This window comes from Cellulomonas xylanilytica, from assembly GCF_007989805.1.
GTDB lineage: Bacteria > Actinomycetota > Actinomycetes > Actinomycetales > Cellulomonadaceae > Cellulomonas > Cellulomonas xylanilytica.
Window position 1 is genome coordinate 226,514 of sequence record NZ_BJUB01000004.1, and the last position, 112,110, is coordinate 338,623.

110 protein-coding genes, 1 tRNA gene and 1 riboswitch (2 of these 112 only partly in view) are annotated in these 112,110 nt (G+C 73.4%); of the genes, 45 read left to right on the plus strand and 66 right to left on the minus strand.

All coding sequences use genetic code 11. The annotated features are described in order from the left end of the window. Positions 1-1,157: the 5' portion of an LLM class flavin-dependent oxidoreductase gene (locus CXY01_RS08145; RefSeq protein WP_146926902.1), read on the minus strand. It extends 7 nt beyond the left edge of the window; only the first 1,157 of its 1,164 coding nucleotides appear in the window; it begins with the start codon at positions 1,155-1,157; its stop codon lies off the left edge, out of view. Positions 1,158-1,418: 261 nt separating this feature from the next. Then, positions 1,419-1,538, minus strand: a riboswitch (SAM riboswitch). A gap of 106 nt (positions 1,539-1,644) precedes the next feature. On the opposite strand from CXY01_RS08145, the gene CXY01_RS08150 reads away from it, so the two are divergent. Beyond that, a complete protein-coding gene (locus CXY01_RS08150; protein WP_246125153.1) occupies positions 1,645-2,169 on the plus strand; it encodes a GNAT family N-acetyltransferase in 525 nt (174 codons plus the stop codon). Here CXY01_RS08150 and CXY01_RS08155 read toward each other — a convergent pair. From CXY01_RS08155 to CXY01_RS08175, 5 genes are all read right to left on the minus strand, one after another. Then, positions 2,105-2,854 (minus strand): glycosyltransferase family 2 protein, encoded by a 750-nt coding sequence (locus CXY01_RS08155; RefSeq protein WP_146926906.1) that lies wholly within the window; start codon positions 2,852-2,854, stop codon positions 2,105-2,107. The two genes, CXY01_RS08150 and CXY01_RS08155, sit on opposite strands and share 65 nt — an antisense overlap. Continuing rightward, entirely contained in the window at positions 2,851-3,390 is a 540-nt protein-coding gene (locus CXY01_RS08160) for a DUF2238 domain-containing protein (protein WP_146926908.1), read from the minus strand. Before CXY01_RS08160 ends, CXY01_RS08155 begins: the two co-directional genes overlap by 4 nt. Then, on the minus strand, positions 3,387-3,596 hold the full coding sequence (locus CXY01_RS08165; protein ID WP_146926909.1) for a CDGSH iron-sulfur domain-containing protein: 210 nt from the start codon (positions 3,594-3,596) through the stop codon (positions 3,387-3,389). The genes CXY01_RS08160 and CXY01_RS08165 overlap by 4 nt, the downstream gene beginning before the upstream one ends. After that, on the minus strand, positions 3,593-4,609 hold the full coding sequence (locus CXY01_RS08170; RefSeq protein WP_146926911.1) for an iron-containing redox enzyme family protein: 1,017 nt from the start codon (positions 4,607-4,609) through the stop codon (positions 3,593-3,595). Before CXY01_RS08170 ends, CXY01_RS08165 begins: the two co-directional genes overlap by 4 nt. 120 nt (positions 4,610-4,729) lie before the next feature. Beyond that, positions 4,730-5,230 (minus strand): metallophosphoesterase family protein, encoded by a 501-nt coding sequence (locus tag CXY01_RS08175; RefSeq protein ID WP_146926913.1) that lies wholly within the window; start codon positions 5,228-5,230, stop codon positions 4,730-4,732. Between the two features lie 188 nt (positions 5,231-5,418). On the opposite strand from CXY01_RS08175, the gene CXY01_RS08180 reads away from it, so the two are divergent. The 5 genes from CXY01_RS08180 (at position 5,419) to CXY01_RS08200 (ending at position 10,394) form a co-directional block, all read left to right on the plus strand. Then, positions 5,419-6,498 carry a YihY/virulence factor BrkB family protein gene (locus CXY01_RS08180; protein ID WP_146926914.1) on the plus strand — a complete coding sequence of 360 codons (1,080 nt, stop codon included), beginning with the start codon at positions 5,419-5,421 and terminating at the stop codon, positions 6,496-6,498. A gap of 387 nt (positions 6,499-6,885) precedes the next feature. Further along, positions 6,886-7,998 (plus strand): ABC transporter substrate-binding protein, encoded by a 1,113-nt coding sequence (locus tag CXY01_RS08185; RefSeq protein ID WP_146926916.1) that lies wholly within the window; start codon positions 6,886-6,888, stop codon positions 7,996-7,998. Between the two features lie 62 nt (positions 7,999-8,060). Further along, positions 8,061-8,786 (plus strand): ABC transporter ATP-binding protein, encoded by a 726-nt coding sequence (locus CXY01_RS08190; protein ID WP_222594519.1) that lies wholly within the window; start codon positions 8,061-8,063, stop codon positions 8,784-8,786. After that, a complete protein-coding gene (locus tag CXY01_RS08195) occupies positions 8,776-9,675 on the plus strand; it encodes an ABC transporter permease (protein ID WP_146926920.1) in 900 nt (299 codons plus the stop codon). The genes CXY01_RS08190 and CXY01_RS08195 overlap by 11 nt, the downstream gene beginning before the upstream one ends. A 44-nt stretch (positions 9,676-9,719) precedes the next feature. Beyond that, complete coding sequence (locus CXY01_RS08200; protein ID WP_146845044.1) at positions 9,720-10,394, plus strand: AIM24 family protein; 675 nt, start codon at positions 9,720-9,722, stop codon at positions 10,392-10,394. Between the two features lie 62 nt (positions 10,395-10,456). Here the strand turns inward: CXY01_RS08200 and CXY01_RS08205 are convergent, their stop codons facing one another. Continuing rightward, positions 10,457-10,720, minus strand: coding sequence for a GlsB/YeaQ/YmgE family stress response membrane protein (locus CXY01_RS08205; protein ID WP_146926922.1), 264 nt, complete (start codon positions 10,718-10,720; stop codon positions 10,457-10,459). A gap of 98 nt (positions 10,721-10,818) precedes the next feature. Between CXY01_RS08205 and CXY01_RS08210 the strand changes: the two genes are divergently transcribed. From CXY01_RS08210 to CXY01_RS08220, 4 genes are all read left to right on the plus strand, one after another. After that, entirely contained in the window at positions 10,819-11,550 is a 732-nt protein-coding gene (locus CXY01_RS08210) for a DUF72 domain-containing protein (RefSeq protein WP_146926924.1), read from the plus strand. Between the two features lie 88 nt (positions 11,551-11,638). Further along, positions 11,639-11,785: a hypothetical protein gene (locus CXY01_RS20800; RefSeq protein WP_186813328.1), complete on the plus strand. Its 147-nt coding sequence runs from the start codon at positions 11,639-11,641 to the stop codon at positions 11,783-11,785. Positions 11,786-11,943: 158 nt separating this feature from the next. Next, positions 11,944-13,086, plus strand: a complete 1,143-nt coding sequence (locus tag CXY01_RS08215) for a glutathione-independent formaldehyde dehydrogenase (RefSeq protein ID WP_146926926.1) — start codon at positions 11,944-11,946, stop codon at positions 13,084-13,086. A 37-nt stretch (positions 13,087-13,123) separates the two neighbouring features. After that, positions 13,124-14,401: a YibE/F family protein gene (locus CXY01_RS08220; protein ID WP_246125154.1), complete on the plus strand. Its 1,278-nt coding sequence runs from the start codon at positions 13,124-13,126 to the stop codon at positions 14,399-14,401. Here CXY01_RS08220 and CXY01_RS08225 read toward each other — a convergent pair. Further along, positions 14,378-15,562, minus strand: a complete 1,185-nt coding sequence (locus CXY01_RS08225; RefSeq protein ID WP_146926929.1) for a YibE/F family protein — start codon at positions 15,560-15,562, stop codon at positions 14,378-14,380. The two genes, CXY01_RS08220 and CXY01_RS08225, sit on opposite strands and share 24 nt — an antisense overlap. A 146-nt stretch (positions 15,563-15,708) precedes the next feature. Here CXY01_RS08225 and CXY01_RS08230 point away from each other — a divergent pair, with 146 nt between their 5' ends. From CXY01_RS08230 to CXY01_RS08250, 5 genes are all read left to right on the plus strand, one after another. Further along, complete coding sequence (locus tag CXY01_RS08230; protein WP_146926931.1) at positions 15,709-16,455, plus strand: SDR family oxidoreductase; 747 nt, start codon at positions 15,709-15,711, stop codon at positions 16,453-16,455. Positions 16,456-16,477: 22 nt separating this feature from the next. Beyond that, entirely contained in the window at positions 16,478-17,404 is a 927-nt protein-coding gene (locus CXY01_RS08235) for an RNA polymerase sigma-70 factor (protein WP_246125155.1), read from the plus strand. A gap of 47 nt (positions 17,405-17,451) precedes the next feature. Beyond that, positions 17,452-18,768: an NAD(P)/FAD-dependent oxidoreductase gene (locus tag CXY01_RS08240; RefSeq protein WP_146926936.1), complete on the plus strand. Its 1,317-nt coding sequence runs from the start codon at positions 17,452-17,454 to the stop codon at positions 18,766-18,768. Positions 18,769-18,790: 22 nt separating this feature from the next. Continuing rightward, complete coding sequence (locus CXY01_RS08245; protein ID WP_146926938.1) at positions 18,791-19,453, plus strand: hypothetical protein; 663 nt, start codon at positions 18,791-18,793, stop codon at positions 19,451-19,453. A gap of 110 nt (positions 19,454-19,563) precedes the next feature. After that, positions 19,564-19,890: a hypothetical protein gene (locus tag CXY01_RS08250; RefSeq protein WP_146926941.1), complete on the plus strand. Its 327-nt coding sequence runs from the start codon at positions 19,564-19,566 to the stop codon at positions 19,888-19,890. Here CXY01_RS08250 and CXY01_RS08255 read toward each other — a convergent pair. Then, the gene (locus CXY01_RS08255) at positions 19,877-20,461 is read right to left on the minus strand and encodes a DinB family protein (RefSeq protein WP_146926944.1); all 585 of its coding nucleotides are present in this window, start codon (positions 20,459-20,461) and stop codon (positions 19,877-19,879) included. The two genes, CXY01_RS08250 and CXY01_RS08255, sit on opposite strands and share 14 nt — an antisense overlap. 57 nt (positions 20,462-20,518) lie before the next feature. Between CXY01_RS08255 and CXY01_RS08260 the strand changes: the two genes are divergently transcribed. Both CXY01_RS08260 and CXY01_RS08265 read left to right on the plus strand, forming a co-directional pair. Continuing rightward, a complete protein-coding gene (locus CXY01_RS08260; protein ID WP_146926946.1) occupies positions 20,519-21,265 on the plus strand; it encodes an alpha/beta hydrolase family protein in 747 nt (248 codons plus the stop codon). A gap of 59 nt (positions 21,266-21,324) precedes the next feature. After that, positions 21,325-22,443 (plus strand): class I SAM-dependent methyltransferase, encoded by a 1,119-nt coding sequence (locus tag CXY01_RS08265; protein WP_146926948.1) that lies wholly within the window; start codon positions 21,325-21,327, stop codon positions 22,441-22,443. Here CXY01_RS08265 and CXY01_RS08270 read toward each other — a convergent pair. Next, entirely contained in the window at positions 22,369-24,066 is a 1,698-nt protein-coding gene (locus CXY01_RS08270) for an MFS transporter (protein WP_146926950.1), read from the minus strand. The genes CXY01_RS08265 and CXY01_RS08270 overlap by 75 nt on opposite strands. A 130-nt stretch (positions 24,067-24,196) precedes the next feature. On the opposite strand from CXY01_RS08270, the gene CXY01_RS08275 reads away from it, so the two are divergent. Next, on the plus strand, positions 24,197-24,886 hold the full coding sequence (locus tag CXY01_RS08275) for a hypothetical protein (RefSeq protein ID WP_146926952.1): 690 nt from the start codon (positions 24,197-24,199) through the stop codon (positions 24,884-24,886). A 78-nt stretch (positions 24,887-24,964) separates the two neighbouring features. On the opposite strand, the gene pyk is transcribed toward CXY01_RS08275, so the two are convergent. The 15 genes from pyk to CXY01_RS08350 all read right to left on the minus strand — a co-directional run bounded on the left by pyk (position 24,965) and on the right by CXY01_RS08350 (position 44,405). After that, on the minus strand, positions 24,965-26,401 hold the full coding sequence (pyk, locus tag CXY01_RS08280) for a pyruvate kinase (RefSeq protein WP_146926954.1): 1,437 nt from the start codon (positions 26,399-26,401) through the stop codon (positions 24,965-24,967). A gap of 97 nt (positions 26,402-26,498) precedes the next feature. Beyond that, positions 26,499-27,965, minus strand: a complete 1,467-nt coding sequence (locus tag CXY01_RS08285) for a glutamate synthase subunit beta (RefSeq protein WP_146926956.1) — start codon at positions 27,963-27,965, stop codon at positions 26,499-26,501. After that, complete coding sequence (gene gltB / locus CXY01_RS08290; protein WP_146926958.1) at positions 27,958-32,523, minus strand: glutamate synthase large subunit; 4,566 nt, start codon at positions 32,521-32,523, stop codon at positions 27,958-27,960. Before gltB ends, CXY01_RS08285 begins: the two co-directional genes overlap by 8 nt. A gap of 151 nt (positions 32,524-32,674) precedes the next feature. Beyond that, positions 32,675-33,556, minus strand: a complete 882-nt coding sequence (lgt, locus tag CXY01_RS08295; RefSeq protein WP_186813329.1) for a prolipoprotein diacylglyceryl transferase — start codon at positions 33,554-33,556, stop codon at positions 32,675-32,677. Beyond that, entirely contained in the window at positions 33,553-34,374 is an 822-nt protein-coding gene (trpA, locus tag CXY01_RS08300; protein ID WP_146926960.1) for a tryptophan synthase subunit alpha, read from the minus strand. Before trpA ends, lgt begins: the two co-directional genes overlap by 4 nt. Further along, complete coding sequence (gene trpB, locus CXY01_RS08305) at positions 34,371-35,648, minus strand: tryptophan synthase subunit beta (protein WP_146927061.1); 1,278 nt, start codon at positions 35,646-35,648, stop codon at positions 34,371-34,373. Before trpB ends, trpA begins: the two co-directional genes overlap by 4 nt. 35 nt (positions 35,649-35,683) lie before the next feature. After that, positions 35,684-36,496, minus strand: coding sequence for an indole-3-glycerol phosphate synthase TrpC (gene trpC, locus CXY01_RS08310; protein ID WP_056028081.1), 813 nt, complete (start codon positions 36,494-36,496; stop codon positions 35,684-35,686). A gap of 133 nt (positions 36,497-36,629) precedes the next feature. Beyond that, positions 36,630-37,103: a DUF2752 domain-containing protein gene (locus tag CXY01_RS08315; RefSeq protein ID WP_246125156.1), complete on the minus strand. Its 474-nt coding sequence runs from the start codon at positions 37,101-37,103 to the stop codon at positions 36,630-36,632. Between the two features lies 1 nt (position 37,104). Then, the gene (locus CXY01_RS08320) at positions 37,105-37,632 is read right to left on the minus strand and encodes a DUF4190 domain-containing protein (RefSeq protein WP_146926962.1); all 528 of its coding nucleotides are present in this window, start codon (positions 37,630-37,632) and stop codon (positions 37,105-37,107) included. 58 nt (positions 37,633-37,690) lie between these two features. Next, positions 37,691-37,996 carry an HGxxPAAW family protein gene (locus CXY01_RS08325; protein ID WP_146926963.1) on the minus strand — a complete coding sequence of 102 codons (306 nt, stop codon included), beginning with the start codon at positions 37,994-37,996 and terminating at the stop codon, positions 37,691-37,693. 80 nt (positions 37,997-38,076) lie between these two features. After that, entirely contained in the window at positions 38,077-38,616 is a 540-nt protein-coding gene (locus tag CXY01_RS08330; protein ID WP_246125158.1) for a Trp biosynthesis-associated membrane protein, read from the minus strand. A gap of 53 nt (positions 38,617-38,669) precedes the next feature. Then, on the minus strand, positions 38,670-40,235 hold the full coding sequence (locus CXY01_RS08335; protein ID WP_146927063.1) for an anthranilate synthase component I: 1,566 nt from the start codon (positions 40,233-40,235) through the stop codon (positions 38,670-38,672). A gap of 35 nt (positions 40,236-40,270) precedes the next feature. Further along, positions 40,271-40,672: a phosphoribosyl-AMP cyclohydrolase gene (hisI, locus tag CXY01_RS08340; protein WP_246125160.1), complete on the minus strand. Its 402-nt coding sequence runs from the start codon at positions 40,670-40,672 to the stop codon at positions 40,271-40,273. A gap of 53 nt (positions 40,673-40,725) precedes the next feature. Then, entirely contained in the window at positions 40,726-42,546 is a 1,821-nt protein-coding gene (locus tag CXY01_RS08345) for an ABC transporter ATP-binding protein (protein WP_146926966.1), read from the minus strand. Further along, a complete protein-coding gene (locus CXY01_RS08350; RefSeq protein ID WP_146927064.1) occupies positions 42,543-44,405 on the minus strand; it encodes an ABC transporter ATP-binding protein in 1,863 nt (620 codons plus the stop codon). The genes CXY01_RS08345 and CXY01_RS08350 overlap by 4 nt, the downstream gene beginning before the upstream one ends. Before the next feature lie 157 nt (positions 44,406-44,562). On the opposite strand from CXY01_RS08350, the gene CXY01_RS08355 reads away from it, so the two are divergent. After that, complete coding sequence (locus CXY01_RS08355; protein ID WP_146926967.1) at positions 44,563-45,210, plus strand: TIGR03085 family metal-binding protein; 648 nt, start codon at positions 44,563-44,565, stop codon at positions 45,208-45,210. On the opposite strand, the gene CXY01_RS08360 is transcribed toward CXY01_RS08355, so the two are convergent. From CXY01_RS08360 to CXY01_RS08400, 10 genes are all read right to left on the minus strand, one after another. After that, the gene (locus CXY01_RS08360; RefSeq protein ID WP_503825986.1) at positions 45,207-46,055 is read right to left on the minus strand and encodes an FKBP-type peptidyl-prolyl cis-trans isomerase; all 849 of its coding nucleotides are present in this window, start codon (positions 46,053-46,055) and stop codon (positions 45,207-45,209) included. The genes CXY01_RS08355 and CXY01_RS08360 overlap by 4 nt on opposite strands. Beyond that, positions 46,040-46,132: a hypothetical protein gene (locus tag CXY01_RS21425; RefSeq protein WP_503825987.1), complete on the minus strand. Its 93-nt coding sequence runs from the start codon at positions 46,130-46,132 to the stop codon at positions 46,040-46,042. Before CXY01_RS21425 ends, CXY01_RS08360 begins: the two co-directional genes overlap by 16 nt. A gap of 83 nt (positions 46,133-46,215) precedes the next feature. Next, a complete protein-coding gene (gene pafA / locus CXY01_RS08365) occupies positions 46,216-47,577 on the minus strand; it encodes a Pup--protein ligase (RefSeq protein WP_146926969.1) in 1,362 nt (453 codons plus the stop codon). A gap of 64 nt (positions 47,578-47,641) precedes the next feature. Continuing rightward, positions 47,642-48,340, minus strand: coding sequence for a proteasome subunit alpha (gene prcA / locus CXY01_RS08370; RefSeq protein WP_146926970.1), 699 nt, complete (start codon positions 48,338-48,340; stop codon positions 47,642-47,644). Then, positions 48,337-49,182, minus strand: coding sequence for a proteasome subunit beta (gene prcB / locus CXY01_RS08375; RefSeq protein ID WP_146926971.1), 846 nt, complete (start codon positions 49,180-49,182; stop codon positions 48,337-48,339). The genes prcA and prcB overlap by 4 nt, the downstream gene beginning before the upstream one ends. Before the next feature lie 6 nt (positions 49,183-49,188). After that, a complete protein-coding gene (locus CXY01_RS08380) occupies positions 49,189-49,386 on the minus strand; it encodes a ubiquitin-like protein Pup (RefSeq protein WP_146926972.1) in 198 nt (65 codons plus the stop codon). A 106-nt stretch (positions 49,387-49,492) separates the two neighbouring features. Further along, entirely contained in the window at positions 49,493-51,115 is a 1,623-nt protein-coding gene (dop, locus tag CXY01_RS08385; RefSeq protein WP_146926973.1) for a depupylase/deamidase Dop, read from the minus strand. A 47-nt stretch (positions 51,116-51,162) separates the two neighbouring features. Next, on the minus strand, positions 51,163-52,797 hold the full coding sequence (gene arc / locus CXY01_RS08390) for a proteasome ATPase (RefSeq protein ID WP_146926974.1): 1,635 nt from the start codon (positions 52,795-52,797) through the stop codon (positions 51,163-51,165). 224 nt (positions 52,798-53,021) lie between these two features. After that, positions 53,022-54,035 carry a tRNA (adenine-N1)-methyltransferase gene (locus CXY01_RS08395; RefSeq protein WP_146926975.1) on the minus strand — a complete coding sequence of 338 codons (1,014 nt, stop codon included), beginning with the start codon at positions 54,033-54,035 and terminating at the stop codon, positions 53,022-53,024. 11 nt (positions 54,036-54,046) lie between these two features. Further along, positions 54,047-55,180 (minus strand): site-2 protease family protein, encoded by a 1,134-nt coding sequence (locus CXY01_RS08400; RefSeq protein ID WP_146926976.1) that lies wholly within the window; start codon positions 55,178-55,180, stop codon positions 54,047-54,049. Positions 55,181-55,339: 159 nt separating this feature from the next. On the opposite strand from CXY01_RS08400, the gene CXY01_RS08405 reads away from it, so the two are divergent. Beyond that, entirely contained in the window at positions 55,340-56,197 is an 858-nt protein-coding gene (locus CXY01_RS08405) for a RecB family exonuclease (protein ID WP_246125178.1), read from the plus strand. A 5-nt stretch (positions 56,198-56,202) separates the two neighbouring features. On the opposite strand, the gene CXY01_RS08410 is transcribed toward CXY01_RS08405, so the two are convergent. After that, entirely contained in the window at positions 56,203-56,895 is a 693-nt protein-coding gene (locus tag CXY01_RS08410) for an HAD family hydrolase (protein WP_246125162.1), read from the minus strand. A gap of 104 nt (positions 56,896-56,999) precedes the next feature. Between CXY01_RS08410 and CXY01_RS08415 the strand changes: the two genes are divergently transcribed. Continuing rightward, on the plus strand, positions 57,000-57,857 hold the full coding sequence (locus tag CXY01_RS08415) for a PAC2 family protein (RefSeq protein ID WP_146926977.1): 858 nt from the start codon (positions 57,000-57,002) through the stop codon (positions 57,855-57,857). A gap of 4 nt (positions 57,858-57,861) precedes the next feature. On the opposite strand, the gene mshC is transcribed toward CXY01_RS08415, so the two are convergent. Continuing rightward, positions 57,862-59,121, minus strand: a complete 1,260-nt coding sequence (mshC, locus tag CXY01_RS08420) for a cysteine--1-D-myo-inosityl 2-amino-2-deoxy-alpha-D-glucopyranoside ligase (RefSeq protein WP_146926978.1) — start codon at positions 59,119-59,121, stop codon at positions 57,862-57,864. Positions 59,122-59,161: 40 nt separating this feature from the next. Here mshC and CXY01_RS08425 point away from each other — a divergent pair, with 40 nt between their 5' ends. Next, on the plus strand, positions 59,162-60,172 hold the full coding sequence (locus CXY01_RS08425; RefSeq protein ID WP_246125164.1) for a CorA family divalent cation transporter: 1,011 nt from the start codon (positions 59,162-59,164) through the stop codon (positions 60,170-60,172). 14 nt (positions 60,173-60,186) lie between these two features. On the opposite strand, the gene CXY01_RS08430 is transcribed toward CXY01_RS08425, so the two are convergent. After that, positions 60,187-61,074 carry an undecaprenyl-diphosphate phosphatase gene (locus CXY01_RS08430; RefSeq protein WP_146927068.1) on the minus strand — a complete coding sequence of 296 codons (888 nt, stop codon included), beginning with the start codon at positions 61,072-61,074 and terminating at the stop codon, positions 60,187-60,189. Positions 61,075-61,152: 78 nt separating this feature from the next. Here CXY01_RS08430 and CXY01_RS08435 point away from each other — a divergent pair, with 78 nt between their 5' ends. Then, positions 61,153-62,112, plus strand: coding sequence for an aldo/keto reductase (locus CXY01_RS08435; protein ID WP_146926979.1), 960 nt, complete (start codon positions 61,153-61,155; stop codon positions 62,110-62,112). Between the two features lie 52 nt (positions 62,113-62,164). Then, entirely contained in the window at positions 62,165-62,764 is a 600-nt protein-coding gene (locus CXY01_RS08440) for a YdeI/OmpD-associated family protein (protein ID WP_146926980.1), read from the plus strand. Here the strand turns inward: CXY01_RS08440 and CXY01_RS08445 are convergent, their stop codons facing one another. Continuing rightward, positions 62,765-63,058: a primosomal protein gene (locus CXY01_RS08445; protein ID WP_146926981.1), complete on the minus strand. Its 294-nt coding sequence runs from the start codon at positions 63,056-63,058 to the stop codon at positions 62,765-62,767. 112 nt (positions 63,059-63,170) lie between these two features. On the opposite strand from CXY01_RS08445, the gene CXY01_RS08450 reads away from it, so the two are divergent. Then, positions 63,171-63,419: a DUF5703 family protein gene (locus CXY01_RS08450; RefSeq protein WP_146926982.1), complete on the plus strand. Its 249-nt coding sequence runs from the start codon at positions 63,171-63,173 to the stop codon at positions 63,417-63,419. A 41-nt stretch (positions 63,420-63,460) separates the two neighbouring features. On the opposite strand, the gene CXY01_RS08455 is transcribed toward CXY01_RS08450, so the two are convergent. From CXY01_RS08455 to ald, 4 genes are read right to left on the minus strand one after another with little or no spacing between them, the layout of a single operon-like run. Next, complete coding sequence (locus CXY01_RS08455; RefSeq protein WP_146926983.1) at positions 63,461-64,822, minus strand: M20/M25/M40 family metallo-hydrolase; 1,362 nt, start codon at positions 64,820-64,822, stop codon at positions 63,461-63,463. 37 nt (positions 64,823-64,859) lie between these two features. Next, positions 64,860-66,944, minus strand: coding sequence for a M3 family metallopeptidase (locus tag CXY01_RS08460; RefSeq protein ID WP_146926984.1), 2,085 nt, complete (start codon positions 66,942-66,944; stop codon positions 64,860-64,862). Positions 66,945-66,981: 37 nt separating this feature from the next. After that, complete coding sequence (locus CXY01_RS08465; protein ID WP_146926985.1) at positions 66,982-67,986, minus strand: NAD-dependent epimerase/dehydratase family protein; 1,005 nt, start codon at positions 67,984-67,986, stop codon at positions 66,982-66,984. Between the two features lie 9 nt (positions 67,987-67,995). After that, positions 67,996-69,114 carry an alanine dehydrogenase gene (ald, locus tag CXY01_RS08470; RefSeq protein ID WP_146926986.1) on the minus strand — a complete coding sequence of 373 codons (1,119 nt, stop codon included), beginning with the start codon at positions 69,112-69,114 and terminating at the stop codon, positions 67,996-67,998. A gap of 99 nt (positions 69,115-69,213) precedes the next feature. Here ald and CXY01_RS08475 point away from each other — a divergent pair, with 99 nt between their 5' ends. After that, a complete protein-coding gene (locus tag CXY01_RS08475) occupies positions 69,214-69,735 on the plus strand; it encodes an Lrp/AsnC family transcriptional regulator (protein WP_146926987.1) in 522 nt (173 codons plus the stop codon). Here CXY01_RS08475 and CXY01_RS08480 read toward each other — a convergent pair whose 3' ends face one another. Continuing rightward, on the minus strand, positions 69,736-70,632 hold the full coding sequence (locus CXY01_RS08480; RefSeq protein ID WP_146926988.1) for an aminoglycoside phosphotransferase family protein: 897 nt from the start codon (positions 70,630-70,632) through the stop codon (positions 69,736-69,738). It abuts the gene before it with no gap. A 66-nt stretch (positions 70,633-70,698) separates the two neighbouring features. On the opposite strand from CXY01_RS08480, the gene CXY01_RS08485 reads away from it, so the two are divergent. Genes CXY01_RS08485 through CXY01_RS08500 form a run of 4 tightly spaced genes read left to right on the plus strand, consistent with a single transcriptional unit; the run spans position 70,699 to position 74,137 of the window. Beyond that, complete coding sequence (locus CXY01_RS08485) at positions 70,699-71,604, plus strand: matrixin family metalloprotease (RefSeq protein WP_186813330.1); 906 nt, start codon at positions 70,699-70,701, stop codon at positions 71,602-71,604. 52 nt (positions 71,605-71,656) lie between these two features. Then, positions 71,657-72,370 carry an alpha/beta fold hydrolase gene (locus CXY01_RS08490; RefSeq protein WP_246125166.1) on the plus strand — a complete coding sequence of 238 codons (714 nt, stop codon included), beginning with the start codon at positions 71,657-71,659 and terminating at the stop codon, positions 72,368-72,370. Positions 72,371-72,401: 31 nt separating this feature from the next. Then, complete coding sequence (locus CXY01_RS08495; protein WP_186813331.1) at positions 72,402-73,778, plus strand: DNA polymerase IV; 1,377 nt, start codon at positions 72,402-72,404, stop codon at positions 73,776-73,778. Beyond that, entirely contained in the window at positions 73,775-74,137 is a 363-nt protein-coding gene (locus tag CXY01_RS08500; protein ID WP_146926991.1) for a cupin domain-containing protein, read from the plus strand. The genes CXY01_RS08495 and CXY01_RS08500 overlap by 4 nt, the downstream gene beginning before the upstream one ends. Here CXY01_RS08500 and CXY01_RS08505 read toward each other — a convergent pair. The 3 genes from CXY01_RS08505 to CXY01_RS08515 form a co-directional block, all read right to left on the minus strand. Further along, on the minus strand, positions 74,134-74,979 hold the full coding sequence (locus tag CXY01_RS08505) for an alpha/beta fold hydrolase (protein WP_222594515.1): 846 nt from the start codon (positions 74,977-74,979) through the stop codon (positions 74,134-74,136). The genes CXY01_RS08500 and CXY01_RS08505 overlap by 4 nt on opposite strands. Continuing rightward, positions 74,976-75,398: a ChaB family protein gene (locus CXY01_RS08510; RefSeq protein ID WP_146926992.1), complete on the minus strand. Its 423-nt coding sequence runs from the start codon at positions 75,396-75,398 to the stop codon at positions 74,976-74,978. Before CXY01_RS08510 ends, CXY01_RS08505 begins: the two co-directional genes overlap by 4 nt. Before the next feature lie 95 nt (positions 75,399-75,493). After that, positions 75,494-76,072 (minus strand): DUF1269 domain-containing protein, encoded by a 579-nt coding sequence (locus tag CXY01_RS08515; RefSeq protein WP_246125168.1) that lies wholly within the window; start codon positions 76,070-76,072, stop codon positions 75,494-75,496. A gap of 141 nt (positions 76,073-76,213) precedes the next feature. Between CXY01_RS08515 and CXY01_RS08520 the strand changes: the two genes are divergently transcribed. Then, entirely contained in the window at positions 76,214-76,834 is a 621-nt protein-coding gene (locus CXY01_RS08520; protein ID WP_146926993.1) for a dihydrofolate reductase family protein, read from the plus strand. 18 nt (positions 76,835-76,852) lie between these two features. Here the strand turns inward: CXY01_RS08520 and CXY01_RS08525 are convergent, their stop codons facing one another. The 3 genes from CXY01_RS08525 to CXY01_RS08535 form a co-directional block, all read right to left on the minus strand. Continuing rightward, positions 76,853-78,784 carry a glycosyltransferase family 2 protein gene (locus tag CXY01_RS08525; protein WP_146926994.1) on the minus strand — a complete coding sequence of 644 codons (1,932 nt, stop codon included), beginning with the start codon at positions 78,782-78,784 and terminating at the stop codon, positions 76,853-76,855. Between the two features lie 89 nt (positions 78,785-78,873). Beyond that, positions 78,874-79,614 (minus strand): SDR family NAD(P)-dependent oxidoreductase, encoded by a 741-nt coding sequence (locus tag CXY01_RS08530; RefSeq protein ID WP_146926995.1) that lies wholly within the window; start codon positions 79,612-79,614, stop codon positions 78,874-78,876. A gap of 280 nt (positions 79,615-79,894) precedes the next feature. Further along, positions 79,895-79,977, minus strand: a tRNA-Leu gene (locus CXY01_RS08535). Between the two features lie 147 nt (positions 79,978-80,124). Here CXY01_RS08535 and CXY01_RS08540 point away from each other — a divergent pair. After that, on the plus strand, positions 80,125-81,351 hold the full coding sequence (locus tag CXY01_RS08540) for an AI-2E family transporter (RefSeq protein WP_146926996.1): 1,227 nt from the start codon (positions 80,125-80,127) through the stop codon (positions 81,349-81,351). A 3-nt stretch (positions 81,352-81,354) separates the two neighbouring features. On the opposite strand, the gene CXY01_RS08545 is transcribed toward CXY01_RS08540, so the two are convergent. Genes CXY01_RS08545 through imuA' form a run of 3 tightly spaced genes read right to left on the minus strand, consistent with a single transcriptional unit; the run spans position 81,355 to position 87,786 of the window. Further along, positions 81,355-84,975: an error-prone DNA polymerase gene (locus CXY01_RS08545; protein ID WP_146926997.1), complete on the minus strand. Its 3,621-nt coding sequence runs from the start codon at positions 84,973-84,975 to the stop codon at positions 81,355-81,357. After that, a complete protein-coding gene (locus tag CXY01_RS08550; RefSeq protein WP_146926998.1) occupies positions 84,968-86,890 on the minus strand; it encodes a DNA polymerase Y family protein in 1,923 nt (640 codons plus the stop codon). The genes CXY01_RS08545 and CXY01_RS08550 overlap by 8 nt, the downstream gene beginning before the upstream one ends. After that, entirely contained in the window at positions 86,887-87,786 is a 900-nt protein-coding gene (gene imuA' / locus CXY01_RS08555; protein ID WP_146926999.1) for a DnaE2-dependent mutagenesis accessory factor ImuA', read from the minus strand. The genes CXY01_RS08550 and imuA' overlap by 4 nt, the downstream gene beginning before the upstream one ends. 230 nt (positions 87,787-88,016) lie before the next feature. Between imuA' and CXY01_RS08560 the strand changes: the two genes are divergently transcribed. The 6 genes from CXY01_RS08560 to CXY01_RS08585 all read left to right on the plus strand — a co-directional run bounded on the left by CXY01_RS08560 (position 88,017) and on the right by CXY01_RS08585 (position 92,697). Continuing rightward, on the plus strand, positions 88,017-88,685 hold the full coding sequence (locus CXY01_RS08560; RefSeq protein ID WP_146927000.1) for a Pr6Pr family membrane protein: 669 nt from the start codon (positions 88,017-88,019) through the stop codon (positions 88,683-88,685). Positions 88,686-88,692: 7 nt separating this feature from the next. After that, positions 88,693-89,217 carry a YbhB/YbcL family Raf kinase inhibitor-like protein gene (locus CXY01_RS08565; protein WP_146927001.1) on the plus strand — a complete coding sequence of 175 codons (525 nt, stop codon included), beginning with the start codon at positions 88,693-88,695 and terminating at the stop codon, positions 89,215-89,217. Continuing rightward, positions 89,214-89,780: a YbaK/EbsC family protein gene (locus tag CXY01_RS08570; RefSeq protein WP_146927002.1), complete on the plus strand. Its 567-nt coding sequence runs from the start codon at positions 89,214-89,216 to the stop codon at positions 89,778-89,780. The genes CXY01_RS08565 and CXY01_RS08570 overlap by 4 nt, the downstream gene beginning before the upstream one ends. Positions 89,781-89,834: 54 nt before the next feature. Beyond that, entirely contained in the window at positions 89,835-91,142 is a 1,308-nt protein-coding gene (locus CXY01_RS08575) for a Fic family protein (protein WP_146927003.1), read from the plus strand. 102 nt (positions 91,143-91,244) lie between these two features. After that, on the plus strand, positions 91,245-91,748 hold the full coding sequence (locus CXY01_RS08580; RefSeq protein WP_146927004.1) for a hypothetical protein: 504 nt from the start codon (positions 91,245-91,247) through the stop codon (positions 91,746-91,748). Between the two features lie 10 nt (positions 91,749-91,758). Further along, positions 91,759-92,697 carry an acyl-CoA thioester hydrolase/BAAT C-terminal domain-containing protein gene (locus CXY01_RS08585; RefSeq protein ID WP_146927005.1) on the plus strand — a complete coding sequence of 313 codons (939 nt, stop codon included), beginning with the start codon at positions 91,759-91,761 and terminating at the stop codon, positions 92,695-92,697. 16 nt (positions 92,698-92,713) lie between these two features. Here CXY01_RS08585 and CXY01_RS08590 read toward each other — a convergent pair whose 3' ends face one another. From CXY01_RS08590 to CXY01_RS08630, 9 genes are all read right to left on the minus strand, one after another. Next, entirely contained in the window at positions 92,714-93,535 is an 822-nt protein-coding gene (locus CXY01_RS08590) for a TrmH family RNA methyltransferase (protein ID WP_146927006.1), read from the minus strand. A 4-nt stretch (positions 93,536-93,539) separates the two neighbouring features. Further along, positions 93,540-94,781, minus strand: coding sequence for an endo-1,4-beta-xylanase (locus CXY01_RS08595; RefSeq protein ID WP_146927007.1), 1,242 nt, complete (start codon positions 94,779-94,781; stop codon positions 93,540-93,542). A gap of 17 nt (positions 94,782-94,798) precedes the next feature. Further along, complete coding sequence (locus tag CXY01_RS08600; RefSeq protein ID WP_146927008.1) at positions 94,799-96,028, minus strand: MFS transporter; 1,230 nt, start codon at positions 96,026-96,028, stop codon at positions 94,799-94,801. Positions 96,029-96,059: 31 nt separating this feature from the next. Further along, positions 96,060-98,036: an ABC transporter ATP-binding protein gene (locus CXY01_RS08605; protein ID WP_222594516.1), complete on the minus strand. Its 1,977-nt coding sequence runs from the start codon at positions 98,034-98,036 to the stop codon at positions 96,060-96,062. Continuing rightward, positions 98,033-99,778: an ABC transporter ATP-binding protein gene (locus CXY01_RS08610; protein WP_146927009.1), complete on the minus strand. Its 1,746-nt coding sequence runs from the start codon at positions 99,776-99,778 to the stop codon at positions 98,033-98,035. The genes CXY01_RS08605 and CXY01_RS08610 overlap by 4 nt, the downstream gene beginning before the upstream one ends. Beyond that, positions 99,772-100,446, minus strand: coding sequence for a TetR/AcrR family transcriptional regulator (locus tag CXY01_RS08615; RefSeq protein ID WP_246125170.1), 675 nt, complete (start codon positions 100,444-100,446; stop codon positions 99,772-99,774). Before CXY01_RS08615 ends, CXY01_RS08610 begins: the two co-directional genes overlap by 7 nt. A gap of 107 nt (positions 100,447-100,553) precedes the next feature. Then, positions 100,554-101,717, minus strand: coding sequence for an SPFH domain-containing protein (locus tag CXY01_RS08620; RefSeq protein WP_146927010.1), 1,164 nt, complete (start codon positions 101,715-101,717; stop codon positions 100,554-100,556). A 68-nt stretch (positions 101,718-101,785) separates the two neighbouring features. Beyond that, entirely contained in the window at positions 101,786-102,220 is a 435-nt protein-coding gene (locus CXY01_RS08625; protein WP_146927011.1) for an NfeD family protein, read from the minus strand. 92 nt (positions 102,221-102,312) lie between these two features. Continuing rightward, positions 102,313-103,107: an ABC transporter ATP-binding protein gene (locus CXY01_RS08630; RefSeq protein WP_146927012.1), complete on the minus strand. Its 795-nt coding sequence runs from the start codon at positions 103,105-103,107 to the stop codon at positions 102,313-102,315. Between the two features lie 77 nt (positions 103,108-103,184). On the opposite strand from CXY01_RS08630, the gene CXY01_RS08635 reads away from it, so the two are divergent. After that, positions 103,185-103,973, plus strand: a complete 789-nt coding sequence (locus tag CXY01_RS08635; protein WP_146927013.1) for an Rv1486c family protein — start codon at positions 103,185-103,187, stop codon at positions 103,971-103,973. A 3-nt stretch (positions 103,974-103,976) separates the two neighbouring features. On the opposite strand, the gene glgA is transcribed toward CXY01_RS08635, so the two are convergent. Further along, positions 103,977-105,203, minus strand: a complete 1,227-nt coding sequence (gene glgA, locus CXY01_RS08640) for a glycogen synthase (protein WP_146927014.1) — start codon at positions 105,201-105,203, stop codon at positions 103,977-103,979. 111 nt (positions 105,204-105,314) lie between these two features. On the opposite strand from glgA, the gene glgC reads away from it, so the two are divergent. Genes glgC through CXY01_RS08655 form a run of 3 tightly spaced genes read left to right on the plus strand, consistent with a single transcriptional unit; the run spans position 105,315 to position 108,328 of the window. After that, entirely contained in the window at positions 105,315-106,556 is a 1,242-nt protein-coding gene (gene glgC / locus CXY01_RS08645) for a glucose-1-phosphate adenylyltransferase (protein ID WP_146927015.1), read from the plus strand. 45 nt (positions 106,557-106,601) lie between these two features. Beyond that, positions 106,602-107,246, plus strand: a complete 645-nt coding sequence (gene serB / locus CXY01_RS08650; protein ID WP_281285301.1) for a phosphoserine phosphatase SerB — start codon at positions 106,602-106,604, stop codon at positions 107,244-107,246. Then, positions 107,243-108,328: a DUF4037 domain-containing protein gene (locus tag CXY01_RS08655; RefSeq protein ID WP_146927016.1), complete on the plus strand. Its 1,086-nt coding sequence runs from the start codon at positions 107,243-107,245 to the stop codon at positions 108,326-108,328. Before serB ends, CXY01_RS08655 begins: the two co-directional genes overlap by 4 nt. A gap of 1 nt (position 108,329) precedes the next feature. Here CXY01_RS08655 and CXY01_RS08660 read toward each other — a convergent pair whose 3' ends face one another. Genes CXY01_RS08660 through CXY01_RS08670 form a run of 3 tightly spaced genes read right to left on the minus strand, consistent with a single transcriptional unit; the run spans position 108,330 to position 110,438 of the window. Beyond that, positions 108,330-108,848 carry a SixA phosphatase family protein gene (locus CXY01_RS08660; RefSeq protein ID WP_146927017.1) on the minus strand — a complete coding sequence of 173 codons (519 nt, stop codon included), beginning with the start codon at positions 108,846-108,848 and terminating at the stop codon, positions 108,330-108,332. 38 nt (positions 108,849-108,886) lie between these two features. Next, on the minus strand, positions 108,887-109,657 hold the full coding sequence (gene fabI / locus CXY01_RS08665) for an enoyl-ACP reductase FabI (RefSeq protein ID WP_055915397.1): 771 nt from the start codon (positions 109,655-109,657) through the stop codon (positions 108,887-108,889). Between the two features lie 40 nt (positions 109,658-109,697). Beyond that, positions 109,698-110,438, minus strand: coding sequence for a beta-ketoacyl-ACP reductase (locus tag CXY01_RS08670; RefSeq protein ID WP_246125171.1), 741 nt, complete (start codon positions 110,436-110,438; stop codon positions 109,698-109,700). A 133-nt stretch (positions 110,439-110,571) separates the two neighbouring features. Here CXY01_RS08670 and CXY01_RS08675 point away from each other — a divergent pair, with 133 nt between their 5' ends. The 3 genes in view from CXY01_RS08675 to CXY01_RS08685 are tightly spaced (each overlapping or abutting the next) and all read left to right on the plus strand, a layout consistent with a single transcriptional unit that may run on beyond the window. After that, positions 110,572-110,931, plus strand: a complete 360-nt coding sequence (locus CXY01_RS08675; protein ID WP_246125172.1) for a DUF3099 domain-containing protein — start codon at positions 110,572-110,574, stop codon at positions 110,929-110,931. Next, complete coding sequence (locus CXY01_RS08680; RefSeq protein ID WP_146927019.1) at positions 110,928-111,170, plus strand: hypothetical protein; 243 nt, start codon at positions 110,928-110,930, stop codon at positions 111,168-111,170. Before CXY01_RS08675 ends, CXY01_RS08680 begins: the two co-directional genes overlap by 4 nt. Then, positions 111,167-112,110: the 5' portion of an SURF1 family cytochrome oxidase biogenesis protein gene (locus CXY01_RS08685; RefSeq protein ID WP_146927020.1), read on the plus strand. Its footprint extends 25 nt past the window's final position; only the first 944 of its 969 coding nucleotides appear in the window; it begins with the start codon at positions 111,167-111,169; its stop codon lies beyond the right edge, outside the window. Before CXY01_RS08680 ends, CXY01_RS08685 begins: the two co-directional genes overlap by 4 nt.

Below are 112,110 nucleotides of genomic sequence, written 5' to 3' on the forward strand. Positions count from 1 at the left end.
ATCGCCGCGAAGCGGTTCGCCGGGCGGGCGAGGCCCAGCTGGTCGCGCAGCGTCGGTCCGGCGTAGTGCTCGCGGAACGCCCGGGCCGTGCGCAGCATCGGGACCACCCCGTCCACCAACGCGTCGAGGTCGGTGTGCAGCGAGGAGGGCCGCACGACGAACCCGTCCACGGCGCCGATCTCCCACCAGTCCAGGAACGTGTCGGTCAGCTTCCGGGCGGTGCCGACGTGCGTGAGCGAGTCGGTGTCCCAGCGGACCCCGTCGAGCTCGGTGAGCAGGTCCAGCCGGGCACGGGCACTCGCCTCGTCCGGCCCCGTGACCGCGAACGCGTCGGCGAGGACCCGCAGGTCCCCGGGCTCGCGACCGGCCGCCACGGCTGCCGCACGCAGCCGGAGCCGCAGGTCGAGCGCCTCGTCGCGCGTGGTGGCGCTGATCCGGACCACGTCGGCGTGCCGGGCGGCGAGGCCGAAGGACTCGTCCGAGCGGACGCGCACGACGACCGGCGGCCGGCCCTGCGGGGGGCGCGGGGTGATCGACGGGCCCTTGACCGCGAAGTGGACGCCGTCGTGCTCGACGTAGTGCAGCTTCGAGCGGTCGACGAACCGGTGCGTGGCCTCGTCGCGGATCTCCGCGTCGTCCTCCCAGCTGTCCCACAGCGCCGCGACCGCCCGGACCGCCTCCTCGGCCTCGGCGACCGCCGCGGCCTCGGAGACAGCGGGCCGGCGACCGAAGTGCGCGGTGTCCCGCGCGTCGTCGTCGTCCGCGGACCAGCCGAGCTGCCACCCCGCACGACCGCCGCTGACGTGGTCGATGGTCGCGATGGCCTTCGAGACGTGGAACGGCTCCGTGTGCGTCGTCGCGACGGTGGGCACCAGGCCGATGCCGCGCGACCGCGGTGCGAGGCGTGCTGCGACGAGGGCGGCATCGAGCCGCCCCCGCAGGGTGGTGGTGCGGGTGGGCTGCAGCGAGAACGAGTCGTCGATCACGACGAGGTCGAGCGTCCCGCGCTGGGCGGTGTCGACGAGCTGCTGGAGCCGCTCGGCGTCGAAGAGGCGCTGGGCCTGTGAGCCGTGGGTGCGCCAGGCGGCGGGGTGGGCGCCGGCGTCGCTGAGGTCGACGCCGAGGTGCAGGGGCCGGGGAGACGTGGGGCGTGCCATGGGGTGTCCGTTCATGAGTCGCGGGGGCGCACCGGGCCGGGGCACGGAGGCGCGACGGTCGGTGCGGGGGTACGTGCGAGGACGAGCGCGGCCCGCGTCGGCGGGGCTCGTCAGGTGCCGGTCAGGCCGGGCGGGTCGTCAGCGACAACAGGTGCTGAGCGCACCGGGACAGCACGAGGACAGGCGAGCGAGTCCGTCGGCGGTCGCCGCGGGCTGTCCGTCCGTGCTCATCGTGCGTCCCTTCGTGCCCGCCGAGCGGGCGCTGCGTCGTTGTCGGGCACGAGCGGCTGCTCGTGCGGGACCAGGTCGTCACCCGGGGCACCCCACACGCAGGAGGGTTGCCACCCAGCGAGCCGGGGCTTGTCGCTGGAATTCATGACCTAACAGGTCGGGAAAGTAGGCATAGACCGAGCGCGAGTCAACGATCCTGACGGAAAGTCCAGATGGTGGACGAAGTCGTCCCGTCCCGTCATGAACAATGGAGCCCGTGCCCCCGACCATCCGCGCCGACGACCCGACCCTGCCCGACGTGCTCGCCCTGCTCGGCGAGCACCTCGAGGACATGTACGCGACGTCGCCCGCCGAATCCGTGCACGCCCTCGACCCGAGGGCTCTCGCGGCGCCCGGCATCACGTTCTGGACCGCCCGCGACGCCGGCGGCGAGCTGCTCGGGTGCGCCGCGCTCAAGGCGCTCGGCCCGGCCGACGCCGAGCTGAAGTCGATGCGGACCGGCACCGCGGCCCGCGGCCGGGGAGTCGGCGCGGCGGTGCTCGCGCACGTGCTCGCCGCCGCGGCGGAGCAGGGCATCCGGACCGTCCTGCTGGAGACGGGGACGCAGGACTACTTCGCCCCCGCGCGCCGCCTGTACGAGCGCGCCGGGTTCGTCGAGTGCCCGCCGTTCGCCGACTACGTCCTCGACCCGCACAGCGTCTTCTACCGCCTGACCCTCACCGCGTCTGCTGGCCGAGCCGCGTCCTCCACCGGTCCCACGGCGGCGCGACCCGCCAGTTGAGGCGCAGCGTGCGCCAGGCGCGGTCGAACCGGCGCACGCGCTGGTCGTGGCCCCGCAACGACCGGGCGGAGACTCCCACCCGGAGCCGCGGGTCGTAACGGATCCGTCGCCGTGGACCCAGCGCGAACGCGAGGTCGAGGTCGTCGTGCACCTCGGGGTCGTCGCGGCACACGTCGGAGCAGACCGCGAGCCAGGACTCGCGGCGCATGGCCATCGACGAGCCCCAGAGCGCGGTGTGGCCCAGGGCGAGGTGCGCGAGGACGTAGTACGCGCCCAGGTAGGCGCCGGAGACGGGCGCGCGCAGGACGACGGGCAGGTCGAAGAACTGCCCCGAGCCCGTCACCGCGTCGAGCCCCGGGTCCGCGCGCATAGCGACGGCGATGCGCTCCACCCACCGCTCGTCGGGGCGCGAGTCCGCGTCGAGCCGCGCGATCACGTCACCGCGCGCGCTGTCGTAGCCCGTGGCCGCGGCCGCGGGGATGCCGACCCGCGGCTCGCGGACCACCCGCGCACCGGCGGCCGCGGCGACGGCTGCGGTGTCGTCCGTCGAGGCGTTGTCCACCACCACGACCTCCAGCGGCGGCACGGTCTGCCGCTGGAGCCGGGCCAGGCACTCGACCAGCGCGACCGCGTCGTCCCGGGCGGGGATGACCACCGAGACCGAGGGCAAGGGCTCGCCGCTCATGGGCGCCGCGCCACGACGACGGCGGCGACCACGCTGCCCAGCAGCCCCGCGGCGAGGTCACCCATCGTGTCCGGGTAGCCCACCTGGATGCGGCGGTCGAACAGCGCGTTGCCGGCCCACTCCCCCAGCTCCCACAGCACCGCGGACAGCGCGCCGAGACCCACGACGAGCAGGCCGAGCTCGCGGCCGGGCCGACCGGCGCCGATCACGCCCCAGACCTGCAGCGCGCGCACGCCGAGCACCGCGATCAGGGCCGTCGCGACGGCGTGCACGACGAGGTCGAGCCAGCTCACGGCCACGTACCAGTCGAGCTGCGCGGCCCAGGCGGCGAACAGGATGGTGCTGGAGTACGTGACGTCGAGCGCCGTCCGGGCGCCGATCGCGCGCGGCACCATCGTCCCGCCCAGCACGAGCAGGAACAGGGCCGTCGCGACGGGACCGGACCGCCAGGTGCCGACGATGACGCTGACGAGCGCGAGGACGCGGACGACATCGCCCGGCACCAGCCGCGTCTCGACTCCCGACAGCTGTCTCATGCGGGCGTGACGAACCCGATCGCCTTGTGGCTGCCGTCGCAGAACGGGGCGATGGCCGACGACCCGCACCGGCACAGGGCGACCGTACGGCGGTGCTTCTCGATGGGCGTGCCGTCGGCGTCCACCAGCTCGACGTCGCCGCGGACGAGCAGCGGACCGTTCGGGCACGCCTCGATCGTGGCCTGCTGCGGTGAGTGGCCCGTCATGGCGCACGCAGCGAGGTCGTGCCGGCGGACCAGGAGTCCAGCAGGTGCCGGCCCACCAGCTCGTCCAGGTACAGGCAGGCGGCCGCGCCGAAGAGGATGTCACCGACCAGCTCGGGCTCCTGCTCCGCCAGCCGCCCGGCCAGGTCCCGGCCGGCGATCTGCTCGTGGACGGCGTCGGCCTCGACGTGCTCGTCGAAGTAGTCGGTGGTCCCGGCGTCGTGCCCCAGCCGGCGGAAGCCGTCGCCGTACAGCCGGTTCGGCAACGAGGACGTCATCTCGAACGCCGCCAGGTGACCTGCGATCGCGCCGCGCCATCGGCGGTGCAGCCCGAACAGCGACATCACGTTGAGCGCGGCCATCGTGACCGCCGGGAGCCGGTCCACGTAGTACCCGTACTCGTCGACGAGGCCTGCTCCGCGCATCGTGCGGGCGAAGAGGGCGCTGTGCATGCGCTCCGGCCGGCCGCCGCCGTACTCGTCGGACTGCACCTCGACCAGGGCCGCCTTGGGGGCGCCCGACAGGCGCGGGATCGCCCACGTGTGCGGGTCGGCCTCCATGAGCGTGTAGAGCGACCGGTGGACCAGGAACTCCTCCACCTGGGTGGCGTCGGCCGTCCTGCTGACGTACCGGGCGACGGACGGTCCGGGACCGGGAGCCGTCATGGCGAACAGCGCGGACGCGACGGTCTCCCGGTCCGGGGCGGTCTCGACGGGCGCCGGCACCTGCTCCCGCAGGCCCGCCTCGAACGCCTCCTCCAGGGAGCCTCGCAGCCGCAGGAGTCCGGGGTGCCACTCCCACGCGTCGTCCACGCCCTCGAAGCCCCGGTAGTGCAGGGCGTAGAGCGTCCACAGCGTCAGCTGGAGGTCGTCGTCCTTCAGCGGGTCGGTCGTCGCCGCGCCCGCGCGCCAGCGCGTGAGCACCTCGTCCGCGACCACGTCGGTGTCCCGTGGCGGATGGACCAGCAGGTCGGTCAGGGACGCTCCGAGTGGCCCCCGGGGGGCGGGCAGCTTCATGGTCGAGATCCGTCCTCCGTCCGTGCGCCCGCCCGGTTCTGGAGCAAGTCGTCGGACTCACCGTCGCACGGGCCGCCCGAACCGCAACCGGAACCGCTCCGGCGCCGGCTCAGCCCCGGGTCAGCCCCGGGTCACGCGGTGCACGACGACGTCGTCGAGCCGGCCGTGCGCGGCGGTCGCCGTCATGAACGTCGCGAACGGCTGGCGGCGCCGGTCCGTCGGCGAACCCGGGTTCAGCAGCCGCATCCCCTGCGGCGTGACGGTGTCCCACGGGATGTGGCTGTGCCCGAACACCAGCACGTCCAGGTCCTGGTGCTCGGCGTCGCACCGGCGCTCCCGGCCGGTCGCGGGACCCGTCTCGTGCACGACGCCCAGCCGCAGACCGTCCAGCTCCACCCGGGCGACCAGCGGGAGGCGCGCACGCACGCCGGGACCGTCGTTGTTGCCGTAGCACCCGACGAGCCGACGGGACCGCCCCTCCAGCACGTCGAGGAGGTCCTCCGAGACCCAGTCGCCCGCGTGGACGACGACGTCCGCCGCGTCGACCGCGTCCCACACCGCGTCGGGCAGGTCCCGGGCGCGCCGCGGGACGTGGGTGTCCGCCAGCAGGACGAGTCGCACGGGGGCCTCCTCGGGGGTTCTGCGCCGTACCGACGGTAGAGCGTCCCGTCCGGAGGCGCCGTGCGCGAGTGCGGCGTACGGTCGGCGTTCCAGGGTGAGGCAGCCCGCGCTGGTCGACGCCGACACGTCCGCCGCCCAGCGACGGCGCTCGACGCGAGGCGTGGACGACGACCGCCGGAGATCCGCCGATGAGCACCCGTGACACCCACAGCACCCGCAGCACGGCGAAGGACGCCGCCCCGGCGCCGGAGGACCCGCGCAAGCCGGACTCCCCCGACGACATCACCAAGCGGTCCTGGTCGTACGTGCTCCGCAAAACGCTGCGCGAGTTCACCAAGGACCAGTGCACGGACCTGGCGGCCGCGCTGACCTACTACGGCGTGCTCGCGGTCGCCCCCGCCCTGCTGGCCGTGGTCTCGGTCCTGGGGCTCGTCGGCAACCCGGAGAAGATGGTCGCCGACGTGCTGAAGATCGCGTCCGACGTCGGTGTCTCCTCGGTCGACGAGACGCTCAAGCCGATCCTCGACCAGCTCACCCAGTCCCCGTCGGCCGGCTTCGCGCTCGTCTTCGGAGTCGTGCTGGCCCTGTGGTCCGCGTCCGGCTACGTCGCCGCGTTCAGCCGCGGCATGAACCGCGTGTACGAGATCGACGAGGGCCGCCCCATCTGGAAGCTGCGCCCGGCCCTGCTGGTCGTCACCGTGATCCTGGTGCTCATCGCCGTGGTGATCGTCGCGGCCGTGGTGCTCTCGGGCGGGGTCGCCCGGTCCATCGGCGAGGCGATCGGCCTGAGCGACGTGACGGTGACCGTGTGGAACATCGCGAAGTGGCCGGTGATCATCGCCCTCGTGGTCATGGCGATCGCCATCCTGTACTACGCGACCCCGAACGTGCAGCAGCCGAAGTTCCGCTGGATGAGCCTCGGAGCGGTCGTCGCGCTCGTCGTCTGGGTGCTCGCGTCGGTGGGCTTCGGCTTCTACGTCGCGAACTTCAGCAGCTACAGCGAGACCTACGGGTCGCTGGCCGGGGTCATCGTGTTCCTCCTCTGGCTCTGGATCACCAACCTCGCCCTCCTGTTCGGCGCGGAGCTGGACGCCGAGATCGAGCGGGGGCGCCAGCTGCAGGGCGGCATCGAGGCGGAGAAGACCATCCAGCTCCCGCCGCGGGACACGCGCGCCAGCGAGAAGAAGCAGGCGAAGCAGGAGGAGGACGTCGAGAAGGGCCGGGCGCTGCGTCAGTCGCGGGGGGCGACGACCAAGGACGACGACTGACGCGGGATTAGTCTCGTATCCCGACCTGCACTGTCCACATTAAGAGACGGTGCTGTCGCCCACCGCCGCTGACGGCCATCCTCGTCCCATGCAGACCCGCCGCGCCGCCTCGACGTGCTGTCACGCCGTCGTGGCTTCCGCGCGCCCCTGCTGTCCGCGGAACGTCTGAACGCGGCCCGTCCCCCGGCCGCGCGTCCGACGCCCGGCCCTCGTCGATCCCCCGACGACTCGGCGTGACGCGTGTGCCTCCACCCCGTCCCCGCGGAGACCCACCCCATGGCGCCCAGCCGGCCCCACCTCGCACCGCACCCGCGCACCGAGCGCGCGCGGCGATGTCGTCGATGACGACCGCCCGCCCCCTCGACCCGCGACCCCGAAGGACCTGACATGACCGCCCGTCCCGCCCGCCTGACCGCAGCACTCCTCGCCGCCGGCCTCCTCGCGTCCCTCGGCGCGTGCTCGTCCTCCGCCGCCGGGGAGCCCGCCGCCGGCTCCACCGCCGACGCGTCCGCGGCAGCCGCCGACCTCGCGGAGGCCCCTGAGCTGCGCCTCGGCTACTTCGCCAACCTGACGCACGCCGTCGCCCTCGTGGGCGTCGACGACGGCACGTACCAGGAGGCGCTGGGCGACACCACGCTCACCACGTCGATCTTCAACGCCGGCCCGGCCGCGGTCGAGGCACTGTTCGGCGGCGCGATCGACGCGACGTTCATCGGCCCCAACCCGGCGATCAACGCGTTCGCGCAGTCGAACGGCGAGGCCGTCCGGATCGTCTCGGGCGCCACGTCCGGCGGTGCCCAGCTCGTCGTCCGCGACGGCATCGACTCCCCCGAGGACCTCGTCGGCACGACGCTCGCCACCCCGCAGCTGGGCAACACGCAGGACGTCGCGCTGCGCGCCTGGCTCGCCGAGGAGGGCCTGGAGACGTCGCTCACCGGTGGGGCCAGCGACGTGACCATCGCGCCGCAGGAGAACTCGCAGACGCTCGACCTGTTCAAGGCCGGGGAGCTCGACGGAGCGTGGCTCCCGGAGCCGTGGGCCTCGCGCCTCGTCGTCGACGCCGGCGCGCACGTGCTGCTCGACGAGAAGGAGCTGTGGCCCGAGGGCGACTTCGTCACCACGCACCTGATCGTCGCCACCGAGTACCTGTCGAAGTACCCGGGCACCGTCAAGAAGCTGCTCGAGGCGGAGTACGCGACCTCCGAGTGGATCGCGGCCAACCCCGACGAGGCCAAGACCCTGTCGAACACCGTCATCGAGAAGCTCAGCGGCAAGCCGCTGTCCACGGACGTGCTGGACCGCGCGTGGGGCAACCTGCGGATCACGCTCGACCCCATCGCGTCCAGCCTGCAGACGTCCGCCGACCACGCGGTGGCGGCGGGCACGTCCAAGGAGACCGACCTGCAGGGCATCTACGACCTGACCCTGCTGAACGAGGTGCTCGCCGAGAACGACCAGGAGCCCGTCTCGGACGGCGGCCTCGGGGCGTCGGGCAAGTGACCACCACCGTGACGGCGGCCGGCGGCCCGGGCTCCATCGCCCCGGCCGCCGTCGCGGCGCGTCTGACCGGGGTGTCGCACCACTTCGGCGAGGCGTCGCGGCCGCCGGTCCTCGACCGCATCGACCTGACGGTGGAGCCGGGCGAGTTCGTCTGCCTGCTCGGGGCGTCGGGCTGCGGCAAGTCGACCCTGCTGTCCCTGGTCGCCGGGCTGGACGAGCCCGTCGCCGGCACCGTCGAGGTGCCCGGCGGCCGGCCCGCGCTCATGTTCCAGGAGCCCGCGCTCTACCCGTGGCTCACGGCCGCAGGGAACGTCGAGCTGGCCCTGCGGCTGCGGGGCGTCGGACGTGCCGAGCGGCGGGACGAGGCGCAGCGGCTCCTGGCCCTCGTCCGGCTGGACGGGGCCGGCCCCAAGCGGGTCCACGAGCTGTCGGGTGGCATGCGGCAGCGCGTGGCGCTGGCACGGGCGCTGGCCCAGGAGGGCGACCTCCTGCTCATGGACGAGCCGTTCGCCGCGCTCGACGCCATCACCCGCGACGTGCTCCACGAGGAGCTCACCCGCATCTGGACCGAGACCGGGCGGGCCGTCATCTTCGTCACGCACAACGTCCGCGAGGCGGTGCGGCTCGGCCAGCGCGTCGTCCTGCTGTCCTCGCGCCCCGGACGCGTCGCCCGCGAGTGGGCGGTGGACATCCCGCAGCCGCGGCGCATCGAAGACCCCGACGTATCGCGGCTCAGCGCCGAGATCACCGAGGACCTGCGACAGGAGATCGCCCGCCATGGCCACTGACACGACGGTCCCGCCTGCTCGTCGGACCTCCGACGACGACCTCGCGGCAGGCCTGGACGCACTCGAGACCCCGGTCGCCGCCCCGCGCAGCCCTGCCTGGCGGGCGGCGTGGCGCGCGGTCTGGCCCGTCCTCGCCGCCCTCGGCGCCGTCCTCGTCGTGTGGCAGGTCGCCTACGTGCTGGAGCTGAAGCCGCCCTACGCGCTGCCCAGCCCTGCGGACACGTGGCAGACGCTGCTCGGCACCATCCAGGACGGCTCTGCGTGGCGAGCGGTCACCCTCAGCGTGCAACGAGCCGCGGTCGGGTTCGCGATGTCGGTCGTCGTGGGCGTGGCCATCGGCGTCGCGCTCGCGGCCTCCCCGCTCCTGCGCCGCGCGTTCGGCCCGATCATCACCGGCCTGCAGTCCCTCCCGTCGGTCGCGTGGGTCCCGGCCGCGATCATCTGGTTCCAGCTCACCGACGCCACCATGTACGCGGTGATCCTGCTGGGCGCGGTGCCCTCGATCGTCAACGGGCTGCTCGCGGGCACCGACCAGGTCCCGCCGCTGTACCTGCGCGTCGGTCAGGTGCTCGGCGCGACGGGGTGGACCAGGATCCGGTTCGTGCTGCTGCCGGCGGCCCTGCCCGGGTTCCTCGGCGGGCTCAAGCAGGGCTGGGCGTTCGCGTGGCGCTCGCTCATGGCCGCCGAGCTCATCGTGCAGACGGGCCTCGGCACCGGGCTCGGCCAGATCCTCGACCTCGGCCGGGTGACCAGCGACATGTCGCTGGTCATCGCGTCGATCGGGCTCATCTTCCTGGTGGGCATCGTCATCGAGCTCGTGGTCTTCGCGCCGCTGGAGCGGCACGTGCTGCACTCCCGCGGCCTGACGGGGCAGGTGTCCTCCCGCTAGCCGCGCGCCGGTCCCCGTCGGGGCGCTCCGACTAGCATGCGTCGATGCGCAGCTCACTCATGCAGAACGCGGAACGGTCCACCGAGCCCGGCAGCTTCGTGCTCCAGAACGAGCGGATGCTCAAGGTCGACCTCGCCGGCACCGGCGGCTTCTTCTACGCCAAGCAGGGGTCGATGGTGGCCTACCAGGGCGACGTCGACTTCAACTACCAGGGCAGCGGCGGCGTCGCCAAGATGTTCAAGAAGGCGTTCACCGGCGAGGGCATGTCGCTCATGAAGGTCTCCGGCAGCGGCGACGTGTTCCTGGCCCAGGACGCCGACGAGATCTTCATCATCCATCTCGAGGGCGAGAGCGTCACCGTCAGCGGGTCCAGCATCCTCGCGTTCGAGAGCACCCTGACCTGGGACATCAACCGCGTGGAGGGCGCCTCGATGCTCAGCGGCGGCCTGTTCAACACGACGTTCACCGGGACCGGCGCCCTGGCGGTGACCGCCTACGGGACGCCTGTGGTCCTGCAGGTCGACGTGCCCACCTACGTCGACATGCAGGCGGCGGTGCTGTGGTCGACGTCGTTGCAGTCCACGGTTCGCAAGACCGCCAAGCTCGGCGCCGTGATCGGCCGGGGATCCGGCGAGGCCTACCAGCTCGGGCTCACCGGACAGGGCTTCGTGGTGGTCCAGGCCTCCGAGGGTCACCCGCTGCCCGGCAGCCAGGGCTAGCCCCGGACGCACAGGAGCGGCCCACCGCACGGTGGGCCGCTCCTGTCAGGTTGCGCGACGGATCAGCGACGGCGTCCCGAGCCGGCGACGATCGCGACGCCGATCGCGGCGAGCACGACCTGGAACAGCAGCTCGATCCAGTCGATGCCGTCCGTCGTCTGGACACCGACCAGGCCGGCCAGCCAGGTACCCAGGAGCGCCGCCACGATGCCGACGAGGATCGTGACGAGGATCGAGATGTTCTGCTTGCCGCGGACGACCAGGCGGCCCAGGACGCCGATGATGGCGCCGATGATGATCGCGGAGATGATGCCTGCGGGGGTCATGATGAGGCTCCTCACGGTGATGAAAACGCCGGGTACGGCGACGAGTGAATCTAGGGGTGATCGGCCCGGTTCGCGCGCTGAGACGAGAGGTTGCCTCCGTGGCGAGCATCCGCATCGGCACCTCGGGGTGGTCGTACGACCACTGGGAGCACGTCCTGTACCCGCCCGGACTGCCCTCGTGGGAGCGGTTGGGCCGGTACGTCCAGGAGTTCGACACCGTCGAGCTCAACGCCAGCTTCTACCGGTGGCCCCGGGACTCGACCTTCGCCGGGTGGCGTCGACGGCTCCCGGAGGGCTTCCGCATGTCCGTGAAGGCGTCGCGCGGCCTCACCCACGCCAGGCGCCTGTACGCACCCGAGCCCTGGCCGGACCGGATCGCGCGCTCGTGGCACGAGCTCGGTGACAGGCGCGAGGCCCTGCTCGTCCAGCTGCGGCCGGACCACGAGCGGGACGACGCCCGGCTGGACTGGTTCCTCGGCTCGCTGCCCGACTGGGTGACGGTGGCCGTCGAGCTGCGGCACCCGTCGTGGCAGCACGACGACGTGTTCGACCTGCTGGCCCGGCACGGCGCCGCCAACGTCGTCATGAGCGGCGCGCACCTGCCGTGCGTGCTGCGCGCGACCGCGCGGACCGTGTACGTGCGGATGCACGGCCCGGACCACGACCACCTCTACGGCGGCTCCTACTCCGACGACGACCTGCACTGGTGGGCCGACCGCATCCGCGAGTGGTCCAGCGCCGGTCACGACGTGCTCGCGTACTTCAACAACGACGGCGGGGGCAACGCGGTGCACAACGCGCGCACCCTGCGCCGGATCCTGGGCGCGTGACCTGGGCGCCCGTCGCTCGACGCGCGCCGACGTCCCACCGGTCCTACGCTCGCCTCTCGCACGAAGACTGACCGACGAGGAGGTCGAGATGCACAGCGACGACAGGATCGTCCACGACACCGGTGACGACGCTCCGGTGGTCCGCGACGTGAAGGCGGAGGCCGAGGCCGAGCTGACCGACGCCGAGAAGATCAAGGCCGACGGGCTCGACGAGGAGAACGCCGACCCCCGCTAGGACCCGCACAGCAAGGCGCCGCAGCCCCACCGGGTGCGGCGCCTCGCTCATGCCCGCCGTGCGCGGGCGCCGGACCGGACGCACGATGGACGGACCCCGGTGGAGCAGCCCGCCGTCACGCACGCGCCACCCCCGGCGCGTCGACGGAGAGGCGCACCATGCGCGCAGTCGTCTACAACGGTCCCCGCGACGTCACCGTGACGGAGGTCCCCGACCCGCGGATCCAGGAGCCGACGGACGTGATCGTCCGCATCACGACCACGAACATCTGCGGGTCGGACCTCCACATGTACGAGGGTCGGACGAACGTCGAGCACGGCACGGTGCTGGGCCACGAGAACATGGGGGTCGTCGCCGAGGTCGGTCCTGCGGTGACCCGGGTGCGCGTCGGGGACCGGGTCAGCGTCCCGTTCAACATCGCGTGCGGCACGTGCCGCAACTGCCTGCACGGGTGGACCTCGTTCTGCCTGCGCACCAACCCCACCCCGGGCGTGGACGGTGCCGCGTACGGCTACGCGAACATGGGTCCGTACCCCGGCGGGCAGGCCGAGGCGCTGCGGGTCCCGTTCGGGGACGTGAACCTGCTCGAGCTCCCCGAGGGCACGGACCACGAGAACGACTTCACCATGCTCAGCGACATCTTCCCCACCGGCTGGCACGGCACCGAGCTCGCCGGCATGGCACCGGGTGACGACGTCGCGGTGTTCGGTGCCGGCCCCGTCGGTCTGATGGCGGCGCACAGCGCCCTCATCCGTGGCGCCTCCCGCGTGTTCGTCGTCGACAAGGAGCCTGACCGGCTGGCGCTCGCGGACAAGATCGGCGCCCTGCCCGTCGACTTCTCCGCCGGCGACCCGGTCGAGCAGATCATGGACGCCACCCTGGGCCGGGGCACCGACTGCGGCGTCGAGGCCGTCGGCTACCAGGCGCACGACCCGTCCGGCGACGAGCACCCCGAGCTGGTCCTGGACAACCTGGTGCAGGTGGTGCGCAGCACGGGAGGCATCGGCGTGGTCGGCGTGTACGTGCCGCAGGACCCGGGCGCAGCGACCGAGGGCGCCAAGGAGGGGCGGGTCGCGTTCGACTACGGGACGTTCTTCTCCAAGGGCCAGCACATGGGCACGGGGCAGGCGCCGGTCATGCGCTACAACCGCCAGCTGCGCGACCTGATCGTCGCGGGCCGGGCCCACCCGTCGTTCCTGGTCTCGCACGAGCTCAGGCTCGACGACGCGGCCGACGCCTACGCGCACTTCGACGCCCGCGAGGACGGCTGGACGAAGGTGCTGCTGCACCCCGCGTCGTGACCGGCGGACCCCACCGCGGTACCGCACAATCGTCCGCGTGACCGCACCGGACGAGCCGACGCCCCTCCCGCCGACCCGCCGCCGACCGGACGGTGCCACCGGTGCGACCCGTGCCACGCTGATCCTCGGCCTGGTCCTGGCGCCGCTCCTGCTGGCGGCGGTCGTCGGGATGCTCCTGACCTGGCCGCAGGACGACGGCGCGACCGGTCAGCGGGCGGGGCTCGTCGACGTCGGCGTCGAGCACGTCACCGCGACGGTCACCGGCACCCGGGCGCAGCAGTGCGAGTCCACCGTCGAGGACCGGCTGCCGGACGGCTCGCAGCCCGACCAGGTCCCGTGCCTGAAGGTCCTCGCCACCGTCACGTCGGGCGCCGAGTCGGGGCGCGACATCGAGGTGTGGGCCACCCCCACGCTGACCGCCTCCGACGTCCCGGACGGGACGCGGATCGTCGTGCAGCACTACCCGGCGGCCGACGGTGCCCCGGAGACGTGGGCCTGGTCCGACTTCGCCCGCGGTGTCCCGCTGGCCACCCTCGCGCTGGCGTTCGTCGTGGTCACGGCGCTGGTCGCCGGGTGGCGGGGCGTGCGCGCGATCGTCGGCCTGCTCCTGGCGTTCGTGGTGCTGTGGCAGTACGTGCTGCCGGGGCTGATCGCCGGGGAGAACGCCATGGTGCTGGCGCTGTGCGCGTCGGCGGTGATCATGGCCGTGGTGCTGTACCTCGCGCACGGGTTCTCGCTGCGCACCAGCACGGCGCTGCTCGGCACCCTGACCGGCCTCCTGCTGGTCGGCGCGCTGGGCGCCCTCGGGGCCGACGCGGCGCACCTCAGCGGCGCCACGACCGAGGAGGACTACCGCCTGGCGGGGCTCCTCGGCGACAACGGGGCGGCCGCGCTGCGCGGGGTCTTCCTGTGCGGCGTGGTGCTCGCCGGGCTCGGGGTCCTCAACGATGTCACCATCACCCAGGCCTCGGCCGTGTGGGAGCTGCGCGCCGTCGACCCGCGTGCGACGTGGCAGGGCCTGTTCACGGGTGGGATGCGGATCGGCCGGGACCACATCGCGTCGACGATCTACACCATCGCCTTCGCGTACGCCGGTGCCTCGCTGCCCGTCCTGCTGCTGCTGCAGATCTACGGGCTCCCGCTGGGTCAGACCCTGACCAGCGGGCAGTTCGCCCAGGAGATCGTGCGCACCCTGGCGGGTGCCATCGGGCTCATCCTGGCGATCCCGTTCACCACCGCCATCGCGGCCGTCGTCGCCCACGCGCAGGCACCGGCGGACCTGCGCCGGAGCTCAGGGCACAGTCACGTCCACTAGCTCCGGCTCCCCCTCGGTCGCCGGTGCCGACCGACCGGACCGGACCACCCACGCGGCGATGGCCGTCGTCAGCGGGATGGCCAGCACCAGCCCGATGGAGCCGACCAGCGTCCGGGCCACCTCCTCGGCCAGCTCGCCGCTGGTCAGGGCGTCGAGCATGCCGCGGTCGGAGATGCTCACCAGCAGGACGAGCGGCAGCGTCGCGCCGACGTAGGCGAACACGATCGTGTAGACGGTCGACGCGATGTGGTCGCGGCCGATCCGCATGCCGCGGCCGAACAGCTCCCGCCACCCGGCGTCGGGCGAGCTGCCGTGGAGCTCCCACACCGCGGACGCCTGCGTGATCGTCACGTCGTTCAGCACACCGAGGCCGGCGATGACCATGCCGCACAGGAGGATGGCGCTCATCCGCGCCTGCGGGGCGTACGACAGCAGGTCGAGCGCGTACTCCCCCGACAGCCCGGTCAGGTGCGCCGCGCCGCTGGCCCAGGACGCGAGGAAGCCCGTCGCGACGAGCCCGAGCAGGGTGCCGACGAGGGCCGTCGAGGTCTTCAGCGTGAAGCCGTGCGCCAGGTACAGGACGACGAACATGATGGCCGACGACGTCACCAGGGCCACCGGCAGGGCCGGCTTGCCCTCGAGCAGCGCCGGGAGCATGAACACCCCGATGACGCCCATCGAGATGCCGAGCCCGACGAGCGCGGCGACGCCCCGCCACCGGGCCACGGCGACGACCAGCACCGCGAACACCGCGGCGAGCAGCCCGAGCGGCGGACCGCGCACGAAGTCGGTGAACACCAGTCCCGTCTCCGGCGTCCCCATCGCGCCGAGGTCGGCGGCGATGATCCGGTCTCCCGGGTGGACCTCGGGCAGGTACTCCGGCGGGACCTGCACCCACGCGCTCGACCCGTCGGCCGTGGTCACGCGGACCTGCCGCAGCGGGTCGGAGGCCTCCGGGAACACCTCGGCCACGGTCACCGTCGGGAAGGTCATGCCCGGCGGCGCCGTGTCCAGGACCGGCCGCTCGCCCGTCGGCCACAGCACCCACGCACCGACCAGGGTGACCAGCAGGGCGGGCACCAGGATGGCCGTGAACACCCGGCGCGCGTGCCGACGGACCTGCGGCGAGGCCGGGACGCCGTCGTGGGTGTGCGCGCTCATCGCCCCAGGATCCGTCGGCGCGCCCCGCGACCGGGCCGGGACACGCCGTCGCTCGCACTCCGGGAGCGCGGTGTCACGTCCCGCCGTCCCGTGCGGTCGAAGAGACGACCAGCGCGTCGCTGGTCACCGACACCGGAGGTTCACCCATGAGGATCGTCGTCATCGGCGGCACAGGGCTCGTCGGCTCGAAGCTGGTCACGCTGCTCGCCGCGCAGGGCCACGAGGCCGTCGCCGCGTCGCCCGGCACCGGCGTCGACACGCTGACGGGCGACGGCCTGGCCGACGTGCTGGTCGGCGCCGACGTCGTCGTCGACGTGTCGAACTCGCCGTCGTTCGAGGCGGCCGCCGTCCTGGAGTTCTTCGAGACCTCGACCCGCAACCTGCTGGCCGCCGAGGCGGTCGCGGGCGTCCGCCACCACGTGGCGCTGTCGGTCGTCGGCACCCAGCGCCTCCCCGAGAGCGGCTACTTCCGCGCGAAGATCGCGCAGGAGCAGCTCATCGAGACCTCCACGATCCCGTACTCGCTGGTGCACGCGACCCAGTTCTTCGAGTTCGTCGGCGGCATCGTCGACTCCGCGACCGACGGCTCGACGGTGCGGCTGGCCCACGTGCTCATCCAGCCGATGGCCGCCGACGACGTCGCGGAGGCGCTGCGGGACGTCGCGCTCGGCGCTCCCACCCACGGCCGCGCCGACATCGCGGGGCCCGAGCGGTTCCGGCTCGACGACCTCGGACGCCGCTTCCTCGCGGCGCGCGACGACCCGCGCGAGGTCGTCACCGACCCGACCGCCACGTACTTCGGCGCGACGCTCGACGAGGACACGCTGGTCCCGGTCGGCGAGGCCGCCCTGGGCCGCACCCGCCTCGAGGACTGGGCGGCCCCTCGACGCTGAGGCGACCCCTATGTTGGGTCGGGTGACCAGCGACACCACGGACAACCCGAGCGCGCCGGCCGCCGGGCGCAACGCCAACGTCCCGGACTCCGACCTGGCCGCGTTCGAGGACGTGCGCCCGCGGCTGTTCGGCATCGCCTACCGGATGCTGGGCAGCGTCGCGGAGGCCGAGGACGTGGTGCAGGACGCGTGGCTGCGGTGGCAGGGCACGGACCGCCGCGTCGTGCGCAACCCCGCGGCGTTCCTCACCACCACCACGACCCGGCTCGCCATCAACGCGACGACCTCGGCGCACGCCCGGCGCGAGACGTACGTCGGCCCCTGGCTCCCGGAGCCCGTGGACACCACCGCGGACCCCGCGCTGGGGGCCGAGCGGGCCGAGGCGCTCGAGCTTGCGGTGCTCCTCCTGCTCGAGAAGCTGGGGCCGACGGAGCGTGCCGCCTACGTGCTGCGGGAGGCGTTCGGGTACTCCTACCGGGAGATCGCCGACGTCCTCGAGATGTCGGAGGTCAACGCTCGCCAGGTCGCCCGCCGGGCGCGGGAGCACCTGGAGTCCGGGCGCTCGGCTCCCGCCTCCCCCGCCCGGCATCGCCGGCTGCTCGAGTCCTTCGTCGCGGCTGCCCGGGTCGGGGACCTCGACGGGCTGGAGCGCCTGCTCGTCGACGACGTCGTCGTCCGGCCGGACGGCGGCGGCGAGGTGCACGCCTCCCGCGTCGAGCTCGTGGGCGCCGCGCGCACCGTCACGTTCCTCGACAACGTCCTGCGCAAGTACTGGCAGGCCTCCACGCTGCGGATCGTCGAGGCCAACGGGGGCGCCGCCCTGCTGGTCACGTCGGCCGCCGGCGAGCCGCAGGCGGTCGTCGCACTGGACGTGTCCGACCGCGGGATCGAGCACGTCTACATCGTCGTGAGCCCCAGCAAGCTGCGGCAGTTCGCGCCCGCCGCCTGACGGTGTCACGTCCGGGCGTCCTGCACGGTCGAGAGGGTGTGACACAGATGCGCAGGATCGTGATCGTCGGTGGTGGCTACGCGGGCTTCTACGCCGCGTGGAACCTGGAGAAGAAGCTGCGTCCGGACGAGGCGGAGATCATCGTGATCGACCCCCGCCCGTACATGACGTACCAGCCGTTCCTGCCCGAGGTGATGGCCGGGTCGGTCGAGGCCCGCCACGCCGCGGTCTCGCTGCGCAAGCACCTGCGCCGCACCACGGTGGTCGCGGGCGAGGTGACCCGGGTCGAGCACGCGCGCCACGCGCTGCAGGTCCGCCCCGCCGACGGCGACCCCGTCGAGATCTCCTACGACGTCGTCGTCATCACCGCCGGCGCGGTCACCCGTACGTTCCCCATCCCGGGCATCGCGGAGCACGCCATCGGGATGAAGCACGTCGAGGAGGCCGTCGCCATCCGCGACACGCTCCTCACGTCGTTCGACCGCGCGTCGGTGCTGCCCCCTGGACCCGAGCGCCGGCGGCTCCTGACCGTCACGTTCGTGGGTGGCGGCTTCTCGGGGGTCGAGGGGTTCGGTGAGCTGCTGTCGCTGGCCACCTCGCTGCTGCGCTCCTACCCGGAGCTCTCCCCCGCCGACCTGAGCTTCCACCTGGTCGAGGCGGCGGGTCGCATCCTGCCCGAGGTGACCGACGAGCCCGGACGGTGGGTGGTGCAGGCCCTGGAAGCACGGGGTGGCCACGTCCACCTGAACACCCAGCTGGTGTCCGCCGTGGGCGGGCACGTGGTCCTCTCGACCGGCGAGGCGTTCGACTCCGAGCTGATCGTGTGGGCTGCGGGCAACGCCGCGAACCCGGTGGTCGCGCAGCACACGGACCTCCCGGTCGACGAGCGCGGGTTCCTGCGGGTCCGGGCGGACCTGCGGATCGGCACCCCGGACGCCGTCGTGCCCGACGCCTGGGCGGCCGGTGACGACGCAGCGGTCCCGGACGTCGCCGTCGGGACGCCCGGCGCCCGCACCGTGCCGAACGCCCAGCACGCCGTTCGCCAGGGCAGGCACCTCGCGGCCAACCTCACCGCGGTGCTGCGCGGCGGGACCCCCAAGCAGTACGTGCACCAGAGCCTGGGCGTCGTGGCCACGCTCGGTCTGGGCCAGGGCGTGTTCCAGTACCGCGGGCTCGTGGTCAAAGGCTTCCCGGCCTGGGTGATGCACCGCGGCTACCACGTGCTGGCCGTGCCCACGTGGGAGCGCAAGATCAGGGTCCTGGCCGGCTGGCTGGCCGCGGGCGTCTTCGGCCGGGACATCGTGTCGCTGGCCGGCGTCCAGCACCCCCGGGACGCGTTCGTGCGGGGAGGCGCGCCGCGGTAGTCCGTACTGCCAGGATGACCCCGTGAGCACACCGGTGCCGGGCCTCGTCGCCCGACGATGGCGCAGCCGGCGGTCCGCCGCGGTGGCGGGGATCGTGTTCGCGGTCCTGCTCATCGCCGCGCTCGTGATGATGCGGCTCGCCGTCGGGGACGAGACCGTCGGCGGGAGCCCGCTCGACGCCCGCCGACGCGCCCTCGTCGGCCTCGCCCTCGACCTCGTGCCGTTCGCCGGGATCGCGTTCCTCTGGTTCATCGGCGTCGTGCGCGACCAGCTCGGCGAGGTCGAGGACCGCCTCTTCTCGACCGTCTTCCTGGGCAGCGGCCTGCTCTTCCTCGCGATGGTGTTCCAGGGCGCGGTCACGGCGAGCAGCCTGGTCGCCATGACGTCCGGCGAGGACCTCGACGCCGGCGTCTGGACGTTCGGCCGGAGCACCACCGAGGCGCTCGTCTCGGTGTACGCGATGCGGATGGCCGCCGTGTTCACGCTGTCGGTCAGCACGGTCGCCCTGCGTACCGCCGCCGTGCCGCGCTGGGTCCCGTTCAGCGGCTACGCGGTCGCGCTGGTCCTCCTGCTCGTCGCGGGCCAGCACAAGTGGGCCCAGCTGCTGTTCCCCGTCTGGGTCCTCGTGCTCAGCGTGGCCATCCTGCTGACGCCCGGACGAGCGCGGACCACCGGGACCGGGTGAACCTGGAGATCGCCCGGCCCCAGGCTTCTCCCGGCGACTTAGCCGCCTCTAACGTGGACAAACCGGACACCGCGACCAGCGCGGTGTCCGTCGTCCATCAGGGGGAACTCATGGCACGTCTCCGCATGTCGCTCACCGCCGCCGTCCTCGCCGGCGCCGCGCTCCTCACCTCGGCCGGCCCCGCGGCCGCGTGCCGGCTCGACCCGCGGGCCGACCCGACCACGTGGGAGTACGACGGCGTGTACGCGTGCACCAAGGCCCCGGTCGGCCACGGTGTGCGCACGTACACCAAGCCGTCGCCGGTGGCGTTCGTGGTGATCAAGACCGGGAAGACGTACTTCGTCAGCGAGCTCGGCGACGCCAACGAGGGCGACCGCACCTACACCTTCGACAAGCCCATCCGTTTCGTCATCACCTGCGACTTCACGGACGCGTAGGGCCGCCCCCCGCCTGCCGCGCCGCGGCCTCGAGCCGCTCGCGGTAGGCGGGCCAGCCGATCGAGGGGATGTTCGCGTCGTCGGGGCGTCGGCCGACCGCACCGTCGAGGAGCTCGCGCACGATGTCGGCATGGCCCGCGTGCCGGGCCGTCTCCACGCACATGTGCACCAGCATCTGGTGGAGCGTCACCGAGCGGCGGTCCTCGCCCCACCACGGCACGTCACCGGGCGCGTCCAGAGGCAGCGCGTCGATCGTCGCGTCGGAGTGCGCGGCCGAGAGCTCGTGGAGCTCGATGATCCCCTCGCGCGTCTCGTCGGGGGTCGCCCACATGTCCGCGTTGACCTCCGCGGCGTCGTCGAACCACGGCAGCTCGCGCTCGCTCGGTCGCCCGAACACCTCGCCGAAGTAGCCGAGCTGGACGCTGGCGACGTGCTTGACCAGCCCGAGCAGGTTGGTGCCCGTGGGCGTCATCGGCCGCCGGACGTCGTACTCCCCCAGACCGTCGAGCTTCCACAGGAGGCTCGTGCGCTGGAGGCGCAGGTACTCGTGCAGCGTGTCCTTCTCGTCCATCCGGCCACTATGCCGTGCCCCGTGGGACTGAAGAGCCCACATGCGTAGGGTCCGGGTGTGGAGACCCTCCGCTACGGCACCCACCCCGACCAGGTCGTCGACGTCACGTTCCCACCGGGTGCGACCACGCCGCCGCTCGTGGTGCTCCTGCACGGCGGGTTCTGGCGCGTCGCGTACGACCGGGTGCACCTGCGGGTGGTGGCCGACGCGCTGACGGCCGAGGGGTACGCCGTGGCGAACGTCGAGTACCGCCGGGTGGGTGGTGACGGGGGCTGGCCCGCCACGTTCACGGACGTCGGTGACGCCGTCGATGCCGTGCAGGCCGCGCTCGACGGCCGCGTCGACCTCGCACGGGTGGCCGCCCTGGGGCACTCGGCCGGCGGTCACCTGGCGCTCTGGGCCGCGGCGCGGGACCGGCTCCCGGCGGGTGCACCCGGCCGCTCGGCGCGTGCACCGCTGGTCCGCGGTGTCGTGGCTCTCGCGCCCGCCGCCGACCTCGCCGTGGTAGACCGGCTCGGCCTGAGCGGCGGTGCCGTCCGCGAGCTGCTCGGTGGCAGCCCGACCACCGTCCCCGACCGCTTCGCCGCCGCCGACCCTGCCGTTCTCGGCACCCCACGGGCCCGCACGGTCGTCGTGCACGGCCTGCTCGACGACGTCGTGCCCGTCGAGGTGGCGCGCAGCTACTGCGACCGCACGGGCGCCGACCTCGTCGAGGTCCCCGGCACCGGCCACTTCGAGCTCGTCGACCCGACGTCCGCGGCATGGCCGGTCGTGCTCGCGAGCCTGCGGAGGGTATTGACCTGACGCGGCACGGTGCACCGGTCCAGACTTCGGGAGACCTGCGCCCGCACCCCGGAGGAACCATGAGCACCGACCTGTTCGAGACCCCTGCGGCCGACGCGGAGCCAGCCGCCTTCGCGGACCGGGTCCTGGCGGCGACGCTGGGCGGGATGGACCTGGTCGCCATCCACCTGGGCCGCAGCCTCGGCTGGTACCAGGCGCTCCTCGACGCCGGGCCGCTCTCGTCCGTCGACCTGGCGGGCCGGACCGGCACCCAGGAGCGCTACGCCCGCGAGTGGCTGGAGCAGCAGGCCGTGGGCGGGTGGTTGCTCGTGGACGACGGGGACGACGACGGCACGGTCGACGCGACCCGTCGCCGGTACCGGGTGGCGCCCGGCGCGGTCAGCGTCCTCACCGACCCCGACAGCCCCCTGCACGTCGCGCCGATGGCCGGCTTCGTCATGGCGGTGTGCCGTCGGATCGACGACCTCGTCGACGCCGCCCGGTCCGGCGGCGGCGTGAGCTGGTCCCAGCTCGGGGACGACGCCCGCACGGCCCAGGCCGCGCTCAACCGCCCGCTCTTCCTGGACGACCTCCCGCACCGGATCGTGCCGTCGATCCCCGAGCTGCACACCGCCCTGCAGGGTGGCGCACGCGTCGCGGACATCGGGACCGGTGAGGGCTGGTCGTCCCTCGGCCTGGCGGCTGCGTTCCCGGAGCCGACGTTCGAGGGGTTCGACGTCGACGAGCCCTCGGTCGCGGCGGCGGGTCGGCACGCCGCCGACCGCGGGCTCGACGGCCGCGTCACGTTCGCGACCGTGGACGCCGCCGAGCTCGCCGGCAGCCGCGCCGGCGCGTTCGACGTCGTGATGGCGTACGAGTGCGTCCACGACATGCCGGACCCCGTCAGCGTCCTCGCGGCGATGCGCGCGATCGCTCGCGACGACGGCTTCGTCCTGGTCATGGACGAGCGGACCGCGGACTCCTTCTCCGCACCCGCCGACCCGGTGGAGCGCCTGCTCTACGGGTACTCGATCGTGTGCTGCCTCCCCGACGGGCTCTCGACACCCGGCGGGGTCGGCACCGGCACCGTGATGCGTCCGTCCGTGCTCGCCGGCTACGCCACCTCAGCCGGGTTCTCGCGCGTCGAGGTCCTCCCGGTCGAGCACGAGATGTTCCGGTTCTACCGGCTCCACCTCTGACGGCTCGCCCGACGGCCGGGAGACGGCAGGGTCCGATCCCACCGGCGCGGTGGGCAGCAGGCGGGAGAACCAGAGCGCGAGAGCCGCGATCACGGCCAGCACGGCGAGGCTCGCCCGCAGCGCGTCGATGCGGGCCGCCTCGTTCTCGGCGACGATCGCCGCAGCCTCGTCGGCGGGGAGCCCGGCGTCCTCCAGCGCGCTCGCCAGCTGGACGTCGGAGACGAACGGCACCCCCGACGCCAGCTGGACGCTCGCGGTCTCCGCGACCTCGGCGCTCACCTGCGGGTTGGAGCCGAGGCCGACGAGCAGGGTCGAGGTCAGCGTCGCGATGAGGATCGACCCGGCGACCGCGGTCCCCAGCGACGCGCCCAGGTTGGTCATCGTGTTCTGCACGCCGCCCACGTCGCCCGCGTCCTTGTCGGCCACGGCCGAGACGGTGACCGCTCCGAGCTGCGACGACAGCGCGCCCACCCCGAACCCCGCGAGCAGCAGCGGGACGGCGACGATCTCCGCACCCGCGCCCACCTCGAGCGCACCCATGAGCGCCACGATGCCCAGAAGCATGCTGGTCAGGCCCCAGCGGACCACCTCCCGCGGGGAGGCGTTCGGGAAGAACCGCGGGATGCCGACGGCGGCGACCAGCAGCGAGACGGACAGCGGCAGCAGCCGCACCCCGGTCTGCAGCGCGGTCAGGCCCAGGGCGATCGAGAGGAACAGCGGCACGACGAAGAACAGCCCCGCCTGGATCATGAACTGGAAGAAGAACATCGTCAGCCCGCCGGCCAGCCGGGCGTTGCGCAGCATCGCGGGGCGCACGAGCGGCTCGCGACCGGCTGCCACCATCCGGTTCTCCCACGAGAAGAACAGCCGCAGCACCACCATCCCTGCCAGGACGAGCCAGATGGTCGGGGACAGACCGAGCCACGACGGACCGCCCGGACGGGTGAGCACCCACCCCCACTCCCCCGACCGCAGCACACCGAAGACCGCCAGCCCGAGGCCGAGGGCCGACAGGACCGATCCGACGTAGTCGAGGCGGAACCGTGCCTCCGGTGCGGCGTCGGCCAGCTTGCGGGTGAGGGCGAGGATGCCGATGACGAGCACGACCTCGCCGGCGAACACGTACCGCCAGGTCCAGTACGTGGTGACGAACCCGCCGATGAGCGGACCGGCCGCCACCGCGATGGCACCTGCGGACGCCACCAGCCCGTACGCCCTCGGGCGGTCCTTCGACACGAAGTTCGACGCCACCAGGGCGACGATCGCGGGCATGATCAGGGCGGCTCCGAGCCCTTCCAGCACCGACCAGCCGATGATCAGCACCGTCAGGCTCTGCGCGATCGACGTGACGAACGACCCGCACGCGTAGATCACGCAGCCGATGGCGAACGCGCGCCGCCGGCCGATCAGGCTGCCGATCTTGCCGCCGGTGATCATCATGCTGGCCATGACGAGCGTGTAGAGCGTGATCGCCGTCTGGATACCGGTCACCGTGGTCCCGACGTCCGCGGCGACCTGGGCGATGGACACGTTCATCACCGAGCTGTCGAGCGTCATGAGGAACTGCGCCGTGGCGAGCGTGAACAGGACCAGGCCCGCCGCTCCGCCGGACTTCTGGGCCATCGGGCACCGCTCCCCGTCTCCGGCTGCACCGGCACTCTCGTCCGGCGGACTGGACCCAAGAGGTACCACCAACGTGCCCGTCCGCGCTACGGACCAGGCGCTACGCTGCCGGAGACCGAGGGGGTGGGCAGTGGGCGAGACGGCTGAGCCCGGGCGCGTCACGGAGTCCGGCTGGTACCGCCACCTCGACCTCGTCGCGACGATCCTGCTGGCCGTGGCGACCGTGGTGACGGCCTGGTCGGCGTTCCAGAGCAGCCAGTGGGGCGGCGTCCAGGCGATCGCCTACAGCACGGCCGCGCGCGAGCGGGCCCAGTCCAACCAGGCCGCGACCCTCGCCGGCCAGCAGACGACCATCGACGTGATGCTCTTCACCGACTGGCTCGCCGCCCTGCACGAGGAGGGCGACGCGATCCTGCCCGAGCCGTACGTGCCCGACCCCGAGCAGTACTCCGGGTTCCTGTTCGAGCGGTTCCGGCCCGAGTTCACGCCCGCGGTGCACGCCTGGCTGGCCGAGGACCCGCTGACCGACCCAGGCGCGCCTCCCAGTCCCTTCGCGATGGACGAGTACGTGCTGGCGTCGACCACCGAGTCGGTCCGGCTGGACAAGGCGTCCGAGCGGTCCGCGGCCGAGGCGCGGATCGCCATCGAGCGCAAGGACAGCTACGTGCTGGCCACCGTCATGTGCGCGTCCGTGCTCTTCTTCTCCGGCATCGGTTCCAAGCTGGGCTCCCCCCGCCGGCGCACCGCGATGATCGCGATCGGCGGTGTCGTCCTGCTCGCCACCGTCGGCGTCGTGCTCACGTTCCCCGTCCAGGTCTGAGCCGCACACACCCCCGGACGACGTTCGGCCCCGCGGCAGGGCGCGGGGCCGAACGGGTCGTACGACGACGGGAGAGCGTCAGGCGACGCGGCCGCTCGCGTTCTCCTCGTCACCGATCTTGTGCACGACGATCGAGTTGGTCGAGCCGACGACGCCCACCGGCGCACCGGCGACGACGACCACGTAGTCGCCGACCTCCGCCAGACCGTTGGCGCGCAGCGTGGAGTCCACCTGGCTGACCATCGCGTCGGTGTTCTCGACCGACGGCACGCGGTACGTCTGGACGCCCCAGCTGAGCGACAGGACGTTGCGCACGTCGTCGACCGGCGTGAACGCCAGCAGCGGGATCTCCGAGCGCAGGCGCGACATGCGGCGGGCGGAGTCACCCGACTGCGTGAACGTCACCAGGTACTTGACGTCGAGCGTCTCGCCGATCTCCGCGGCCGCGCGGGTGATCGCCCCACCACGGGTGTGCGGCGTCGAGCCCAGGGGCGCGATGCGCTCACGGCCCAGCTCCTCGGTCGCCTCGATGATCCGCGCCATGGTGCGCACGGTCTCGATCGGGTAGTCCCCGACGCTCGTCTCGCCCGACAGCATGACCGCGTCGGCACCGTCGAGCACCGCGTTGGCGCAGTCCGAGGTCTCGGCGCGGGTGGGCCGCGGGTTGGTCGTCATGGACTCGAGCACCTGCGTGGCCACGATGACCGGCTTCGCGTTGCGACGGGCCAGCTCGACCGCGCGCTTCTGCACCAGCGGCACCTGCTCGAGCGGCAGCTCGACGCCCAGGTCCCCGCGGGCCACCATGATGCCGTCGAACGCCGCGATGATCTCGGGGAGGTTCTCGACGGCCTGCGGCTTCTCGATCTTGGCGATGACCGGGACGACCCGGTTCTCCTCCTCCATGATCCGGCGCACGTCGTCGTAGTCCGCGGCGGAGCGGACGAACGACAGGGCGATGATGTCCGCGCCGACGTTGAGGGCCCAGCGCAGGTCCTCCGCGTCCTTGTCGCTCATCGCGGGGACGGAGACGGCCACGCCCGGCAGGTTGAGGCCCTTGTTGTTGGACACGGTGCCGGGGACCTCGACGCGGGTCACCACGCGCGAGCCCTCGACGGCGGTCACGCGGACCAGGACCTTGCCGTCGTCGATGAGGATCGGGTCGCCGACCCGCGCGTCGTCGGTGAGCCCCTTGTGGGTCGTGGAGACGAGCTCCTTGGTGCCCTCGACGTCGTCGGTCGTGATGGTGAAGGTGTCACCGACGGCCAGGTCGTGCTTGCCGTCGACGAACCGGCCGAGGCGGATCTTCGGACCCTGCAGGTCGACGAGGACCGCGACGGACCGTCCGGACGCCTGGGCGGCTGCGCGGACGTTGTCGTACACGCGCTTGTGGACCTCGGTGTCGCCGTGGCTGCGGTTGAGCCGTGCCACGTCCATCCCGGCGTCGACGAGGGCCTGGATCTGCTCCGCAGACTCCGTGGCGGGGCCGATGGTGCAGACGATCTTTGCTCTACGCATGAAGCGAGCCTATGCCTTCCGTTGTTCCATGGTCGGACCGCAGGTCCCGTCCGACCAGCGCGGTCGGACGGTGCAGGACCCATCGGTCAAGGGGGGTTCAGGGGCGCAGCGCCACGGTGCTGGCGGTGACGGGGGACGGCAGCTCCGTGCTGCCCGAGAGGTAGGTGTCGACGGCCGCCGCCGCGGCACGGCCCTCGGCGATCGCCCACACGATCAGCGACTGCCCACGGCCGGCGTCCCCCGCGACGAACACGCCGGGGACCGTCGTGGCGTAGTCGTCGGTGCGGGCGACGAGCCCCCGGGACGTCAGCTCGATGCCGATCTGCTCGGTGAGCGGGTCCACCTCGGGGCCGGTGAAGCCCATCGCGACCAGGACCAGGTCCGCCGGGATCTCGCGCTCCGTGCCCGGCGTGGGCACGCGACGACCGTCGGACAGGTACTCGGTCCTCGCCAGGGTCAGCGAGCGCACGGCCCCGGACTCGTCACCGACGAACTCCACGGTCGAGGCGAGGTAGTCGCGCTCGCCCCCCTCGGCGTGCGAGGACGAGACCTCGAACAGGATCGGGTCCGTGGGCCACGGCTGGTGCTCGGGACGCTCGAGCGGCGGGCGCTTGCCGATGGCCAGCGTGGTCACCGACGCCGCACCCTGTCGGAGCGCGGTACCGAGGCAGTCCGAACCGGTGTCGCCGCCGCCGATGATGATGACGTGCTTGCCCGTGGCGGTGATCTGGTCGGCCACCGGCTTGCCCGCGGCGACCGCGTTGGCCTGGTGCAGGAAGTCCATGGCGACGTGCACGCCGCTCAGCTCCTTGCCCGGCACCCGCAGCTCGCGCGGGACGGTGGCACCGGTGGCGACGACGATCGCGTCGTAGCGCGCCTGCAGCTGCGGCCACGTCACGTCCCGACCGACCTCGACGCCCGGGCGGAACCGGGTGCCCTCGGCCTCCATCTGCGCGAGGCGGCGGTCGATGTGGATCTTCTCGAGCTTGAAGTCCGGCACGCCGTAGCGCAGGAGCCCGCCGATGGCGTCGTCGCGCTCGTACACCGCGACCGTGTGCCCGGCCCGCGTCAGCTGCTGCGCGGCGGCCAGGCCGGCCGGACCGGAACCGACGACCGCGACCGTGTGGCCGGTGAGCCGCTGCGGGACCTGCGGGGTCACGTAGCCCCGCTCGTACGCCTCGTCGATGATCGAGACCTCGACGTTCTTGATCGTCACCGGCGGCTGGTTGATGCCCAGCACGCAGCTCGACTCGCACGGCGCCGGGCAGATCCGCCCGGTGAACTCGGGGAAGTTGTTCGTCGCGTGCAGCCGGTCGATGGCGTCCGACCACTGCCCACGCCACACCAGGTCGTTCCACTCCGGGATGAGGTTCCCGAGCGGGCAGCCGTTGTGGCAGAACGGGATGCCGCAGTCCATGCAGCGCCCGGCCTGCTCCTTGAGGTACGGCTGGCCGTCCTGCAGGTGCTCGTGGACGTCCTTCCAGTCACGGAGCCGGACCTCGACGGGGCGGTTGGGCGGGAGCTCACGGTCCCGCACCTTCAGGAAGCCGCGGGGGTCAGCCACGGGCCACCTCCAGGATCTGGTCCCACACGCCGGGCGCGGCAGGGTCGAGGCCGTCGGCCTCGGCCTGCGCGAGCGCACGGCGGACGCGGGCGTACTCGGTGGGCAGCAGGCGCGTGAACCGCGCCCGGGTCGAGGCGAAGTCCTCGAGCAGCTGGGCGGCGACCGGCGAACCGGTCTCCTCGTGGTGCGCGCGCAGGAGGGACTGCACCAGCGCGGCGTCCTCGTCGTCGAGCGGGTCGAGCGCGAGCTCGTTGGTCCGGACGGCGTCGGTGTTCACCAGCGCCGGCACCAGGTCGAGCACGTAGGCCGTGCCGCCCGACATGCCGGCGCCGAAGTTGCGGCCCGTGCGGCCCAGCACCAGGACGGTGCCACCGGTCATGTACTCGCAGCCGTGGTCACCCACGCCCTCGACGACCAGCGTCGCGCCGGAGTTCCGGACGCCGAACCGCTCGCCGACGAGCCCGCGCAGGAAGATCTGCCCGGTGGTCGCGCCGTAGCCGATGACGTTGCCCGCCACGACGTTGTGCTCGCTCGAGAGGGCGGCGTTGCGGTCCGGCCGCACCACGATGCGCCCGCCCGACAGGCCCTTGCCGACGTAGTCGTTGGCGTCACCGAACAGCCGCAGCGTGATGCCGCGGGGCAGGAACGCCCCGAACGACTGCCCGGCGGACCCCGTGAGCGTGACGTCGATCGTGTCGTCCGGCAGCCCCGTCCCGCCGAAGCGCTTGGTCACCTCGTGGCCGAGCATGGTGCCGACGGTCCGGTTGACGTTGCGCACCGGCAGGTCGATCCGGACCGGCTCGCTGCGCTCCAGCGCGTCGCCGGCCAGCGCGATCAGGCGGTTGTCGAGGGCGCGGTCGAGACCGTGGTCCTGGTCCTTGGTGTGGTGCAGCTCGGTGCCGGGGACCGGCGACGGGACGGCGAGCACCGGTGCGAGGTCCAGGCCCGCGGCCTTCCAGTGGTCGATCGCCGCGCGGGTGTCCAGCAGCTCGACGTGCCCGACGGCCTCGAGCAGCGTGCGGAAGCCCAGCTGGGCGAGCAGCGCCCGGACCTCCTCGGCCACGAACTCCATGAAGGTCACGACGAACTCGGGCTTGCCGGTGAAGCGCGCGCGCAGCTCCGGGTTCTGCGTCGCGACGCCCACGGGACAGGTGTCGAGGTGGCAGACGCGCATCATGATGCAGCCCGAGACCACCAGCGGTGCGGTGGCGAACCCGAACTCCTCGGCACCGAGCAGCGCACCGATCACGACGTCGCGGCCGGTCTTGAGCTGGCCGTCCACCTGCACGACCACGCGGTCGCGCAGGTTGTTCAGCACGAGGGTCTGCTGCGTCTCCGCCAGGCCGATCTCCCACGGCGTGCCCGCGTGCTTGAGCGACGTCAGCGGGCTCGCCCCGGTGCCGCCGTCGTGACCCGAGATGAGCACGACGTCGGAGTGCGCCTTGGCGACACCCGCCGCGATGGTGCCGACCCCGAACTCGCTGACGAGCTTCGTGTGGATCCGTGCGCTCGGGTTCGCGTTCTTGGCGTCGTGGATCAGCTGCGCCAGGTCCTCGATCGAGTAGATGTCGTGGTGCGGCGGCGGCGAGATGAGGCCGACGCCGGGCGTCGAGTGCCGCGTCCGCCCGATCCACGGGTACACCTTGTTGCCGGGCAGCTGACCGCCCTCGCCGGGCTTGGCGCCCTGGGCGAGCTTGATCTGGATGTCGTCGGCGTTGGTCAGGTACTCGCTGGTGACGCCGAACCGGCCCGACGCGATCTGCTTGATCGCGGAGCGCCGCACCGGGTCGTGCAGCCGCTCCGGGTCCTCGCCGCCCTCGCCGGTGTTCGACTTGCCGCCGATGCTGTTCATCGCGACCGCGAGGGTCTCGTGCGCCTCGACGGAGATCGAGCCGTACGACATGGCGCCCGTGTTGAACCGCTTGACGATCTCGCTGACCGGCTCGACCTCGTCCAGCGGGACGGGCGGGCGCTCGCCCTCCTTGAACGCCAGCAGGCCGCGCAGCGTCATCAGACGCGACGCCTGCTCGTCCACCCGCGAGGTGTACTGCTGGAAGACGTCGAACTGTCGCGTCCGGGTGGAGTGCTGCAGCCGGAAGACCGTCTCGGGGTCGAACAGGTGGTCCTCGCCGTCGCGGCGCCACTGGTACTCCCCGCCGACCGCGAGCCGCAGGTGGGCCTGCCGGTTGCCGCTGGCCGGGTAGGCGTCGGCGTGGCGTGCGGCGACCTCGGCCGCGATCACGTCCAGCCCGATGCCGCCCAGGCGGCTCGTGGTGCCGGTGAAGTACTTGTCGACCAGCGGCTGCGACAGCCCGATGGCCTCGAACACCTGCGCACCGCGGTAGGACGCGATCGTCGAGATGCCCATCTTCGACATCACCTTGAGGACGCCCTTGCCGAGCGCCTTGATCAGGTGCGCGACCGCCTTCTCCGGGTCCACGCCGGGCAGGTACCCGTTGCGCGCGAGGTCCTCCACGGTCTCCATGGCCAGGTACGGGTTCACCGCGGCGGCGCCGTAGCCGATGAGCAGCGCGACGTGGTGCACCTCGCGCACGTCACCGGCCTCGACGACGAGCGAGATCTGCGTGCGGGTGTGCCGGCGCAGCGTGTGGTGGTGCACGGCGGACAGCAGCAGCAGCGACGGGATGGGCGCCAGGTCGGCGTCGGAGTTGCGGTCCGACAGCACGAGGAAGCTCACACCGTCGGCGACGGCGGCGTCGACCTCGGCGAAGATCTCCTCGAGCCGCGCCTCGAGCGCCGCTCCCCCGCCGTCGACCTTGTACAGGCCGCGGATGGTGACCGACCGGAAGCCCAGCGACGGCTCCTTGGCGACGTGCACGATCTTGGCCAGCTGGTCGTTGTCGATCACCGGGAACGGCAGGATCAGCTTGCGCGCGTGCCCCGGGCCGTCCTCGAGCAGGTTGGGCTCCGGGCCGATGGCCCCGCCGATCGCGGTCACCAGCTCCTCGCGGATCGCGTCCAGCGGCGGGTTGGTCACCTGCGCGAACATCTGCGTGAAGTAGTCGAAGAGCATCCGCGGACGCGTCGAGAGGACCGCGACCGGCGTGTCCGAGCCCATCGCACCCAGCGGCTCCGCGCCGGCGGCCGCCATCGGGCTGAGCAGGATCTTGAGCTCCTCCTCGGTGTACCCGAACGCGCGCTGGCGACGACGCACCGAGGCCGCCGAGTGCGCGACGTGCTCGCGCTCGGGCAGCTGCTGCAGGAACACGGAGTTGTCGCGCACCCACTCGGCGTACGGACGCTGCGCCGCCAGGGAGGACTTGATCTCCTGGTCGTCGATGATCCGGCCCTTGCCGGTGTCCACCAGGAACATGCGGCCCGGCTCCAGGCGGCCCTTGGCGACGATCGTCGCGGGGTCGATGTCCAGCACGCCGGCCTCGGACGCGCAGACGACCAGCCCGTCCTCGGTGACCCAGTACCGGCCGGGACGCAGCCCGTTGCGGTCCTGGACCGAGCCGATCAGGGTGCCGTCGGTGAACGTGATCGCCGCGGGGCCGTCCCACGGCTCCATGAGCGTCGAGTGGTACTCGTAGAACGCGCGGCGCGACGGCTCCATCTGGGCGTGGTTCTCCCACGCCTCCGGGATCATCATCATGACCGCGTGCGGCAGGGTCCGCCCCGACAGGTGCAGCAGCTCGAGCACCTCGTCGAAGCTGCCCGAGTCCGAGCCGCCCGGGGTGCAGACCGGCAGCAGCGGCGTCAGGTCGCCCAGCTCGTCGCTGGCCAGCGTGCCCTCGCGGGCGGCCATCCAGTTGCGGTTGCCGCGGACCGTGTTGATCTCACCGTTGTGCGCGATCATCCGGAAGGGCTGCGCCAGCGGCCACGACGGGAACGTGTTGGTGGAGAAGCGCGAGTGCACCAGCGCGATCTCGGAGGCGTACCGCGGGTCGGACAGGTCCGCGAAGAACGGCTCCAGCTGTCCGGTGGTGAGCATGCCCTTGTACGCGATCGTGCGGGCGGACAGCGACGCGAAGTACAGGCCGTGCTCCCGCTCGGCCCGCTTGCGCAGCCGGTACGCGCGCCGGTCCAAATCGATGCCCGAGAGCTCGCGCGACGGGTCGGCGACGACCAGCTGGCGGAACACCGGCATGGAGGCGCGGGCGGTGGGGCCCACGAGGTCGGCGGTCACCACGACCTCCCGCCACGCGAGGACGTCGAGCTTCTCCTCGGCGGCGATCGACTCGAGCGCCGCGACGGCCAGGCGCTGCTCGGTCTCGTCGACCGGGAGGAACGCCATGCCGATCGCGTAGAACCCGGCCGGCGGGAGCTCGGCGTCCACCACGTCCCGCAGGAACGCGTCGGGGATCTGCGTGAGGATGCCGGCACCGTCGCCGCTGTCCTCCTCGGCGCCCACGGCGCCGCGGTGGTCGAGGTTGAGCAGCGCGGTCAGTCCCGCGTCGACGATGTCCCGACCGGGGGTGCCGCGCAGCGTGGCGACGAAGGCGAATCCGCACGCGTCGTGCTCGGCAGCGGGGTCGTAGAGACCCTGCGGCAGCGGCGCGCGTACTGCGCCAAGGCTCGCGGGCGACGTCGACATCTGCACCGTCCTCACGGTCCCCGACGGGTCGGGGAATTGCACGAACAAGGGGGGAACGGGGACGTCGTCGGCCCAGTCATGGTGACGATACAGCGCGGTGGATGGACCGCCCGCATCGGTGTGTGGAGCAGGGTGACCGCTCGCCCGCGGGTCAGCGGGCGGAATCGGTCGCGATCTCCTCGTCGTCCTGCGCGGTGGGGGGTGCCAGCAGGAGGGTCGTGTCACGTCCTGGGTGCCGGCGCCCGACCACGATGAACGCTACCAGCGCTCCGAGGCCGACGATGATCGACGTCCAGACGTTGATCCGCAGGCCCAGGAACTCGTGCGCCGGGTCGATGCGGAGCATCTCGATCCAGAGCCGCCCGCTGGTGTAGATCACGACGTAGAGCAGGAAGACGCGGCCGTAGCCGAGCTGCAGCTTGCGGTCGAGCCAGATCAGCAGCGCGGCACCCGCGAGGTTCCACACCATCTCGTAGAGGAACGTCGGGTGGTACAGCGTGCCGGCGGGGTCCCCGACGGGCATGTGCGCCGCGTCGATGCGCAGCCCCCAGGGCAGCGTCGTCGGGCTGCCGAACAGCTCCTGGTTGAACCAGTTGCCGAGCCGGCCGATGGCCTGGGCCACGAGCAGGCCCGGGGCCAGGGCGTCCGCCCACGGTGGGAGCCGCACACCCTGGCGACGGCACCCGATCCAGGCACCGACCGCACCGAACGCGACCGCCCCCCAGATGCCGAGGCCGCCCTCCCAGATGTACAGCGCACGGATGGGCTCCCCGCCGACGCCGAAGTACGCGTCCGGCGAGGTGATGACGTGGTAGATCCGCCCGCCGACGATGCCGAACGGCACGGCCCAGAAGGCGATCTCCAGCGTGGTGTCCGGGTCCCCGCCGCGCTCGATCCAGCGGCGGCGGGTCAGCCACAGCGCGGCCACGATCCCGAGCAGGATCGCGAACGCGTAGGCGCGCAGCGGGAAGGGTCCGAGGTGCCAGACACCCGTCGACGGGCTGGGGATCGCCAGCGGCAGCAGCGCGCTCACCGGGCGCTCCGGGCGGCGGACCGCACGCCGTCGGCGAGGTCCGAGGTCACCTGCGCCAGCGCGGCACGACCGGCGGCGGCGTCGGGCGCGTCGAGCAGCGCACGCACCAGGGCCGAGCCGACGATGACGCCGTCCGCGTACCCGGCGACCTCGGCGGCCTGCTCGGGACGCGAGACGCCGAGGCCGACGCAGACGCGTGCGGCGCCGGCCGCCCGGGTGTCCGCGACGAGCTCCGCCGCGCGGTTGCCGACCGTCGCGCGCTCACCCGTGACGCCCATGGTGGACGCGGCGTACACGAAGCCGCGCGACGCGGCCGCCGTGGAGGCCAGACGCTCAGGCGTCGAGCTGGGTGCGACGAGGAACACGCGGTCCAGGCCGTGCGCGTCCGAAGCGGCGATCCAGTCGCCCGCCTCGTCGGGGATGAGGTCCGGCGTGATCAGCCCCGCCCCACCGGCCGCGGCGAGGTCCCGCGCGAACGCGTCGACCCCGTAGCGCAGCACCAGGTTCCAGTAGGTCATGACGAGGACGGGGGCGCCGCGCCCGGCCACCTGCTCGACCGCGCGGATCGTGTCGCCGACCCGGGTCCCACCCGCCAGCGCGGCGTCGACCGCGCGCTGGATGGTCGGTCCGTCCATCACCGGGTCGCTGTACGGCACACCGAGCTCGACCACGTCCGCGCCGGCGTCGATCATCGTGCGGACGGCCTCGACCGACCCGTCGACCGACGGGTAGCCCACCGGGAGGTAGCCGATGAGCGCCGAGCGACCGAGGCCGTCGAGGTGCTCCCCGACCTGGGACCGGACCGCCACGGTACTCACAGCTGCTCTCCTTGGTCCGCCAGCACCACGGGCTCGTCCTCGATCAGGTCGAACCACGCCGCGGCGGTGGCCACGTCCTTGTCCCCGCGTCCCGACAGGTTGACCAGCAGCACCGGCTCGTGACCGTCGTCACCGGTCCAGCCGACGAGCTCCGCACCGAGCTGGATGGCGCCGGCGAGGGCGTGCGCGGACTCGATGGCGGGGATGATCCCCTCGGTCCGGCAGAGCAGACGGAACGCCTCCATGGCCTCGGCGTCGGTCACGGGCCGGTAGTCCGCGCGCCCGATGTCGTGCAGCCAGGCGTGCTCCGGCCCGACGCTCGGGTAGTCCAGCCCGGCCGACACCGAGTGGCTCGGCAGCGTCTGCCCGTCCTCGTCCTGCAGGAGGTAGGACTTGGCGCCGTGCAGCACACCGGGCTGCCCACCCGAGAACCGCGCGGCGTGCCGACCCGAGGAGATCCCCGCGCCGCCCGCCTCGAAGCCGAAGAGCCGGACGCCCGGGTCGTCGAGGAACGCGTTGAAGATGCCCATCGCGTTCGACCCGCCGCCCACGCACGCGGCGACCGCGTCGGGCAGCCGCCCGATCTCCTCGAGGAGCTGCGCCCTGGCCTCCTCGCCGATGATCTTGTGGAAGTCGCGCACCATCTCGGGGAACGGGTGCGGCCCCGTGACGGTGCCGAGCAGGTAGTGCGTCGTCTCGACGTTGGCCACCCAGTCGCGCAGCGCCTCGTTGATCGCGTCCTTGAGCGTCCGCGTCCCGATGGTCACGGGGATCACCTCGGCGCCGAGCAGCCGCATGCGGGCGACGTTGAGCGCCTGCCGGCGGGTGTCCTCCTCGCCCATGTACACGACGCACTCGAGGTCGAGCAGCGCGGCCGCGGTCGCGGTCGCCACGCCGTGCTGGCCCGCGCCCGTCTCCGCGATCACGCGCGTCTTGCCCATGCGTTTGACCAGGAGTGCCTGCCCCAGCACGTTGTTGATCTTGTGCGAGCCCGTGTGGTTCAGGTCCTCGCGCTTGAGGAACACCCGCACGCCCGGCGCGACGTGCTCCGCGAACCGCCGCACCTCCGTGAGAGGACTGGGTCGGCCGGTGTAGGTGCGGTGCAGCCGCGCCAGCTCCCGCCCGAACGCCGGGTCCGTCAACGCCTTGTGGTACTCGGTGTCCAGCTCGTCGAGCGCCGCGATCAGCGCCTCGGGCACGAACCGGCCGCCGAACTCGCCGAAGTACGGCCCGGCGTGGGTGGACAGGGGTCCACCCGCCGTGGCCTCGAGCAGCTTCTCCGAGAGGGCCTCGACGGACGGCCGACCGGTCACTGGCGCACCGCCCGCAGGGACGGGTGGGCGCCCGCCGCCACGAGGTCGGCGACCGACTCGCGCGGGGCGTCGTCCGTGACCAGCGCCTCGCCGACGAGCACGGCGTCGGCACCTGCACGGGCGTAGTCCATGACGTCGTGCGGACCCCGCACGCCGGACTCGGCGATCTTGACGATGTGCGACGGGATGGCCGGTGCCACCCGCGCGAACGTGGTGCGGTCCACCTCGAGCGAGCGCAGGTCGCGGGCGTTGACGCCGATCACGCGGGCGCCCGCGTCGGCTGCGCGGGACACCTCCTCGGCGTCGTGCACCTCGACCAGGGCGGTCATGCCCAGGGAGTGCACGCGCTCGACCAGCGACTCGAGGACCGTCTGCTCCAGGGCCGCGACGATGAGCAGCACGAGGTCGGCGCCGTGGGCGCGGGCCTCCCACACCTGGTACGGCGTGACGACGAAGTCCTTGCGCAGCACGGGGATGTCCACCCGGGCGCGGACCGCGTCGAGGTCGGCCAGCGAGCCGTGGAACCGGCGCTCCTCGGTGAGCACCGAGATGACGGCGGCGCCACCCTTCTCGTACTCGGCCGCCAGCGCGGCGGGGTCCTTGATGGTGGCGAGGGCGCCCTTGCTCGGGCTCGAGCGCTTCACCTCGGCGATCACGCGGACCGCGTCCTCGGCGCGCAGCCGGCCGACGCACTCGATCGCGGACTCGCGGCGTCGAGCGCGTTCCTTCACCTCGGCGAGCGGGGTCGCCTGCTCGCGGACGGCAAGGTCCTGCCTGACTCCCGCGACGATGTCGTCCAGGACGGTCATCGAGAACTCACCTTCTCCCCCGGTCGGTTCCGGACCACGTGCGCGCCGACGGTCCAGGCGGCGGTCCAGTGAGCCATCGTAGAACGGTCCCGGAGTGACCCCGACCACAGGCCGGTGGCTGGGACGGCACGCCTCACGGCGCCAGCCACGGGGCCAGCGCGGGGACGTTGCGCAGCACCCCGAACCCGACGACGACCACGAGCAGCAACCAGGCCGCCCAGGTGGGTGCGATCGCGGCACGGCGACCGCGTGCCGCCCGGGCGACCCAGCGACCCCACAGCACGACGACCACCGGCACCGCGAGCACCCACAGCGGGTTCATCGACCAGGCCCCGGCCAGGTCGCCGGTCGCCAGGTCGTGCGTCGCCCGCAACCCACCGCACGCGGGGCACCACACGCCCAGCAGCAGGTACGACGGGCACCCGCCGTAGCTGCCCTCGACGTGCGGGTCCCGGACCGCGAGCAGGACCGTCGCGAGGACGACCACGCCGCCCGTGACGAGGGGTGCGGTCAACGACGCACGACGGCCCGCCCCGTCCGACGCGGGTGCGTCGGACGGGAGCGGGCCGGTCGGCAGCGCCTGCGGACCGTCGTCGACGGTCGTCACGTCAGTAGTTCGTGTTGTAGCCCTCGTTGAACGCGTCCCGGAAGTCGGCGTTCGAGAAGAGCACGGCGAACAGGATGATGCTGAGCACCGACAGCACGATCGCGATCCAGCCGAGGATCACGCCGGCCGTCGCCATGCCGCCGTTGTTCGCCTCGCCGCGCGCGACGGCCTTCTTGGAGTTGTTGCCGACGATCACCGCCGGGATGCCGGTGAACAGGCCACAGCCCAGGACGAACGACACGATGCCGAGCACCAGCGACCACACGGCCAGCCCGTTCTTCGGGTACGCGGCCCCGTAGCCCGGACCCGGCTGGCCGTAGCCACCACCGGGTGCCGCGCCGTACGGCGCGGCGGACGGGTACTGCGGCGTCCCGGTGGAACCGGGGTACTGCGGTGCACCACCGGCGCCGGGGTACGGCGGCGGGGCGGCGGGGTACTGCGGAGACCCACCCGGGTCCTGCGGCGCTCCGCTGGGATCCTTCGGGTCCCCGCTCCCGTACGGGTTCTGCGGCTCGTTGGGGGTCGACATCGGTCCTCCTCGGTCGCGTGCGCGCGCCCGGTCCGGGCGGCGGTCGAGCTGGTGCGGGTCAGTGCCCGCCGGTGCGCGCCTGACGGGCGCGCGTCTTCTCGCCGCCCTGGCCGTGCCCGGCGACCTGCAGCATCTTGCCGATGATCAGGCTGGCCACGACGAGGGCGGCACCCACCCAGGCCAGCCAGACGACCGCGAACAGGACACCGAGTCCGGCGATCGTGAACGAGATGACCACCGCGTAGGTGGTGAACCACGCGGCGACCGTCTTGCCGTGGTTCGTCGGGGCGGCCGTCGGCGGCAGGTGCATCGCCTCGGTCCGCGTGGCGTTCTGTGCGCGGTGCGCGAGTGTGTTGTCAGCCATCAGTGGGGTGCCCTTCGTGCTCGGTTCTGCGCTCACCCTATCCGACCCTCCGGATGCCGCCCGGCACGCGGCGCCGCACGTCAGGACGGGTCGTCGCCACGGCTGAGCGCGTCCCAGTCGGACCGCTCGTCGGGCTCGGCGGCGACCGACGACGCTCCGCCGGCGGGCGCCTGCTCGTGCCGGCGAGACGGCCCGGACCACGCCCGGGACGCGCGCACGAGCCACGCACCGGCCACGGCGTCGAGGACACCGGCACCGACCGCGACCCACGGCCAGACGCTCGTCACGACCGGCCCGGCGAGCGTGCCGACGCCGGTCTGCTCGGCGACCACGGGCGTGACGGCGGCGACGGGGTCGGCCGTCGCGCCGAGCGTCGTGGCCACGACGAGCACGCCGCACGCCACGACGACCACGGCCACCACCCAGCGGCCCGCCCGACCGACCAGTCCGACGGCCGCGACGGCCGCCAGGATCGCGACCGCGGCCGCCAGGACCGCCGGCGCCACCTCGGACCCGGCGACCCGCACCGTGACGGTGCCCTGGAGCGCGGTCGTGCCCGTCGTGGTGAACCACGTGGGCACCGCGGCCACCGCGGTCAGCCCTGCCAGGACGAGCAGCACGCCGGCCGCTCGGCCTCGACCCGGGCGGCGCCGTTCGGTGCTGTGCTGGGCCGTCACGCGCCCGCTCGGCGCAGCCGGGACGCGACCTGCACGGCCCGCACGGCGGCGGCCGCCTTGTTGCGCGACTCCTCGTACTCCAGCGCGGGCACGGAGTCCGCCACGATGCCACCGCCGGCCTGGACGCTCGCCCGGCCGTCCCGGATCAGCGCCGTGCGGATGGCGATGGCCATGTCCATGTCCCCGGCGAAGTCGAAGTACCCGACCGTGCCGCCGTAGATGCCGCGGCGGGCGGGCTCGATCTCGTCGATGAGCGCGATCGCACGCGGCTTCGGCGCCCCGGAGAGGGTCCCGGCGGGGAACGTCGCGGTGAGCGTCTGGAGGGCGGTGGCGCCCTCGCGGAGCCGCCCGACGACCGTCGAGCAGATGTGCATGATGTGGGAGTAGCGCTTGACCGCCATGAACTCGACGACCTCGACGCTGGCCGGCTCGCACACCTTGACCAGGTCGTTGCGGGACAGGTCGACCAGCATGATGTGCTCGGCCCGTTCCTTGGGGTCCGCCAGCACCTCGTCCTGGAGCCGGCGGTCCTCGTCCGGTGTTGCCCCGCGCGGACGCGACCCCGCGATGGGGAAGGTCACCACGCGCCCGGACGTCACCTTCACCAGCGTCTCCGGGCTGGAGCCCACGACGGCGAAGTCGTGACCGTCGGCGTCCTGCAGCTGCAGGTAGTACATGTACGGGCTCGGGTTGATGGTGCGCAGCACGCGGTAGACGTCGATGGGCTCCGCGGGGCAGTCGAGGTCCAGCCGCTGCGAGAGGACGACCTGGAACACGTCGCCGTCGCGGATCGCCTCCTGACCGGTGCGCACGGCGTCCTCGAAGGCCTGCCGGGTGGACCGGAACGCCAGCTCGGGCTCCGCGACGTCCGCCAGGACCGCCACCGAGGACTCGGCCGGCTGCAGCAGCGCCGCCTCCATCGCGTCGATCCGCGCGACCGCGTCGGCGTGCGCGTCGTCCACCCGCTCGTCCGTGTCGTCGAAGTTGATGGCGTTGGCGACGAGCCAGACCGACCCGTCGTGGTGGTCGACCACCGCGAGGTCGGTGGCCAGCAGGAGCGTCAGCTCGGGCACGCCCAGCTCGTCGGGCGCGTTCGCGGGGAGCGTCGGCTCCCAGTGCCGCACGATGTCCCAGCCCAGGGCGCCCACCAGACCGCCGGTCAGCGGGGGCAGCCCGGCGACCGCGGGCGTGCGCAGCGCGTCGAGGGTGCGCTCGAGGACGTCGAGGGCGTCACCCTCGGTCGGGACACCCACCGGGACGTCGCCGACCCACACGGCCGACCCGTCCCGGACCGTCAGCGTGGCACGGGAGCGGACCCCGACGAACGAGTACCGGTCCCAGCTGCCCGCCGCCTCGGCCGACTCCAGGATGAAGGTCCCCGGGCGCCCTGCGGCGAGCGAGCGGTACAGGCCGACGGGGGTCACGCCGTCCGCGAGGAGCCGGCGCACGACCGGGATCACCCGGCGGTCGCGCGCGAGGCCACGGAACGCGTCGAGCGACGGCCACGTGCCGCCCCAGGGGACCTCGGCGACAGGGACGTCGGCGTGGTTCTCCGTGGGCACCGTGGGCACCGTGGGCACCGTGGGCGCAGGGGCGGTCACGACGACTCTCCGTTCTCGGTGGGGCGGGTGCCGACGACCGCGGGCAGCGGACCGCCGGCGTCGAAGCAGGTGTGCGCACCCGTGTGGCAGGCGGCGCCCACCTGATCGACCTCGACCAGCAGGGCGTCGCCGTCGCAGTCGATGCTCACGGCCTTGACGTACTGGGCGTGGCCGGACGTGTCGCCCTTGCGCCAGTACTCCTGGCGCGAGCGGCTCCAGAACACCACGCGGCCGGTGGTCAGCGTGCGCCGCAGGGCCTCGTCGTCCATCCAGCCGAGCATGAGCACCTCGCGCGAGTCGTGCTGCTGCACGACCGCGGCCACCAGGCCGTGCGCGTCGCGTGTGAGGCGGTCGGCGACGGCGGGATCGAGCACGGGGGCCGGGGAGCTGGAGGACACGCCCCGATCCTGCCACGGCCCAGCCGGCCGTCCGGGCCCGTCCCAGTGCCCGGTCAGCGGGTCTGGGACACCCATGCGGCGTGCATCGCGGCGTAGTGGCCGTCGCGCGCGACGAGGTCGTCGTGGTGCCCGACCTCGACCACGCGGCCGGCCTCCACCACCACGACCGTGTCGGCCGCCTCCGCGGTGGAGAGCCGGTGGGCGATGGTCAGGGTGCTGCGGCCGCGCGTGAGCGAGTCGAGCGCGCGGGCGATCCTGACCTCGGTGGCGGGGTCGACCGCGGAGGTCGCCTCGTCGAGGAGCAGCAGGTCGGCCTCGGCCAGGTACGCGCGGGCGAGCGCGACGAGCTGCCGCTCCCCCGCCGACAGCGACTCGCCGCGCTGACCGACCGGCGTGTCGAGCCCGTCGGCCAGCTCGTCCACCCAGCCGTCCAGCCCGAGGGCCTCGATGGCGGCCCGGATGCGCACGTCGTCGTCCTGCGCCGCGGTGGTCCCGTCCTCGTGGCGCAGGCCGTAGGCCACGTTCTGCGCGAGGGTGCCGTCGAACAGGAACCCCTCCTGCGGCACCAGCACGACCCGGCGGCGCAGGTCCGCGACGGGGATGTCGCGCAGGTCCACCCCGTCCAGCAGCACGGCACCGCCGGTGGGGTCCATGAACCGCGCGACGAGCTTGGCGATCGTCGTCTTGCCCGACCCGGTCGCGCCGACGACCGCGACGGACGTGCCCGCGGGGATCGCGACGTCGACCTCCCGCAGGACCGGCGGACCGTCCGGGTACGCGAAGTGCACGCCCCGCAGCTCGACGTGCGCCGGGCCGCGCGGGCTGGGCACGCCGTCCGCGCCGGGGTCGACGACCTCGACGGGGGTCTCCAGGACCCCGAGCACGCGACGCCAGCCGGCGACGGCGTTCTGCAGCTCGTTGAGGATCTCCGTGGCCATCTGCACCGGACCGGTGAACAGCTGGACGAGGAAGAGGAACGCGAGCAGTCGGCCCACCGACATCTCCCCCGCGATGCCCAGGTACGTCCCCGCGACCACGACCAGCGCGAGGACGAGGTTCGCGACGAGCACGCCGCTGGAGAACACGAGCGCGACCAGGTTCTGCGCGCGCACCATCGCCGCCCGCGTCGCGGCGACCGCGGCGTCGATCCGGCGCTGCGTGCGCTCGGCCACGCCGTACGCACGGATGGTCTCCGCACCGACGACGGCCTCCGAGATGGCGCCGAGCATCCCGCCCACGCGCTCGCGCACGGCCGTGTACCGGGCGTTCACCCGCTTCTGCAGCGGCTGCAGCAGAAGGAACAGCGGGACGAAGCCCGCCCACACGATCAGCGTCAGCTGCCACGAGTAGACCGCCATGAGCACGGTCGCCACCGCGATCTGCAGCACCGAGACCAGGAGCATGATCCCGCCCCACTGCACGAACAGCGAGATCGTGTCGACGTCCGACGTCACGCGCGAGACCAGCGACCCGCGGCGCTCGGTGTTCTGCGTCAGCACCGACAGGTCGTGCACGTGCCGGAACGCCCGCGTGCGCAGCGCCAGCAGCCCGCTCTCGCTCGACCGGAACAGCCGGATGTTCACGTAGGCCGAGCAGACCGCGCCGATCAGCAGGCCCAGCGCGGCGAGACCCGCCAGCGCCGCGACGCGCGACACGTCCGGGCCACCGTCCGCGAGGATCCCCGTGTCGACCGTCTGCTGCACCGCGATCGGCACGAGCACCCGCCCGATCGAGGCCACCACGGCCAGCAGCACGGTGATCTGCCAGCCGACCAGCAGCTGCGGCGAGACCTGCAGGCCACGGCGCAGCGTCGCGAGCACCCCGAGGGTGCTGGCGGGCGCGAAGCGGTGGCGGCCCTGCGGCTGCTCGGTCATGCCGGGTCCTCCACGGCCTCGAGCGCGTCCTCGAGCAGCTCCACGTCCGCCGCCGCGGCCGCCCGGCGTGCCGTCTCCTGCTCGTAGGCGGTCGCCAGGGCGCGGTAGCCGGGGTCGCGGGCGAGGAGCTCGTCGTGCGTGCCGCGGTCGACCACGCGACCGCCGTCGACGTGCACGACCTCGTCGGCCAGCAGGACGGACGACATCCGGTAGGCGACGAGCAGCACGGTCGGGCTGCCGGCGCCACCGTCCGCGCGCAGACCGCGCAGGATCGCCTGCTCGATGCGCGGGTCGACCGCGGACGTCGCGTCGTCGAGCACCAGGACGGCCGGGCGCCGGACCAGCGCGCGGGCGAGCGCGAGGCGCTGACGCTGACCGCCCGACAGGTTGGCCCCCCGTTCGCCCAGGGGCGCGTCGAGGCCGCCCGGCAGCGCCCGCACGACGTCGTCGACCCGGGCCAGCCGCAGGGCGTCCCAGACCGCGTCGTCGTCCGGCGACCCCGGTGCACCGTCGTCGGCGAGCGTGACGTTCGAGCGCACCGTGTCCTCGAACACGAACGTGGACTGGGCCACCAGCGCGACGTGGCGCGCCAGGTCGGCGGGCCGCACGTCCCGCAGGTCGTGCCCGTCGACGTGCACGGACCCGCTCGTCGGGTCGTAGAGCCTGCTGACCAGGGCGACGAGCGTCGTCTTGCCCGCGCCCGTCGGACCGACGACCGCGATGGTCCGCCCGGCCGGGACGTCGAGGTCGACGTCGTGCAGCAGCTCGAGCTCTCCGCCGCCCGGCAGGGCGACGGCGCGACTGACGTGCCGCAGCTCCACGCGGGCGCCCCCGCCGGGCGACCACGGCGTGCTGCCCACGCTGAGCGCCCCGTGCGAGTCGATCACCCGGGCGATCCGGTCGTACCCGACGAGCGCGCGCGGCAGCTCCCCCAGCACCCAGCCGAACGCCCGCACCGGCACCGCCAGCAGGGTCAGCAGGTACGCGGCGGCCACGACGTCCCCGGTACCCACCCGGCCCTCGCTGATCTGCACCGTGCCGACCACGAGGACGAGGAGCGTGCCGAGGCTCGGCAGCAGGTCGATGACGGGGTCGAACATCGCGCGCACCACCCCGACGCGGACGTTCGCGTGGCGCAGCTGCGTGGCGCGCTCGGCGAACCTCGCCTCCTCGCGGGCCTCGGTGCCCAGCGAGGTGATCAGCACGGCGGCCTCGAAGCTCTCGTGCGCGATGTCGGCGACCTCGGCGCGCAGCTGCTGCGCCCGGATCGCCGCGGGCGACATCCGGCGCTGGAACACGACGTTGGCGATCACGGCCAGCGGCAGCACGACCAGGGCGGCGAGCGCCAGCCAGAGGTCGGTGCGCACCAGCTCGACCGTCGCGACGAGGAGCATCACGACGACGCCGATCGCGAACGGCAGGGGGTTGAAGATCGAGGTCGCCGCCTCGACGTCCGCGCTGGCGTTGGAGAGCAGCTGGCCCGTCGGGTGCTGGCGGTGCCACGACATCGGCAGCCGCAGGTACTGGCGGGTGACCGCGGTGCGGTGGTCCTCCTGGATCAGCGCGAACCCCTTGCCCGCGAAGATCCGGCGGGCGGCGACCGTCACGGCGAGGGACACCGCCACCAGCGCGATCGCGCCGCCCGCCAGCCAGATGCGGTCCCGCGCCTCGCTCGACCCGGCCAGCGCGGGGACGACCACCTGGTCCGTCACCGCACCGAGCACCCGGCTGACCCCGACCGTCAGGGCGCCGAAGAGCGCGGACGTGCCGATGGCCAGGACGTACGTGCGCGGATGTGCGCGCAGACCGCGGCCCAGCAGCTGGGCGGCGCGGCGCGGCACGGAGCCGGTGAGCGCCATCGACCGTGGCGGCTCGTCTCGCGTGGGCACGACAGGACCTTCCGTGGAGCTCGTGGGGTTCTCCTCATTCTCTCATGTGGGTGCGAGCGCTTACCCGCACCGCGCGCCCGCTGCGGCTCGAACCGCGGGCACGCGTGCCGCATGCGATCCTGCGGTCATGACCTGGCACGAGATCGAGCGCGCGCAGCTGGCGCAGGCCCTCCTGGACGTCACGCCCGACGCGCCCACCCTGTGCGAGGGCTGGCAGGCACGTCACCTCGCCGCGCACGTCGTGCTGCGGGAACGCTCGCCGGTGGTCGGTGCGGGCATCGCCGTGCCGGCCCTCTCCGCACGCGCCGAGGCCGCGATCGCGCGCCTCGCCGACCAGGCCGCGACCGAGGGCGCCTACCGGGACCTCGTGGCACGCGTGGCCGACACCCCTCCGGGCTGGCACCCCGCCTCCTGGGTCGGGGAGTCCGCGAACGTCGTCGAGTTCTTCGTGCACACCGAGGACGTCCGGCGCGGCGCCGGCTCCGTCCCCCCGCGCGAGCTCGAGCCCGGGCTCGTCGACGCGCTGTGGTCGCACCTGCCGCGCGCCGCCACGGGTCGGCTGCGGTCGGTGCCCGTCGGTGTCGTGCTCGTCCGCGACGACGGAGTACGACACCGTCTGCGCGCGCCCAAGCCGGACCACGGCACGGTCGTCGTCCGCGGCGACGCCCCGGAGATCGTCCTGTACCTCCTCGGCCGCGGCGCCGCGGCCGACGTCCGGGTCGAGGGCGACGCCGACGACCTCGCGGTGATCGAGGCGGCCCTGCCCTCGCGCTAGCCCGCCGCCTGCTGCTCGGGGTGCCCGGTGGCCAGGATGTCCACCACGAAGACGACGGTCTGGCCCGCCAGCTCCTCGCTCTCGGTGACGCCCAGGGCGTACGTCGGCGGCACGACGAGCATCACCTGGCTGCCGACCGGCTGGTCGACCAGCCCCTCGGCCCACGCCTGCACGTCCTGCAGCGAGAACGACACCGGCAGGCCGTGCGTCCACGTCGAGTCGAACGCCTCACCCGTGGTCCACGCGAAGCCCGTGTAGTGCACCGTGACGATGTCGCTGGCAGCCACCTGCTCGCCGCTGCCGCGGATCAGCGGCTGCGCGACGAGCGTGGTCGGGGGCTCGGTGCCGGTCGGCGTGATCGTGGGGGCGCCCGACGCGTCCAGCGTGACGGCGGGCAGGTCGGGCCGGGGCGCCTTGGCCTCGCCGTCCGCGCGGGTGGGCAGCACGTCGACCACCGTCACCGTCGGGTAGTCCGTCGCACCGGCGCCGCTGCCCGGGCTGACCTGCAGCATCCGCGCGCCGACCTGCTGACCACGCAGCGTCTCGTAGAGGTCCGTGCCGAGGTCCTCCTCGGTCAGGAGCATCGCGGTCGGGTTGGTGGAGTAGCTCTCCTTGACCAGGGTCGCGTCCGTCGCGTCCTCCAGCCAGAAGTCGATCAGCACGGGGGCGCCCTCGACCAGCTCGGCGCCCGTGCCCGGCCAGATCTGCTCGGTCCGGGTCCGGTCCACCTGCAGCGGGGTCAGGTAGGTGATCGTCGGCGCCTTGCCGGGCTCGCCGGTCACCGTCACGGTGGCCGGCTCGGAGGCAGGGGCGCTGCAGCCGACGAGGGTCAGCAGCGCGGCCACCAGGCCGGCGACCAGGGCACGGCCCTGCAGTCGTCGCACGTCGTTCCTTCCAGCTCCTGAGTCCTGACGGACCCCAGTCCTCTGTCCTGACGGACCCCAGGACCGCCACACTGTACGGCCCGGTGCTGTCAGCACCGTCCTACATGGACGCGATGAGGTACTACATGGACTCGATGAGGCGGTCCACGCGCTCGTCGACGCTGCGGAACGGGTCCTTGCACAGCACCGTGCGCTGCGCCTGGTCGTTGAGCTTGAGGTGCACCCAGTCGACCGTGTAGTCACGGCGGGCGTCCTGCGCGGCACGCACGAAGTCGCCGCGGAGCTTGGCGCGGGTGGTCTGCGGCGGCACCGCGGTCGCCTCGAAGATCTCCAGGTCCGTGGTCACCCGCTCCACCAGGCCCTTGGCGGCCATGAGGTTGTACAGGCCCTCGGTCCGGGAGATGTCGTGGTACGCCAGGTCGAGGCGCTGCACCCGGACGTCGGACATCTCCAGACCGTGCTTGGCGCGGTACCGCTCGATCAGCCGGTACTTGATCACCCAGTCCAGCTCACGGTCCACCAGCGACAGGTCACCGGTCCGCATGGCCCGCAGCCCGCGCTCCCACAGGTCGAGGATCTGCTTGTTCTCGGGGCTGGGCCCGCCCTCGGAGGCGAGGAAGTCGGTCACCCGGGTGAGGTACTCCTCCTGCAGGTCGATCGCCGTGACGGTCCGCCCGTTGGCCATCGTCACCGGGTGCATGCCCGTGAGGTCGTGGCTGATCTCCCGGATGGCCCGGATGGGGTTCTCCAGGGCCATCTCCCGCATCGGGACTCCGGCCTCGATCATCCGCAGCAGCAGGTCCGTCGTGCCGACCTTGAGCATCGTGGTCGACTCGGACATCGACGAGTCGCCGACGATGACGTGCAGCCGGCGGTAGTGCTCGGCGTCGGCGTGGGGCTCGTCGCGCGTGTTGATGATGGGCCGCGAGCGGGTCGTCGCGCTCGAGACCGCCTCCCAGATGTGGTCCGCGCGCTGGGACAGGCAGTAGACCGCACCCCGGGGCGTCGTCAGCACCTTGCCCGCGCCCGTGAGGATCTGCCGCGTGATGAGGAACGGCACCAGCACGTCCGACAGCCGCGAGAAGTCGCCCTGCCGGCGCACCAGGTAGTTCTCGTGGCAGCCGTAGGAGTTGCCCGCGGAGTCGGTGTTGTTCTTGAACAGGTGGATCGTGCCCGGCAGGCCCTCGTGCTCGAGCCGCTGCTGGGCGTCCGCGACGAGCCCTTCGAGGATGCGCTCGCCCGCGCGGTCGTGCGTGACCAGCTGCCGCACGTCGTCGCACTCGGCGGTCGCGTACTCGGGGTGGGACCCGACGTCGAGGTACAGCCTCGAGCCGTTGCGCAGGAACACGTTGGACGAGCGGCCCCACGCGACCACCTTGCGGAAGAGGTAGCGCGCGACCTCGTCGGCGGACAGCCCCCGACCGTCCTGGGCGGCGCACGTGACGCCGTACTCCGTCTCGAGACCGAAGATCCGTCTGTCCATCGCCGTACTCCCCTCCAGTCGACACCGCGCCCTGGCGGCCCCGGTCAGCCCGGGTCAGCCCCGGTCAGTCTGCGCCCAGCAGGTCCTCCAGCAAGGCCCCGGCCAGCCGTCGGAACGTCCTGCGGGGACGCGTGCGGTCCAGGACCGCGACCTCCAGCTGCGGCGCGGGGATCGTCCGCGGCTCGCCGCCGTCCTCCGCCGCACCCAGGGTCCGCACGGCGAGCGCCAGGACCTCCGGCAGCGTCAGCCCGGCCCGCCACTGCTCGGCCAGCAGGCCGCCCAGCCGGTCCGCCTGGCCCCCCATGACGACGTAGCCGTGCTCGTCGGTGACCGACCCGTCGTACGCCAGCCGGTAGATCTGGTCGCCGGCGGCCGCGCGGCCCACCTCGGCCACCACGATCTCGACCTCGAGCGGCTTGGACTCCGTGGTGAACGACGTGCCGAGCGTCTGCGCGTACGCGTTGGCCAGACCCCGGGCGGTGACGTCCTCCCGGTCGTAGGAGTAGCCCCGCAGGTCGGCGTAGCGCACGCCGGCCACCCGGAGGTTCTCGAACTCGTTGTACTTGCCGACGGCCGCGAAGCCGATGCGGTCGTAGATCTCGGAGATCTTGTGCAGCGCGCGCGACGCGTTCTCCGTGGCGAACGCGATCCCGTCGTCGTACTGCAGGACCACGACCGACCGACCGCGGGCGATCCCCTTGCGTGCGTAGTCCGCCCGGTCCTTCATCAGCTGCTCGGGCGAGACGTAGAACGGCATGCTCATCGCGCACCTCCACGGCTCTCGTGCGTGCGTCGACGTTCCTGCTCGACCGCCCCGGCCACGGCAGCGAGGTCGGCGTCGCTGACGCGCAGGTACCCCGACTCCGTCACGGTCGCGACCACCGGCCAGATCCCTCGCGTGTGGTCGGGCCCACCGGTCGCCGAGTCGTCGTCGGAGGCGTCGACCAGCGCCTCGACCGCCACCTTCACCGCGGCGTCGGCGTCGAGCCCCGGCCGCCACAGCTTCTTGAGCGAGCCGCGCGCGAACACCGACCCCGAGCCCACCGCGTGGTGGTCGTGCTCCTCGTAGCGGCCGCCCGTGACGTCGTAGGAGAAGATCCGGCCGACGCGGCGGTCCAGGTCGAAGCCGCCGAACAGCGGCACCACGGCGAGCCCCTGCATCGCCATGCCGAGGTTGCCGCGGATCATCGTCGCCAGCCGGTTCGCCTTGCCGTCCAGCGAGAGCAGGCTGCCCTCGATCTTCTCGTAGTGCTCGAGCTCGAGCTGGAACAGGCGGACCAGCTCCACCGCGAGACCGGCGGTGCCGGCGATGCCGACCGCCGAGTACTCGTCGGCGGGGAAGACCTTCTCGATCTCCCGGCTCGCGATCATCGACCCCATGGTCGCGCGGCGGTCGCCCGCCATGACGATCCCGCCCTCGAAGGCGAGCGCGAGGATCGTCGTCCCGTGCGGTGCGTGCACGTCACCGACGGGCCGGTTGCCCGGCAGCAGCTGCGGGGCGTGGCCGGAGAGGAACTCCACGAACGACGACGAGCCGGGGGTGGTGAAGGCGTGCGGCAGCCGACCCGACGAGGAACGGTCGGACGGCGGTGTGGGCAGACTCATCGGCGGTCACTGACCGCCCTTCTGCACGAACCCGCGCACGAACTGCTCGGCGTTGGACTCCAGGACGTCGTCGATCTCGTCGAGGAGCGCGTCGACCTCGGCGTCACGGGCCTGGGCGGCCGGCGCGACGGGAGCGGGCGTGTCCGGTCCGTCGTCCGGCTCCGTGTCCTCGCGGCGAGGGCGTACGTGTTCCTGACCAGCCATGGTGACCTCCCGAAGTGCTGAGCCGACCTGCTGTCGCCCACCCTAGGCCCATCTTCCGACGGTCCCGGCCCCCGCGCCCACGCTGCGGACGGTGGACCTGCGGGGGCTAGGCCCCCAGCGCGTCCAGGAGCGCGGTCGCGTCGGGGCTGCGGTCCAGCAGCTCTCCCACGTGCGCCTGCGTGCCTCGCAACGGGTCGCGCATCGGCACCCTCTGCAGCGTCGCCGCACCCGGCACGTCGAACACCACCGAGTCCCAGCTGGCTGCGGAGATCTCGCCGCCGTACCGCGCGACCGCCTCGCCCCGGAAGTAGGCGCGGGTGTCCCGGGGCGGGTGGACGACCGCGTCGGCGACCTCCTCGGCGCTCACGAGCAGCTCCACCGCGCCCGCCTGGACCAGCCGGTGGTAGAGGCCGCGCTCGGGGCGCACGTCGGACCACTGCAGGTCCATGGCGGCCAGTCGCGGGTGGTCCCACGCCAGCCGGTCGCGGCGGCGCATGCCCTCGAGCAGCCGGAGCTTGGCCAGCCACTCGACCTCACGGGCGCACGACGCCGGGTCCGAGCCGAGCCGGTCGAGCACCGAGGCCCAGCGCGCCAGCACGTCGGCGGTCTGTGCGTCGGGCTCGTCGCCGGTGTGCGCCAGGGCCGCGAGCACGGCGTCCAGGTACTCGCGCTGCACCTCGAGCGCAGTCAGGTGGCGCCCGTCGGCCAGCTCCACCCGCGCGGTGAGGGTGACGTCGTGGCTGACCACGTGCACGGCGTGCACCGGGTCGCGCAGCGCGAGACGGTCGATCGCCGCGAGCGCTCCCCCGGACCCGTGCTCGGTCACCGCCCGCTCGATGAGCCACAGCACCAGGGACGTGGTGCCCAGCCGCAGGTACGTCGCGACCTCCAGCATCGTCGCGTCCCCGATGATCACGTGCAGCCGGCGCCACCGGTCCGGGTCGGCGTGCGGCTCGTCGCGCGTGTTGATGATCGGCCGGCGCAGCGTAGTCTCCAGGCCGATCTCGGCCTCCATGTAGTCCGCGCGCTGCGACAGCTGGAAGCCCGGCTCCTCGCCGCGCTGGCCCAGGCCCACGCGGCCGGCGCCGGTGAAGACCTGGCGCGTGACGAAGAACGGGATCAGCCGCGCGGCCAGGTCGTGGAACGGGACGGCCCGGTCAACGAGGTAGTTCTCGTGCATGCCGTAGGTGGCACCCTTGCCGTCCACGTTGTTCTTGTAGAGCGCGACGTCCGGCAGCGCCGCGGTCGACGTGAGCGCGCGGACCGACGCGAGCATCACGCGCTCCCCGGCGCGGTCCCAGCGGACCGCGTCGAGCGGGTTGGTGACCTCCGGCGAGGAGTACTCCGGATGGGCGTGGTCGACGTACAGGCGCGCGCCGTTGGTCAGGATGACGTTCGCGGCGCCCGGGTCCTCGTACTCCTCCGCCGTGGCCCGGGGCAGGGCCTGCGGGCCGTCGGCGGACCGGTCGTCGCCGGACGGCGCAGCCTTCTCCGGGTCGTCCGTCAGCAGCGACGGGTGGGCCGACGCCCGCTGCAGGTGGAAGCCGCGGGCGTCGTGCAGCGGGTCCTCGTCGTCGTAGTCCCAGCGGGCCTTGGCCCGGGCGCCCTCGCGCGCGGCGGCGTGCACCGCGACGACGTGGCTGGACAGCAGCATCGGGTTGGCCAGCGGGCGTCCGGGCTGCAGGATCCCATACTCGGTCTCGATCCCCATCACGCGGCGCACGGTCACGGGACCACACTAAGGTCCGGTGACCGCGCGCCGACGCGGACGTCCGTCTAGAGGTACTGACCGGTGCTGGTGACGTTCTCGATGGTGCGCGAGCCCTCGGCGCCCTTCTTGCCCTGCACGATCGTCCGGATGAAGACGATCCGCTCGCCCTTCTTGCCGGAGATGCGCGCCCAGTCGTCGGGGTTCGTCGTGTTGGGCAGGTCCTCGTTCTCACGGAACTCGTCGACGCACGCCGTGAGCAGGTGGTCCACCCGGATGCCCCGCTGGCCGTCGCTCAGGAAGTCCTTGATGGCCGACTTCTTGGCGCGGTCGACGACGTTCTGGATCATCGCCCCCGAGTTGAAGTCCTTGAAGTACAGGACCTCCTTGTCGCCGCTCGCGTAGGTGACCTCGAGGAACCGGTTCTCGTCGCTCTCCGTGTACATGCGCTCGACCACCCGCGTGATCATCGCCTCGACGGCCGCCGTGGGCGACCCGCCGTGCTCGGCGATGTCGTCGGGGTGGATCGGGAGCGTCGGTACGAGGTACTTGCCGAAGATCTCCCGGGCACCCTCCGCGTCCGGCCGCTCGATCTTGATCTTCACGTCCAGCCGGCCGGGCCGCAGGATCGCCGGGTCGATCATGTCCTCGCGGTTCGACGCCCCGATGACGATGACGTTCTCCAGCCGCTCCACGCCGTCGATCTCGCTCAGCAGCTGCGGCACGATCGTCGTCTCGACGTCGCTCGAGACGCCCGTCCCGCGGGTGCGGAACAGCGACTCCATCTCGTCGAAGAACACGACGACGGGGTGCCCCTGCGACGCCTTCTCGCGCGCCCGGGCGAAGATCAGCCGGATGTGCCGCTCCGTCTCGCCGACGTACTTGTTGAGCAGCTCGGGGCCCTTGACGTTGAGGAAGAAGCTGCGGGTGTCCGCGACGTCCTCGCCCTTGGCGGCCGCCGCGGTGGCGGCCAGCGAGTGCGCGACGGCCTTGGCGATGAGCGTCTTGCCGCACCCCGGCGGGCCGTACAGCAGCACGCCCTTCGGCGGCTTGAGCCCGTGCTCCCGGAACAGCTCCGGGTGCAGGAACGGCAGCTCGACGGCGTCGCGGATCGCCTCGATCTGCGGCCCGAGCCCGCCGATGTCCTCGTAGTCGATGTCCGGCACCTCTTCGAGGACCAGCTCCTCGACCTCGGCGCGCGGGATGACCTCGAACACGAAGCCGCTGCGCGAGTCGATGGTCAGCGCGTCGCCGATCCGCACGTGCGCGTCACGGACCTGGCCGGCGAAGCGCACGACACGCTCCTCGTCGCCGCGGCCGACCACCAGCGCACGCTCGGTGCCCAGCAGCTCCTTCACCGTGACGAGCTCGCCGACCTCCTCGTACCCACCGGCCTCGACCACGGTCAGGGCCTCGTTGAGCATGACCTCCTGGCCGGGCCGCAGGCGCGAGACGTCGAGCGACGGGCTGGCGCCCACGTGCATCTTGCGGCCCGACGACACGATGTCCACCGTGCCGTCGGCCCGGGAGCCGAGGAACGTCGCGTACGTGCCCGGAGGCTTGGCCAGGTCGTCGACCTGCCGCTTGAGGTCGATGATCTGCTCGCGCGCCGCCACCAGCGCGTCGCTGAGCCGCTCGTTCTTGGCAGCGAGCACAGTCAGCTCTCGGTGCAGGTCCCTGCCAGGGGCTGCCGGATCGGTCATCTCGTCGGCCTCCGTTCCGCGTCGCGCGTGGTCGTCACTCCGTCCCCACCGTGCACGGCTCTGTGCCTGCTGGTCCGACGACCCTAACCACCAGTGTCAACACAGGCCGTCCGACGCGCGCAGCCGTTCTCGAGCAGCGGACAGTGCTGGTGGTCGGCCCGTGCCTGCGCTCCGCTGCGGGCGCGTGCCGCTGGCGCGACCCACACCCTCCGCTGCAGTCCGGCTCAGGCCTCCTGAGGCGCCTGGCCCACGTCCCGGCGCGCGCGGCGCAGCTTCTTGTCCGAGACGAGCCGCTCCCCCATGGCCTCGGGCGACCACAGCTCGGAGTCGTCCACGGCGGGTGCACCGTCGGGTGCCACCGGGTAGGCGCCCTTGGCCGGGCGACGACGGCGCTGGGGTGCCTCGACACCGTCGGCGAGCCGGCGGGTGGTGAGCAGGAAGCCGGTGTGCCCGATCATGCGGTGCTGCGGGCGCACGGCGAGGCCCTCCAGGTGCCAGCCGCGCACCATGGACTCCCACGCCTCGGGCTCGGTGTACCGGCCGTCGGTGCGGATGTCCTCGGCGAGCCGGGAGAGCTGGGTGGTCGTCGCGACGTACGAGATGAAGACGCCCCCGGGCGCGAGCGCCTCGGCGACGGCGTCCAGGTTCTCCCACGGGGCGAGCATGTCGAGCACGACCCGGTCGACGGTGCCGGGCTCGGCCACGGTCGGCAGCACGTCCGAGAGGTCACCGACGGACAGCTCCCACGCCGGGTGCGGTCCGCCGAAGAACCCCTCGACGTTGCCGCGCGCGATGGCCGCGAAGTCCTCGCGGCGCTCGATGGAGTGCAGGGACCCGCCGTCGCCGACCGCGCGCAGCAGCGACATGGTCAGCGCGCCGGAGCCGACGCCCGCCTCGATCACGCGGGCACCCGGGTAGATGTCGGCCATCGCGACGATCTGGCCGGAGTCCTTCGGGTAGACCACCGCAGCGCCGCGGGGCATGGACAGCACGTAGTCGGCGAGCAGCGGGCGGACCGCGAGGTACTCGATGCCGGCGGTGTTGCGGACGACGGACCCCTCGGGCGAGCCGAGGAGCTGGTCGTGGTCGAGGTAGCCGCGGTGCGTGTGGAACGAGGCGCCCTCGGCGAGCGTGATCGTGTGCAGGCGGCCGCGGGGGTCGGTGAGCTGCACGCGGTCGCCCGCACGGAAGAGGCCGCGGCGCTGCGCGGCCCCGGTGGACGTCTGGTCGGGGTTCACGGTGCCCGAGTCTAGGAGCGGATCGCGGCCACGACGTCCATCGCGCGGATCAGGCCGACGACGCGACCGTCGACGACCGCGACGACGACGGCGGAGTGCTCGGTGGCGCGGCCGACGGCGGCCACCAGCTCCTGGCCCGTGAGGAGCCCGTCGACGACCGCCCCGCCGGGCAGGGGGACGGCGACCGCGGTCACCGGGGTGGTCCCGGCGGCGGCCGGAGGCACCGAGGCGGCGGCGGCACGGTCGACGTAGGCGGCCGGCCGGCCGTCGGGCGACAGGATGACGACCTCCTCGGCACCCGCCGCGGCGGCGAGCGCACCGGCGTGCGCGATCGACTCGGTGTGCCCGACCCCGGTCGCCCGGCGGCCCACGGACGCCACCGTCATCAGGCCCACGGCCTTCTGCGTGCGGCCACCACGCACCGCGGCGGAGGCGCCCGACCACAGGAACGCGCCGATCAGTGCCGCCCAGACCACGTCGTAGATCTCGGGCGGGCGGCCCTGCACGAGCGGCAGCAGCAGCGCCCACGCGAACACCGCGACGGCGACGACGCGCCCCACCCAGCCGGCCGCGACCGTCCCCGTGTGCCGGTTCTTGGTCGCGGCCCAGACGGCAGCCTCCAGCAGGAACCCCCCGTCGAGCGGCAGCCCGGGGACGAGGTTGAACAGCCCGACGAACGCGTTGGTCAGGCACCCGGACCAGACGAGCAGCCCGACGAGGCTGGTCGTCTCGACGCCCTGCGCGACCGCGAGGAAGCCGGCGGCGAGCACGAGGTTGGCGATCGGTCCGACGACGGCGATCAGCGCGCTGCTCGCGGGTGTCGGCGTGGCACCGGCGAACGCCGTGTGCCCGCCCCACAGGGTGAGCACGAACTCGCGCGGCTGCTGCCCGCGGGCGCGCGCCATGAGCCCGTGCGCCAGCTCGTGCACGAGCACGGAGGCGAACAGCAGGACCACGAAGCCGAGGGCCACGACGTAGACCAGGGCCCCGAGGTTGTCCGCCCGGGCGCGGACGGTCGGCGCGAAGATCAGCGTGAGCACGACCGCGGCGATGAGCCAGCTCGGGGCCAGGATGATCGGCGCGCCCACCGCGCGGCCGATCACCCAGCCGGACGATCGTCGTGCGGGGGGTCGGGAGGCGCTCACGGGTCAAGAGTAGGTGGGTCGGTGGTCGGTCGTGTGGGCGCCCCCGCCTACGCTCGAGGCGTGACAGTGCAGCACCTCGACCAGGACACGCCGGACCTCCCGTCGGCCACGCTGGGCGACGACGCCGTGGAGGAGTCGGTCGAGGCCGCCGTCGAGGCGGTGGCCACGGCGGCTGCCGCCGAGCGTCCCGCCTCGCGGCCCGGGCTGTCGCCGTCGCGCGCCAACGACTTCCTGCAGTGCCCCCAGCTCTTCCGGTTCCGCGTGATCGACCGGCTCCCGGAGCCGCCCAGCTCGGCCGCCGCCCGCGGGACCCTGGTGCACGCCGTCCTGGAGCACCTCTTCGACCTGCCCGCGCCGGAGCGGACGCTCGCGGCGGCGCACGCCCTGCTGCCGGACCAGTGGGCGACGCTGCTCGAGCGCTCCCCCGCCGTCGGTGAGCTGTTCGCGGACCCGACGGAGCTGGCCGAGTGGCTGACCAGCGCGGAGGCGCTGCTCGCGACGTACTTCACGCTCGAGGACCCGACGCGCATCCAGCCCCGGGAGCGCGAGCTGCTCGTCTCCACGGACCTGGACGAGGGCGGTCCCCAGCTGCGCGGCATCATCGACCGGGTCGACGTCGCGCCCAACGGCTGGGTGCGGGTCGTCGACTACAAGACGGGTCGGTCACCGCGGGCCGGGTTCGAGAGCTCGGCGCTGTTCCAGATGCGCTTCTACGCGTACGTCATCTGGCGTACCCGCGGTGTGCTCCCCAAGCGCCTCCAGCTCGAGTACCTGGGCGACGGCGTGGTCCTCACGCACGAGCCCACCGAGGCCGAGATGGCGACCGTCGAGGCGCGGGTGCGGTCCATCTGGGGCGGCATCGAGGACGCGGCCCGGTCCGGCGACTGGCGGCCGCGCACCTCGAAGCTGTGCGACTGGTGCTCGTTCAAGGCCCTGTGCCCGGCGTTCGGCGGCACGCCGCCCGAGGTGCCTGCCGGTGCCGTGGAGCGGTCGATCGGGGTCGTCCCCGCCGCCTGACCGGCTCAGCTCGCGCGGCGCAGGTCGAGCACCTCGCCGCGCACGATCCGACCGAGCGCGCTCGGCGTGAGGTCGTGCAGGGAGGCGATCCGGCTCAGGCCCGGCTGCGCGGCGACCGGCTGCATGACCTCGATCGCGACGGTGCGCGCACCCGACGCCAGGGCGGAGGCGATGCCCGCGCGCGAGTCCTCGACGGCGACGCAGTCCGCGACGTCCACCCCGAGCAGCCGTGCTGCCGTCAGGTACGGCTCGGGGTCCGGCTTCGCCCGGGCGACCTCGTCCCCGCTGACGACGACGTCGAACCGGCCGGCCGCGGCGGCGAACGGCTCGGCGAGCATGCGGAACGACGAGGTGACCAGCGCCATCGGCACCCCCGCGCCGTGCAGGTCCGCGAGCACCTGCTCCGCGCCCGGCTGCCACGGGATCCCCGCGGCGACGCCGTCGGCCACCCGGCGGTTGAGGAAGTCGACGATCTCCTCCAGCGGCAGGTCGACGCCGCGCTCCTGGAGCTTGCCGGCGGACACCAGCATCGGGTTGCCCACCAGGGACAGCCCGTCCTGGTGCGTCCAGACGCCCCCGTGCGCCTCGACGAGCTCCGTCTCGGCGCCCATCCAGTAGGGCTCGGTGTCGATGAGCGTGCCGTCCATGTCCCACAGGACGGCAGCAGGCAGGACGAGGTCGGGGAAGGTGCTGGGCATCGGTCCATCGTACGAGGCCGCACCGATCCACCGGCGGGCCCCCGCTCCGACGCGCGCACGACGCCCGTCCGCATCCCTGCGGCCCCGCGCCTTACGCTGGCCCGATGAGCGAGACCACCCCGGCCGACCTCCCCGTCCGCGAGACCGTGCTGCTCGCGGCGTTCGAGGGCTGGAACGACGCGGGGTCGGCCGCCACCCAGGCGCTCGAGCACCTGCACGAGGTCTGGGACGCCGAGCAGGTGGACGAGCTGGACCCCGAGGAGTACCACGACTTCCAGGTCAACCGGCCGGTCGTCGGCCCTGGCCCGGACGGGCGCCGCGAGATCACCTGGCCCACGACCGCCGTCGCCGTGGCGACGGCACCCGTCAGCGGGCGACGGGTGGTCCTCGTGCACGGGATCGAGCCGTCGATGCGGTGGCGCCGGTACTGCACCGAGCTGCTGGAGATCGCCGCGGGGCTCGGCGTGGACACGGTCGTCACCGTCGGCGCCCTGCTGGCGGACGTGCCGCACACGCGCCCCATCCCGGTGAACACGACGAGCGAGGACGCGGACGTCCGGGACGCCTTCGGCCTCGAGCCGAACACGTACGAAGGACCGACGGGCATCGTCGGCGTGCTGCAGCACGAGGCCGCGGCACGCGGGATGCGCGCCATGTCCCTGTGGGCGGCCGTCCCGCACTACGTCGCGCACCCCCCGTCGCCCAAGGCCACCCTGGCGATCCTGCACCGCATCGAGCAGCTGCTGGGCGAGCCGGTGCCGCTCGGCGAGCTCCCCGACGACTCGGCCGCGTGGCAGCACGGGGTCGACGAGCTGGCCGCGGAGGACGCCGAGATCGGCGAGTACGTGCACCAGCTGGAGGAGGCCAAGGACACGGCCGACCTGCCGGAGGCGAGCGGGGAGGCCATCGCCCAGGAGTTCGAGCGCTATCTGCGCCGCCGCGACAAGGGCACGGGCGGCTGAGCCGCTAGAGGCGGATGCCCAGCAGGGCGTCGAGGGTGCGACCGATGACGCCCGGTGCGCCCTCCACCGGCTCGGCGGTCCCCGCCAGGGAGAGGTCGGCCCACGCGTCGATCGCGGCGAGCGCGGCCGGGGTGTCGAGGTCGTCGGCGAGGGCTGCCCGGACGGCCGCGAGCGTGCTGTCCGCGTCGGGTCCGCCGTTGCCGGACACGGCTGCGCGCCAGTGCTCGAGCCGCGCCTCGGCGGCGTGCAGACCCTCGTCGGTCCAGTCCCAGTCATCGCGGTAGCGGTGCGCCAGGATGGCGAGGCGGACGGCCATGGGGTCGACGCCCTGCTCGCGCAGGCGGGAGACGAGCACGAGGTTGCCGAGGGACTTGCTCATCTTGTGCCCGTCGAGCCCGACCATGCCGGTGTGCAGGTGGACCCGCGCCCCGCGGCCGCGGTCGAGCAGCCGCGCGTGCGACGTGCTCATCTCGTGGTGCGGGAACTGCAGGTCGGACCCGCCGCCCTCGACGTCGAACGGCAGCCCGAGGGCGTCCCGGGCGATGACCGCGCACTCGATGTGCCAGCCGGGCCGGCCCCGGCCGAGCGACCCGCCGTCCCAGGCGGGCTCGCCGGCCCGCTCGACGCGCCAGAGCAGCGGGTCGAGGGGGGCGCGCTTGCCGGGCCGGTCGGGGTCTCCCCCGCGCTCGGCGGACAGGGTCCGCATCGTGTCGTCGTCCAGCCCGGCGACCGCGCCGAAGTCGATGTCGGCGGTGAGGTCGGCGTAGACGTCCCCCAGGCCGTCGTCGCCGAGCGCGTCGGACGTCGGCACGCGGTACGCCGCACCGGCGGCCAGCAGCACCTCGACGGCCTCGACGACCGCCGGGATGACCTCGACCACGCCGGAGTACACGTCGGGCGGGATGACAGCGAGCGCCGTCATGTCCTCGGCGTAGAGCTGGGTCTGCTCGGCTGCCAGCTCACGCCAGTCGATCCCGAGGGACGCCGCGCGCTCCAGCAGAGGGTCGTCCACGTCCGTCACGTTGGACGCGTACCGCACGCGGTGACCGGCGTCGCGCCACGCCCGCCCGAGGATGTCGAACGCGACGTAGGTCGCGGCGTGGCCCAGGTGCGTCGCGTCGTACGGGGTGATCCCGCAGACGTACAGCGTCGCGTCGGTGCCCGCCGCGGCGAGCACGAGCTGGTCCGTCGAGGAGTCGCGCACCTGGACCGGGAGGCCTCGTCCGGGGAGCTGCGGGATGTACGGGGGCGGCCAGGTGAGCACGCCGGAAGCCTAACCGGGCTGCGAGGTCCACAATGCCCAGGTGACGCACCAGACACAGACCGAGGGCCACCGCGAGCGGGTCTGCGTGGAGACGTCCGACGGGTGGGACCTCGTGCAGGAGGGTGGCCCGTCGGGCGGCGTGCGATGGGTCGTCGTCGACTCGATGGACGACCTGTCGGACGCCGCCCGCCGGTACGGCATCAGCGACCGCGCGATCACGCTGCTCGAGCACCGCATCCCCGGTGCGCAGCCGTCGGCGACGAACCACACGCAGCGCGCCCGCCTGGACCGGTCCCCGGACGGCGAGCTCATCCTGACCACACCGACACTGTCCTACGTCGAGTCGACGCACGACGTGCACACCGGCGCCCTGACGGCCGTCATCGGTGACGACGTCGTCCTGATGGCGGAGCTGGGCGACGCGCAGGTGCTCGACCGCGCCGTGTCCAAGCTGACCGGCGGGTTCCCCGTGCCCGACGAGGGTGTCCACCAGGTGCTCGCGGTGGTGGTCCTCACCCTCGTGTCGGAGGCGTCGGACGTCGAGATCGGCCTCGGGGACGCGGTCGCCGACGCGGAGCGGCTCGTGTTCTCCACCACCCGGCACGACAGCCCGCTGGAGGAGATCTACGACCTCAAGCGGGAGATCGCGGAGGCCCGTCGCGCGCTGAGCCCCGTCACCTCCGTCCTTCCCGAGCTCATGGCCGAGGCGGAGGAGGGATCCGGTCACCGTCTCTCGCAGCCGTGGCTGCGCCGGGCCGAGGCCTGGGTCGACCGCCTGGACAAGCACCTCGACGGCTACGACGACCTGCTCAGCGACATGCTCTCCGTGCACCTGTCCCAGGTGTCGGTCCGGCAGAACGAGGACGTCCGCAAGATCTCGTCGTGGGCGGCCATCGCGGCGGCACCCACCCTCGTCGCCAGCATCTACGGCATGAACTTCGAGCACATGCCGGAGCTGACGTGGACCTTCGGGTACCCGCTGGCGATCGCCGCGATGGGTGCGGTGTGCTGGTCGCTCTACCGGCTGTTCCGCCGCTCCGGCTGGCTGTGAGCCGGCGCTGAGCGCTACGTCGTGGTGGGTGCGCTGTTGGCGTCGAGCACACCGGTGAGGAGCAGGAGCACCACGAGGGCGGCCAGCCCGAGCCGGTAGTACACGAACGGCTTGTAGCTGAACGTGGAGACGATCTTCAGGAACACGATGATGACGAGGTACCCGACGACGAAGGCGACCAACGTCGCGACGAGCGTGGCGCCGAAGCCCGGGGTGCCTCCCGTGCCGAAGTCGTCGACGCTCTTGGCCAGCTGGAACAGGCCCGAGCCGAACACCGCGGGGATGGCCAGCAGGAACGAGTACCGGGCGGCGGCCTCCCGGGTGTAGCCCATGAGCAGACCGCCGGTGATCGTGCCGCCGGACCGGGAGACGCCGGGGACCAGGGCGAGCGCCTGCCAGAGGCCGAACTGGATCGCGTGCTTGCCGGTGAGCTCGGTGAGCTCGCGCTGCTTGGCTCCCCGCCCGTCCGCCCAGCCGAGCACCAGCGCGAACCCCGCGAGCGTCAGGGCGACGAGCCAGAGGTTGCGGAACGTCTGCTCGATGGCGTCCTGGAACGCCAGACCGAGGACGACGATCGGGAGCGAGCCCAGCGCGATGAACCACGCCATGAGCGCGTCGTGGTCGGCCCGCTGCCCCGCCGGCATGCCGGCGCGCGAGCGCCAGTCGGTGCCGTGGTCGCCCCGGATCGCGCGCCACCAGGCGGTGGCGATGCGGGCGATGTCCCGCCGGAAGTAGAGGATCACGGCGGTCTCGGTGCCGAGCTGCGTGATCGCCGTGAACGCGGCGCCCGGGTCGGAGCCGAACAGGTCGCCGACGATGCGCAGGTGCGCGCTCGACGACACCGGGAGGAACTCGGTCAACCCCTGGACGAGCCCTAGAAGGATCGCTTCACCCAGTCCCATGGCGTCCGTCACGAGCGGACACGATAGCCGGGTGCGTTGCTGCGGCAGAGCCACGCGCGCCGATTAGTGTTGCGCCTCATGGAACAGCGCCACCTGGGCCGCACGGGTCTGCGGGTCTCCCGGCTCGGGCTCGGCACGATGACCTGGAGCCGCGACACCGACGCGCACGACGCCACGGAGCAGCTGCGGGACTTCACGGACGCGGGCGGCACGCTGGTCGACACGTCCGCCTCGTACGCCGACGGTGGCGCGGAGGAGCTCCTCGGCGAGCTGCTCGGTGACGTCGTCCCCCGCGACGAGGTCACGCTGTGCACGAAGGCCGGCATCCGGCGCACGAGCAGCGGCGGTGTCGTGGACGCCTCGCGCGGTGGCCTGCTCGCGTCGCTCGACGGATCCCTGCGCCGCCTGCGCACCGACCACGTCGACCTGTGGCTCGTCCAGACGCCGGACCCCCGCACACCGCTCGACGAGACGGTGTCCGCGCTGCGGCTGGCGGTCACCAGCGGGCGCGCCCGCTACGTCGGGCTGGCCAACCACGCCGGCTGGCAGGTCGCCCGGGCGGCGAGCCTGCTGGAGGGCGAGGTCGGGCTCACCGCGGTCCAGGCCGAGTACTCGCTGCTGCAGCGCGGGATCGAGCGGGAGGTCGTGCCCGCGTCGGTCGCCCTCGGCGTCGGCGTCCTCGCGTGGTCGCCGCTGGGACGCGGGGTCCTGACCGGGAAGTACCGCCGGACCATCCCGGCCGACTCCCGGGCCGCGTCGCCGCACCTCGCCGGCTTCGTGGAGCCGTACCTGGCGCGGGCCTCCGCGACGATCGTCGAGGCGGTGGCCACGGCGGCGTCCGGTCTCGACCGCACGCCGCTCGAGGTGGCGCTCGCGTGGGTGCAGGGGCGCGGGGTGGCCTCGGCGATCGTGGGCGCCCGGACGGCGACACAGCTGCGCGCCTCGATCGCGGCGCAGGACCTGGTGCTGCCCGACGAGCTGCGCAGGGCCCTGGACGAGGTCAGCGCCCCGACGCTCGGGTACCCCGAGCGGTTCTAGCTCGGGTGGGGTCCCGATCCACGTCACCCCGGCCGCGACCTAGGCTGCCGCCATGTCGATGGACCACACCGACGCGGTGTTCTTCGAGGACGCCACCGAGTTCGAGGCCTGGCTCGACCAGAACGCCCTCACTGCCTCGCACGTCTGGGTCCGGATGGCCAAGAAGGGCACCGCCGTCCCGTCGGTCGACTGGACGACGGCTGTGGACGTGGCGCTCTGCTTCGGCTGGATCGACGGCATCGCCCGCCGGATCGACGACGAGTGGTACGTGCAACGGTTCACCCCACGCCGCGCGAAGAGCGTCTGGTCGAAGATCAACCGCACGCGCATCGAGAGGCTCACCGCCGAGGGCCGGATGCGCCCGGCCGGCCTGGCCGAGGTGGAGAGGGCGAAGGCGGACGGCCGCTGGGACGCCGCGTACGACAGCCCGGCGACCGCGGTCGTGCCCGACGACCTCGCCGCCGCACTGGCGACGCGCAGCCTCACCGACGTCTTCGCCGCACTGGACGGTCGGAACCGCTTCGCGTTCCTGGCCCGCATCCAGACGGCGGTGCGCCCGGAGACCCGCGCGCGCCGCATCGAGCAGCTCACCGACGCCCTCGCCCAGGGAACGACGCCGCACCCGGCACCGAAGCGGAAGAACGAGGACTAGCTACCGGCTCGCCTCGTCGGCGAGGTCGTCGACGTCCGCGTCGTCGTAGTCCTCGTCGTCCTCGTCCTCGTCCTCGTCGTCCTCGGCGTCGTCCTCCTCGGCGAGGTAGAACGGCGTGGCCTCCCCGTGGACGGTGCCGAGGGCGTCGTCGTAGACCTCGAAGGCGTCGGCCAGGATGTCGTACGCGTCGTCGACGGCGGGGTCGTCCTCACCGTGCGGTGCGGCGACGGCGGTGTAGTGGGCCTCGAGGGCTGCGATCAGGCGGTCCAGCGCGGCACGCGGGTCGACGGTCATGCGACGACCGTAGTCGTCTGCGAGGCACAATGGCAGCGCGTAAGGTTCTGCGGCACCAGGCTCGGACTCTCTATCGTCGCGGCGCGAGCGTCGTCGCGGGACGGGGTGGCGGATGGCATACGGACAGACAGGGACGAAGCGGCCCGACTGGGTCGCGCAAGGCGGTCAGTACGAGTACCGCGTGCTGCGGATCCCGGCGACGACGTCCCGGAACGACGCGCGCCGGATGCTGACCGAGCAGGCCGAGCTGGGCCGGTGGGAGCTGTCGAGGACGCTCCTGTTCGCCGGCGGCGAGCGCAAGGTCTGGCTGCGGCGCAAGATCATCCGCGTGCGCAGCACGCTGGCGGAGACCTCGGGCTGAGCGCGAGCGGGCAGGTCCCGTCGTCGTTCAGGGCCGCTGCGTCAGCAGGTGCGCAGCAGCCGGTCCAGGACGCGCGTGCCGAACCGCAGCGCGTCCGACGGGACCCGCTCGTCGACGCCGTGGAACATGCCGGCGAAGTCGAGGTCCGCGGGCAGGCGCAGCGGCGCGAAGCCGTAGCCCTGGATGCCGAGCCGCGACAGGGACTTGTTGTCGGTCCCGCCGGAGAGCGTGTACGGCAGCACCGTGGCGTCCGGGTCCTCTGCGAGCAGCGACTCGACCATGCGGTCCACGAGGTCGCCGCTGAACGGCACCTCGAGCGCCGTGTCGTGGTGCAGCCGCTCGATGCGGACGTGCTCGCCCGCCAGCTCCGCGACGGTCCGCACGAACTCGTCCTCCAGCCCGGGCAGGTAGCGGCCGTCGACCGTGGCCTCGGCGGAGCCCGGGATGACGTTCGCCTTGTAGCCGGCGGTCAGCTGGGTCGGGTTGGTGGTGTGCCGCAGGGTGGCGCCGACGAACTTCGCCGCCGGACCGAGCGCGGCCACCAGCCGGTCGATGCCGGCGGGGTCCTGCGGGTCGAACGGCAGGCCAGTGAGCTGCGCGACCCCCTCGAGCAGCGCGTGGACCGTCGGCGTGAGCTGGAGCGGCCACGGGTGCCGGCCCAGCCGCGCGACCGCCTCCGCGAGGTGCGTCACGGCGTTGTCGGCGTTGACCTGGCTGCCGTGCCCCGCGCGGCCGTCGGCCACGAGCCGGAGCCAGGACAGCCCCTTCTCGGCGGTCTGCAGGAGGTACGCACGGCGGCCGTCGACGTCGACCGAGAACCCGCCGACCTCGCTGATCGCCTCGGTGGCGCCCTCGAACAGCTCGGGGCGGTGGTCGACCGCCCAGCGTGCACCGAGGCTGCCGCCCGCCTCCTCGTCGGCGAACATCGCGACGACGACGTCCCGGGCCGGCTTGCGCCCCTCGCGAGCCATCTGCCGGACGACGGACAGGATCATCGCGTCCATGTCCTTCATGTCCACGGCGCCCCGGCCCCAGACCAGGCCGTCGACCTCCTCGGCTCCGAAGGGGTCCACGGACCAGTCCTCGGCCCGCGCGGGCACGACGTCGAGGTGCCCGTGCAGCACGAGCGCCGGGCGTGACGAGTCTTCGCCCTCCAGCCGGACGACGACGCTGGCCCGGCCCGGTGCGCTCTCGAACAGCTCGGGGTCCAGGCCGACCTCGGTCAGCAGGCCCATCACGTGCTCGGCAGCCGCCCGCTCCCCCGGCCCCGAGTCGTCGCCGTAGTTCGAGGTGTCGATGCGGATGAGGTCGCGGCAGATCTGCACCACCTCGTCCTGTGCGGTCGGGGTAGCAGCGGGCGATCCGTGGCCGGGCGCGCCGGAGGCCGGGTGGGTGGCGGGCATGCCGTCCACCGTACCGGCCTCCGGGACGAGCCGAGAGTCAGCCGCTGACCGCTCCGAGCAGCCCTCGACGGGCCAGCAGCGGGTCGATCAGCGGGTCGCGCCCGCGCAGGTCGCGGAACGCCGCCATCGGGTCGACCGACCCGCCCCGGGAGAGCAGGCGCGCGCGGAACGTGTCGCCGTTGGCCCGGTCCAGCCCACCGTTCTCCCGGAACCACTCGACGGTGTCGGCGTCGAGGACCTCCGACCAGATGTACGAGTAGTACCCGGCCGAGTAGCCGCTGGAGAAGATGTGGTTGAAGTACGTCGTGCGGTAGCGCGGCGGCACCGGGGCGTAGTCGACCCCGGCGCGCTGCAGGGCTGCCGCCTCGAACGCCTCGACCTCGTCGACCTCCGTCGGCACCTCGTCGGGCGACAGCCGGTACCAGGCCTGGTCGAGCAGCGCGGCCGCGAGGTACTCGGTCGTCGCGAACCCCTCGCCGTCCTGGCGTGCCGCCAGCAGCGTGTCCACCCACTCCGACGGCATGGGCTCGCCGGTCTCGTGGTGCCGCGCGAACGCGCGCAGGATCGACGGCTCCCACGCCCACATCTCGTTGACCTGCGACGGGTACTCGACGAAGTCCCGCGGGACGGACGTGCCCGACTGCGACGGCCACCGGACGGCGGAGAGCAGCCCGTGCAGCGCGTGACCGAACTCGTGGAACATCGTGATGACGAAGTCCCAGGTCAGCAGCGTGGGCTCACCCTCGGGGGGCTTCGGGATGTTGAGGTTGTTCACCACGACGGGACGCTCGCCGAACAGTGCCGACTGGTCCACGAGGCTGTTCATCCAGGCACCGCCGCGCTTGGACTCCCGCGTCCAGTAGTCGGCGAGGAAGAGGCCGAGCTGGCTGCCGTCCGCGTCGAACACCTCGAACACCCGGACGTCGGGGTGGTACCCCACCAGGTCGTGGCGCTCCGCGAAGGTGAGCCCGTACAGCTCCGTCGCCGCGCGGAACACGCCGTCGGCCAGGACACGCTCGAGCTCCAGGTAGGGGCGCAGGAGCGCGTCGTCGAGGGAGCGTCGCTCCTTCTTGACCTGCTCGGCGTAGAACTGCCAGTCCCACGGCTCCAGCCGCGCACCGGGGTGGTCGCGCCCGAGCGCCTCGGCCAGGTCGGCACCCTCGGCGCGCGCGTTGGCGACGGCCGCCGGGGCGAGCCGCTCGAGGATGTCGGAGACCGCCTGTGCGGTCGTCGCGGTCGCGTCGGCGGCGACGTACTCGGCGTGGTGCGCGTACCCGAGCAGCTGCGCGCGCTCGGCACGCGCGCGGACCAGCCGCAGCAGCGTCGCCCGGGTGTCGTGCGGCCCCGACGTCCCCCGACCGGCCGACGCCCGGAAGACCCGCTCGCGCAGCCCCCGGTCCCGCAGCACCGCCAGCGGCCCCTGCTGCGTCGGCAGCGCGAGCTCGAGGAACCACCCGTGCTCGTGCCCACGGTCGCGTGCCGCCTTGGCGGCGGCGTCGCGGGCGTCCTCCGAGAGGCCGGCCAGCTCGTCCTCGTCCGTCACCAGCACGCCGCCCGCGTTGGCACCCGCCAGCAGGAGCCGGCCGAACTCGGCCTCGAGGCTCATGATCTCGGCGTTCAGGGTGCGCAGGCGGTCCTGCGACGCCTCGTCCAGCCCGACGCCCGAACGGACGAACCTCGTGTGCGTGCGGTGCAGCAACCACGCCGTGTCCGGCTCCAGCTCCAGCGCGCCGGAGTCGACGTCGGCCTGCAGCGCGGCGACCCGGGAGAACAGCCGGGGGTCGAGGTAGATGGCGTCGTGGTGGGCGGCGAACTGCGGCGCGAGCTCCGCCTCGATCGCGTCGAGGCCGGGCGTCGAGTCGGCGCTGGACTGGTTGAAGAAGCTCTCGACCGTGCGGTGCAGCAGCCGACCCGAGCGCTCGAGCGCCTCGAGGGTGTTCTCGACGGTCGGTGCCGCGGGGTCGGCCGCGATCGCGTCGATCTCGGAGCGCTGCTGCGCCATGCCGGCGAGCAGGGCCGGGCGGTAGTGCTCCTCACGGATCTGCGTGAAGTCCGGGAGCCCGTACGGGAGGGTGGACGGGACGCCGAACGGGTTGTCGGCGGGGAGATCGGTCGGCTGCATGCCGGACATCATCGCCGACGGGTCCGACGTCCGCCCCTCACGACGTGCGGGCGAGGAACGCGTCCTCGGCGGCGTACGCGAAGAAGTCGCCCATCGCCTCCATCCGGACGAACCCGGGGAACGCCTCGCGCCAGTCGCGGGACGCCGCGGCCTCGACCAGCCAGTCGACGCACGCGCCCACGGTGTCCGCGTACCCGCCGGAGGCGACGTACCCGAGGTCGTCCGCCGCGCGGCGCATGTCGAGCACGATCGGGCGCGGCACCGACCAGGGGGTCAGCCCGACGCCGTCCATCGGCGCGCCGGTGACCGGGACGAGTCGGGAGGTCACACCCATGGCGGCGTCCACCGCCGTCGCGATCTCGGCGACCGTGAGCGCCTCCGGGTCCGCGGCGTTGAGCACCCGGTCACCCGGCCGCCGTGCGGACAGGCGGACGAGCTCGGCCAGGACCGACGTCGCCGTGGTGTGGAACCGGCTGAGCCCGTCGTAGGCGAGCACCCGCACGTCGCGTCCGTCGAGCACCCGCTTCACGAACGTCCACTCCCGGGGCTGCACGCACCCCGGGCCGTGGATGGCGCCGGGCCGCAGGATCGTCGTCGGCACCGGTGACGCCGCCCACGCCTGCTCGAGGGCCACCTTGCCGGTGGCGTATGTGTCGCGGCCGGGCGCGACGGTCGGCTGGTCCTCGCTGACCGGGACGGGGAACGACCCGAAGTCGTCGGACTCGAACCCGTCGCCCGCGTCATCGACGTAGACGCCGGCGCTGGAGACCACCACCGCCGACCCGACCCGGTCGGCCCGCTCGATCAGCGGCGTGGCCTGCCGGTCGTCGTACGCGACCACGTCGACCAGGACGTCCACCCCGCCCGCCAGAGCCTCGTCGAGCGCGTCGGGATCGTGCCGGTCCCCCCGCACGAGCTGCGCGCCGCCGACGTCCGCCGCGTGCCGGGCCAGCACCCGCACGTCCCAGCCGTCCTCGAGCAGCGCGGGCACCACGGCCCGGCCGATCTGCCCGCTGCCACCGATCACCAGCGCCGTCGTCATGGACCGAGGCTAAGCGAGGGCCTGGGCCGCGGTCGCGCGCGTCGGGTAGCCGTGGGCCCGGCCGACGGCGGCGTTGTAGAGGTGACCGTCGTGCGTCGTGAGCCCTGCGCCGAGAGCGGGGTCCGCTGCCGTCGCGGCCGTCCAGCCCAGGTCGGCCAGCGCGCTCAGGTACGGGAGCGTCACGTTGGTCAGCGCCCGGGTGGACGTGACGGGGACGGCGCCCGGCATGTTGGCGACGCAGTAGAAGACGGAGCCGTGCACCAGGAACGTCGGGTCGTCGTGCGTGGTGGCACGGGTGTCCTCGAAGCAGCCGCCCTGGTCGACGGCGACGTCGACGAGGACGGACCCGGGTCGCATGCGCGAGACGAGCTCGTTGGTGACCAGGTGGGGCGCGCGGGCGCCGGGGACCAGGACGGCACCGATCACGAGGTCGGCCTCGACGACCTCGCGCTCGATCGCGTACGCGCTGGACGCGATCGTGCGGACGCGGCCGCCGAACGCGGAGTCGGTGTCCCGCAGCCGCGGCATGGACAGGTCGAGCACCGCGACGTCGGCGCGCATCCCGACGGCGATCTCGGCGGCGTGCCGGCCGACGACGCCGCCGCCCAGCACGACGACCTTCGCGGCGTCGACGCCGGGGACACCGCCGAGCAGGACGCCCGCGCCGCCCTCGTTCTTCATCAGGTGGTACGCGCCGACCTGGGTGGACAGCCGGCCGGCGACCTCGCTCATCGGGGCCAGCAGCGGCAGCGAGCCGTCGGGCAGCTGCACCGTCTCGTACGCGATGGACGTCGTGCCGGCTGCGAGCAGCGCGTCGGTGGCCGGGCGGTCCGCGGCGAGGTGGAGGTAGGTGAACAGGACGAGGTCGTCGCGCAGGTGGCCGTACTCCGAGGCCACGGGCTCCTTGACCTTGCAGACGAGGTCCGCGCTCCCCCAGACCTCGGCCGCGTCGGCGAGGATCGTCGCGCCCGCGGCGGCGAACTGCTCGTCGGTGATCGCGGACCCCAGCCCCGCGCCCGCCTGGACCAGGACCTGGTGCCCGGACGCGACCAGCTGGTGCACACCCGCGGGCGTGCACGCGACGCGGTACTCGTGGTTCTTGACCTCGCTAGGGATGCCGACCTTCATGGTGGTCTCCGTCCGGGTGCGCTTCGGCAGGTCGTCCCATTCTGAACTTCCTGTGCTCCCAGCGGAGGACGAGCACGGATCATTCGCTAGATTCGCTGGATGTCCGTGGCAGATTCGTCCAGAGCACCTGCAGCCGGTCCGCGCCGAACGGCGTTCGGCGGCGTCGAGCTCGACGACGTCGACCGGCGGCTGCTCAGCGAGCTGGAGCGGGACGGGCGGATCTCCAACAAGGAGCTCGCGGCACTCGCGGGGATCGCGCCGTCGACCTGCCACGCGCGGGTCCGCGCCCTGCGCGAGTCCGGCGTGCTGCGCGGCTTCCACGCCCAGGTGGACCCCGAGGCGGTCGGCCGTGGCCTGCAGGCGATGATCGCGGTGCGGCTGCAGCCGTCCGCCCGGGCCCGGCTGGCCGAGGTGGCCCACCGGCTGGCGCAGCGGCCCGAGGTGCGGGACGTCTACCTGCTCGCCGGGGTCGACGACGTGCTCGTGCACGTCGCGGTGCGCGACTCCCCCGAGCTGCGGGCGTTCGTGCTGGAGCACCTGAGCACGCGCCCGGAGGTGGCGCACACGCAGACCAGCCTGGTGTTCGAGCACGTGCACGCACCCGGCACCGCGTCGATCTGATCAGCCCGCCACCCGGGCCCAGACGGCGGCCTGCCCGAGGATCGCGCGGCCGCCCGGCTCGTCGCCGAGCTGGTCCCACACCCACAGGGCCGACTCGGTGCAGCGAGCGAACGCCCAGGCGGCGATCCGAGCGGGGTCCAGGTCGAGCAGACCGGCCAGCAGCGCCACGCGGTCGCGCAGCACGGCCTGGGGCTCGGGGTGCTCGAACGGGTCGTCGACCTGCTCGAGCAGCGGCCACAGGTCGTACGCGGGGTCGCCCCGCATCGGCTTCGGGTCGATCGCGACCCAGCGGCCGCCACCCCCGTCGAGGAGGTTCCCGGGGTTGAGGTCGCCGTGGACGAGGACGTCCGAGGAGCCGGGGAGGGTGCGCAGGAGGTCGACCGCGCGCTCGACCTGCACCCCGTACCGGGTGGCCCGGTGCTCCAGCACGTCCGCCCAGCCGGCGCAGACGTCGGCCATCGACGGGACCTCGACCGCACCGGTGACGGACCACAGCGACCGGGCGACGTCGGCAGCGGCAGTGAGGCGCTCCACGGCGCCCCCGGGAGCACGCGACAGCGGGCTGCCCGGCTCGACGCGTTCCAGCAGCAGCGCCCAGTCGTCCTCGTGCGCCTCGTGCAGCCGAGGGACGCCGTGCCCGTGCCAGGCGCGCAACGCCACGGCCTCGTGACGCGCCTCGTCGTGCGGGAAGGACACCTTGAGCACCGCTCGTCGACCGTCGGCGAGGGTGGCCGGCGCGCACCACGACGCCGCCCCGTCGGTGAACGGCGGACCGAGCCGCAACCCCCACCGCGCGCAGGCGCCGGCCACCAGGGACGGCAGCCGGTCGATCCACTCGGCACCGCCCGGCGTCCGGCCCACGCCGGCGAGCAGGATCGGAGGCAGGACGACGCTCATCCGGGCAAGTATCGCGGCCGGATGTGCGATCCTGCGGCGACCGACGTCGGACGAGGAGGTGACCGGGTGCACGCCGGAGACCCGCAGGGCCTGAACCCCTGGGTCGACGCGCGCGGTCACCACCCGCACCCCCTCCTGCTGCCGAAGCCGCGCACCGTCCCCGTCGAGGAGGACGTGGTGCGCTTCCATGGTCCGCCGGTGCCCCTCCGCCGCGGCCCGCGGCCCGCGGTCCTCCTGGTCCTCCTCCTGGTGGCCGGGCTCGTCGCCGTCGGCGCTCGCTGGTGGATGTCGGCGTCGGAGCTCGGCCCGCCGCCCGGGCTGGAGGAGCAGGCGGTCCCGATCGGTGCCCCGCCGCTGGGACACGTCGGGTCGGGAGGCTTCTCGTTCACGGCCGTGCAGCCCGACGGCGCAGGACCGGTCGCCTACAGCCCGTGCCGGCCGATCCACTTCGTCGTGCGGCCCGACGGCGCCCCCGCCGGTGGTGCCGAGCTCCTGCACACGGCGGTCGCCCGGGTGTCCGCGGCGACGGGCCTGCAGTTCGTGGACGACGGGCTGACGCAGGAGGCACCCAGCACGGACCGCGAGGCGTACCAGCCCGACCTCTACGGCTCGCGCTGGGCCCCCGTGCTCGTCGCCTGGTCGACGGCCGCGGAGACCCCGGAGCTGGCCGACGAGGTCGCGGGGATCGCCGGTTCCGCCTCCGTGACGCGCGCCGGCCGGACGGTCTACGTCACGGGCTCGGTCACGCTCGACAGCCAGGACATCGGCACGCTCGCCGCAGCACCGGCCACCCGCGCGACCGCGCTCGGGGTCATCAGCCACGAGCTCGCGCACCTCGTCGGGCTGGACCACGTCGACGACCCGACCCAGCTCATGTACCCGAGCACGAGCGTCACCCGGTCCGGGTTCGGCGCCGGCGACCTCGCCGGGCTCGCGGCGCTCGGCTCGGGCGAGTGCGCTCCGGACGTCTGACCGAACCCTTCACACCCGGACCGCACGACCTCACACGGAACTCCCAGGTCCGGTGCGTACCCTCGCCACGGACCGCGTCACCACCCCCGCTGAGGAGCCCGTCATCCACGCTCGCCCGATCGTGCTCGTGCACGGCACCCGGACCTCGTCGGTGATCTGGCGTCGGCAGGTGGACGCGCTCGAGCGCTCGGGGCACCTCACCGTGGCCATCGACCTGCCCGGTCACGGGCGGCGCTCGCACGAACGGTTCAGCCTCGACGGCGCCCTGGCGGCGATCGACGACGCGGTCGACTCGTGCCCGGCACCCCCGTTGCTGGTCGGACTCTCCCTCGGCGGTTACACGAGCCTCGCGTACGCGCGCCGCAACGAGCACAAGATCGCCGGCGTCGTCCTGGCGGGCTGCTCGACGGAGATCAAGGGCAAGCCGCTGGCCGCCTACCGGCGCGCCTCGGGCGTGCTCTCACGGGCGCTGCGCCTGGGCGGCCCCGACTGGCACGTCGTCACGGACATGCTGACGGCGCTCGCGGGGTACTCGCCGCTGGCGGACCTGCGCGGCACCGCGGTGCCGGTGTGGCTGGTCAACGGTCGCCGCGACCCCCTGCGGCTCGACGAGCGCAGGTACCTCGAGGCGCGCCCCGGGACCCGGTTGACGGTCGTCCCGCGCGCCGGTCACGACGTGAACGCCCACGCGCCCGTCGCCTTCAACCGCATCCTGCTCGACGCCCTGCACGAGCTGCGCCACCGTGGCGGCCTCGCCCTCGCCTGAGCCGGGCCCGGCGCGAGGCACAGTAGGGGGCGTGGACCCCGTGCAGCTCGCCGACGCCTCCCGGCTGCGGACGCGCGCGACCGTGCTGCACGCCGACGCGGACTCGTTCTTCGCCGCGGTCGAGCAGCGCGACAAGCCGTCCCTGCGCGGCCGGCCGGTGCTCGTGGGCGGGACCGGCCCGCGCGGCGTCGTGTCGACGGCGTCCTACGAGGCCCGCCGGGCGGGCGCCCGCTCCGCGATGTCGATGAGCCGCGCACGGCGGCTCAGCCCCGCGGCGGCCGTGCTCTACCCCCGCTTCGAGGCCTACTCCGCGTACTCGCGCATGATCATGTCCGCGCTGGGCACGCTGTCGGAGCTCGTCGAGCCGCTGAGCATCGACGAGGCCTTCGTCGACCTCGAGGCGGGTCCGTTCGCCGACGACCCCGCGGGTGCCGCGGCCGACGTCCGAGCCCGGATCCGCGAGCTCACGGGCCTCGCCGTCTCGATCGGCATCGGCCGGACCAAGCTCGTCGCGAAGCTGGCGTCGGACGCCGGCAAGCCGGACGGGCTGCTCGTCGTCGAGCCGGCCCAGGAGGACGACTTCCTGCTGCCCCTGCCCGTGCGCGCGGTACCCGGCATCGGGCCCGCGACGGCGGCCGCCCTGGAACGGCTCGACGTCCGCACCGTCGCGGACCTGCGCCGGCAGCCTCTGGACATCCTCACGATGACCGTGGGCGAGTCGTCCGGCGTCAACCTCTTCCGGCTCGCCCGCGGCATCGACCCGCGGCCCGTGGCCGTGAGCGGCGAGCGCAAGTCCGTGGGTGCCGAGCGCACGTTCGCCCAGGACATCTTCGGCACCGACCTGATCGCCGCCGCGATCGACCGCGTCACCGACGAGGCGCTGCGCCGCCTGACGTCCCACGGGGGCGGCGCCAGGACGGTCGTCGCCAAGGTGCGGTTCGCGGACTTCACCACGCTGACGCGGTCCGTGACCCTGGCGCAGCCGACCGCGGAGCCCGCCGAGCTGCGCGCCGCCGCGCACCAGGCCGCCCGTGCCGCCGGCATCAGCGACTCGGTGCGGCTGCTGGGCGTCTCGTTCCACAACCTGTCCGCCCACGCGCAGCTGACCCTGCCGTGGGACGCCGAGGACGTCGTGCCGGCGGTCCTCGACGACCCGCCGGACGCTCCCGTGGACGGTGCTGCGGGCGGTCCCGAGACGCTCCGCCTGCTGTCCGAGGAGAACGCGCGTCCCGGCCTCGACGTCGAGCACGACACCCTCGGACGCGGCTGGGTGGTGCACGTGCGCGGCCGGCAGGCGACCGTGCGGTTCGAGAGCGTCGACACCCCGCCGGCGCGCTCCCAGGTGCTGGACCTGGACGCGGACCCGCTGCTGCTCGTGCCGCCGCTGACTCCTACGCTCGACGGATGACCCCACACAACATCCAGGCCGCGCTGGACCAGGTGCCCGGACCCTGGCAGCCGCACCTCCTGGCCCGGTTCAACGACCACGAGGTCAAGGTGGTCAAGCTGCACGGCGAGTTCGTCTGGCACACCCATCCCGACACCGACGAGATGTTCGTCGTCGTCGCCGGGTCCCTGACCATCCAGCTGCGCGACGGCGACGTCGTGCTCGGTCCGCAGGACGTCTACGTGGTCCCCCGCGGCGTCGAGCACTGCCCGAGGGCGGACGAGGAGGCCTCGGCGCTGCTGGTGGAGCTCGCGGGCACGACGAACACGGGTGACGCCGGAGGCGAGCTGACGTCGAGGACGCGCGAGCTGCCCGCCTAGGAGGCGCGGCCTCGCGACGTCACGGCCTCCACCCCGGCCACCAGCTCCGGCCAGGCACGACGCGGCGGCACCCCGTGCCCCACGCCCGGCAGCACCAGCAGCTCGGCACCGGGGATCTCGCGCGCCAGCGCCTCGCCGTGGGCCGGCGGGAACAGCGGGTCGTCCGCGCCGTGGACCACGAGCGTCGGCGCCGTGACGTCGCCGAGCCGGTCCCGCCACGGTGGGCCGGGGTCGACCAGGTACGGGTTCGTGGTGCTCGCCCGCAGGTCGCCCGACCGGGCCAGGGTGCGGCGGGCGATCTCCCGCTGGAGCTCCTCGTCGAACCCGTCGCGCTGGAACGGTCGCTCGAGCTCGGTGAGGTAGGCGAGCAGGGCGTCGCGGTCGTCCCAGTCGGGCTCGCCGGTGTCGCCGGCGAAGAACGCGTGCAGGTCCTCGGACATGCCCGGCAGCCCGTCCCCGCCCGGCGTGCTGCTCACCAGCGTGAGGCTCGCCACCCGGGAAGGGTGGTCGAGCGCCAGCAGCTGCCCGACCATCCCGCCGCCCGACACGCCGAGCACGTGCGCCGACCGCGCACCCTCGTCGTCCAGCAGCGCGACGACGTCCTCCACCACGTCGCTCATCCCGTAGCCCGGCTCCCCCGCGGGCCAGGTGGTCGACCGGCCCTGGTCGCGCGCGTCGTAGCGCAGCACCCGGTGCCGCCGCCCGAGCTGGTCGACCAGGTCGTCGGGCCACGCCACCAGCGAGCAGCCCGCGCCGTGCACGAGGACCAGCAGCTCCCCCGCGCCGGAGACGTCCACGCAGAGCCGCACCCCCGCGGCCACGTCGACCATCCGCTCGGTCACCGGAGCGCCTGCCGGCTGCGGCGGTCGTTCTCCTTCGCGATCGCCTCCACCAGCTCGTCCTTGCGCATGCGCGAACGGCCGGTGATGCCGAGCTCCGTCGCGACGTCGTAGAGGTGCGCCCGGCTCGCGTTGGCGTCGACCCCGCCCGCCGTCGGCGCGTCGGAGCCGTACCCCTCCTCGGCGTGCTGGTCCGACGGCCCGTACTCCTCCTTGGGGCGCCAGCTGTCCCCGACCTTCTCGTGGGAGTGCTTCAGCGCGGCGAAGGCGACGCGGTGCGCGCGCTCCTCGTCGCCGTCGTACTGCTCGATCGCCGCGTCGTACGCGTGCGCGAACGTCCGCTGCGCCAGCTCGTCGGAGCGCTGCAGCGTGCTCGGCAGCTCGCTCTGCTTCGCGGCGCCGGATCGCGTCGTCTTGGGCACGGCTCACCACCCGTCTCGGATCAACCCGATGGTGGCCCACCTCCCCGACGGCCGCCACCGGTCGCCCGGGCGGCCGTCGGGGCGACGTGCAGGGCTCAGCCGGCCTCGGACTTGGCAGCCTCCGCGGCGGCCTTGATCTCGTCGGCCTCGGCCTTGTCGATCGCCTTCTCGACGATCGCGTCCGCCTTCGCCAGCGCCTTGCGGATCTCGACCGCACCGGGGTCGGAGACCAGCGCCAGGAGCCCGGAGTGCCCGGGGACGATGGAGTCCTGCAGCTCCTCGGCCAGCCCCTTGCGGTGCTTCAGCTCGCGCGCCTTGCCCGTCGCGGCGCCCACCGCACCGAGGACCGCGGCGCTCCCGATGATCGACGGCGGGAAGATCAGGCCGAGCGCCACGCCACCGACCACGCCCCACCTCAGCCCGTGCCGGGTGCTGTGGTCGGTGGCCTTCTGGATCTCGAGCGTGCCGTCCTCGGACCGGGAGACGACGATGACACCGTCGATCTCGAGCGTCCTGCCGTCCTCGATCGACTTGAGCGCCTCGTACGCGGCGAGGGCGGTCCCCGTGTCCGAGAAGTCGGCCACGAAGAGTGTGTACGCGCCGTCCGAGAGGGCGGCGACGACGTCGGTGGGCTGGTCGTCCGACATGGAGAGCTCCTTCTTCTGCAGAGTCATGTCCGGTCTGGTGCGATATCGACCGTAGACCCGCCAGGTGCCTCCGCGCTGCTGCGGCTGGCCCGATGTGGGTGGTGTGCGGTCTGATCAGGTCGAGCGACCGCGCAGCGTGTGCGTGGCGACGACCCCTGGAGGACCCCGATGGCGACGATCGTCTCCACCTTGTTCATCTCTCTCGACGGCGTCGTCGAGATCGACCCGGCGTGGCACTTCCCCTACTTCGACGAGAACATGGGCGCCGCGGTCGGTGAGGACTACGAGGACGTCGACGTGATGGTCCTGGGGCGCGTGACGTACGACAGCTTTGCCGGGGCGTGGCCGGAGCGTGAGGCCGCAGGCGGCGACGACGCGACGTTCGCGGCCCAGCTCGGTGACGTCCGCAAGGTCGTCGCCACCCGCGGCAGCCAGGACCTCGGCTGGCGGAACGTCGAGACCCTGCAGGGCGACCTCGTCGAGGCCGTCACCGCGCTGAAGGCGGACCCGACCATCGGCAAGATCCTGATCGCGGGGTCGATCTCGGTCGTCCAGCAGCTGCTCGCCGCCGGCCTGGTCGACCAGCTCAGCCTGTTCGTCCACCCCGTCGCGGCCCGGCACGGCAAGCGGCTCTTCGACGAGGGCGAGCCCATCTACCCCCTGCGGCTGCTGCGCTCCGACATCTTCCCGACCGGGGTCGCCCGGATGGTCTACGCCCCCAGCGAGCTGCCGGGCAGCGAGACCTACGACGACGTCACGGACAAGGTCCCGGGCGCGTCCGACAGCTGACCTCCGAGCCGCGTCGCGTCAGGCCGGGCGCGACGCGGCTCGCCGGGCACGCCTGTCGTGGGCCGTCTTGACGATCGGCGGGAGCATCTGGAACACGCTGAGCGTCGCGAAGATCAGGGTGTTGACCCCGACGAAGATCGCGAGCGCCTCGACCCAGCTCGACTGCATCGTCTCGGCGGAGATCGGGTTCCACTGCGCGCCCAGCACCGCACCCAGGGCCGCGGCCACCGGTGCGGCGAGCGCGGCCACCGCGACGGCCGGCCGCGGCACGTCGTTCCACCCCTTCCTGCGCCGGGTGACGATGTGCGCGAGGGCCGTCGCGAAGGCCCACTGCAGGAACACCGAGTAGGCCAGCTCGAAGACGATCACCACGGCCACGCCCCGGCCCCGCCACCCGGCGCCCCACGCGGTGACCACTCGCTCGGCCAGGAAGACGAGACCGATGGCGACCCAGAACGGCGACCACCGCAGGCCGTTCACCGACAGGATGCCGATCGCCATCAGGGCGAGGTAGCTGTGCAGGGCGACGGCGCCGTACGCGAGACCGAGCTGCTGCACCCAGTAGATGGCCGTCGTGCGCGTCAGCCCGTACGCGCCGACGTTCTCGAGCGCCCCTCGCTGCCACCGCAGGCGCTGCTTGCGCAGGTCACGCCACGTCGGCATCACCTCGGTGGTGACCCGGCACTGCGGCGGCGACGTCATCGTGGCGCCGAGCGACTTCAGCGCCAGGGTGATCTCGTTGTCCTCGGTCATCGCCAGGGTGTCGTAGACCCCGCCCGGGTGGCCGGGGATCAGCGACTGGCGGGCCTGCGCGACGGTGGCCAGGGCATAGCCACGGAAGACCGAGGCGGTGCCGGTCAGCACGAACAGGTGCCCCTCGCGACGCCCGATGACGCGCTGGTAGCGCGTGAACTCGTTGCGCTGCAGCTGACCCAGCACGCCCGCGCCGTCCTCGCCGGAGAACAGCCCGCCGACGGCCATCAGCTCCGGGTCGGACTCCAGCAGCCCCAGCGCGACCTCGAGGAAGTCCGGGGTGATCGTGGAGTCGGCGTCCATGATCAGGTAGACGTCCTCGACGGCGCCGCCCGGCAGCAGCATGGCCAGGGCCTGGTTGAGCGCACCCGCCTTCGCCTGGGTGTTGCCGACCGTCTCGATGACCTCGACACCGCGTGCCGACGCGATCGCCACGGTGTCGTCCGTGCAGTTGTCGGCGACCACGAGGATCCGGTCCGCCGGGCGGGTCTGGCTCAGCAGCGAGTCGATCGACGCCCCGATGATCGCGGCCTCGTCGTGCGCGGGCAGCAGCACGGTGCAGCGGACCACCGCGGGGTGCTCCAGGGGCAGGGCGGACGCCGGCCACGGCGGTGTCACGTCGAGCTCGAGACTGCGCATCGCGGCGGGGCCCAGGACGCGACGACCTACCGCTGACGTGTGCGCGTAGAACGGCTCGACCCGCCGTCGAGTAGACAGGACGCGCAGGGCGTTCGCCGCCTGCAGGGCGCCGACGGCGACGAGCAGCGCGGCGAGCGCGAGCCCGATCCCGAGCAGCACCGCCGGCCGCGGCGTGCCGAGGTCCAGCTCGACCGGCAGGACGGCCATGACCACGTCGAGGGCGGGCTGGGACGCCTGGGACACCAGTGGTGGACGCGCCGTGGCCAGCAGCCAGGCAGCACCGGCGAGCAGCCCGAGAGCCAGGGTGCCGAGGCCCACCGCGGTCCAGCCGAGACGGGACGCCCGTCGCTGCCAGGTGGTGGCTGTCCGTGCCGGCTCCGCGGTCGCAGGGGCCCGGGACGGTCCTGCGCGGTGGGCGCGACGACGGCTGACGACCGCGAGGACGAGGCCGGAGCCGAGAACCGCCGCGCCCACCCAGATCAGCAGGCTCCCGAGACCGGTGAACCCGAGAACCGAAGCCGTGGCACCCAGCAGCACCAGGATGATCCAGACCGGCATCGGGCACGTCCTCGCGGCGGCGGAAGGAGCGACTCACGGCCAGCCTAGTGACGCGCAGGTCTGCGCGTCAGCACCTCACCGGCGGTCCGCTAGGTGCCCTCGGGGTCGGACCCCTGCGCCGACCGCCCTCCGTCGACCGGCAGCACGACCCCGTTGACGAAGCTCGCGTCGTCGGACAGGAGGTAGGCGACCGCGTCCGCGACCTCGTCGCCGGTGCCCACCCGGCCGAGCGGGTGCAGGGCCGCCATCTGCGCGTCGACGTCGGGATGCTGCGCACGGTAGGTCTCGTACCGGGCAGTGCTGATCGACCCGAGGGCCACGGCGTTGGTACGGATCCCGGCCGGGCCGTGGTCGACGGCGACGGCTCGGGTCAGGCCCTCGACCGCCGCCTTGGCGGTGGCGTAGGGCAGGGCGCCGCGAACCGGCCGGCCGGCCTGGTGGGAGGACACGTTCACGATCGCGCCCGCGCGGGAACGGGCCAGGAAGTGGTTCACCGCGGTGTGGCAGCCCGTGACCGCGAGCGCGACGTTGGCCGTGATCATGGCGAGGACCTCGTCGCTCGTCGCCGTGTCGAGCGCGGCGTCCTCGAAGATCGCCGCGTTGTTGACCCAGCCAACCAGAGGCCCGGCGGACTCCGCCTCGTCGGCGGCTCGTCGCGCGACCCCCGCCTCGCGCGCATCACCGCGGACCAGCGAGATCCGCGGGCCGTGCACGTCGAGCGTGTCGACGACGTCCACCACGACGACGTGGCCCCGGCGGGCCAGCCGGTCCGCGATCGCCCGGCCGACACCGCGGCTTCCGCCGGTCACCACGTACGAACGTCCGGTCACGGGCGCGATCCCTCGGGTCGTCGAGGACGAGCAGGAGCAGCCATCGTCTCGCGCCGCACGACGGGGACGCACCCGTGCCGCTCGGCAGCCGGTGCCGTTCTCCTCAGGGGTGTGGGCGACGTCACCGCGGCGCGTGCCGGCCGCGGTGCGCGCCGGTCGGGGCGGCCGTGCTCCGGGGCTCTGCGCACCGAGGTCGGCGCCGCCTCGGCCGAGGGAGACACAAAAGGCTCCGATCCGCGTCTCCGCAGATCAGAGCCTTCGTGCTCGCTGTCTCAACGAGTGTCCGGAGGGGGACTTGAACCCCCACGCCCTTTCGGGCACTAGCACCTCAAGCTAGCGCGTCTGCCATTCCGCCACCCGGACAGGTGGACCGCAGGGCACCCGGAGGCGCCCTCAGGTGCGGCAGAAAAGATAGCACGGCGCGGCGGGCGAGCATGCATCGCCCGCCCGGGGCAGACTTGCGGCAGGCACCGCGTCAGGGATGCCTTCGGCCGTGATGCAGGGAGCCCGATGACCGACGTGAGCAGCTCGACCGGCCGATCCCCTGCCAGCCCCGCAGCACGCAAGGTGGCGGGTGCGCGACGCAACCCGAGCGTCTACGGCGCGGAGCACACGGCCCCTCGCTGGCTGCGCGGCGCGGCAGGGGTCTCGTGGCGGCTGCTGGTCGTCATCACGATGGTCGCCCTGATCTTCTACGCCACGTCGCGCGTGCAGCTGCTCTTCGTCGCGGTGTTCCTCGCATTCGTCTTCACCGCCGTCCTGCGTCCCGCGGTCGACTTCCTGGCGCGCTGGCTCCCCCGCGGCCTGTCGACGGCTCTCGCGATCCTGGCCGGCATCGTGTTCTTCCTCGGTCTGCTCACCTACGTCGGCTACTCCATCGCCAACCAGTGGGCGGACCTGACCAAGCAGTTCAGCGACGGCATCGGCCAGATCACCGACTTCCTCGAGAACGGGCCGCTGCCCTTCAGCATCACCAACGACCAGATCGCGGAGTGGATCAGCAACGGTCAGCAGTGGGTGCAGGACCACGCGGGCGACCTGGCGAGCCAGGCTGCGGCGGGAGCCGGCTCGGTGGTGGAGGTGTTCACGGCGCTGGCCCTCGCCATCTTCTGCACCGTGTTCTTCCTGGCGCGCGGGCGTGAGATGTGGACGTGGTTCCTCAACCAGCTGCCGTCGCGGCTGCGGGAGAGCTGGAAGACCGCCGGTGGCGCCGGCTGGTACACGTTCTCCGGGTACACGCGCGGCACGGTGATCATCGCCGTCACCGACGGGATCCTGGCCTTCATCCTGCTGAGCGTCCTGCGGGTGCCGCTGTCCGCCCCGCTCGCGGTGCTGGTGTTCATCGGTGCGTTCATCCCGCTGATCGGCGCACCGCTGGCGATGGTCATCGCCATGATCGTGGCGCTCGCCGCGAACGGTCTGCTGTCGGCGGCGATCGTCGGCATCGGCATCGCCCTGATCGGCCAGTTCGAGGGGCACATCCTGCAGCCGATCGTGATGGGCAAGCAGGTCTCGATCCACCCGGTGGTCATCGCGCTGGCGGTCACCGCCGGAACCCTGACCGCGGGCATCCTCGGTGCCGTCATCTCCGTACCGCTGGTGGCCGTGTGCTGGGCGGTCTTCTCCCGGCTGCGCACCCTCGACCCCCCGATGGAGGAGGACGAGTCCGACGACGACGTCGAGCCCGTCGACGAGGTGACAGAGATCCAGGACGACGAGGTCGTCAAGCAGCCGTGAGGCTCACCGGAAGTCCCGCGACGACGACCTGACCTTCAGCGACATCGGCGTCAGGTGCTCCGCGACGAGGTTGGTCGCACCGTCCGCCCGTTCCAGCCGGCCACGCACCACCAGGGCGCGGGACGTGCGGGCGACCTTGCGGAACTTCTGCCACAGCCCGGCCGAGCAGATGACGTTGAGCAGCCCGGTCTCGTCCTCCAGGGACAGGAACGTGGTCCCGCCCGCGGTGCCGGGGCGCTGCCGGTGCGTGACGACGCCGGCGACGGCCACCCGACGCCCGATCTCGTGACGGAACGCCTCCTCGACCCGCAGGACCCCGGCGGCATCGAGCCCGTCGCGGACGAACTGCGTCGGGTAGGAGTCGACCGAGACCCCGGTGGCCCACACGTCCGCGGTCGCGACCTCGACGTCGTCCAGGCCGGGCAGCATCGGTGCGGTGACCCCGACCGAGACCCCAGGCAGGGTGTCCGGTCCCTCCTGCGCGAGCGCCCCGGCCGCCCACAGCGCCTCGCGACGGGTGACGCCCAGGCTGTCGAGCGCCCCGGCGGTCGCGAGCGCCTCCAGCTGCGTCGTCGAGAGCTGCACCCGCCGCACCAGCTGGCGCAGGTCGGTGAACGGGCCGTGCGCACGGCGTTCGTCGACCACCCGCTGCGCGACGTCCTCCCCCACCGACCGGACCGACGAGAGCCCGAGCCGGACGGCGAGGGAACGCCCTCCGTCCCCCGTCCGCACCCCGGCGGGGACGGCCGGACCGGTGCCGCTCGGCGTCGGCACCAGCTGCGGCTCACCGCCCTCGGGCGGCGGCCCCAGCCGTTCCACGCGTGCCAGCACGTCGGACGCCTGCACGTCGGGGCGCAGCACCTCCAGGCCGTGCCGGCGCGCGTCGGCGGCCAGGCTCTGCGGTGAGTAGAAGCCCATCGGCTGCGCCGCGAGCAGCCCCGCGTAGAACGCGGCCGGGTGGTACACCTTCAGCCACGCGCTGGCGTAGACCAGGAACGCGAACGAGTACGCGTGCGACTCGGGGAAGCCGAAGTCGGCGAACGCCCTCAGCTTCTCGAAGATCTCCTGCCCCGTGCTCTCGTCGATGCCGTGCTTGGCCATCCCGGACATCAGCCGTCCGCGCATCGCCTCCATGCGCTCGGTCGAGCGCTTCGAGCCCATCGCCCGGCGCAGCTGGTCGGCCTCGGCCGGCGTGAAGTCGGCGACGTCGATGGCCATCTGCATGAGCTGCTCCTGGAACAGCGGCACGCCCTTGGTCTTGGCCAGCGACTTCTCCAGCAGCGGGTGCAGGTACGTGACGGGCTGGCGGCCGTGCGCGCGCTCGATGTACGGGTGGACCGAGCCGCCCTGGATGGGCCCGGGACGGATGAGCGCGACCTCGATGACGATGTCGTAGAACGTCCGCGGCTGCAGGCGCGGCAGCGTGCCCATCTGCGCGCGCGACTCCACCTGGAACACCCCGACGGTGTCCGCGGCGCTGAGCAGGTCGTACACCTGCGGGTCCTCCGCGGGCAGCCCGTGCAGGTCGAGCGTCTCGCCCTCGTGCTCCTCCACGAACCCGAAGCCGATCCGCAGAGCGGTGAGCATGCCGAGGCCCAGCAGGTCGAACTTCACCAGCCCCGCGTCCGCGCAGTCCTCCTTGTCCCACTGCAGCACCGTGCGGCCCGGCATCCGCGCCCACTCCACCGGGCACACCTCGATGACGGGCCGGTCGCACATCACCATCCCGCCGGAGTGGATGCCCAGGTGCCGGGGCAGGCGCAGGAACCGGTCCGCCAGGTCGATCACGTGCTCGGGGATCTCGTCGAGGTCGCTGGCCGACGGCGGCAGGACCGTCGGGACGACGTCGTGGCCGTCCGCCGTGACCAGACCGGGGGTGTCGACGCCTTTGGGCGCGCGGACGGCCGACGGCGGCTCCCACGTGTTCCCCCACATCGACGCCTGGTGGCGACGACGCTCGTCCCGCGCGGTGGTCACGTCAGCAGGGGGCTCGGCCGGGGGGCCGGTGTGCCCGACGTGCGGCCGCGGGCGACGAGCGGAGGACGGCTTCTCGGGCGGCGGTGGCGGTGTGTTCGGGCGCAGGCTTCCCCACCGCTCGATCGACTGCGCCCACGCGTCCTGCTGCCCCGCGTCGTACCCGAGCGCGCGCGCGGCGTCCCGGATCGCCGAGCGCGGCCGGTAGGAGATGACGTTGGCCACCTGCGCGGCGTGCGACCGGCCGTGCTTCTCGTAGACGTACTGGATGACCTCCTCGCGGCGCGCCGACTCGATGTCGACGTCGATGTCCGGCGGCCCGTCCCGCTCGGGCGCCAGGAACCGCTCGAACAGCAGGCCGTGCCGCACCGCGTCCACGGCGGTGACCCGCAGCGCGTAGCAGACCGCGGAGTTGGCGGCCGAGCCGCGGCCCTGCGCCATGATCCCGTTGCGGCGGCAGAAGTCGACCAGGTCGTAGACCACCAGGAAGTACCCGGGGAACCCGAGGTCCTCGATGACCGTCAGCTCGTGAGCCAGCTGCGCGTACGCGCCCGGCACCTTCTCCGACCCCGGCGGTCCGTACAGCTCCAGCGCCCCGCGGCGGACCAGCTCGCGCAGCCACGTGGCCTCCGTGTGGCCGGCCGGCACCGGGTAGGGCGGCAGCCGGGGCGCGACGAGGGACAGGTCGAACGCGCACTCGTCGGCCAGGTCCGCCGCCGTCACCACGGCCGACGGGTGCCGGCGGTGCAGCGCGAGCATCTCCGTGGCCGACCGCAGGTGCGCCATCGGGCCGCCGGGCAGCCAGCCGTCCAGGTCCTCCAGCGACGACCGTGCCCGCACCGCGGCGAGCGCGGCAGCCAGGTCGGCGTCTCGCGGGGTGGCGTAGTGCACGTTCCCGGTGGCGACGAGCGGAAGCCCAGCGTCGGCCGCCAGGTGCGCGAGGGCGTCCGCGCGGTCGGTGTCGTACGGGTCCCCCACCGCGGTGACCTCGACAGCGACGTTGTCCCGGCCGAACAGCGCGACGAGCCGGTCGAGCTCGACGCGTGCGGCCTGCATCCCGGTCGGGCTCACCCCGGCGACACCCGACGGGTCCCCGCCCGCGAGCGCCCGCCGGACCGAGCCCTTGCGGCAGCCGGTGAGCACCAGCCACTGCCCGGCGGCCGTCGCAGCCAGCTCCTCCAGCCGGTAGTCCGCGGCGCCCTTCGTGCCCGTGCGCAGGTGGGCCTCCGCGATCGCGCGGGACAGCGCCCGGTAGCCGTCGGGTCCGCGGGCCAGCACGAGCAGGTGGGACGCCCTCGGGTCCGGGATGCCCGTCGGCAGGTCCAGCACCGGCGGTCCCGGGGTCGCGCGCGCCTTCTCCCGGGGGTGCCGTCGGCCGTCCGGTGCGGGCAGGTGCAGCTCCGCCCCGAACACGGTCGGCAGCCCCACCGCCTTGGCCGCCTGCGCGAACCGCACCACGCCGTAGAGCCCGTCGTGGTCGGTGAGCCCGAGCGCGCGCAGCCCGAGCCGCGCCGCCTCCGCGGCGAGCTCCTCGGGCTGGCTGGCGCCGTCGAGGAAGCTGAACGCGGAGTGTGCGTGCAGCTCGGCGTAGCGGGGCGGGAACGCCGCGGTCCGCTCGGCCTGGACACCCCGTGCGTTCCTCTCAGTCATACGTCGCCTCGCACGTCCAGCCGCCCGCCGTGCACGCCAGGAGCACCGCGCGGCCGTCGTCGAACGTCACCTGCAGGTGCGCCCGCAGGCCGGGGCGGTCGTCGGCCGACACCCACCACCGCTCGCTGAGCAGCCACGGTCCGGCCCACCCGGCGACGGCGCGCGGCCCGTCGTCGGCCACCCGGGACCGTGCGACGGCGACGTCCCACGGCTCGGCGCGACGACGCCCCCGTGCCGTCGGCGCCGGTGTCTCGCGCCACGACCTCTCGTACGCCGACGTCTCGTGCCCCGACGTCCTGTGCGCGGGCGCCCCGTGCGTGCGCCGTGCGCCACCGCGTCGCCCGGGACGCTCCCTCGGCTCCTCGTCCGCCACCCGCGGCAGCCATCGCACCCAGGCCGGCTCACCGCGCATCCCGCTGCGCACGTCGAGGACCACCGGCTCCCCCGCCGCGTCCCGCACGTCGACCCGCTCGGGCGGGTCCAGCACCGTCGCGGGTGCGGGGTCGGGCAACCGGCCGGGCCAGGGCCGGTCGACGGGACGCGCAGGCTCGGTCTGCTCGCCCCACGGCTGCAGGTGCACCTGGTCGCGCACGTCCCGCCCGCCCTGCAGGGTCGCGACGAGGATCCCCGAGCCGCCGACGATGCCCTGCACCCGGTCCAGCGCCCGGTGCGCGCGCAGGTCCCCGCCGGACGGGCCGCCCCACAGCCGCCCCTGCTCGGCACCGGCCGGGGCGACGTCGAGGGCGGTGACCGCGAGGTGCACCAGGGTGACCGCCCGGGAGTCGTCGTCGGGCCAGGGGTCGGTCGGCAGGTCGTCGTGCGCCCAGGGGTCCCGGCCCGAGGCGACGGCGTCGCGGGCCGTCCGCGCGCGGGCACGGGCGGCGGGGTCCTCGGCGGCGCGCGCCCGTGCCGTCTCGACCGCGCCGGCGGCCAGCCACCCCTCCAGCTGCCAGCGGATCCGGTCGGTGATCCGCGCGGGGGTCAGCCCGCCCCAGCCGCCGAGGTCGGTGCGCCAGGTCCGCACCAGGTCGGTGCCCTCGTCGGTGCGCGCGGAGATCTGCAGGCGACCGCAGGTCACGGAGTGCTGCACGAGCAGCGCGTGGAGCTCCTCGGCCAGCCGGCGGCCGGCGAACGTCGCCGAGTCGACCCGGTCGAGCGGGGGGTCGAGGTCGGTGGCCACCTCGAGGTCCGCCTCCGGCCGACGGCGGGCGGGCGGGCGCTCGTCGTCGCCGCGGGCGAGCAGCTGCGCCCACGCACCGAGCCGTCCGAAGCGCGCGTGCACGTCCGTGGGGGGCAGGGCGGCGAGGTGGCCGAGCCGGCGCAGGCCCAGCCGGTGCAGCAGGTCCACCAGCTGGGCGACCGCGGCCGCGGCCTCGTCGGTGACCGCCGCGTGCACGAGCTCTCCCATCGCGCGCGGCGCCAGGTACGCGGCGGACGTCCCGGGCGGCACCACCGCGCCGGTGCGGGCGGCCAGCACCGCCGCCAGCAGCCCGTCCGCGGTGCCGACCGCGCACTCGTGGCCCGACCCGGCGGCGACGGCGTCGATGAGCCTCTCCGCCAGGGCGTCCTCGGAGCCGTGGTACCGGCTGGCGCCGCCCGCGGGCAGCAGCAGCATCCCGGCACGGACCACCTCGATCCCCGCCACCACCGTCTCGGCCGCCGCCGCGACAGGCTCGAACAGCCGCACGTCCCGGGCGTCGTCGGCGGGCAGCAGCACCAGCTCCGGGCAGACCCCCTGCGCCTGCCGTCGCCGCATCCCCCGGCGCACCCCCTCCGCCCGGGCGAGGGCCGACACGGCGGTGAGCTGCCGGCCGTCGTGCACCGCGGTGGGCACGTGCGGGGGCACCTCCTCGGACGTCGCGGCGGCCACCACCGGCCAGTCCGGGACCCACAGGACGGTCGTGCGCGTGCTCATCCGACGAGCCTCAGACCGGTCGTCGGCGTCTGGGCCTGCGGCTCCGGTGCCGGCGCCGGTGCCGAGCCGATGGGGAGCGTCAGGTCGAGCGAGCGCGGCACGGCTGCGCTGCCCCGGCCGGTGCGGACCAGCCGGAGCTCGTGCGTGCGCAGCCGCCCCTCGCCCGCGTCGACCCCTGTCCACCGCCCCGCCTCCACCGTGAGCACCACCCCGGCGCCCGGCCAGTCGACCGTCGACATCAGCACCGACCCGCGGTCCCGGGCACGCGCGGAGAGCTTGCGGCGCTCGGTCTCGGTCAGGGCGGCCTCGGGTCCGACGACCACGACGTCCACGCCGTCGAGCAGCGCCGCCACCACGGTCGGAGCCTCGGGACCGGGGCGCGGCACCACGGCCAGCCGGTCGAGCGACACCCCCGCCTGGGCCGCCGCGAGCAGACCGATGGTGGGCTGGCCGACGACGCTCGCCCACGCCCCTCCGGCGCACGCGTGCGCGAGCATGGCCAGCACGAGCGACGTCGACCCGGTGACCACCGTGGTGCCTCCGCGGCGCAGCCCCTCGGGCAGGATCGGTGCCAGCGGCGGCGGGACCGCCATCGGCGGGCGCTCGCTGGTGATGATCCCGGTGGCCGGCTGCTCGGCGGGTGCCTCCGGCACGTGCGTGAGCGCCACCAGCGCAGGAGCGGCGGCCGCGTCGGGCTCACGGTGCGCGGGGGTGCGTCCGACCGTGCCGCGCCCTGACGGACCCGGCTCTGCGGTGACCGCCGGGCCGCCCGGCGGAAGCACGCTGCGCGCCCCCGTGCGCTGCTCGGCGCGCGCGAGGGCGGCCCGGGCGAGCGCCGCCCGGTCCTCGCGCGACAGGGTGCCGACAGCCGTCCCGACAACCGTCCCGACAGCCATGTGACCTCCTCTCGATCAGCCGATGAGAGGGTGCTCCCGGAGACCTCATCGAACATCTGTTCGAAGTATCTCAGTACACGCTGACACTCCTGGCACTGTCAATCCGGGGTCGCCCGCCCGGGTGACCGTCAGAACCGTCGGCGCGGCCGTGACGTCCACGTCGCAGGTCTCGGCTATGTTCTCGACGCCGCCCGGCAGCGTGGCCGGCGGGACGAGCAGAGAGGCACGCCATGGGAGTCGTCGTCGGGACCTACCGCCTCGGGCTGGCGGCGATCATCGTGCTGGCGCTGTTCTGGGCGCCCAGCACGGGCCTGGCGTTCGACCTCGAGGACTACGTCTACTTCACCAACCAGTCGAACCTGCTGCTGGCGGTCGTGATGCTCTGGGGCGGCGTCGCGGTGCTCGCCCGGCGCAGGGAGCCGGCGCCCTGGCTGTTCGGCGCCGTGACGCTCTTCATCCTCATCACCGGGCTGGTCTCCTACCTCATCCTCGACCCGGCGCCCCCGGGCGAGGAGGTCGTCGCGCTGGGCCTGACCCGGGACCAGATCGTCCACCGGCTGACGCCGATCGCGGCGTTCGTGCACTTCGTGCTGATGGTCCCCCACCGCCGGCTGCGCATCCGCAACGCCGCGTACTGGCTGCTCTACCCGGTGGCGTACTGCGCGTTCGCCACGCTCCGCGGCGTGCTGAGCCCGGGCAGCGCCTACCCCTACGGCTTCGTCGACGTCTCCGAGCTGGGCTACGGCGGCCTGCTGCTCAACGTCCTGATCTACGGCGTCGGCTTCTTCGTCCTGGGTCTCGTCCTCGTCGGGCTGGACCGGCTCCTGCCCGGCCGCGCGCTCGTCGGGCGCCCGGAACCCGAGACGACCCCGAGCGAGCCGCTGGTCGCCGCGCCATGATGGCGGGATGGCCGTGAACCTCACCCGTCCCGTCGCCCCCGACCCCTACTCGCTGCTCCCGTCGGTCCCTGACTTCACCCTGACCAGCGAGGACTTCCGGCACGGCGAGCGCCTCCCCGACGTGCACACCAACACGGACGCGGGCGGCAACGTCTCGCCGCAGCTGTCGTGGCAGGGCTTCCCCGACGCGACGCAGTCGTTCCTGGTGAGCTGCTTCGACCCGGACGCCCCCGGCCCCGCCGGCTGGTGGCACTGGACCGTGGTCGACGTCCCCGCGACCACCACCTCGCTGGCCCGGGGCGCGAACCTGCCCGCCGGGGCGTTCGCGCTGCGCGGGGACGACGGCGAGGCCCGCTACGTGGGCGCCGCTCCCCCGCCCGGCGACCAGGTGCACCGGTACTTCTTCGTCGTGCACGCCCTGGACGTGCCGTCGCTCGGGTTCGGGCCGGACATGATGCCCGGCGCCGCGAACACGGCCGTGCTGTTCCACACGCTCGCGCGCGCGGTGCTCGTCGGGACCTACCAGCGGTGACGCTCGGCACGCTGACCTGGGTCCGCGCCCTCGACCGCCCCGACCTGCTCGCCCCGTCGACGCTCGCCGCGATCCAGGCCTGGTCCGCCCAGGATGCGGCGGTCGCGGACGCGGTGCTGGTGACGGAGATCGACCCGGACCTGGCGGACACGGCCGCGCTCACGGAGGCGTACGGGCTCCCGCCGGCCGCGTCCGCCAACTGCGTCCTGGTCGCGGGCCGCCGCGAGGGCGAGGAGCGGGTCGCGGCGGCCGTGGTGCGCGCGACCACCCGGGCCGACGTGAACGCCACCGTCAAGCGGCTGCTGGACGTCCGCAAGGCCTCGTTCCTGCCCATGGACCGCGCGGTCGAGGAGTCGGGGATGGAGTACGGCGGCATCACCCCGCTCGGCCTGCCGGCGCGCTACCGCGTGCTGGTGGACGGCCGCGTCGCGGTGGACGACCCCGGCTCGGGGCCGACCGTCGTCATCGGCAGCGGGGTGCGCCGCTCGAAGGTCGCGCTGCCCGGGGCCCTGCTGGCCAGGGCACCCGGGGTCGAGCTCGTCGAGGGGCTCGCGCTCTCATAAACTTTCCTCGAGTAGCATCGGAGTCAACTTTACGGCGCTACCGGGGAGGTGGGCATGGGCACCTACGTCACGCAGCAGTGGACGCCGCGGACGACCGACGGCGTGCCCCGGCGGTTCACGCGCTCCGGCACCTATCAGGCGTTCGTCCCCGACTCGCTGCTCGACCTCGACGTCCCGCTCGACGGACCCGTGCTCGCCCTGCTGGACGAGGCGGAGAGCCGCGCGCGCGAGGCGGCCGACCTCGCGGCGCACGCCGGTCTCGGGCAGATCGGCGACCTGCTGGTGCGGTCGGAGGCGGCGGCGTCCTCCCTCATCGAGGGCTACGAGCCGACGCCCCGGGCGGTCGCCGTGGCCGACTTCGTCGCGCGCGGCCGCGAGTCCGCAGTGACCGTCGCGCGCACCCTGCACGCGGTGCGCGCGTCGGTGGAACGCGCCCGGGACCCCGGCGTGTCCCTCGTCTGGGACGTCGTCGAGCTCCAGCGGCTGATCGCCCCCCGCCACGCCGGGGTCCGCACCGAACCCGTCTGGATCGGTGGCCGGACCCCTCTGGAGGCGCACTACAACGCCCCGCCGCACGACCAGGTGCACCGGCTCCTCGACGACCTCGACGCCTACCTGTCCTCGCGCCGGCACCGTCCCGTGCTCGCCGCAGCCCTCGCGCACGCGCAGCTGGAGACCATCCACCCGTTCGCCGACGGCAACGGCCGCGCCGGCCGGGTCCTCATCGGCACCGTCCTGGCCCGCTACGGCGTCGCGCCGCAGATCACGCTGCCCGTCAGCACGGCACTGTTCCGCGACCGCGAGCGCTACTACGCCGCGCTCGACGCCTACCGGCAGGGTGACCGGGGCCTCGCCGTCGTGCACGTGGTCGCCGAGGCCGTCACGGCCGCGGCCGCCGACGCGCTGCGCCTGTCCGACCGGGTGACGCAGTGGCAGCGCCGGCAGACCGAGTCGCTGGACACCTACCTGCGGGAGAGGTCGTCGACGGGCCGGGTCCGGCACGGGGTCGCGCACCGGCTGGTCACCGACCTGCCGACGCACCCGGTGCTGGACGCCGCGACGACCGCGGCCAGGTACGGGGTCACCGCCGTCGCCGCCCGCAACGCCCTGGACGCGCTGGCCGCCGCCGGCGTGCTGCGACCGGACCGGAAGGCGGACCGCACCCGGACCGTCTACGTCGCCACCGAGCTGCTGGACCTCGTCGCGGAACCGGGGGTCGCGGCAGAGGCCGACGCGGCCCCGGCCGTCGACGTCCCGCTGGCGGCGACCGATCCGGAGGCCGGGACGGCGTGCGGCGCGTGGCTGCCGCGCGCGGGCCGCTCGTGCCGCCTCCCGCACGGCCATCGCGGCCAGCACCGCTGAACCCGGACGAAGCGCCCTCGGACGCGTCGGCCCGGCGGCAGCCTGATGACGAAACGGCCACACCCGCCCCGGAGCCCGCCCGGCGCCCGTAGCGTGCGTGGCATGCGCACCGCCCCGGCACCGTCTCGCCCGGCCCCGATGACCGGGGTCGGGACGAGCCGCCTGCGCGGGGAGCTCGTCCTGCACCCGGTCGCCCTGGTCGGGCTCGCCGTCCTGCTCGTCAACGACCACGTGCTCAAGGCGGCCGTCCCGGGCTGGTGGACGGGCAAGCTGTCCGACCTCGCCGGGCTCGCGTTCTTCCCGTTCCTGCTGGTGGCGCTCGTGGACCTCGCGCGCCGGCGAGGCCACGAACCGGGGATCCGCACCGCACTCGTCGCCGCCTGCGCCACGGCGGTCGTCTTCACCGCGATCAAGACGTCGGTGGTCGCCCGCGACCTCTACGCCGCCGCGGTCGGCATCGTGCGCTTCCCCGTGGACGCGCTGGTGTGGGGCGCCGCTCGCCCGGACCGCGTCGCCGTCGTCCCGGACGTCACCGACGTGCCGGCCGTCGTCGCGTGCGCGCTGGTCGTCCTGGTGGTGCACCGACGCGTCCGCGCACGTCGATAGGGTGCCCGGCATGAGCCGGACCACCCACCGCGTCGTGCGGGACCGGGCGGTGTGCCGCGCGCACGGGGTCGCGGGCGTGCTGGTGCAGCCGGTGTCGGGCGCCGCGCGCGCGGTCGTCGTGCTGGGCGGGTCCGAGGGCGGGATGCACGAGCGGGACGCGGTCGCGCTCGCGGAGGCCGGGTTCGCGGCCCTCGCCGTCGCGTACTTTCGTGCCCCCGGGGTCCCGTCCGCCCTCGTCGACGTCCCCCTGGAGTACTTCACCCGGGCGCTCGACCTGCTGGAGGCCCAGGGGTTCGCACCGGGCTCGATCGGGCTGCTCGGCGGCTCCCGGGGCGGCGAGGCCGCACTCCTGGTCGGCAGTCGCGACGAGCGCGTCGGGTCCGTGGTGAGCGTGGCCGGCAGCGGGGTGGTCACGCAGGGGATCGACGACGAGGCGGGCCGGCTGGACGCAATCCTGCAGACCTCGGGTCCCGCGTGGACCGTCGACGGCCGGCCGCTGCCGTCCCTCCCCTACGAGGTGAGCACCGAGCTCGTGGACACCATCGAGCGCGGGGAGCCGGTGGCTCTGCGTGACGGCTTCGCGCCCCTGCCGACCGACCCGGCCGCGCTGGCACGCATCAGCATCCCCGTCGAGCGCATCCGCGGTGGCGTCCTGCTCGTGGCCGGCAGCGACGACCAGGTGTGGGACTCGGCCGCGTACCACGGGGTCGCCGCCGACCGTCTGACCGACCACCCGTACCCGGCGGCGAGCGTCGTGCTCGACTCCGTCGGGCACCTCATCGCCGGACCGCCGGGCGGTCCTACGGCCAGCCTGGGGCCGGGGCCGGGCGTCACCCTCCGGTTCGGCGGCGACCCGGTGCTCACCCAGCACGCGCGTGCGGAGACCTGGTCGCGGACCCTGGGCTTCCTGCGCTACACGCTGCCCCGCGAGGAGCCGGCGGACGGGTGAGCGTCCGGCGACGACCTCAGCGCGTCGCCCAGAACGCCACGGCCGCCGCCGACGCGACGTTCAGGGAGTCCACACCGCCCCGCATGGGGATCTGCACGACCAGGTCCGCCGCGGCGATGGTCTCGGCCTTCAGGCCGTGCCCCTCGGAACCGAGCACCAGCGCCAGCCGCTCCGGGGTGTCCCGCTCCAGCACGTCCAGGCCCACCGCGTCGTCGGTGAGCGCGAGCGCCGCGGTGACGAACCCGTGCTCCCGCAGCACGTCGATCCCGGCGGGCCACGGGTCGATGCGCGTCCACGGCACCTGGAACACGGTGCCCATCGAGACCCGCACGGACCGCCGGTACAGCGGGTCGGCGCAGCGGGGCGTGACCAGGACCGCGTCCATGCCCATCGCGGCGCACGCGCGCATGATGGCCCCGACGTTCGTGTGGTCGACGATGTCCTCGAGCACGGCGACGCGCCGGGCGCCGGCGAGCAGCTCGGCCACCGGCTGCAGGACCGGTCGGTGCATGGCGGCCAGCGCCCCGCGGTGCACGTGGAACCCGGTGATCGCCTCGAGCACGGGTTCCTCCGCGACGTACACCGGCACCACGGTGTCGTCGGCGGGGAGCCCGGTCAGCATCCGCTCGAGGTCGGGCACCCACCGGGGCGACAGCAGGACGGACCGCGGTCGGTGGCCGGCGGCGAGCGCCCGGCCGAGGACGGTCGAGCTCTCCGCGATGTAGAGGCCCTTGGCGGGCTCCTGCCGCGAGCGCAGCGCGACGTCGGTCAGGGAGACGTAGTCGGCGAGCCGCTCGTCGGCGGGATCGGTGACGGGCTGCAGGGAGGCGACGGGCACCCGGTCATCCTCCCAGCCGGACGACGACCTCCCCGTCGGTGGCCAGCTCGACGGGCGTGCCGTCCACCGAGTACGTCCCGCGGAACCCGCTGACGGGCACGCGTCCCTCCGAGGATGTGCGCACCGTCGTCGGACCCTGCCACCACTCGTCCTTCACCAGCCGGCGCAGGGCGTCGTACGCCGGCTTGGGGGTGCCGTCGGCGCGCACGAGCCCGGCGGGTGCGCCCAGCCAGGCGCCCTCGTCGGTGATCCCCCAGTACGTCGCCGCCTGCACCGCGGGGTGCCCGACCAACGTGCGGTAGTGCCGCTCGAGCTCGTCGGCCTGCCGCGCCTCGCCCTCCGGCGTCGAGGGCCACGAGGAGACCTGGTGGTCGTTGAGGTCCTCGATGTGCGCGGGCATGAGGTCGCCGGACAGCAGCGTGGTCTCGGTCAGGTGCAGCGGCAGGCCGAACCGCGCGAACCGGTCGAGGATCCGCAGCGTCTTCTCCTCGCCCCAGTAGCCCTGGTGCATGTGGCTCTGCAGCCCGATGGCGTCGACCTGGATACCGGCCTCGAGCACGCCCTCGATCAGGCACTCGTACGCGGTCGACATGTCGAAGTCGTTGAGCAGCAGCGTGGCCGACGGGTTGGTCTGCCGGGCCGCGTCGAACGCGAGCCGGATGGTCGGGATCCGCCCGCGCTCCCAGGCCAGCCGGGTCAGGCCGTTGGGCTCCTTGTCGAACACCGGCATGATCACGACCTCGTTGATCACGTCCCAGGTGTCGATGACGCCGGCGAAGTCGGCCACCTCGCGCCGGATGCGGGCGTCCTGCACGTCGGCGATCTCGTCGGTGGTGAGGTCGAGCAACCAGGGGGCGCAGACGGTGTGCCAGGCGAGCGGGTGGCCCTTGACGGCGACGCCGCGGTCGGCGAACCAGCGGGCGGCCGTCAGCAGCCGGGCCGTGTCGGGGCGGCCACGGACGCGCTCGAAGCCGCCCCAGTAGAACGGGAGCGTCGCGGAGTTGAAGACGTCGAGCCAGAGGTCGGCGAGCGCGGCGGCGGAGCCCACCGAGGCACCGCCGAACGCGGGCCGCTCGCCGGCCTCGCCCTCCTGGTTGGCGAGCGCGACGAAGTCGAACCCGATGTTGCCGAACAGGAACGCGTGGCTCTCCTGCGCGACGACGACATCGGTGTCGGCCAGTGGGCGGCCGTGGGCGTCGAGGACCGTGACGACGGCGTCGGCGCGCCGGTGGTTCAGCGTGGACATCGCGCAAGCGTAACTTTTTATCGATCCAACGGGACCCCGATGTCGCCCGCGGCCACCGGCGCGTCGCCTCGCCGTGCGGCACGACCGCCGAGCACGGCGACCACCGCCCCGACCAGCGCGACGACGGGGACGACGAGGAACGCCCGGTGCGTCCCGACGGCGTCGGACAGCGCCCCGAGCGCGAACGGTGCGATGCCGATCGCGAGACCGCCGGCGAGGGTCGCACGGGCCTGCGTCGCGTCCGTGCGGCCGGGTGCCGTGGCGAGCAGGAGCGCGACCGACAGCGGGTACTGCGCCCCGTACCCGAGCCCGGCGACGAACAGGCCGACGATGGCGACGCTCGGCGTGGTCGCGGTCCACAGCACCGCCCAGCCGCCGATGGCCACGACGAACGCCACCGCGAGCAGCATCACGGGCGCCACGCGCAGGGACAGCGGCCCGACCACGAACCGGATCGCCGACATGCCCGCGACGAGGCCCGCGGTGGTCGCCGCCGCGATCCCCGGACCGGCGCCGGTCCGCTCGAGCACCAGGCCGGTGGCCCAGTACGTGGTGGCGAACTCCATCGCGACAGCGGCGACCATCGTCACCAGGAAGCACCAGCCGGGCAGGGTGGTCCGGGCCCGGACCACCGGTGCGGGGGTGCCGTCGGCGACGTGCGGCGCGGTCATCGCGCCGCCGACCGGGATCCGGGAGACGATGAGTGCGGCGACGAGCGCCAGCCCGACCGTCACGGCCACCGCAGGCCGCCACCCCCAGCCGATCGCCACGCAGGCGCCGACGGCGAGCGGTCCGACGAGCCCGATCGACGAGCCGATGCCGTTGCCCTCGGTGAGCGCCGCGGACGCCTTGCCCCCGTGCCGCAGCGCGAGACCGGCCTGTGCGGCGCTGATGGAGATGTTGCCGCCGAGCGCGAGCACCACCATGGCGGGCAGGCTCCACGCGAGCGACGGCGCCGCGACCAGGCCCGACGCACCGAGGGCGATGAGCGCGGACGCGACGAGGAGCGCGGTGCGCCGACCGCGGCTGCGGACGAACCTCGGGGTGACGACGGCAGCGAGGATGCCCCCGGCGGCCATCGCGGTCCCGTGCAGCCCGGCCTGCGCGTCGCTGATGCCGAGCTCGTCGGCGAGCAGCGGCACGCTCGGGTTGAAGCTGTAGAGCAGCCAGCCCCACACGACGAAGCTCCCGTAGAACGCGACCGTCATCCGGTCGCGCGGGAACCCCGTGGTGGTGGCGGTGGGCATGCGCCCGAGGGTACGTCGCCGACCCGCGCGATCAGTCCACCGGCGCGACCGCCGCGGCGAACTGGCTCGCGTACAGCCGCGCGTACGCACCGCCGGCGGCGAGCAGCTCGTCGTGCGAGCCCTGCTCGACGATCGCGCCGTCCTCCATCACCAGGATCGCGTCGGCGTCGCGGATGGTGGACAGCCGGTGGGCGATCACGAACGACGTCCGTCCCTGGCGCAGCGCGTTCATCGCCTGCTGGACCAGCACCTCCGTGCGGGTGTCCACCGACGACGTCGCCTCGTCCAGGATGAGGATCGGCGGGTCGGCCAGGAAGGCGCGCGCGATGGTGAGCAGCTGCTTCTCCCCCGCCGAGACGTTGGCCCCCTCGTCGTCGACCACCGTGGCGTACCCGTCGGGCAGGGTCCGCACGAACCGGTCGACGTGGGTGGCCTCCGCCGCCGCGACGATCTCCTCCTGGGTCGCGCCGTCGGCGCCGTACGCGATGTTCTCCGCGAGCGTGCCGCCGAACAGCCACGTGTCCTGCAGCACCATCCCCATCTGCGAGCGCAGCGCGTCCCGCGTGAGGTCCCGGGTGTCGACGCCGTCCAGCGTGATCCGGCCGCCGTCGACCTCGTAGAACCGCATGAGGAGGTTGACCAGCGTCGTCTTGCCGGCTCCCGTGGGACCGACGATGGCGATGGTCTGGCCCGGTTCGGCCACGAGCGACAGGTCCTGGATGAGCGGCGTGTCGGGCGAGTAGCTGAACGCCACGTGCTCGAACGCCACGCGGCCCCGGGTCGGCTGGACGGGCGGGGTGGGGTCCGCCGGGTCCGGCGACTGCTCCTGCGCGTCGAGCAGCTCGAACACGCGCTCCACCGACGCGACGCCGGACTGCAGGAGGTTGGCCATCGACGCGATCTGCGTGATCGGTTGCGTGAACTGCCGGCTGTACTGGATGAACGCCTGCACGTCGCCCAGCGTCATGGTCCCCGACGCCACCCGCAGGCCGCCGACGACCGCGACGATGACGTAGTTGAGGTTGGCGACGAAGCCGAGCGCCGGCTGGATGATGCCGGAGATGAACTGCGCCCGGAAGCTGGAGTCGTAGAGCCTGTCGTTGCGCTCGGCGAAGACCTCGGCCGCCTCGGCCTGCCGCCCGAAGACGGTCACCAGCGAGTGGCCGGTGTACATCTCCTCGATGTGGGCGTTGAGCTTGCCGGTCCACGCCCACTGCTCCATGAACTGCGGACGCGACCGCTGGGCGATCGCCCCGGCGATCGCGATCGACAGCGGCACGGTGACCAGGGCGATGACGGCCAGCAGCGGCGAGATCCAGAACATCATCACCAGCACGCCGATGACCGTGAGCACCGAGGTGATGAGCGCGGAGAGCGTCTGCTGCAGCGTCTGCGCCACGTTGTCGATGTCGTTGGTGACCCGGCTGAGCAGCTCGCCGCGCGGCTGGGAGTCGATGTACCGCAGGGGCAGGCGCGACAGCTTCGCCTCCACGTCCTGCCGCATGGCGTAGACGGTCCGCTGCACGACGACGGCGGTGAGCCGGCCCTGCAGCCAGCCGAACAGGAACGAGCCGACGTAGATCGCCAGCACGATCATGAGCAGCTGCCAGAGCCGGTCGAAGTCGATCCCCACGCCGGGGACCGCCCCGCTGCCCGCGACGACGTCCGCGAACGTGCCCTGCCCGCTCGCGCGCAGCGCCGCGACGGCCTGGTCCGTGGTGGTGCCCGCGGGGAACGCCGAGCCCAGCTGGGTGCCGATGACGCCGTCGAAGATGATGTTGGTCGCGTCGCCCAGGAGCTTCGGCCCGATGACGGCGAGCACGACGGACGCGACCGCGAGCGCGATGATCAGCGCCATCGACGCCCGCTCGGACCGCATCTCGCGCAGGAACCGCTTGGCGGACCCGCGGAAGTTCATCGACTTCTCGCCGGGCATGCCCATGCTCATCATCGGGCCGGGCCCGCGACGCGCTGCTGCCGGGGGGAGCCGGCGGGACTCGGTGCTCATGCCGCCTCCTCCACGCTGACCTGCGAGTACACGATCTCGCGGTACGTCTCCGACGACTCCAGCAGCTCCGCGTGCGTGCCGACGCCGACCACCAGCCCGTCCTCCATCACGACGATGCGGTCGGCGTGCCGGATGGTCGCCACCCGCTGGGCGATCACCAGCACGGTCGCCTCACGCGTCTCCGGGACGAGCGCGGCGCGCAGCCGGGAGTCGGTCGCGTAGTCGAGCGCGGAGAAGGAGTCGTCGAACAGGTAGATGCTCGGCCGTCTGACCAGGGCTCTCGCGATGGCCAGCCGTTGTCGCTGCCCGCCGGACACGTTGGTGCCACCCTGCGCGATCGGCGCGTCGAGGCCTTCGTCGAGCGCCTCGACGAAGTCCCGCGCCTGGGCGACCTCGAGGGCGTGCCAGAGCTCCTCGTCGGAGGCACCGGGTCGGCCGTACTCGAGGTTGGACCGGACGGTGCCGGCGAACAGGTACGGCTTCTGCGGGACGAGCCCGATCTGGCCCCACAGCTGGTCGGGGCTCAGCGCGCGGACGTCGACGCCGTCGATGAGGACCTCCCCGCCCGTCACGTCGAACAGCCGCGGGACGAGGTTGAGCAGGGTGGTCTTGCCCGCACCCGTCGACCCGATGATCGCGGTCGTCCTGCCGGGCTCGGCCACCAGGTCGACGCCGTGCAGCACCGCCCGCTCGGCGCCCGGGTAGCGGAACTCGACGCCGCGCAGCTCGAGCAGCCCCGGGCGGGAGTCGGCGCCGGTCCGCAGCCGCGCCGGCTGGGCGGGCGGGACGACGGAGGTGCGGGTGTCCAGCACCTCGCCCACGCGCTCGGCGGACACGACGGCCCTGGGGACCATGACGAACATCATCGTCGACATCATGACGGCCATGAGGATGTAGGCGATGTACGACAGGAACGCCGTGAGCTGCCCGATCATCAGCGCCCCGGCGTCGATGCGCTCGGCACCGAACCACAGGACCGCGACGGTCGTCGCGTTGAGCACCAGCATGACCGCCGGGAACATCAGCGCCATGAGCTTGCCGACCCGCAGCGAGGTGTCGTAGAGGTCGGTGTTGGTGGCGGCGAAGCGCTCGGACTCACGACGCTCGCGCACGAACGCGCGCACCACCCGGACCCCGGCGATCTGCTCGCGCAGCACCCGGTTGATCGCGTCGATGCGCTTCTGCATCGAGCGGAAGTACGGGATCATCCGCGTGACGATCAGGGCGATCACGATCGCGAGCACGGGCACCGCGACCAGCAGCACCGCGGACAGCCCGACGTCCTCGCGGATAGCCATGATGACGCCGCCGACCAGCAGGATCGGCGCCATGATCATGACGGTGAACGTCAGCAGGACGACCATCTGCACCTGCTGCACGTCGTTCGTCGTGCGGGTGATCAGGGTCGGCGCCCCGAACGTGGCCATCTCCTGCGCCGAGAACGTCTGCACGTGGCCGAACAGCCGCCTGCGCACGTCCCGCCCGAACGCCATCGCGGTCCGCGCCCCGAAGTACACGGCGACGACCGCGGCGACGACCTGGACCAGGCTGACGCCCAGCATCACGCCGCCGAGCCGCAGGATCTCCGTGGTGTCGCCCTGGGCCACGCCGTCGTCGATGATCCGGGCGTTGAGGCTGGGCAGGAACAGCGTCGCGATCGTCTGCACGAGCTGCAGCACGACGACCGCGACGACGGCGCCCTGGTAGGGCTTGAGGTGCTCCTTGAGCAGGGTGATCAGCATCGAACGTCTCCTTCGGTCCCGTCGCTCAGGACGCCGTGCAGGACGAGGTCGGCCAGCCGCTCGGGATCCGGCGGGGAGGAGTCGAGGCCGCGGCGCCGGGCGTCGACCGACCGCATGGTGGCCCCCATGAGCACCGTGGTGAGCAGGTCGATCACCTCGTCCAGCGGCAGGCGCAACCGGTCGGCGTCGGGCTCCAGCAGCCACGCGATCGTGGCGTTCACGGCGGCGGTGCCGGCCTGCTGGCGCGTCCCCCACATCCGCATGGCCGCCTCGCGGTGCTCGGCGGGCGGGCCGGGCTCGAGGCGGCTGAGCTCGTGCAGCAGCCCCATCCAGCGCATGGACTCGTCGACGCGCGCGAGTCCCTGGGCGAGCACCGCGACCACGCGGTCGCGCAGCGGCAGGTCGCGGTCGATGGTCGCGAGCTCCGGTACGGAGTCCGCGGGGTCGACGGCGGCCAGGACCGCCTCGCGCACGAGCGTCACCTTGTCGGTGAACACCCGGAACAGCGTGCCCTCCGCGACGCCGGCCGCCTCGGCCAGCTCCCGCGACGTCGCTGCGGCGCCACGCTGGAGCAGGACGGGGCGGACGGCCAGCAGGATAGCGGCGCGCCGCTCGTCCGGTGGCAGCGGCGCGGCTCGGCCGCGGACGGGCTCGGCAGCGGTCTCCATGCCGCGACTCTAACTGAGTGAGCACTCACTCAGGCAACGGGATACTCTCCGCCGGAAGCGAACATGACGAAGGGCCGGCCCCGGTCGGGGCCGGCCCTCCGCTGGTGTCAGCCGGTGGGTGCGTCCTGCGGCGGCGGCTCCGGCGAGCGCGGCGGCACCGCTGCCCCACCGGGTCGCTGACCCTGCTCCACCGACGGGTCGAACGGCAGCCCGCTCAGCGTGCCGGAGCTGGTCGCGTCCGCGGTGGCCGCCGCGGACTCGCGCCGAGCCTCGGCGAGCGCCTCGCCGGGGTCGGTCAGCGTCGTCGGCGGCAGGTCGTCCCCGAGCGGCGAGGTGCCCGCCGCGCGGCCGGAGTCCTGGACGCCGCCGTCGTCGTCCGAGACCGGACCGCCGAACCCCTTGGCGAACGCACCCAGAGCGCTCGTCAGCTCCGACGGCAGGAACCACATCTTGTTGGACGGGCTCGCCGCGATCTTCGGCAGCGTCTGCAGGTACTGGTAGGCCAGCAGCTTCGGGTCGGCGTCACCGCGGTGCACCGCGTCGAACACCTGCAGGATCGCCCGCGCCTCACCCTCGGCGGTCAGGATCGCCGCCTGCGCGCCACCCTCGGCCCGCAGGATCGCGGCCTGCTTCTCACCCTCGGCCGTGAGGATCTGCGACTGCTTGAAGCCCTCGGCGGTGAGGATCGCCGCACGACGGTCCCGCTCGGCGCGCATCTGCTGCTCCATCGAGCCCTTGATGCTGTCCGGCGGGTCGATCGACTTGAGCTCGACGCGGTTCACGCGCACGCCCCAGCGCCCGGTCGCCTCGTCGAGCACGCCACGCAGCTGACCGTTGATCTGGTCGCGGCTGGTCAGCGTCTGCTCGAGGTCCATCGACCCGACCACGTTGCGCAGGGTGGTCACCGTCAGCTGCTCGATGCCCTGGATGTAGTTGGCGATCTCGTAGACCGCCGACTTGGGCTCGGTCACCTGGAAGTAGATGACGGTGTCGATGCTCACCACGAGGTTGTCCGACGTGATCACCGGCTGCGGGGGGAACGACACGACCTGCTCGCGCAGGTCGACGCCGGCACGCACGCGGTCCACGAACGGGATGAGCAGGTGCAGGCCGGCGTCCAGGGTGCGGGAGTACCGTCCGAGCCGCTCGACGATGATCGAGACGGCCTGCGGGACGATCTTGACCGCCCGCACGAGCGCGATGATGACGAACAGCAGCACCAGGCCCAGCACGATGAAGAGGGCGATCTGCCCGCCGTTCGGGTCGTCCATGGATCCTCCAGGGGGTCACGCCCGGGCGAGGTGCCCGCGCGACGTACGAAGAAGTTCAGACGCGGTGCTCAGAGGCCCTGGACGGGCGCGATCACCGCGGTGGCACCGTCGATCCGGGTGACCAGGACCTCCGTGCCGGGCGGGATCGTCTGTGCGGCGTCCACCCGCGCGCTCCACACCTCGCCGGCGAGCTTGACGCGCCCGCCCTCACCGGTGACGGTCGAGACGACGACGGCCTCCCGACCGACGAGCGCGGCGGCGTTGGTCTCCACCAGCGGCATCCGGTCCCGCAGGTGCCGCAGGAGCCACGGCCGCAGCGTGAAGAGCAGCAGGACCGAGGTCAGCGCCGCGACGACGAACTGCACGGGCACCGAGGCACCGAAGAGATAGGCGATCGCACCGGCGATGGCTCCACCGGCGAACATCGCGAGCACGAGGTCGAGCGAGAGCATCTCCAGGATGCCCAGAGCGAGCGCCCCGCCGATCCACCACAGCCAGCCCATCGAGCCACTCCCTCGGTCGGGCAGGTTCCGACGGCGGACCCTGCGGTCCAACCGATACTAGACGATCTCTTTGCGAATCTGTGGCACAGCGCTCAGCCCTGGGCGGACACGGCCCGGGCGGACCACCGGCCGTCCGTGCGCTCCACGGTCAGCGGCAGGTCGAACGCCCCCGAGAGGGTCTGCGCGGTGAGCACCTCGTCGATCGGACCGGCGGCGAAGGCCCTGCCCTGGCGCAGCAGGAGGATGTGCGTGAAGCCCGGCGGGATCTCCTCCACGTGGTGCGTGACCAGCACGAGGACCGGTGACTTCGAGTCACCCGCCAGCTCCGCGAGCGCCGCGACGAGCTCCTCGCGACCGCCGAGGTCGAGGCCCGCGGCCGGCTCGTCGAGGAGCAGCAGCTCGGGGTCCGTCATGAGCGAACGGGCGATCTGCACGCGCTTGCGCTCCCCCTCACTGAGGGTGCCGAAGTACCGGTCGGCGAGGTGGTCGACGCCGAAGGCCGCGAGCAGGTCCGTCGCGCGCGACTCGTCGAGCGTCTCGTACGCCTCCCGCCAGCGGCCGGTCACCCCGTAGGCGGCCGTCAGCACGACGTCGCGCACCGTCTCCCCCGCCGGGATCCGGTCCGCCAGCGACGCGCTCGACAGCCCGATGCGGGGACGCAGCTCGAAGACGTCGACGCGCCCCAGTCGCGAGCCCAGCAGGTCGGCGGTCCCCGTCGTCGGATGCATCCGCCCGGAGGCCACCTGCAGCAGCGTCGTCTTGCCGGCGCCATTGCGCCCGAGCACCACCCACCGCTCGCCGTCACGGACCGTCCACGTCACCTCGTCCAGGATCGTCGTCGTTCCCCGGCGGATCGTCACGGCCTGCAGGTCGAGCACGTCGGTCATGGGCATGACCCTAACCGGCTCGTCGGAGCTCGGCGTGACGGTCGCCGGTGGGCTGGGTCACGTCCTACCGTGGTCCGGTGGACCTGACCCTGGAGCTGCCGCGATCGGTCCTGCTCGCGCTGTGGCTGGCGGACGACACCAGCGACCGTTCGGTGCTGGTCGCGGCCGTGCAGTCCGACGACGAGCCGCACTCCGTCCAGCGACAGCCCTCGGCCGACGAGCCCCTGCGCGACGACGTGTCCGACGAGCCCCTGGGCACCCTGCTCGACGCCTGCGACGGCTCGCCCCGGGACGTCGCCACCGTCCTGCCCGTGCCGGGCGACCCGGGCGCGACGCCCGCGTCGGTCAGCGCGGCCGCCACGGACGCCGGCGAGGCGGTGCTCGTCCGGACGCCCCAGGCGTGCCTCGTCGCGGTGCCCGTGGTGCGGCGGTTCGGCAGCGCGCTCGAGCCGGGGCACCTGGTCACGTGGGAGCTCTCGGACGTGCCCGACTGGCGGCACGCGGTGCACGCCCAGACGGGATCGCTCCAGGACGCCGAGCGCGAGCTGCGCCAGGGGCTGATCCAGGCGACGGAGGCACTCGTCCGGCTCGACGTGGCGCAGTGGCGGCCCGACGCCGCCGAGACCGTCGCGGCGCTGCGCGACCTCGAGCTGCCCGCGTGGCGCCTGCCGGACGGCCTGGACGGCCGCCGCGCGCGCGTCCTGGCCAGCGCCGCTCGGCTGCGCGCGATCGTCGCGCTGGCCACGCAGGACGACGGTGCGGCGGTCAACCTGTGGCAGGCCGACCAGCGGTCCACCGCGCTGCGCGAGGTCGACCGGATGGCCCGCCGCGCGATGGCCGCGGCAGCGTCCAGGCTGACGGCCTGAGGGTCAGGCCAGCGCCGCCCGGTACACCTCGATCGTGCGGTCGGCGATCGCCTCCCACGTGAAGTGGTCCTCGACCCGGCGGCGGGAGGCCACCCCCCACTGCGCGGTCCGGGCGGTGTCCGACACGACGTCGGTGAGCGCCTCGGCCAGGTCGTGCACGAACCGCTGCGGGTCCACCGGGGTGCCCGTGCCGTCCTGCAGCTGGTCGATCGGGACGAGCCGGCCGGTGACGCCGTCGTCGATGACCTCCGGGATCCCGCCGGTCGCCGTCCCGACCACGGGCAGGCCGACCGCCATCGCCTCGAGGTTGACGATGCCCAGCGGCTCGTACACCGACGGGCACGCGAAGACGGTCCCGTGCATGAGGACGGCGATGAGCTCGTCGCGCGGCAGCATCTGCTCGATCCAGACGACGCCGGACCGCTTGGTCCGCAGCTGCTCGACCAGCCCGGTGACCTCGGCCATGATCTGCGGCGTGTCCGGCGCCCCGGCGCAGAGCACCACCTGCACCTCCGGCGGCAGCAGCTCGGCCGCCCGCAGGAAGTACGGCAGGCCCTTCTGCCGGGTGATGCGACCGACGAACACGACGCTCGGCCGCGACGGGTCGATGCCGAGCCGGCGCACGGTGGCTCCCGCCGCGGCCACGGCCTCGTCGCTCGTCGGTCGCTGCCACTGGTCGAGGTCGATGCCGTTGTGCACCACCTTGACCAGCGCCGGGTCGACCTTCGGGTACGCCCGCAGGATGTCCTCGCGCATGCCGCCGCTGACCGCGATGACCGCCGCCGCACCCTCGTAGGCCGTCTTCTCGGCCCAGCTCGACAGCGCGTAGCCGCCACCCAGCTGCTCGGCCTTCCAGGGGCGCAGGGGCTCGAGGCTGTGGGCGCTGACCACGTGCGGCAGCCCGTGCAGCAGACCCGCCAGGTGGCCGCCGAGGTTCGCGTACCAGGTGTGCGAGTGGACGAGGTCGGAGGCGATGCCGTCGGCCCCGACCGACCCGACCGCGTCGGCCATCTCCAGGTCGATGCCGAACGTCTGCAGCGCGGCGTTCGCCCCGGCGAGCTCGGTGGGCACCGTGTACCCGAGAACACCCGGGGCGTCGCGCGGCCCGTCGAAGCAGTGCACCCGCACGTCGATGGTGCGCTCCAGCACGCGGGTCAGCCCCGCGACGTGGACGCCGGCGCCGCCGTAGACGTGCGGCGGGTACTCCCGGGTCAGCAGGTCGACGCGCACGTGATCCATCCCCTCGCGGCCGGCTCGGGCGACCGGTCTCCTCTCGACACGCTAGCGCGTGAGCGCCGTCACGCCTCGCTGGGACCGCCCCGTGGGCCTAGGGTCGTAGCCATGGCAGCGCCGCGCGTCCTCGCTATCGTCCTCGCAGGTGGGGAGGGCAAACGACTGATGCCCCTCACCGCTGACCGCGCCAAGCCGGCGGTGCCCTTCGGGGGGTTGTACCGGCTGATCGACTTCGCGCTGTCGAACGTCATCAACTCGCGGTACCTGCACGTCATCGTGCTGACCCAGTACAAGTCGCACAGCCTCGACCGGCACGTGGCCCAGACGTGGCGCATGTCGCCGCTCCTGGGCAACTACGTGGCCGCGGTCCCCGCACAGCAGCGGGTGGGCAAGCACTGGTACCTGGGCAGCGCCGACGCGATCTACCAGTGCCTCAACATCATCGAGGACGAGCGGCCGGACATCGTGGTCGTGGTCGGCGCCGACCACGTCTACCGCATGGACTTCTCCCAGATGGTGGACGCCCACATCGCCTCCGGCGCCGAGTTCACGGTCGCCGCGATCCGTCAGCCGATCGAGGAGGCCGACCAGTTCGGCGTCATCGAGGTCGACCCGACCGACCCCACCCGCATCAAGGCGTTCCTCGAGAAGCCGACGAACCCGGTGGGCCTGGCCGACTCCCCCGGCGAGATCCTCGCGTCGATGGGCAACTACGTGGCCGACGCGGACGCCCTCGTCGCCGCGGTCACGGCCGACGCCGAGAACGTGAGCTCGCGCCACGACATGGGCGGGGACATCGCCCCGTACTTCGTGGAGCGCGGCACCGCGGGCGTCTACGACTTCCTGCGCAACGACGTGCCCGGCTCCACCCCGCGCGACCGCGACTACTGGCGCGACGTCGGGACCATCGACGCGTTCTACGAGGCGAACATCGACCTCATCTCCATCGAGCCGGTGTTCAACCTCTACAACGACGAGTGGCCGCTCTACAGCGGGTACACGAGCTTGGCCCCCGCCAAGTTCGTGCACGCCGGCGCCGGCAGGCTCGGGCACGCCGTGGACTCGGTCGTCTCGCCGGGCGTCCTGGTGTCCGGCGCGACGGTGTCGGGCTCGGTCCTGTCGCCGGGCGTCCGTCTGCACTCGTGGGCCCAGGTGACCGACTCGGTGCTCATGGACGACGTGCACGTGAACCGCTACGCGCAGGTCCACCGCGCGATCATCGACAAGAACGTCGTCGTCCCCGAACGCGTCCGCATCGGGCTGGACCACGACCACGACCGCGCCCGCGGGTTCACCGTCACGGAGTCCGGCATCACGGTCGTGCCCAAGGGGACGCGAATCACGGAGTGAACGGCGGTGACGCACGCCCGGCGTGCGGCACTACCCTCGCGTCCCGTGAGCACCTACGAGCCCCACCTCGTCGTCATGGACGTCGACTCGACGTTCATCACCGGTGAGGTGGTCGAGCTGCTCGCGGCGCACGCCGGGTCCGAGGTGCTGGTCACCGAGATCACCGAGCGGGCGATGCGCGGCGAGATCGACTTCGCGGCCTCCCTGCACGAGCGCGTCGCCACGCTCGCCGGGCTCCCCGAGTCCGTGCTGGCGGACGTGCTCGCCCAGGTCGAGCCGTCGCCCGGTGCGGCCGAGCTCGTCGCGGAGCTGCAGTCGCGCGACTGGCCGGTCGGACTGGTCTCCGGCGGCTTCATCGAGATCGTCCGGCCGCTCGCGGCGTCGTTCGGGATCACGCTGACCCGCGCGAACGCGCTCGAGGTCGTCGACGGCCGCCTCACGGGCAGGGTCAGCGGCCCGGTGGTCGACCGTGCGGCCAAGGCCGTGGTGCTGCGCGAGTACGCCGAGTCCGTCGGGATCCCGATGGAGCGCACCATCGCCATCGGGGACGGCGCCAACGACATCGACATGGTCGTCGCCGCGGGCTTCGGCATCGCGTACAACGCCAAGCCGCTGCTGTGCCAGGCCGCGGACGCGGTCGTGCGCGACCGGCTGGACGCCGTCCTCGACCTGCCGGTCTTCTCGCGGTGACCGCGTTCGTGCCCGGCCTCGAGCTGGCACGGACGCTCTACGACGCCGTCCGCCCGGTCCTGGCCGAGCGCGGGCTCGCGCACACCGCCGCGCTCGTCGGCCCCGGCTCGGACGTGCTGGGTCTCGACGACGCCACGTCGACCGACCACGACTGGGGGCCGCGCCTCCAGCTGCTGCTGTCCGCAGCCGACCACGACGCGCAGGCCGCCGGTCTGCACGAGGAGCTCCGTCACCGCGTGCCCGCGCAGGTCGGCGGCTGGACCACGCGCGTCGCCCCGGCGGCGTCCGACGGCACCCGGGGGCTCGGCGACACCGCCGCCACCGGCCCGGTGGACCACCGCGTCGAGATCCTCACGCTCGACGCCCTCCTGCACCGGCTCCTCGGACCGGTGGACCCGCGCGAGCCGATGACGGCGGCCGACTGGCTCGTGATCCCGCAGCAGCGCCTGCTCTCGCTCACCGCCGGTGCCGTCTTCCATGACGACCTTGGCTTGGCGGCGGTCCGGGATCGGCTGCGGTGGTACCCGCACGACGTCTGGCTCTACCAGCAGGCCGCGGCCTGGTCGGCGATCGGCCAGGACGAGCACCTGGCCCCGCGCGCCGGGATGGCGGGCGACGACCTCGGGTCACGCCTCGTGACCGCGCGCGTGTGCCGCACCGCGGTGCAGCTCGCGTTCCTGCAGGAGCGCCAGTACGCGCCCTACGACAAGTGGCTGGGGACGGCGCTCGCCCGGCTCGGGTCGACCGCGCCGCTGAGGTCCGCGCTGGCGGCCACGCTCGCCGCCACGGACTGGCAGGACCGGCAGCGCCGGCTCGGCGACGTCCTCGTGGAGCTGGTCCGACGGCACAACGCGCTCGGCCTGACCGCACCGCTGCCCGAGCGGACCATCCCGTTCCACGGCCGCCCGTTCGAGGTGGTCGACGGCTCGGCGGTCGCCGGTCGGATCGCCCAGGCGGTCACCGACCCGGAGGTCCGCGACCTCGTCCGGCGACCGCTCGTCGGCGGGATCGACCTGCTCAGCGCCAGCACCGACCTCGCGGTCGACCTGGGCCGCACGACGGAGCTGCGCCGGCTCTACTGACTCAGCCCAGGACCGCGAGCCTGCGTAGGGCTGCCGACCCCGCGGCGAGCGTGTCCCAGCCGGAGACCTCCAGCAGCGACCAGCTCGCCGTGGGCACGCCGACCCGCACGCGCTCGAGCGTCGCCGGGTCCGAGTCCGGTCCGGCGAGCAGCGCGGCGGCCTGCGACATCGTCGGCTCGTGACCGACGACCAGCACGGTCCGCACGTCCCCGGGAACCGCCCGCACCAGCTCGACCACGGTGCTCGAGCCGGCGTCGTACAGGTCGTCGAGGTACCGGACCTCGGGCTCGGCACCGAGCGACGCCCGGACGAGGTCCCAGGTCTGCCGGGTCCGCACGCTCGACGAGCAGAGCACGAGGTCGGGGACGAGGTCGTCACCCGCCAGGGCGGCGCCCACCCGGCCGGACTGCTTGCGGCCGACGAGCGACAGCGGGCGCTGGATGTCGGGGATCACGTCCGGGTGCTCGGCCTTGGCATGGCGCAGGAGCAGGAGTCGCCGGGGACCGGTCGCGGACGTCACCGGCTCAGCGTCCCACTCGCCGCGCGGTTCGCCCAGGGTCACAGACCCATCGCGTGGTAGCCGCCGTCGACGTGGACGATCTCGCCGGTGGTCGCCGGGAACCAGTCCGACAGCAGCGCGGCGACCGCACGAGCGGTCGGCTCCGGGTCGAACGCGTCCCAGCCGAGCGGCGCACGCTCGGGCCAGCCGCCCTCCATGGCCTCGAAGCCGGGGATCGACTTCGCCGCCGTCGTGCGGATGGGGCCGGCGGACACGAGGTTCACGCGGATGCCGTGCGGCCCCAGGTCGCGGGCGAGGTAGCGCGAGGTCGACTCGAACGCCGCCTTGGCGACGCCCATCCAGTCGTAGACCGGCCACGCGTACCGCGCGTCGAACGTGAGCCCGACGATCGCGCCGCCGGAGCTGAGCAGCGGCTGCGTGGCGACCGCGAGCGACTTCAGCGAGTACGCGCTGACCTGCAGCGCCGTCGCGACGTCGTCCCACTCGCCCGCGAGGAAGTTGCCGCCCATGACCGACTGCGGCGCGAACCCGATGGAGTGCACGACGCCGTCGAGCGAGTCGAAGCCCGCCTCGCGCACCCGGTCCGCGAGCGCCGCGAGGTCGTCGCCGTCGGTGACGTCGAGCTGCAGCACGGTCGCCTCCTTCGGGAGGCGGCGCGAGATCGCCTGCGTCAGCCGGAACTGGCGGCCGAACGAGGTGAGGAGCACCTCGGCGCCCTCCTGCTGCGCGAGGCGCGCCACGTGGAAGGCGATCGAGCCGTCCGTGAGGACGCCGGTGACCAGGAGCTTCTTGCCGTCGAGCAGACCCATGTGCGTTCCGTTTCGTTCGTCGTGCAGGGAGAAGAGCGTGTCAGTGACCCATGCCGAGGCCGCCGTCGACGGGGATGACCGCGCCGGAGATGTAGCCGGCCGCGTCGGACGCGACGAACTCGACGACGCCGGCCACCTCGTCGGGCAGCGCGAACCGGCCGAGCGGGATGGACTCGCGGTACGCCTTCTGCTTGTCCTCCGGCAGGGCGCGGGTCATGTCGGTGTCGATGAACCCGGGGGCCACGACGTTCGCGGTGATCGCACGACCGCCGAGCTCACGGGTGATCGAGCGCGCCATGCCGACCAGGGCCGACTTCGACGCCGCGTAGTTGACCTGGCCGGCCGACCCGTACAGGCCGACGACCGAGGAGATGAAGATGATGCGTCCGCGGCGCAGGCGGATCATGCCCTTGCTCGCGCGGCGCGCGCAGCGGAAGGCGCCGGTGAGGTTGACGTCGAGGACCTCGGAGAACTCCTCGTCGGTCATCCGCATCAGCAGCTGGTCGCGCGTGACGCCGGCGTTGGCGACGAGCACCTCGACCGGGCCGTGCTCGGCCTCGATCTGGGCGAACGCCGCGTCGACGCTGGCGGTGTCGCGCACGTCGCCGACCACGCCGAGCACGCCCGCCGGGAGCTCGCCGGAGCGGTAGATCGTCGCGACCTTGTCACCGTTGGCCACGAACCGCTCGGCGATGGCGCGTCCGATGCCACGGTTGGCGCCCGTCACGAGCACGCTGCGTGCTGTCGGCTGCTGGGCTGTGTTGTCGGAAGTCTCAGGCACGGGACACGACGCTATCCGACGTCCCCGGTGCGCAGCGGCAGGGTCCGCGCCCATGTTCGCCGCGCCGCGTTGTGGGACCTGGACAACACAGGTCCTCAGCGCCACCACAGCCGAGCCGGACTAGAATCACGTGGTGAGCAGCATCCGTCGGCGTCCGGACCTCCCCTCGGAGGAGGTCCACAGCATCACCAGCGCACCCGAGCCGCTGGCCGACGACATGGCCAGGCGGCAGAAGCGGTACCTGGTGCAGATGGGCGTCCGCATCCTCTGCTTCGCCGCCGCCGTGCTGTCCTGGGGCAGCATCCCGATGTGGGCCTCGCTGCTGCTCATCGTCGCGGCGGTGGTGCTCCCGTACTCGGCGGTGCTGTTCGCCAACGCGGGCCGCGAGCGCCGCGACTCCGACGGGACGTTCATGACCCCGCGCGAGATCGGCCCGGGCAGCGGCAGCGCCGGCGGGATCGGCCCGTCCGACGGCTCGGACGACCGCCGGTGAGCCTGTTCGGCCCCGTCCCGGACGCCGTCGACGAGCTGGTGTGCAGCAGCCGCGGCTGCCGGGCGGAGGCGACGACCGGGCTGCTCTGGAACAACCCGAAGCTGCACACCCCGGACCGGCGCAAGGTCTGGCTGGCCTGCGACGAGCACCGTGAGAACCTGAGCCAGTTCCTCGACGTGCGGGGGTTCCTCCGCAGCGTCGTCCCTGCGGCGGATCTCGAGTCCGCGCCCCGGTCATGAGGCCGGCGGTCCGCCGCGCCACGCTCCTGGTGCTGGTCGGGGTCGTGCTGGCAATCATCTGCACGTTCCTCGGCTTCTGGCAGTGGGACCGGCACGTGTGGCGCGACGGGGCGATCGCCGTGGTGGAGACCAACTGGTCGGCGGACCCGGTGCCGCTGGACTCCGTCCTGCCGTCGTCGGGCACCGCGCTCACGGACGACGACGTGTGGCAGCGCGTGACCGTCGTCGGGCACTACGCCACGGACGGCACCGTCCTGCTGCGCAACCGGCCCGTCGACGGGACCCCGGCGTACCACGTGCTGGTCCCGTTCGTCGTCGAGGACGCGTCGGCGGGGACCGCCACCGACCCCACGCAGGCCGGCTCCGTGCTGGTCGTCGACCGGGGGTGGGTCCCACCGGGGTCGGACGGGAGCGTCGACGTCGTCCCGCCGGCCGCCCCGGAGGGCACGATCACTCTCACCGCGCGCCTGCGTCTCGACGAGCCGGCGTCGGACCGCGACGCGCCCGCGGGGCAGGTGCAGGCGATCTCCGCCGAGCAGGTCCTGGCCGCGGGCGGCGTCGAGGGCGAGACGTACGACGCCTATGTCGCGATGACGGCGGAGGACCCGGCGGTCGACCCGGTCCCCGGCACCCTGGCCGCGCCCAGCACGGACCCCGGGTCGCACCTGTCGTACGCGTTCCAGTGGTGGACGTTCGCGCTCGGTGGCTTCGTGGCGTTCTGCCTGGGCGCCCGCCGCGAGCTGCAGGACGAGCGGGCCGCCCTCGACGGGGACCTGCCGGAGGCGGTGCCGACGCCGGCACCCTCGACGGTGGACGGCGTCGAGCTGTGGCCCACGCGGGACACGCCGCGGCCCCGGCGTGCATCATCGCCGGACGTGCCGAGGCGGCGCGGCGGCCGCGACGAGGACGCGGAGGACGCGCTCATCGACGCCCAGCTGGG

Excerpts from the sequence above, each read along its gene's own strand:
- CXY01_RS08165 (WP_146926909.1), bottom strand. The coding sequence starts at position 3,596 with ATGACGGGCCACTCACCGCAGCAGGCCACGATCGAGGCGTGCCCGAAC.
- pyk (WP_146926954.1), bottom strand. The coding sequence starts at position 26,401 with ATGCGTAGAGCAAAGATCGTCTGCACCATCGGCCCCGCCACGGAGTCT.
- CXY01_RS08345 (WP_146926966.1), bottom strand. The coding sequence starts at position 42,546 with ATGACCGAGCAGCCGCAGGGCCGCCACCGCTTCGCGCCCGCCAGCACC.
- CXY01_RS08415 (WP_146926977.1), top strand. The coding sequence starts at position 57,000 with ATGAGCGAGACCACCCCGGCCGACCTCCCCGTCCGCGAGACCGTGCTG.
- CXY01_RS08560 (WP_146927000.1), top strand. The coding sequence starts at position 88,017 with ATGGGAGTCGTCGTCGGGACCTACCGCCTCGGGCTGGCGGCGATCATC.
- CXY01_RS08615 (WP_246125170.1), bottom strand. The coding sequence starts at position 100,446 with ATGGAGACCGCTGCCGAGCCCGTCCGCGGCCGAGCCGCGCCGCTGCCA.
- fabI (WP_055915397.1), bottom strand. The coding sequence starts at position 109,657 with ATGGGTCTGCTCGACGGCAAGAAGCTCCTGGTCACCGGCGTCCTCACG.
- CXY01_RS08525 (WP_146926994.1), bottom strand. The coding sequence starts at position 78,784 with ATGCCGGTCTGGATCATCCTGGTGCTGCTGGGTGCCACGGCTTCGGTT.
- prcA (WP_146926970.1), bottom strand. The coding sequence starts at position 48,340 with ATGAGCATGCCGTTCTACGTCTCGCCCGAGCAGCTGATGAAGGACCGG.
- ald (WP_146926986.1), bottom strand. The coding sequence starts at position 69,114 with ATGAAGGTCGGCATCCCTAGCGAGGTCAAGAACCACGAGTACCGCGTC.
- CXY01_RS08230 (WP_146926931.1), top strand. The coding sequence starts at position 15,709 with ATGAGGATCGTCGTCATCGGCGGCACAGGGCTCGTCGGCTCGAAGCTG.
- CXY01_RS08430 (WP_146927068.1), bottom strand. The coding sequence starts at position 61,074 with ATGGGACTGGGTGAAGCGATCCTTCTAGGGCTCGTCCAGGGGTTGACC.
- CXY01_RS08350 (WP_146927064.1), bottom strand. The coding sequence starts at position 44,405 with ATGGCGCTCACCGGCTCCGTGCCGCGCCGCGCCGCCCAGCTGCTGGGC.
- CXY01_RS08605 (WP_222594516.1), bottom strand. The coding sequence starts at position 98,036 with ATGAGCACCGAGTCCCGCCGGCTCCCCCCGGCAGCAGCGCGTCGCGGG.
- CXY01_RS08255 (WP_146926944.1), bottom strand. The coding sequence starts at position 20,461 with ATGGACGAGAAGGACACGCTGCACGAGTACCTGCGCCTCCAGCGCACG.
- CXY01_RS08240 (WP_146926936.1), top strand. The coding sequence starts at position 17,452 with ATGCGCAGGATCGTGATCGTCGGTGGTGGCTACGCGGGCTTCTACGCC.
- CXY01_RS08155 (WP_146926906.1), bottom strand. The coding sequence starts at position 2,854 with ATGAGCGGCGAGCCCTTGCCCTCGGTCTCGGTGGTCATCCCCGCCCGG.
- CXY01_RS08380 (WP_146926972.1), bottom strand. The coding sequence starts at position 49,386 with ATGGCTGGTCAGGAACACGTACGCCCTCGCCGCGAGGACACGGAGCCG.
- CXY01_RS08195 (WP_146926920.1), top strand. The coding sequence starts at position 8,776 with ATGGCCACTGACACGACGGTCCCGCCTGCTCGTCGGACCTCCGACGAC.
- CXY01_RS08180 (WP_146926914.1), top strand. The coding sequence starts at position 5,419 with ATGAGCACCCGTGACACCCACAGCACCCGCAGCACGGCGAAGGACGCC.
- CXY01_RS08445 (WP_146926981.1), bottom strand. The coding sequence starts at position 63,058 with ATGACCGTCGACCCGCGTGCCGCGCTGGACCGCCTGATCGCAGCCCTC.
- CXY01_RS08450 (WP_146926982.1), top strand. The coding sequence starts at position 63,171 with ATGGCATACGGACAGACAGGGACGAAGCGGCCCGACTGGGTCGCGCAA.
- CXY01_RS08410 (WP_246125162.1), bottom strand. The coding sequence starts at position 56,895 with ATGCCCAGCACCTTCCCCGACCTCGTCCTGCCTGCTGCCGTCCTGTGG.
- CXY01_RS08620 (WP_146927010.1), bottom strand. The coding sequence starts at position 101,717 with ATGGACGACCCGAACGGCGGGCAGATCGCCCTCTTCATCGTGCTGGGC.
- arc (WP_146926974.1), bottom strand. The coding sequence starts at position 52,797 with ATGACCGATCCGGCAGCCCCTGGCAGGGACCTGCACCGAGAGCTGACT.
- CXY01_RS08515 (WP_246125168.1), bottom strand. The coding sequence starts at position 76,072 with ATGACTCTGCAGAAGAAGGAGCTCTCCATGTCGGACGACCAGCCCACC.
- CXY01_RS08585 (WP_146927005.1), top strand. The coding sequence starts at position 91,759 with ATGAGCCGGACCACCCACCGCGTCGTGCGGGACCGGGCGGTGTGCCGC.
- imuA' (WP_146926999.1), bottom strand. The coding sequence starts at position 87,786 with ATGGCTGTCGGGACGGTTGTCGGGACGGCTGTCGGCACCCTGTCGCGC.
- CXY01_RS08355 (WP_146926967.1), top strand. The coding sequence starts at position 44,563 with ATGACCTGGCACGAGATCGAGCGCGCGCAGCTGGCGCAGGCCCTCCTG.
- CXY01_RS08225 (WP_146926929.1), bottom strand. The coding sequence starts at position 15,562 with ATGAGCGCGCACACCCACGACGGCGTCCCGGCCTCGCCGCAGGTCCGT.
- CXY01_RS08625 (WP_146927011.1), bottom strand. The coding sequence starts at position 102,220 with ATGGGCTGGCTGTGGTGGATCGGCGGGGCGCTCGCTCTGGGCATCCTG.
- CXY01_RS08185 (WP_146926916.1), top strand. The coding sequence starts at position 6,886 with ATGACCGCCCGTCCCGCCCGCCTGACCGCAGCACTCCTCGCCGCCGGC.
- CXY01_RS08440 (WP_146926980.1), top strand. The coding sequence starts at position 62,165 with ATGTCGATGGACCACACCGACGCGGTGTTCTTCGAGGACGCCACCGAG.
- CXY01_RS08500 (WP_146926991.1), top strand. The coding sequence starts at position 73,775 with ATGACCCCACACAACATCCAGGCCGCGCTGGACCAGGTGCCCGGACCC.
- CXY01_RS08265 (WP_146926948.1), top strand. The coding sequence starts at position 21,325 with ATGAGCACCGACCTGTTCGAGACCCCTGCGGCCGACGCGGAGCCAGCC.
- CXY01_RS08460 (WP_146926984.1), bottom strand. The coding sequence starts at position 66,944 with ATGCAGCCGACCGATCTCCCCGCCGACAACCCGTTCGGCGTCCCGTCC.
- CXY01_RS08270 (WP_146926950.1), bottom strand. The coding sequence starts at position 24,066 with ATGGCCCAGAAGTCCGGCGGAGCGGCGGGCCTGGTCCTGTTCACGCTC.
- CXY01_RS08170 (WP_146926911.1), bottom strand. The coding sequence starts at position 4,609 with ATGAAGCTGCCCGCCCCCCGGGGGCCACTCGGAGCGTCCCTGACCGAC.
- CXY01_RS08455 (WP_146926983.1), bottom strand. The coding sequence starts at position 64,822 with ATGCCCGCCACCCACCCGGCCTCCGGCGCGCCCGGCCACGGATCGCCC.
- CXY01_RS08540 (WP_146926996.1), top strand. The coding sequence starts at position 80,125 with ATGACCGACGTGAGCAGCTCGACCGGCCGATCCCCTGCCAGCCCCGCA.
- gltB (WP_146926958.1), bottom strand. The coding sequence starts at position 32,523 with ATGTCGACGTCGCCCGCGAGCCTTGGCGCAGTACGCGCGCCGCTGCCG.
- CXY01_RS08610 (WP_146927009.1), bottom strand. The coding sequence starts at position 99,778 with ATGCTGATCACCCTGCTCAAGGAGCACCTCAAGCCCTACCAGGGCGCC.
- CXY01_RS08480 (WP_146926988.1), bottom strand. The coding sequence starts at position 70,632 with ATGAGCGTCGTCCTGCCTCCGATCCTGCTCGCCGGCGTGGGCCGGACG.
- prcB (WP_146926971.1), bottom strand. The coding sequence starts at position 49,182 with ATGAGTCTGCCCACACCGCCGTCCGACCGTTCCTCGTCGGGTCGGCTG.
- CXY01_RS08325 (WP_146926963.1), bottom strand. The coding sequence starts at position 37,996 with ATGGCTGACAACACACTCGCGCACCGCGCACAGAACGCCACGCGGACC.
- CXY01_RS08520 (WP_146926993.1), top strand. The coding sequence starts at position 76,214 with ATGGCGACGATCGTCTCCACCTTGTTCATCTCTCTCGACGGCGTCGTC.
- trpC (WP_056028081.1), bottom strand. The coding sequence starts at position 36,496 with ATGACCGTCCTGGACGACATCGTCGCGGGAGTCAGGCAGGACCTTGCC.
- CXY01_RS08545 (WP_146926997.1), bottom strand. The coding sequence starts at position 84,975 with ATGACTGAGAGGAACGCACGGGGTGTCCAGGCCGAGCGGACCGCGGCG.
- CXY01_RS08630 (WP_146927012.1), bottom strand. The coding sequence starts at position 103,107 with ATGACCGACGTGCTCGACCTGCAGGCCGTGACGATCCGCCGGGGAACG.
- CXY01_RS08475 (WP_146926987.1), top strand. The coding sequence starts at position 69,214 with ATGTCCGTGGCAGATTCGTCCAGAGCACCTGCAGCCGGTCCGCGCCGA.
- CXY01_RS08600 (WP_146927008.1), bottom strand. The coding sequence starts at position 96,028 with ATGCCCACCGCCACCACCACGGGGTTCCCGCGCGACCGGATGACGGTC.
- CXY01_RS08435 (WP_146926979.1), top strand. The coding sequence starts at position 61,153 with ATGGAACAGCGCCACCTGGGCCGCACGGGTCTGCGGGTCTCCCGGCTC.
- CXY01_RS08200 (WP_146845044.1), top strand. The coding sequence starts at position 9,720 with ATGCGCAGCTCACTCATGCAGAACGCGGAACGGTCCACCGAGCCCGGC.
- CXY01_RS08205 (WP_146926922.1), bottom strand. The coding sequence starts at position 10,720 with ATGACCCCCGCAGGCATCATCTCCGCGATCATCATCGGCGCCATCATC.
- CXY01_RS08550 (WP_146926998.1), bottom strand. The coding sequence starts at position 86,890 with ATGAGCACGCGCACGACCGTCCTGTGGGTCCCGGACTGGCCGGTGGTG.
- CXY01_RS08250 (WP_146926941.1), top strand. The coding sequence starts at position 19,564 with ATGGCACGTCTCCGCATGTCGCTCACCGCCGCCGTCCTCGCCGGCGCC.
- CXY01_RS08320 (WP_146926962.1), bottom strand. The coding sequence starts at position 37,632 with ATGTCGACCCCCAACGAGCCGCAGAACCCGTACGGGAGCGGGGACCCG.
- CXY01_RS20800 (WP_186813328.1), top strand. The coding sequence starts at position 11,639 with ATGCACAGCGACGACAGGATCGTCCACGACACCGGTGACGACGCTCCG.
- pafA (WP_146926969.1), bottom strand. The coding sequence starts at position 47,577 with ATGGACAGACGGATCTTCGGTCTCGAGACGGAGTACGGCGTCACGTGC.
- CXY01_RS08565 (WP_146927001.1), top strand. The coding sequence starts at position 88,693 with ATGGCCGTGAACCTCACCCGTCCCGTCGCCCCCGACCCCTACTCGCTG.
- CXY01_RS08595 (WP_146927007.1), bottom strand. The coding sequence starts at position 94,781 with ATGTCCACGCTGAACCACCGGCGCGCCGACGCCGTCGTCACGGTCCTC.
- CXY01_RS08575 (WP_146927003.1), top strand. The coding sequence starts at position 89,835 with ATGGGCACCTACGTCACGCAGCAGTGGACGCCGCGGACGACCGACGGC.
- glgC (WP_146927015.1), top strand. The coding sequence starts at position 105,315 with ATGGCAGCGCCGCGCGTCCTCGCTATCGTCCTCGCAGGTGGGGAGGGC.
- CXY01_RS08465 (WP_146926985.1), bottom strand. The coding sequence starts at position 67,986 with ATGACGACGGCGCTGGTGATCGGTGGCAGCGGGCAGATCGGCCGGGCC.
- CXY01_RS08580 (WP_146927004.1), top strand. The coding sequence starts at position 91,245 with ATGCGCACCGCCCCGGCACCGTCTCGCCCGGCCCCGATGACCGGGGTC.
- CXY01_RS08215 (WP_146926926.1), top strand. The coding sequence starts at position 11,944 with ATGCGCGCAGTCGTCTACAACGGTCCCCGCGACGTCACCGTGACGGAG.
- CXY01_RS08160 (WP_146926908.1), bottom strand. The coding sequence starts at position 3,390 with ATGAGACAGCTGTCGGGAGTCGAGACGCGGCTGGTGCCGGGCGATGTC.